General features: G+C 64.5%; 100 protein-coding genes (1 of these 100 running past the window's edge). 64 read left to right on the plus strand and 36 right to left on the minus strand.

The window, feature by feature from the left end:
• From FJU11_RS05515 to FJU11_RS05565, 11 genes are all read left to right on the plus strand, one after another.
• On the plus strand, positions 1-638 hold a 638-nt coding region (locus tag FJU11_RS05515), incomplete at its 5' end, for an acyl-CoA dehydrogenase family protein (RefSeq protein WP_268935187.1).
• Positions 639-684: 46 nt separating this feature from the next.
• Positions 685-2256, plus strand: a complete 1572-nt coding sequence (locus FJU11_RS05520; RefSeq protein ID WP_141166036.1) for a phytoene desaturase family protein — start codon at positions 685-687, stop codon at positions 2254-2256.
• Positions 2257-2541: 285 nt separating this feature from the next.
• The gene (locus tag FJU11_RS05525) at positions 2542-4080 is read left to right on the plus strand and encodes an ABC transporter substrate-binding protein (RefSeq protein ID WP_141166037.1); all 1539 of its coding nucleotides are present in this window, start codon (positions 2542-2544) and stop codon (positions 4078-4080) included.
• Between the two features lie 34 nt (positions 4081-4114).
• Positions 4115-5131 carry an ABC transporter permease gene (locus FJU11_RS05530; RefSeq protein ID WP_181408058.1) on the plus strand — a complete coding sequence of 339 codons (1017 nt, stop codon included), beginning with the start codon at positions 4115-4117 and terminating at the stop codon, positions 5129-5131.
• Positions 5124-6041, plus strand: a complete 918-nt coding sequence (locus tag FJU11_RS05535; protein ID WP_141166039.1) for an ABC transporter permease — start codon at positions 5124-5126, stop codon at positions 6039-6041. The genes FJU11_RS05530 and FJU11_RS05535 overlap by 8 nt, the downstream gene beginning before the upstream one ends.
• A complete protein-coding gene (locus FJU11_RS05540; protein ID WP_141166040.1) occupies positions 6038-6916 on the plus strand; it encodes an ABC transporter ATP-binding protein in 879 nt (292 codons plus the stop codon). Before FJU11_RS05535 ends, FJU11_RS05540 begins: the two co-directional genes overlap by 4 nt.
• The gene (locus FJU11_RS05545; protein WP_141166041.1) at positions 6909-7769 is read left to right on the plus strand and encodes an ATP-binding cassette domain-containing protein; all 861 of its coding nucleotides are present in this window, start codon (positions 6909-6911) and stop codon (positions 7767-7769) included. Before FJU11_RS05540 ends, FJU11_RS05545 begins: the two co-directional genes overlap by 8 nt.
• Before the next feature lie 166 nt (positions 7770-7935).
• Positions 7936-8916: a TRAP transporter substrate-binding protein DctP gene (gene dctP, locus FJU11_RS05550; RefSeq protein ID WP_141166042.1), complete on the plus strand. Its 981-nt coding sequence runs from the start codon at positions 7936-7938 to the stop codon at positions 8914-8916.
• A 73-nt stretch (positions 8917-8989) separates the two neighbouring features.
• The gene (locus FJU11_RS05555) at positions 8990-9502 is read left to right on the plus strand and encodes a TRAP transporter small permease (RefSeq protein WP_141166043.1); all 513 of its coding nucleotides are present in this window, start codon (positions 8990-8992) and stop codon (positions 9500-9502) included.
• Positions 9503-10813, plus strand: coding sequence for a TRAP transporter large permease (locus tag FJU11_RS05560; RefSeq protein ID WP_141166044.1), 1311 nt, complete (start codon positions 9503-9505; stop codon positions 10811-10813).
• A gap of 31 nt (positions 10814-10844) precedes the next feature.
• Positions 10845-11543 carry an EthD family reductase gene (locus FJU11_RS05565; RefSeq protein WP_141166045.1) on the plus strand — a complete coding sequence of 233 codons (699 nt, stop codon included), beginning with the start codon at positions 10845-10847 and terminating at the stop codon, positions 11541-11543.
• On the opposite strand, the gene FJU11_RS05570 is transcribed toward FJU11_RS05565, so the two are convergent.
• Both FJU11_RS05570 and FJU11_RS05575 read right to left on the minus strand, forming a co-directional pair.
• A complete protein-coding gene (locus tag FJU11_RS05570) occupies positions 11527-12477 on the minus strand; it encodes an NADP-dependent oxidoreductase (RefSeq protein WP_141166046.1) in 951 nt (316 codons plus the stop codon). The two genes, FJU11_RS05565 and FJU11_RS05570, sit on opposite strands and share 17 nt — an antisense overlap.
• 4 nt (positions 12478-12481) lie before the next feature.
• Positions 12482-13234 (minus strand): HpcH/HpaI aldolase family protein, encoded by a 753-nt coding sequence (locus FJU11_RS05575; protein ID WP_141166047.1) that lies wholly within the window; start codon positions 13232-13234, stop codon positions 12482-12484.
• Between the two features lie 116 nt (positions 13235-13350).
• Between FJU11_RS05575 and FJU11_RS05580 the strand changes: the two genes are divergently transcribed.
• The 3 genes from FJU11_RS05580 to FJU11_RS05590 are packed head-to-tail and all read left to right on the plus strand — an operon-like array spanning position 13351 to position 15676.
• A complete protein-coding gene (locus FJU11_RS05580; RefSeq protein WP_141166048.1) occupies positions 13351-14064 on the plus strand; it encodes a GntR family transcriptional regulator in 714 nt (237 codons plus the stop codon).
• On the plus strand, positions 14061-15152 hold the full coding sequence (locus FJU11_RS05585) for an LLM class flavin-dependent oxidoreductase (protein ID WP_141166049.1): 1092 nt from the start codon (positions 14061-14063) through the stop codon (positions 15150-15152). Before FJU11_RS05580 ends, FJU11_RS05585 begins: the two co-directional genes overlap by 4 nt.
• Complete coding sequence (locus FJU11_RS05590; RefSeq protein ID WP_141166050.1) at positions 15149-15676, plus strand: flavin reductase family protein; 528 nt, start codon at positions 15149-15151, stop codon at positions 15674-15676. The genes FJU11_RS05585 and FJU11_RS05590 overlap by 4 nt, the downstream gene beginning before the upstream one ends.
• Here FJU11_RS05590 and FJU11_RS05595 read toward each other — a convergent pair.
• Complete coding sequence (locus tag FJU11_RS05595; protein WP_141166051.1) at positions 15661-17079, minus strand: FAD-binding oxidoreductase; 1419 nt, start codon at positions 17077-17079, stop codon at positions 15661-15663. The genes FJU11_RS05590 and FJU11_RS05595 overlap by 16 nt on opposite strands.
• Positions 17080-17339: 260 nt before the next feature.
• Between FJU11_RS05595 and FJU11_RS05600 the strand changes: the two genes are divergently transcribed.
• From FJU11_RS05600 to FJU11_RS05635, 8 genes are all read left to right on the plus strand, one after another.
• Positions 17340-18131 (plus strand): cyclase family protein, encoded by a 792-nt coding sequence (locus tag FJU11_RS05600; protein WP_141166052.1) that lies wholly within the window; start codon positions 17340-17342, stop codon positions 18129-18131.
• 125 nt (positions 18132-18256) lie between these two features.
• Positions 18257-18721, plus strand: coding sequence for a MarR family winged helix-turn-helix transcriptional regulator (locus FJU11_RS05605; RefSeq protein ID WP_235890845.1), 465 nt, complete (start codon positions 18257-18259; stop codon positions 18719-18721).
• 42 nt (positions 18722-18763) lie between these two features.
• A complete protein-coding gene (locus FJU11_RS05610) occupies positions 18764-20917 on the plus strand; it encodes a thiamine pyrophosphate-dependent enzyme (protein WP_141166053.1) in 2154 nt (717 codons plus the stop codon).
• Position 20918: 1 nt separating this feature from the next.
• A complete protein-coding gene (locus FJU11_RS05615) occupies positions 20919-22595 on the plus strand; it encodes an indolepyruvate oxidoreductase subunit beta family protein (protein WP_141166054.1) in 1677 nt (558 codons plus the stop codon).
• 9 nt (positions 22596-22604) lie between these two features.
• Positions 22605-23792 carry an aminotransferase class I/II-fold pyridoxal phosphate-dependent enzyme gene (locus tag FJU11_RS05620; protein ID WP_141166055.1) on the plus strand — a complete coding sequence of 396 codons (1188 nt, stop codon included), beginning with the start codon at positions 22605-22607 and terminating at the stop codon, positions 23790-23792.
• A 63-nt stretch (positions 23793-23855) separates the two neighbouring features.
• A complete protein-coding gene (locus tag FJU11_RS05625; protein ID WP_141166056.1) occupies positions 23856-24650 on the plus strand; it encodes an ABC transporter substrate-binding protein in 795 nt (264 codons plus the stop codon).
• Between the two features lie 73 nt (positions 24651-24723).
• Positions 24724-25395, plus strand: a complete 672-nt coding sequence (locus FJU11_RS05630; RefSeq protein WP_141166057.1) for an amino acid ABC transporter permease — start codon at positions 24724-24726, stop codon at positions 25393-25395.
• An 80-nt stretch (positions 25396-25475) separates the two neighbouring features.
• A complete protein-coding gene (locus FJU11_RS05635) occupies positions 25476-27128 on the plus strand; it encodes a phytoene desaturase family protein (protein WP_141166058.1) in 1653 nt (550 codons plus the stop codon).
• Between the two features lie 25 nt (positions 27129-27153).
• Here FJU11_RS05635 and FJU11_RS05640 read toward each other — a convergent pair whose 3' ends face one another.
• From FJU11_RS05640 to FJU11_RS05680, 9 genes are all read right to left on the minus strand, one after another.
• Positions 27154-28524 (minus strand): M20 family metallopeptidase, encoded by a 1371-nt coding sequence (locus tag FJU11_RS05640; RefSeq protein ID WP_141166059.1) that lies wholly within the window; start codon positions 28522-28524, stop codon positions 27154-27156.
• Entirely contained in the window at positions 28521-29480 is a 960-nt protein-coding gene (locus tag FJU11_RS05645) for an ABC transporter ATP-binding protein (protein WP_141166060.1), read from the minus strand. The genes FJU11_RS05640 and FJU11_RS05645 overlap by 4 nt, the downstream gene beginning before the upstream one ends.
• Entirely contained in the window at positions 29477-30460 is a 984-nt protein-coding gene (locus FJU11_RS05650) for an ABC transporter ATP-binding protein (protein WP_141166061.1), read from the minus strand. Before FJU11_RS05650 ends, FJU11_RS05645 begins: the two co-directional genes overlap by 4 nt.
• Complete coding sequence (locus FJU11_RS05655; protein WP_141166062.1) at positions 30457-31350, minus strand: ABC transporter permease; 894 nt, start codon at positions 31348-31350, stop codon at positions 30457-30459. The genes FJU11_RS05650 and FJU11_RS05655 overlap by 4 nt, the downstream gene beginning before the upstream one ends.
• On the minus strand, positions 31347-32318 hold the full coding sequence (locus tag FJU11_RS05660) for an ABC transporter permease (protein WP_141166063.1): 972 nt from the start codon (positions 32316-32318) through the stop codon (positions 31347-31349). Before FJU11_RS05660 ends, FJU11_RS05655 begins: the two co-directional genes overlap by 4 nt.
• Positions 32315-33466: an acetylornithine deacetylase gene (argE, locus tag FJU11_RS05665; protein ID WP_141166064.1), complete on the minus strand. Its 1152-nt coding sequence runs from the start codon at positions 33464-33466 to the stop codon at positions 32315-32317. Before argE ends, FJU11_RS05660 begins: the two co-directional genes overlap by 4 nt.
• Entirely contained in the window at positions 33463-35052 is a 1590-nt protein-coding gene (locus tag FJU11_RS05670) for an ABC transporter substrate-binding protein (RefSeq protein WP_141166065.1), read from the minus strand. Before FJU11_RS05670 ends, argE begins: the two co-directional genes overlap by 4 nt.
• Before the next feature lie 191 nt (positions 35053-35243).
• Entirely contained in the window at positions 35244-35942 is a 699-nt protein-coding gene (locus FJU11_RS05675) for a GntR family transcriptional regulator (RefSeq protein WP_141166066.1), read from the minus strand.
• A gap of 133 nt (positions 35943-36075) precedes the next feature.
• Positions 36076-36837: a crotonase/enoyl-CoA hydratase family protein gene (locus FJU11_RS05680; protein ID WP_141166067.1), complete on the minus strand. Its 762-nt coding sequence runs from the start codon at positions 36835-36837 to the stop codon at positions 36076-36078.
• A gap of 135 nt (positions 36838-36972) precedes the next feature.
• Between FJU11_RS05680 and FJU11_RS05685 the strand changes: the two genes are divergently transcribed.
• Genes FJU11_RS05685 through FJU11_RS05710 form a run of 6 tightly spaced genes read left to right on the plus strand, consistent with a single transcriptional unit; the run spans position 36973 to position 43455 of the window.
• Entirely contained in the window at positions 36973-38187 is a 1215-nt protein-coding gene (locus FJU11_RS05685; RefSeq protein ID WP_141166068.1) for a thiolase family protein, read from the plus strand.
• Positions 38184-39701, plus strand: coding sequence for a class I adenylate-forming enzyme family protein (locus FJU11_RS05690; protein WP_181408059.1), 1518 nt, complete (start codon positions 38184-38186; stop codon positions 39699-39701). Before FJU11_RS05685 ends, FJU11_RS05690 begins: the two co-directional genes overlap by 4 nt.
• A 1-nt stretch (position 39702) precedes the next feature.
• Positions 39703-40464 (plus strand): SDR family NAD(P)-dependent oxidoreductase, encoded by a 762-nt coding sequence (locus FJU11_RS05695; RefSeq protein WP_141166070.1) that lies wholly within the window; start codon positions 39703-39705, stop codon positions 40462-40464.
• Positions 40464-42317: a feruloyl-CoA synthase gene (locus FJU11_RS05700; RefSeq protein ID WP_141166071.1), complete on the plus strand. Its 1854-nt coding sequence runs from the start codon at positions 40464-40466 to the stop codon at positions 42315-42317. The genes FJU11_RS05695 and FJU11_RS05700 overlap by 1 nt, the downstream gene beginning before the upstream one ends.
• The gene (locus FJU11_RS05705) at positions 42314-42820 is read left to right on the plus strand and encodes a MaoC/PaaZ C-terminal domain-containing protein (protein ID WP_141166072.1); all 507 of its coding nucleotides are present in this window, start codon (positions 42314-42316) and stop codon (positions 42818-42820) included. Before FJU11_RS05700 ends, FJU11_RS05705 begins: the two co-directional genes overlap by 4 nt.
• On the plus strand, positions 42817-43455 hold the full coding sequence (locus FJU11_RS05710) for a TetR/AcrR family transcriptional regulator (RefSeq protein WP_181408060.1): 639 nt from the start codon (positions 42817-42819) through the stop codon (positions 43453-43455). Before FJU11_RS05705 ends, FJU11_RS05710 begins: the two co-directional genes overlap by 4 nt.
• Before the next feature lie 96 nt (positions 43456-43551).
• Here the strand turns inward: FJU11_RS05710 and FJU11_RS05715 are convergent, their stop codons facing one another.
• From FJU11_RS05715 to FJU11_RS05740, 6 genes are all read right to left on the minus strand, one after another.
• Positions 43552-44793, minus strand: coding sequence for an ABC transporter substrate-binding protein (locus FJU11_RS05715; RefSeq protein ID WP_181408061.1), 1242 nt, complete (start codon positions 44791-44793; stop codon positions 43552-43554).
• 26 nt (positions 44794-44819) lie between these two features.
• Positions 44820-45650 carry a carbohydrate ABC transporter permease gene (locus tag FJU11_RS05720; RefSeq protein WP_141166075.1) on the minus strand — a complete coding sequence of 277 codons (831 nt, stop codon included), beginning with the start codon at positions 45648-45650 and terminating at the stop codon, positions 44820-44822.
• Positions 45647-46528, minus strand: a complete 882-nt coding sequence (locus FJU11_RS05725) for a carbohydrate ABC transporter permease (RefSeq protein ID WP_235890836.1) — start codon at positions 46526-46528, stop codon at positions 45647-45649. The genes FJU11_RS05720 and FJU11_RS05725 overlap by 4 nt, the downstream gene beginning before the upstream one ends.
• On the minus strand, positions 46525-47697 hold the full coding sequence (locus FJU11_RS05730; protein ID WP_181408062.1) for an ABC transporter ATP-binding protein: 1173 nt from the start codon (positions 47695-47697) through the stop codon (positions 46525-46527). Before FJU11_RS05730 ends, FJU11_RS05725 begins: the two co-directional genes overlap by 4 nt.
• A 353-nt stretch (positions 47698-48050) precedes the next feature.
• Complete coding sequence (locus FJU11_RS05735) at positions 48051-48881, minus strand: alpha/beta hydrolase (protein WP_141166077.1); 831 nt, start codon at positions 48879-48881, stop codon at positions 48051-48053.
• 4 nt (positions 48882-48885) lie between these two features.
• A complete protein-coding gene (locus tag FJU11_RS05740; protein ID WP_141166078.1) occupies positions 48886-49668 on the minus strand; it encodes an SDR family NAD(P)-dependent oxidoreductase in 783 nt (260 codons plus the stop codon).
• Between the two features lie 235 nt (positions 49669-49903).
• Between FJU11_RS05740 and FJU11_RS05745 the strand changes: the two genes are divergently transcribed.
• The 6 genes from FJU11_RS05745 (at position 49904) to FJU11_RS05770 (ending at position 58069) form a co-directional block, all read left to right on the plus strand.
• Entirely contained in the window at positions 49904-51397 is a 1494-nt protein-coding gene (locus FJU11_RS05745; RefSeq protein ID WP_141166079.1) for an MFS transporter, read from the plus strand.
• A gap of 116 nt (positions 51398-51513) precedes the next feature.
• Positions 51514-52767 carry a sarcosine oxidase subunit beta family protein gene (locus FJU11_RS05750; RefSeq protein ID WP_141166080.1) on the plus strand — a complete coding sequence of 418 codons (1254 nt, stop codon included), beginning with the start codon at positions 51514-51516 and terminating at the stop codon, positions 52765-52767.
• 14 nt (positions 52768-52781) lie between these two features.
• A complete protein-coding gene (locus FJU11_RS05755; protein WP_141166081.1) occupies positions 52782-53081 on the plus strand; it encodes a sarcosine oxidase subunit delta in 300 nt (99 codons plus the stop codon).
• A complete protein-coding gene (locus tag FJU11_RS05760; RefSeq protein WP_141166082.1) occupies positions 53078-56071 on the plus strand; it encodes a sarcosine oxidase subunit alpha in 2994 nt (997 codons plus the stop codon). The genes FJU11_RS05755 and FJU11_RS05760 overlap by 4 nt, the downstream gene beginning before the upstream one ends.
• Positions 56072-56085: 14 nt before the next feature.
• Positions 56086-56631: a sarcosine oxidase subunit gamma gene (locus FJU11_RS05765; protein ID WP_141166083.1), complete on the plus strand. Its 546-nt coding sequence runs from the start codon at positions 56086-56088 to the stop codon at positions 56629-56631.
• A 37-nt stretch (positions 56632-56668) separates the two neighbouring features.
• Positions 56669-58069: an L-serine ammonia-lyase gene (locus FJU11_RS05770; RefSeq protein WP_141166084.1), complete on the plus strand. Its 1401-nt coding sequence runs from the start codon at positions 56669-56671 to the stop codon at positions 58067-58069.
• A gap of 23 nt (positions 58070-58092) precedes the next feature.
• Here the strand turns inward: FJU11_RS05770 and FJU11_RS05775 are convergent, their stop codons facing one another.
• Positions 58093-58980 (minus strand): LysR substrate-binding domain-containing protein, encoded by an 888-nt coding sequence (locus FJU11_RS05775; protein ID WP_141166085.1) that lies wholly within the window; start codon positions 58978-58980, stop codon positions 58093-58095.
• A gap of 141 nt (positions 58981-59121) precedes the next feature.
• Between FJU11_RS05775 and FJU11_RS05780 the strand changes: the two genes are divergently transcribed.
• The gene (locus tag FJU11_RS05780) at positions 59122-60354 is read left to right on the plus strand and encodes an aromatic ring-hydroxylating oxygenase subunit alpha (RefSeq protein WP_141166086.1); all 1233 of its coding nucleotides are present in this window, start codon (positions 59122-59124) and stop codon (positions 60352-60354) included.
• 4 nt (positions 60355-60358) lie between these two features.
• Entirely contained in the window at positions 60359-61426 is a 1068-nt protein-coding gene (locus FJU11_RS05785) for a hybrid-cluster NAD(P)-dependent oxidoreductase (RefSeq protein WP_141166087.1), read from the plus strand.
• Here the strand turns inward: FJU11_RS05785 and FJU11_RS05790 are convergent.
• Both FJU11_RS05790 and FJU11_RS05795 read right to left on the minus strand, forming a co-directional pair.
• A complete protein-coding gene (locus FJU11_RS05790; RefSeq protein WP_141166088.1) occupies positions 61410-62465 on the minus strand; it encodes a GlxA family transcriptional regulator in 1056 nt (351 codons plus the stop codon). The genes FJU11_RS05785 and FJU11_RS05790 overlap by 17 nt on opposite strands.
• Before the next feature lie 10 nt (positions 62466-62475).
• Positions 62476-64512, minus strand: a complete 2037-nt coding sequence (locus FJU11_RS05795; protein ID WP_141166089.1) for an NADH:flavin oxidoreductase — start codon at positions 64510-64512, stop codon at positions 62476-62478.
• Positions 64513-64630: 118 nt separating this feature from the next.
• On the opposite strand from FJU11_RS05795, the gene FJU11_RS05800 reads away from it, so the two are divergent.
• From FJU11_RS05800 to FJU11_RS05820, 5 genes are all read left to right on the plus strand, one after another.
• Positions 64631-65296: a TetR/AcrR family transcriptional regulator gene (locus FJU11_RS05800; RefSeq protein WP_141166090.1), complete on the plus strand. Its 666-nt coding sequence runs from the start codon at positions 64631-64633 to the stop codon at positions 65294-65296.
• Positions 65297-65634: 338 nt separating this feature from the next.
• The gene (locus tag FJU11_RS05805) at positions 65635-66537 is read left to right on the plus strand and encodes a hypothetical protein (protein ID WP_141166091.1); all 903 of its coding nucleotides are present in this window, start codon (positions 65635-65637) and stop codon (positions 66535-66537) included.
• Entirely contained in the window at positions 66534-67553 is a 1020-nt protein-coding gene (locus tag FJU11_RS05810; protein ID WP_141166092.1) for a glycosyltransferase family 2 protein, read from the plus strand. Before FJU11_RS05805 ends, FJU11_RS05810 begins: the two co-directional genes overlap by 4 nt.
• A 147-nt stretch (positions 67554-67700) precedes the next feature.
• On the plus strand, positions 67701-69257 hold the full coding sequence (locus FJU11_RS05815; protein ID WP_181408063.1) for an ArnT family glycosyltransferase: 1557 nt from the start codon (positions 67701-67703) through the stop codon (positions 69255-69257).
• A gap of 314 nt (positions 69258-69571) precedes the next feature.
• Positions 69572-70411, plus strand: coding sequence for a formate/nitrite transporter family protein (locus tag FJU11_RS05820; RefSeq protein WP_141166094.1), 840 nt, complete (start codon positions 69572-69574; stop codon positions 70409-70411).
• Between the two features lie 359 nt (positions 70412-70770).
• Here FJU11_RS05820 and FJU11_RS05825 read toward each other — a convergent pair whose 3' ends face one another.
• Entirely contained in the window at positions 70771-71601 is an 831-nt protein-coding gene (locus FJU11_RS05825; RefSeq protein WP_141166095.1) for a helix-turn-helix transcriptional regulator, read from the minus strand.
• Positions 71602-71694: 93 nt separating this feature from the next.
• On the opposite strand from FJU11_RS05825, the gene FJU11_RS05830 reads away from it, so the two are divergent.
• Entirely contained in the window at positions 71695-72597 is a 903-nt protein-coding gene (locus tag FJU11_RS05830) for an SDR family oxidoreductase (protein WP_141166096.1), read from the plus strand.
• 111 nt (positions 72598-72708) lie between these two features.
• On the opposite strand, the gene rhaI is transcribed toward FJU11_RS05830, so the two are convergent.
• Together rhaI and FJU11_RS05840 are read right to left on the minus strand one after the other, a co-directional pair.
• Entirely contained in the window at positions 72709-74001 is a 1293-nt protein-coding gene (rhaI, locus tag FJU11_RS05835) for an L-rhamnose catabolism isomerase (RefSeq protein ID WP_141166097.1), read from the minus strand.
• 26 nt (positions 74002-74027) lie between these two features.
• The gene (locus FJU11_RS05840) at positions 74028-76127 is read right to left on the minus strand and encodes a bifunctional rhamnulose-1-phosphate aldolase/short-chain dehydrogenase (protein WP_141166098.1); all 2100 of its coding nucleotides are present in this window, start codon (positions 76125-76127) and stop codon (positions 74028-74030) included.
• Positions 76128-76339: 212 nt separating this feature from the next.
• Between FJU11_RS05840 and FJU11_RS05845 the strand changes: the two genes are divergently transcribed.
• From FJU11_RS05845 to FJU11_RS05895, 11 genes are all read left to right on the plus strand, one after another.
• On the plus strand, positions 76340-77149 hold the full coding sequence (locus tag FJU11_RS05845; RefSeq protein ID WP_141166099.1) for a DeoR/GlpR family DNA-binding transcription regulator: 810 nt from the start codon (positions 76340-76342) through the stop codon (positions 77147-77149).
• A 40-nt stretch (positions 77150-77189) separates the two neighbouring features.
• A complete protein-coding gene (gene rhaS / locus FJU11_RS05850) occupies positions 77190-78185 on the plus strand; it encodes a rhamnose ABC transporter substrate-binding protein (protein WP_141166100.1) in 996 nt (331 codons plus the stop codon).
• A gap of 76 nt (positions 78186-78261) precedes the next feature.
• Entirely contained in the window at positions 78262-79785 is a 1524-nt protein-coding gene (locus tag FJU11_RS05855; protein WP_141166101.1) for a sugar ABC transporter ATP-binding protein, read from the plus strand.
• Entirely contained in the window at positions 79785-80768 is a 984-nt protein-coding gene (locus FJU11_RS05860) for an ABC transporter permease (RefSeq protein WP_141166102.1), read from the plus strand. Before FJU11_RS05855 ends, FJU11_RS05860 begins: the two co-directional genes overlap by 1 nt.
• The gene (locus FJU11_RS05865; RefSeq protein WP_141166103.1) at positions 80765-81769 is read left to right on the plus strand and encodes an ABC transporter permease; all 1005 of its coding nucleotides are present in this window, start codon (positions 80765-80767) and stop codon (positions 81767-81769) included. The genes FJU11_RS05860 and FJU11_RS05865 overlap by 4 nt, the downstream gene beginning before the upstream one ends.
• Before the next feature lie 22 nt (positions 81770-81791).
• The gene (gene rhaM, locus FJU11_RS05870; protein ID WP_141166104.1) at positions 81792-82106 is read left to right on the plus strand and encodes an L-rhamnose mutarotase; all 315 of its coding nucleotides are present in this window, start codon (positions 81792-81794) and stop codon (positions 82104-82106) included.
• A 4-nt stretch (positions 82107-82110) separates the two neighbouring features.
• Positions 82111-83481: an FGGY-family carbohydrate kinase gene (locus tag FJU11_RS05875; RefSeq protein WP_141166105.1), complete on the plus strand. Its 1371-nt coding sequence runs from the start codon at positions 82111-82113 to the stop codon at positions 83479-83481.
• A 198-nt stretch (positions 83482-83679) separates the two neighbouring features.
• Positions 83680-85266: a peptide ABC transporter substrate-binding protein gene (locus FJU11_RS05880; protein ID WP_141166106.1), complete on the plus strand. Its 1587-nt coding sequence runs from the start codon at positions 83680-83682 to the stop codon at positions 85264-85266.
• Positions 85267-85386: 120 nt separating this feature from the next.
• Positions 85387-86310, plus strand: a complete 924-nt coding sequence (locus FJU11_RS05885; protein WP_141166107.1) for an ABC transporter permease subunit — start codon at positions 85387-85389, stop codon at positions 86308-86310.
• An 11-nt stretch (positions 86311-86321) separates the two neighbouring features.
• Complete coding sequence (locus FJU11_RS05890) at positions 86322-87470, plus strand: ABC transporter permease (protein ID WP_141166108.1); 1149 nt, start codon at positions 86322-86324, stop codon at positions 87468-87470.
• Between the two features lie 2 nt (positions 87471-87472).
• Positions 87473-89101, plus strand: coding sequence for an ABC transporter ATP-binding protein (locus FJU11_RS05895; protein ID WP_141166109.1), 1629 nt, complete (start codon positions 87473-87475; stop codon positions 89099-89101).
• Positions 89102-89128: 27 nt separating this feature from the next.
• Here FJU11_RS05895 and FJU11_RS05900 read toward each other — a convergent pair whose 3' ends face one another.
• Positions 89129-90088 carry a sugar kinase gene (locus FJU11_RS05900; protein WP_141166110.1) on the minus strand — a complete coding sequence of 320 codons (960 nt, stop codon included), beginning with the start codon at positions 90086-90088 and terminating at the stop codon, positions 89129-89131.
• A gap of 144 nt (positions 90089-90232) precedes the next feature.
• On the opposite strand from FJU11_RS05900, the gene FJU11_RS05905 reads away from it, so the two are divergent.
• Positions 90233-91258: a LacI family DNA-binding transcriptional regulator gene (locus FJU11_RS05905; RefSeq protein WP_141166111.1), complete on the plus strand. Its 1026-nt coding sequence runs from the start codon at positions 90233-90235 to the stop codon at positions 91256-91258.
• A gap of 96 nt (positions 91259-91354) precedes the next feature.
• On the opposite strand, the gene FJU11_RS05910 is transcribed toward FJU11_RS05905, so the two are convergent.
• The 6 genes from FJU11_RS05910 to FJU11_RS05935 form a co-directional block, all read right to left on the minus strand.
• Positions 91355-92080: an SDR family oxidoreductase gene (locus FJU11_RS05910; RefSeq protein WP_141166112.1), complete on the minus strand. Its 726-nt coding sequence runs from the start codon at positions 92078-92080 to the stop codon at positions 91355-91357.
• Positions 92081-92244: 164 nt separating this feature from the next.
• Positions 92245-92985, minus strand: a complete 741-nt coding sequence (locus FJU11_RS05915; RefSeq protein ID WP_141166113.1) for an ATP-binding cassette domain-containing protein — start codon at positions 92983-92985, stop codon at positions 92245-92247.
• Positions 92982-93980 carry an ABC transporter permease gene (locus FJU11_RS05920; protein ID WP_141166114.1) on the minus strand — a complete coding sequence of 333 codons (999 nt, stop codon included), beginning with the start codon at positions 93978-93980 and terminating at the stop codon, positions 92982-92984. The genes FJU11_RS05915 and FJU11_RS05920 overlap by 4 nt, the downstream gene beginning before the upstream one ends.
• Positions 93981-93992: 12 nt before the next feature.
• A complete protein-coding gene (locus FJU11_RS05925) occupies positions 93993-95006 on the minus strand; it encodes an ABC transporter substrate-binding protein (protein WP_141166115.1) in 1014 nt (337 codons plus the stop codon).
• Positions 95007-95459: 453 nt separating this feature from the next.
• Entirely contained in the window at positions 95460-97274 is a 1815-nt protein-coding gene (locus tag FJU11_RS05930) for an NAD(P)/FAD-dependent oxidoreductase (RefSeq protein WP_141166116.1), read from the minus strand.
• 71 nt (positions 97275-97345) lie between these two features.
• Positions 97346-98299, minus strand: coding sequence for a MurR/RpiR family transcriptional regulator (locus tag FJU11_RS05935; protein WP_235890839.1), 954 nt, complete (start codon positions 98297-98299; stop codon positions 97346-97348).
• A 298-nt stretch (positions 98300-98597) separates the two neighbouring features.
• Between FJU11_RS05935 and FJU11_RS05940 the strand changes: the two genes are divergently transcribed.
• From FJU11_RS05940 to FJU11_RS05960, 5 genes are all read left to right on the plus strand, one after another.
• Entirely contained in the window at positions 98598-99416 is an 819-nt protein-coding gene (locus FJU11_RS05940) for an ABC transporter ATP-binding protein (protein ID WP_141166117.1), read from the plus strand.
• 12 nt (positions 99417-99428) lie between these two features.
• The gene (locus FJU11_RS05945) at positions 99429-100277 is read left to right on the plus strand and encodes an ABC transporter permease (protein WP_181408064.1); all 849 of its coding nucleotides are present in this window, start codon (positions 99429-99431) and stop codon (positions 100275-100277) included.
• A gap of 89 nt (positions 100278-100366) precedes the next feature.
• On the plus strand, positions 100367-101542 hold the full coding sequence (locus FJU11_RS05950; RefSeq protein ID WP_141166118.1) for an ABC transporter substrate-binding protein: 1176 nt from the start codon (positions 100367-100369) through the stop codon (positions 101540-101542).
• 82 nt (positions 101543-101624) lie between these two features.
• Entirely contained in the window at positions 101625-102713 is a 1089-nt protein-coding gene (locus FJU11_RS05955; RefSeq protein ID WP_141166119.1) for a Gfo/Idh/MocA family protein, read from the plus strand.
• A gap of 46 nt (positions 102714-102759) precedes the next feature.
• Positions 102760-104202 carry an amidase gene (locus FJU11_RS05960; RefSeq protein WP_141166120.1) on the plus strand — a complete coding sequence of 481 codons (1443 nt, stop codon included), beginning with the start codon at positions 102760-102762 and terminating at the stop codon, positions 104200-104202.
• A 70-nt stretch (positions 104203-104272) separates the two neighbouring features.
• On the opposite strand, the gene FJU11_RS05965 is transcribed toward FJU11_RS05960, so the two are convergent.
• The 4 genes from FJU11_RS05965 to FJU11_RS05980 form a co-directional block, all read right to left on the minus strand.
• Complete coding sequence (locus FJU11_RS05965; protein WP_141166121.1) at positions 104273-104764, minus strand: hypothetical protein; 492 nt, start codon at positions 104762-104764, stop codon at positions 104273-104275.
• Positions 104765-104792: 28 nt separating this feature from the next.
• Positions 104793-105851 carry a D-TA family PLP-dependent enzyme gene (locus tag FJU11_RS05970; RefSeq protein WP_141166122.1) on the minus strand — a complete coding sequence of 353 codons (1059 nt, stop codon included), beginning with the start codon at positions 105849-105851 and terminating at the stop codon, positions 104793-104795.
• A gap of 152 nt (positions 105852-106003) precedes the next feature.
• Positions 106004-107074, minus strand: coding sequence for an ABC transporter ATP-binding protein (locus FJU11_RS05975; protein WP_141166123.1), 1071 nt, complete (start codon positions 107072-107074; stop codon positions 106004-106006).
• Between the two features lie 12 nt (positions 107075-107086).
• The gene (locus FJU11_RS05980) at positions 107087-107842 is read right to left on the minus strand and encodes an SDR family NAD(P)-dependent oxidoreductase (RefSeq protein WP_141166124.1); all 756 of its coding nucleotides are present in this window, start codon (positions 107840-107842) and stop codon (positions 107087-107089) included.
• Positions 107843-108047: 205 nt separating this feature from the next.
• On the opposite strand from FJU11_RS05980, the gene FJU11_RS05985 reads away from it, so the two are divergent.
• The 4 genes from FJU11_RS05985 to FJU11_RS06000 all read left to right on the plus strand — a co-directional run bounded on the left by FJU11_RS05985 (position 108048) and on the right by FJU11_RS06000 (position 111510).
• Positions 108048-109280 (plus strand): ABC transporter substrate-binding protein, encoded by a 1233-nt coding sequence (locus FJU11_RS05985; protein WP_181408065.1) that lies wholly within the window; start codon positions 108048-108050, stop codon positions 109278-109280.
• 136 nt (positions 109281-109416) lie between these two features.
• The gene (locus tag FJU11_RS05990) at positions 109417-110292 is read left to right on the plus strand and encodes a carbohydrate ABC transporter permease (protein WP_141166125.1); all 876 of its coding nucleotides are present in this window, start codon (positions 109417-109419) and stop codon (positions 110290-110292) included.
• Positions 110289-111113 carry a carbohydrate ABC transporter permease gene (locus FJU11_RS05995; protein WP_141166126.1) on the plus strand — a complete coding sequence of 275 codons (825 nt, stop codon included), beginning with the start codon at positions 110289-110291 and terminating at the stop codon, positions 111111-111113. Before FJU11_RS05990 ends, FJU11_RS05995 begins: the two co-directional genes overlap by 4 nt.
• Before the next feature lie 31 nt (positions 111114-111144).
• The gene (locus FJU11_RS06000; RefSeq protein ID WP_141166127.1) at positions 111145-111510 is read left to right on the plus strand and encodes a RidA family protein; all 366 of its coding nucleotides are present in this window, start codon (positions 111145-111147) and stop codon (positions 111508-111510) included.
• 80 nt (positions 111511-111590) lie between these two features.
• On the opposite strand, the gene FJU11_RS06005 is transcribed toward FJU11_RS06000, so the two are convergent.
• Positions 111591-113093, minus strand: a complete 1503-nt coding sequence (locus FJU11_RS06005; protein ID WP_141166128.1) for a M81 family metallopeptidase — start codon at positions 113091-113093, stop codon at positions 111591-111593.
• A gap of 1142 nt (positions 113094-114235) precedes the next feature.
• On the opposite strand from FJU11_RS06005, the gene FJU11_RS06010 reads away from it, so the two are divergent.
• Positions 114236-115343, plus strand: partial view of a tellurite resistance TerB family protein gene (locus FJU11_RS06010; RefSeq protein WP_210242845.1) — the 5' portion only. 1034 nt of this gene lie beyond the right edge of the window; 1108 of the gene's 2142 nt are visible here — the first part of the coding sequence; it begins with the start codon at positions 114236-114238; its stop codon lies off the right edge, out of view.

Genomic DNA, 115343 nt, shown 5'->3' on the forward strand with positions numbered 1-115343 from the left:
CGAAGTCGGACGCGCATGACGGCAAGATCCGCGGCTTCGTGCTCGAAAAGGGCATGAAGGGGCTTTCCGCGCCGAAGATCGAGGGCAAGCTCTCGCTGCGCGCGTCGATCACCGGCGAGATCGTCATGGACGGGGTCGAGGTCGGCGAGGAGGCGCTGCTTCCGAACGTCGAGGGCCTGCGTGGGCCCTTCGGCTGCCTCAACCGGGCGCGCTACGGCATCGCCTGGGGGACGATGGGTGCGGCGGAGTTCTGCTGGCACGCGGCGCGCAACTACGGGCTGGAGCGCAAGCAGTTCGACAAGCCGCTCGCCGGGACGCAGCTCTTCCAGAAGAAGCTCGCCGACATGCAGACGGAGATCACGCTCGGCCTGCAGGCCGTGCTTCGGGTCGGTCGGCTGATGGATGAAGGCAGGATGGCGCCGGAGATGATCTCGCTGGTCAAGCGCAACAATTGCGGCAAGGCGCTCGAGATCGCCCGCGTCGCGCGCGACATGCACGGCGGCAACGGCATCTCGGAGGAATACCAGATCATGCGCCACATGATGAACCTCGAGACCGTCAACACCTACGAAGGCACCCACGACGTCCACGCCCTCATCCTCGGGCGCGCGCAGACCGGCATCCAGGCGTTCTTCTAAGGAAGGCCGTTGCCGTAGGACCGATCGTTCGAGGGGGGTCAAGAACGTGAGCGAGAGCCGAACCGACACCGTCATCATCGGCGCCGGCCACAACAGCCTGGTCTGCGCGCTTTATCTCCTGCGCGCCGGCCGGTCGGTGATAATCCTCGAAAAGGCCGGGGAGCCGGGCGGAGCCGTCAAGACGAAGGATCTGACGGTGCCCGGTTTCCGGCACGACTGGGCCGCGTTGAACCTGACGAACTTCGTCAATTCGGCATTCTTCGCGGATTTCGGCGACCGGCTGCGTGCGCGCGGCGCGGAGTTCGTGAAGGCCGACAATTGCTTTGCCTCGGTCTATGAAGACGGCACGTGGCTCGGTTTCGGCACGGATGCCGAGCGCAACGCGAAGGCGATCGCCGGCTTCTCCGAGGCCGACGCGCAGACCTGGAAAAGGTTGAGCGGAGATTTCTTCGCCAACGCCGCGATCATCGGCGGCCTGCTTTCCTCGCCGCTGACGCTTCGTTCGCTTTCTTCGCTCATTTACAAGGCCATGCGCACGCTCGGCCGGGGACCGGCGCTCGATCTCGCCCGCTTCCTCGTCAGTTCCCCGCGCGACTGGCTGGAGCGCACCTTCGAATCCGAGAAGGTGCGCACGGCCCTGGCCCCTTGGGGCATGCATCTCGACTATGCGCCGGACGTCGCCTCCGGCGCGATCTTTCCATATCTCGAGGCGTTCGGCGATCAGGCGGGCGGGATGACGCTCGGCAAGGGCGGCGCGGACACGATCATCCGCGCGATGGTGGCGGAGATCGAAGCGCTCGGCGGTATCGTGCGCTGCGGCGTCGAGGTCACGCATATCCATCACGAGAACGGCGCTGCCAAGGCGGTCACGACGCGAGACGGCGAACGGATCGAGGCGGCGCGCTCGGTCGTTGCGAACGTGGCGCCTGGTGCGCTGGCGAGGATGACGGGCGAGACCGGCGAAACGCGCTACGATGCGGGTCTGAAGAGCTTCAAACACGCCCCGGGCACGCTGATGATCCATCTGGCGACGTCGCATCTGCCGGACTGGCGCGCGGGCGAAGACCTAAAGCGCTATGCCTACGTCACCATCGCGCCGGGCATGGATTCCATGGCACGCGCCTATCAGGAGCCGCTATCGGGCCTCCTTCCGCGTGATCCCGTCGTCGTGGTCGGCCAGCCGACGGCCATCGACACGAGCCGTGCACCGGAAGGCAAGCATACGCTCTGGCTTCAGGTGCGCATGGTGCCCGGCGAGATCCGCGGCGATGCGGCCGGCACCATCGAGGCGCGCGACTGGCAGGCGGCCGCCGCGCCGATGGCCGAACGCGTGCTCGAAAGCCTGGAGCGCCATGCGCCCGGCATCCGCGAACGCATTCTCGGCCAGCGCATCGTCACGCCGGCCGAACTGGAAGCCGACAACCCGAACCTCGTCGGCGGCGACCAGATCTGTGGCAGCCATCACCTGGCGCAGCATTTCCTTTTCCGGCCGGTGCGCGGCTATTCGAACGGCAACACGCCGATCCGCAACCTCTACCATACCGGGGCCGCGGTCTGGCCGGGTGCCAGCACCGGGGCAGGGCCGGGCACGCTGCTCGGCCGCCGGCTGGCGCGCTGAACCGGCCTCGGCCGCAACATCATGCCGCGGCGCGCATGCGCCGGCGCGAAAGGCACGACGCTCGTTTCCGGCATGCCGAGTGGAAAATTCCGTTTGCCCTCTTGGCAAAGTGCGGCGAACTCATTTTAATGCAAAATGCTTTAACCTTAAAGAAATTGGGAACGGCTCCACGGCCACAAGAACAAGGGACGCTGCCGGTCGTAGCAGGCGACAGGGCATAAGATCCCGGGCCAAGGAAGCCACCCCCGCGCCGAAACACGCACGGGCAAACTGGAGGCTTTCACGATGAGCTCGACACGACGGGAATTTCTGCAGGTCGCCGGTGCCGGTGTGGCGCTCGCGACCTTTCTGCGGGGCGGCAGCGCCTTCGCGGCGGACAGCGACACGGTGACGATCGCCTATAACGTCAACCTTCCGGCATGGGACCCGACGACCGGGCCCTCGGCGGTGAACCCGACGATCCAGGCGATCTATCGCAGCGTCTTCGACCAGTATATCGGCCAGGAGCCGAACCTCGAATTCGTACCGAACATCCTCACGGACTGGGGATGGAACGACGACAAGACGCGCGTGTGGATGACGGTGCGCGACGGGGTGAAGTGGCAGGACGGATCCGATCTCACGCCGGAAGACGTCGTGTGGTCGCTCAAGCGCGCCGGCGATCCCGACGGCGGCAACCCGATCCAGTTCGTCTGGTCGACGATCGGCGACTTCACGATCGACGGAAACCGGGTCGAGGCGAAGGTGAAGAGCTACGAGCCGACGCTCTTCAAGTGGATGGCGTTCCTGACGGGGTACGTCCTGCCCAAGGCCTATTACGAAAAGGTCGGTGCGCAGGGCTTCGAGAAGAAGCCGATCGGCAGCGGTCCGTACATGGTCGAGGAGTTCCAGTCGAACGGGTTCCTGCGGCTCAAGCGCAACCCGCACTACTGGGGCGACAAGCCCGCCTTCGAGACGGTCATCTTCAAGTTCGTCACCGATGCGACGAGCCGCGTGGCCGAGGTCGAGAGCGGCAGCTCGGACATCACCCTGCAGATCCCTTACGAGGAATACGACCGGCTGACGTCCGGCGGCAAGTTCTCCGGCTCCTGCGAGCCGGTTTCCGACATCGGAATGATCTTCATCAACGACGTGAAGCCGCTGCTCGACAAGAACGTGCGGCTCGCCGCGACCTACGCGGTCGACAAGCAGGCGATCATCGACCGGCTCCTGCGCGGCTACGGCGTCGCCATCGACACGCTCGAAGCGCCGGAATACCTGGCCTACGATCCGTCGATCAAGGTGCCGCACGATCCGGAAAAGGCCAAGGAGCTTCTCGCCAAGAGCGGATTCTCGCCGGACAATCCGGTCAAGGTCACCATCCAGACGACGCGCGGCTACATGCCTCGCGACTACGAGATGATCCAGGCGATCGCCGGCATGTGGAGCAAGGTCGGCATCGAGGCGAACATCGAGGTCTACGAGATCGCCAAGCACTACGAGCTGCGCGCTGCCGACAAGCTCGCCCCCTTCGCCTTCTACAACTGGGGCAACGCGATCGCCGATCCGGCGACCTCGACGGGCTTTGCGATGTTCGGGCCTTCGCCCCATTCCGTCTGGGACACGGACGATCTCGACCAGAAGATCGCACCGCTGTGGAACGAGAAGGACGAGAAGAAGCGCATCGCCGGCTGGAAGGACGTCGATCGCTACATCGCCGAGCAGGGATACGTGCTGCCGCTCCTGCAGTACGCCCAGCCGATCGTCTATCGGAAGGGCCTGAAGGTCACGCCGAACAAGTCGGAAGCGCTGGAAGCGAAACTGATCGACAGGACCGTCGATTGACGATCGACACGAGGCCGGCGGCCGTAGCCGCCGATTGATGCTCATGCGCCCACTCGTCGCCCTGAAGACCGCGATCACGGCTGCCTTCACGCTTTTCGGCGTCGCGGTCGTGACGTTCTTCCTGCTTCGCATCGTGCCCGGCAACCCGATCGCCATGATGATCGCGCCGGGTGCGAGCGAAGCGGATATCGCGCGCCTGAAGGCCGATTACGGGCTCGACCGGAGCATTCCGGTCCAGTTCTGGATCTGGTTGAAGAACGCCGTTCGTGGCGATTTCGGAACGTCGATCTCGACGCATCGCAACGTTCTGGGACTGATCGCCGAGCGGCTGCCGGCCACGATCGAACTGACGCTGCTCGCCCTTGTCATCGCGCTTGCGCTCGGGATCGGTGCCGCCGTGCTTTCGATGCTGTCGCGAAGGCGCTGGCCGGGGTCGGTGGTCGACAACGTCAACGGGCTTCTGCTCGCCGTGCCGGACTTCGTCTGGGCGCTCGCCTTCGTCCTCCTTTTCGGCGTCGCGTTTCCGATCCTGCCGATATCGGGACGCGTCGATCCGCGCCTTTCATACGATTTCGCGACCGGCTTCACGCTTCTGGAAAGCATTCTGCGCCTGCGTTTCGATATCGCGGCGAACGTGCTTTCCCACATGCTCATGCCGGCTCTCGCACTGGCTTTGCCGCTTGCCGCCGTCATCCTGCGCGTGCTGAAGGCCGCACTCGAGACGGAGACCGGCCAGGACTACGCGGTGCTCGCGCGCATCCGCGGCATGTCGCGGCTTCGCATCGTCGTGCAGGAGGCGCTGCGCAACGCCATGATCCCGACTCTGGCGCTCACCGGCGTGCAGTTCACCTTCATGTTCGGCGGCACGGTCATCGTCGAGCGCATCTTCGGCTATCCCGGTATCGGCAATCTGGCGATCGACGCGATCGTCAATCGCGACCTGCCGCTGATCCAGGGATTGATCCTGACCTTCGGCCTGATCTTCATCGTCATCAATCTTCTTGTGGAAGCATCCTTCGCGCTGCTTAATCCGAGGCTGCGGCATGGCTGATCCGGCGATGGAAGGGGCGCATCCGGCAACGACACCGGTACGGGGCGAGACGCGCCGACGCCTCGCGCGACTGCCTGCCATGGTGGCGGAGGAACCGCGCGTGCTCGTGGCCGGCGGCTTCGTCCTGCTTCTCGTTCTCGTGGCGATCTTCGCCGGCTGGATCGCCCCGCACGACCCGCAGGCGCAGGACCTGATGCTGAACACCCTGCCACCGGCATGGAACCCGCGGGCCGAACCCGGCTATCTGCTCGGTACCGACAGCCTTGGGCGGGACGTGCTCTCGCGCATGATCTACGGTTCGCGCGTCGCGATCACCGTCGCCTTCGTCGCGGCGATCGGGGCCGGCCTCATCGGCACCGTGCTCGGGCTCGTCTCGGGCTTTTTCGGCGGCTTCGCCGATGCCGCCGTCTCGCGGCTCGTCGACATCTGGATGGCGTTTCCGCCGGTGCTTCTGTCGATCCTGCTGGTCGCCGTGCTGGGCGCCAGCCTGTCGTCGGTCATCATCGCCATCGTGGTCATCGACTGGACGCGGTTTTGCCGCGTCGTCCGGTCGGAGGTCGTGCAGCAGAAGAACCTCGACTATGTCGACGCGGCCGTGACGCTCGGCGCCACGCGCGGGCGCATCCTCTGGCGCGAGGTGGTGCCCAATGTCGTACCCGTCGTCCTCGTGCTCCTCAGCCTCGAAATGGGCATCGCCGTCATCGTCGAGGCGGTGCTTTCCTTCGTCGGGCTTTCCGTCGCCTCCGGCCTGCCGACATGGGGCGGCATGATCGCCGACGGGCGGCAGATCATCTATCAGGCCTGGTGGGTCTTCGCCTTCCCGCTCTGCCTGCTCTTCCTGACGGTGCTCGCCTTCAACCAGCTCGGCAACGGTCTGCGCCGGCTGATCGATCCGTTGAGCCGTCGATGAGCGTTCCGCTTCTCGAAATACGCGGTCTCGAGGCCGCACTCGTCCGGCCGCCACACGCGCCGCTGCTGCGCGGCGTCGATCTCACGCTCGATCCCGGCCAGGTCCACGGGCTCGTCGGCGAGAGCGGTGCGGGCAAGTCGACCGTCGGCAAGGCGATCCTCGGCATCCTGCCGAAGGCGATCGCCGTCACCGGCGGCACCATCCGCTTTGCGGGAGAAGATCTCCTGAAGATGCGGCCCTCGCGGTTCTTCTCTCTCCTCGGGCGCGACATCGCCCTGATCCCGCAGGATCCGATGAGCGCGCTGAACCCCGCCCGGCGGGTCGGCGCGCAGATCGCCGACGGGCTGCGCCTGAGGCGTGGGATGCGGGGCGCCAAACTGCGCGAGAAGGTCCTTTCCCTCCTGACCGAGGTGCAGATCGCCGATCCGGAAGCCGTCATCGCGCGCTACCCGCACGAACTGTCCGGCGGCATGCGTCAGCGCGTGCTGATCGCCGCCGCCTTCGCCGTCGATCCGAAGCTCGTTATCGCCGATGAACCGACGACGGCCCTCGACGTCACGGTCCAGAAGGAGGTTCTCCGCCTCATCCGGCGCATGCAGGCCCGCCACGGCACCGGCGTCGTCTTCGTCACGCACGATCTCGGTGTCGTCGCGCAGCTCTGCGACCAGGTCACCGTGCTCTTCGAAGGGCGCGTGGTGGAGCAGGGGGCGACCGCCGCGGTGCTCGCCCAGCCGGCACATGCCTATACGCGCGCGCTGATCGAGGCGAGCCCGCGCCACGACCGGCCGGACAGCGGTATGCGCCCGATCCCCGAACACATCATCACCGCCCTCAAGGCCGAGCGCGTGCATGGCGGGGAGGCTGCCGATGGCTGAAGCACCGGGCGAGGCGATCGTCGAGGCGAAGGACCTCGAACTCGAACTGCCGGACATGAACGCGCGGGTCCTTTTCGGACGTCGACCGCGCGTGCGGGTTCTGCATCCGGTTTCGCTGAGCGTGCGCCGCGGCGAGATCCTCGGGATCGTCGGCGAGTCGGGAAGCGGCAAGACCTCGCTCGGCCGGGCGCTGCTGCGCCTTCATGAGCCGACCGGCGGCAAGCTCACCTTCGAAGGGCGAGACATCACCCATCTGGACGAGGCACGGCTGCGCCCGTTGCGCGCGCGCATGCAGTTCATCTTCCAGGATCCGCAATCCTCTCTCAATCCGCGCCGCCGGGTCGCGGCGAGCCTCGAAGCGGCGCTCGCGCTGCGCGCCGGTCGTCTCGACCGGAAGGAACGCCGGCGCGAGCTGGAGGTAGTCGCCGAACAGGTCGGACTGCCGACGCCGCTTCTCGACCGCTACCCGCACGAACTTTCGGGAGGCCAGCGTCAGCGGGTCGGCATCGCGCGCGCCGTCATCACGCGGCCGCACTTCGTGCTTGCCGACGAAATCGTCTCGGGCCTCGACGTTTCCACGCAGGCGCAGGTCCTCGTTCTCCTGAAGCGGCTCGCCGGCGAACTCGGGCTGGCGCTCGTCTTCATCAGCCACGACCTCTCCGTCATCCGCAATTTTTGCGATCGCGTCTGCGTGATGCGTGCCGGCCGCATCGTCGAATCCGGCACGTGCGGCGCACTCTTCGAGGCGCCTCGGACGGACTATACGCGAACGCTCCTCGACGCGATCCCGCTGCCTTCGCCGCAGCCGGGATGGCTCGACGGCGCGCCCGACACGGCCGCCTGCCGATCATGAACGGCGAGACGATCATACGCTCGTCGTCGCCGATACACCGACGCCGCCCGAACGCGGCGCCTTCGACCGCCTGCCGGCTTCGGTCCGGTCGGTCCCACCCATCCGATCGAGCGAGGGCCGCGATGGCATCGCTCTTCCTGTCCAACTGAAAAACGGAGAACTGCATATGCGAATTATCGGCAAGCTTTTCGTCTCCTCCGCGCTTCTCGCGCTCACGGTTTCGCCCGGCCTGGCAAAGGAGACGACGATCAACGCCGTCCATTTCACGCCGGCCCAGAACACCTACGCGCAGAGCTTTCTCAAGTTCGTCGACGAGGTGAATAAGGCCGGCAAGGGCGTCGTGAAGATCAACGTACGTGGCGGACCGGAAGTTCTCCCCCCCGACCAGCAGGGCGAGGCACAGAAGAACGGCCTCATCGACATGCTGAATACGCCGGCCGGTCTCTACCTGAACCTGGTGCCCGAAGGCGAGGCGTTCTCCGCCTCGACGAAATCGCCCGAGGAAGTGCGTGAGAACGGCGGCTGGGATCTCATGCAGAAGATCTACGCGAAGAAGGGCAATGCGCATCTCCTCGCCCATATCGATGCCGGTGCCGGCTTTCATATCTTCACCGTCGACCAGCCGAAGAAGACCGACGACGGCGGCATCGACTGGAGCAAGCTGAAGATCCGCTCCTCGCCGCTCTACCGTACGTTCCTGGAAAACCTCGGCGCGACGGTCATCGTCCAGTCGCCGGGCGAGATCTACACGTCGCTGGAACGCGGGGTCGTCAACGCCAACGCCTATACCATCCTCGGCTACCAGTCCTTCGGCTGGGACAAGTTCACGAAGTATCGCGTCGATCCGTCGTTCTTCCAGACCGACGTCCTGATCTCGATGAACAAGGACAAGTGGGACAGCTTGTCGCCGGAGGCGCAGAAGATCCTGACCGACACGGCAAAGTCCTTCGAGAAGGAAAGCGCCGAAGCGGTCGAGAAGGACACCAAGGAGCAGGCGCAGCAGATGATCGACGCCGGCCAGAAGATCGTGACCCTTTCCGGCAAGGGCAAGGACGAGTTCCTTTCCAAGGCGTCGAAGGCGAGCTGGCAGCGCATGGAGTCGCGTGATCCGACCTACATCTCCGAACTGCGCAAGCACTTCCAGTAGGCCGTAGCTGAAGCCATGCCCGTCGGCCTCTTGGGGGTCGGCGGGCAACGGGAACATCGGGAACCAAACTTCCATGCAGGTATTCTTCGCCGCCGTCGCGCGCGTGAGCTGGCTGATGGCGGCTGCCGTCAAGCTCATCCTCGCGGCCATCGTCATCGAGGTCGTGGCCGACGTCGTGCTGCGCAACCTGAACCTCAGGCCGATCAGCTGGGGTGTTTCGGCGACCGAATACGGTCTGGTCTACGCGGCCTTCCTGCCGATGCCGTGGCTCGTGCACATCAAGGGCCACGTCTTCGTCGAGTTCCTGCGCAAGGCGCTGCCGATCCCCGCGCGCGCCGTGCTCGAGCGCATCGTCTATGCGGCATGCGTGATCCTTTGCCTCTACATCACCGTCTTCGCGGTCAATTCCTTCTTCGACGCCCTGCGTACGGGCGCTTACGAGACACGCACCTTCGACATGCCGAAATGGGCGATCGTCGCGCCGGTATGCCTCGGCTTCTTCTTTTCCGCGCTCGAATGGTGCCGCTTCCTCCTCGGTTTCGAAAGCCTCTACGACGTCGATCCGCTCGAGCAGGAGGGCCTCTAGATGGACTGGTTCTTTCCCTTCGCCCTCATGGTAGGGCTCATCCTCTTCTTCATGGGCCTCGGCCTACCGGTCGCGTTCGCCTTCTTCGTCACCAACATCGCCGGGCTCTACCTGTTCTTCGGCGGCTCGGTCGGCGTCGACCAGATGATCTCGAACTTCAGCGCCGCGGTCGGGACCTACGCGCTGGCACCGCTTCCGCTCTTCCTCATCATGGGCAGTCTCTTCTTCCGTTCCGGCCTCGGCGACGGGGTGATGGACGCGCTCGACATGTGCATCGGCAATCTGCGCGCGCGCCTTTCATACGTGGTGCTCGCTGCCGGTGCCGTCTTCTCCGCGCTTTCCGGTTCGAGCCTCGCCAACACCGGCATGATGGGTTCGCTCATGGTGCCGGAGATGATCAAGCGCGGCTACAAGGCGAAGATGGCGTACGGTCCGGTGCTCGGCGCCGGCAGCCTCGCCGTCGTCATCCCGCCGTCCTCGCTTGCCGTGCTGCTCGGTTCGTTGGCACATATCGACGTCGGCGCGCTGCTGATCGCCGGTGCGCTGCCGGGTCTTCTCCTCGCCGTCATGTTCGCGGCGCTCATCTTCGTGCAGACCTTGCTCGATCCGGAAGCCGCGCCGCAATACCCGGTCGAACGCGTGCCGATGGGCCGGAAGATCAAGGCTATCGCCGTCAACATCGTGCCGATGGGCGTCATCGTCTTCCTCGTCGTAGGCACGATCATCCTCGGCATCGCGACGCCGACGGAATCCTCCGCGCTCGGCTGCGCGGGCGTGCTCGGGCTGCTGATCGCCTATCGCTGTTTCACCTGGAAGGCGCTCTGGACCTCCCTCGACGACGCGATGCGCGTCACCGGCATGACCTTCCTCATCATCTCGGCCTCGACCACCTTTTCCCAGGTCTTCGCCTTTTCCGGCGCGAGCAACGGGTTCATCGGCTTCGTGACCGGGTTCGATCCCGGCCCCTATCTCTTCCTCTTCCTGATGGTGTGCGTGATCCTCATCCTCGGCATGTTCATGGACCAGGTTTCCATGATGCTGATCACGCTGCCGATCTTCCTGCCGATCGCCGCCCACTTCCAGTTCGATCTCGTCTGGTTCGGTCTCATCCTGCTGCTCGCCTTCGAGGTGGGCTTCACGACGCCGCCCTTCGGATTGCTGCTGTTCGTCATGGTCGGCGTGGCGCCACCGGGCACCAGCCTGAAGACGGTCGCGCTGTCGGCGGCACCCTTCATCGCCTGCACGCTGCTCCTCATCGTGCTGATCGTCATCTTCCCGCAGATCGCGCTCTTCCTGCCGAACCTCTTTTGAACCGGCGGACGATGCGCAACGGAGCCACCCGATGAATTTTTGCTATCTCGCCTTCTTCGAGCATGCCGGCAATGGGCCTCGGACCGTTTCGCCGGACGAGATCCGGCGTCTCGAAACGTGCCTCGGCGGCCTTGCCGGTCTGTCGAAGGCGCACATCTACACGCCGGCCGAGGCGAGCGACGTCTATAACGACGACGGCGCCTCGCCGATGCTTGGCCTGCAGCTTTACTTTCCGTCGATCGAGACCCTGGAAGCGGCGATCGGGCAGGGCGGGGCGCTGAAGGCGCTTAGCGAAAGCGGCGATCTACCGAGCATCGAAGGCGCGCGGTCGAGCCAGCAGGCGATGGTGAACCGGCAGTTCGCCGTTCCCGATCCGCGCCCGGCCGAGACGACCGCGTGCAGCTACGTCGTGCATTATCCGGGGCCGGCGGCGGACCTGAACGCCTGGTTGACGCACTATATCGACAATCATCCGCCGATCATGGCCCGCTTTCCCGGCGTGCGCGAACTGGAAATCCTGACACGGCTCGACTGGGTGGACGCCATGCCCTGGACGCGCGTCGACGCGATCCAGCGCAACCGGATCATGTTCGATAGCCCCGAGGCGCTGACCGAAGCCCTGCATTCGCCCGTACGCGAGGACATGCGTGCGGACTTCGGCCATTTTCCCGCCTTCGAAGGCGGGAACTTTCACTATCCGATGGCGACGCGGATCATCCGTCCGTCGTAGCGTCTTCGTCGAGCGTGAGCACGAGCCGGCCGCGCGTCACGCGGCCCGCTTCCAGCATGGCATGGCCGTCGGCCGCCTTTTCGAGCGGTAGCGTTCCCGCGATCTGCGCGCGCAATTCGCCCGAAGCGGCAAGCGCCAGAATGTTTTCGACCGGCTCGCGCCGATCGGCGATCATCGCGCGGCGAACGTCGACACCGAACTCGTCGCCACGGTCCGTGATCGGCGCGGCGACGAGCCATACCAGGGTTCCGCCCTTCTTCAGGACCGAATAGGAGCGGGCGTGCGTCTGCCCGCCGACGAGATCGAACACGACGTCGACGGGCTCGATCGTCGTGAAATCCTCGGTGTCGTAGGCGATCGCCCGGTCGGCACCGAGACCTTCGACATAGGCACGGTTGCCCTCGCGACAGGTGGCGACGATATCGGCGCCGCGGCGGCGGGCGAGTTGGACGATCAGTCCGCCGACCGCGCCGGAGCCGCCATGGACCAGAACGCGCGTTCCGGGGCCGATTTCGGCGTATTCAATCGTGCAGATCCATGCGCTGAGCCCGGCATTGACGAGGCCTGCCGCTTCCACGAACCCGAGTTCGGCCGGCATGCGGACCAGTTCGTCCGGGGTCGAGACGCGCAGGTCGACGGCACTTCCGCCGCGTTCGATCCCCGCCATGACGCAGACCCGGTCGCCGACGGTGAATTCGCTGACCCCATCGCCGACAGCCGCGACCACGCCGGCCGCATCGCGTCCGGGGATCTGCGGGAAGGATACGGTGAAAAAGGCGGCGAGATCGCCGGCGCGCAGCTTGCAGTCGAACGGCGAGATCGATGCCGCCCTGATGGCGACGAGCACTTCGCCCGGGCCGATCTCGGGGGCTTCGACCTCTTCGAGCGCAAGCACTTCGGGGTCGCCATGGGCGTGGTAGCGGATCGCCTTCATCGGATCACTCCTTGGTCGCCTTGAAACGCGCCGCGGTCTCGGAGGCGCCGGCGCCGAGAAGCATCGTGTCGGATGCGAACAGGAAGAAGCTGACGCCCGCTTCGCGCCATCGTTCCACGTCGCTCGTATCCGGTCGGAAGATGCCGACGCTCTTGCCGGCGGCGCGGCAGACCTCGATCACTCTGGCGATCGCCGCTTCGAGAGGTGCCGGATCGTCCGGCGTGACGCCGAGCGAAACCGCGAGATCGCCCGGCCCGACGAAGACGAGGTCGACCTCCTCGACGGCTGCGATCGCCTCGACGTTTTCGACGCCGCGGCGGGTTTCGACCTGCACGGCCAATGCGAGCGACCGGTTGGCGCGTTCGATGTAGGCGGCGATATCGTAGCCGTAGCCCGCCGCTCTGCCCGGTCCGGCGCCACGGGCACCGAGCGGCGGATAGCGCGTCGCTGCGACCGCGTGGTGGGCGTCTTCCGCCGTCTCCACGCGCGGCACGAGAACGCCGGCCGCTCCCGCATCGAGGGACGCGGCGATCGCTTCGGCGCCGTGGCCGGGAACGCGAACGAGCGTCGGCGTCGTTCCCGCGGCACGCAGCAGGTCCTCGATGCGCTCGCGGCCGATCTGGGCGTGTTCCCAGTCGATGCACAGCACGTCGAGACCGGCGTTCGCCAGCACCTCGACGGCAACGGGGTGAGGGATCGCCGCAAAGGAGCCGCCGAACGGCTCTCCACCACGAATTCTTTCGCGAAAGTTGGCCATTATACCTCCATTCCGTATACGGTTATCAGCGCCACAGACCATATAGCCGGCGGGAACCGCTTGCTTGCCATCTGTTTTGTGCTAAATTCGTATACGGTTTCAAGTGATATTTTCCGATGGAATGTCGTCCCGAAAGCCACGCTGAGCGAATTTACGCCAACCTCCTCGACGGGTTGCAGACGGGCGCCTTTGCGGCCGACCACCGTTTTGTCGATACCGAGGTCGCGGCGCAATACGGTGCCTCGCGGATGCCGGCGCGCGAGGCGCTGCTTCGCCTCGTCGCCGAGGGGTACCTTACGGGTTCGACGCGCGGCTTCGTCATCCCGACGCTTTCGCTCGGCGAGATCGGCGAATTGAGCGAGGTGCGCCGGTTGCTCGAGCCGCGGGCAGCGGCGAGTGCCGCCGGCAACATGGATCCCGCCGTCCGCGCCGATCTCGATGCGGCGATCGGGCGGATCCGCGACGCCCTCGAAAACGACGATCTCGTCGGTCTCATGCGTGCCAACGTCGTCTTCCGCAACATCTGGCTCGCGGCCGTCGGCAACCGGACGCTCGCCGCGACGATCGCCCGGTTCATGGACCGGTTCACGCCGATCCGCCGCGGCACGTTCGAGGATGCCCGTTACCGCGCCAGCTATGTCGCCGGGCTCGAATCGATCCACGCCGCCTTCATGGAAGGCGATGCGCTGCATGCCAGCGACGCCATGACCCGTTTCATGTTCGACGCCGAGGCCGCGTTCCGTGCGGTACGCGCCCACGAACTCGATACCGTTCGCACACCCCCGCGCGCTACCCGGACGCGCCCGGAAAAGGAAGGAAGACCATCATGATCAAGCGCCATCCCCTGAGACAGGGCAACCGGTTGAAGCTCGGCGTCTTCTCGACCAACGCCGATGGCGGGCTCGCGATCACCGCAGTGCCCGAACGCTGGCGTGCGCGCTGGCAGGACAACCTCACCGCCGCGCAGATCGCCGATCGGGCAGGGCTCGAATTCATGCTGCCGATCGCACGGTGGAAGGGTTTCGGCGGCGCGACCAAGGCACGTGAATGGTCGTTCGAAACCTCGACCTGGGCAGCCGCCCTTGCGGCGAGCACCGAGCGCATCGCGCTCTTCATGACCGTGCACGTGCCCGTCGTGCATCCGCTCTATGCCGCGAAGACGCTTGCCACCGTCGACCACATTAGTGGCGGGCGCGCCGGCCTCAACATCGTCTGCGGCTGGAACCCGAGCGAGTTCGCGATGTTCGGCGTCGCGCTCGGCGAGAAGGGATACGACCAGGCCGCCGAATGGCTGGAGATCGTCGAGAAGTGCTACGCTTCCAACGAGCCGTTCGACTATGATGGAACCTACTACCAGCTGAAGGACGTGGTCAGCCGGCCGGCGAGCCTACAGGTTCCGCGACCGGTGACGATGAACGCCGCGTTCGGCGAACCGGGGCGCAACTTCGCGGCCCAGCATTGCGAATATCTCTTCACGACGTTCAGCGAGATCGAGGACGGTGCCAAGCACGTCGCCGAGATGCGTGAACGTGCCAGGGACAACGAACGCGAGATCGGCCTTTACACGGTCTGTCACGTCGTATGCCGGGAAACCCAGGCCGAGGCGGAAGACTATTACGACCGCTATGCGCTGCACGAGGCCGACCATGGCGCCGTCGAAACGCACATGGAAGGCAAGCGGTCCTTTTCGGCCTCGCACGACAAGGAAGCCTACGACCGCTATCGCCAGCGCTTTGCGGGCGGAGCGGGCAGCTACCCGCTGGTCGGCACGCCGGAGAAGATCGTCGAGGACATGGTGCGCATCTCGGAACAGGGCTACGAGGGCATCGCACTGTCCTTCGTCAACTACACCTACGAACTGCCCTTCTTCTGCGACCGCGTGTTGCCCCTGCTCAGGGAAGCGGGGCTTCGCCGATGAACGAGGGTGACCAACCGGAACGGATGACGGGGGCAATGACGAGCGCGGCACGGTTCAAGCTCGGCATGCGCACCCTCGTCGGCTCGGTCAACGTCGTTGCGTTGCAGGGCCACGACGGACGGCTTCTCGGCGTAACGGCAACGGCCGTGTGCTCGCTCAGTGCCGATCCCCCGTCGCTCGTCGTCTGCATCAACCGTTCCTCGACCATCGCGCCCGCGCTCGAGATCGGGAAGACGTTTTCCGTCAGCGTGCTTTCCCAGCATCAGCAGAATGTCGCGGACGCCTTCGGCGGGCGAAAGGGCCTCGCCGGGCGCAATCGCTTCGTCCATGGCGAGTGGTATCGAAGCGAGGAAGACGTGCCGCTTCTCGCCGACGCGCGGGCCTGCCTGGAATGCCGCGTCGAGTCGTTCATGGACTACGGCACCCACCGGGTGACGATCGCGGCGGTCGCCGACGTCCATCTCGGCGACATCGGCGACGCCAGCCTCATCTTCGCCGACGGTGCCTATCACATGGTCGGCTGAGATCCGCTTTCTTCGTCCATCTCGAAGACCTTGTGCGGATTGAGGATGTTGTTCGGGTCGAGCGCACGCTTCAGCCGGCGCATCAGGGCAAGCTCTTCCGGCGTCCGGCTGTAGGGAAGGTAGGGCCGTTTCAGGAGCCCGATGCCGTGCTCGGCCGAGATCGTGCCGCCGGCTGCGCGTACCGTGTCGTAGACGAAGTGCGTGATTTCGCCGTGCGGTTGTTCGTCGCCGGCCGAGGGCACGTTGACGACGAGGTGCAGATTGCTGTCGCCGATGTGCCCGTAGGAAAGGGCGATCACGTCCGGCCAGCGCTTGCGCAATTCCGCTTCCAGCACCTCGACCGTTCGGCCGGTGACGTGCGCCGGCAGGCCGACGTCGAAGGCGGTCAGCTTGCCCATGAGACGGGAATATTCGGCAACACTTTCGCGCACGGCCCACAGATCGGCGGTCTCGCGCTCGGAGCCGGCGATCACCGCATCGGCGAGCGTACCGTCTTCGAGGCACGCGCCAAGCGTCGCCTCGAGCTGCTCGCGGTCGCGCACTTCCTCGTACCCGCTCGATTCGACCAGGACGTAGACGCCGTGGTCCTCGGCAAGCGGTCTCGGCAGGCCGAGGCTCTTGCCCATGAAATCGTAGAAGCTCGGCCACATGACCTCGAAGGAGGTCAGCGACGGGCCGAGGCCGGCACGTACGGCTTTCAAGAGTGCGAGCGCGTCATCGAAATTCCGGCAGCCGCAAAGGGCGGACGTCGAAAAGGTCGGTCGCGACTGGAGCCTGAGCACGGCGCGGCTGATCACGCCGAGCGTTCCCTCGGACCCGATGAAGAGCTGCTTGAGATCGTAGCCGGCATTGTTCTTCAGCATGCGGTTCATGCTGCTGACGACCGTGCCGTCGGCGAGCACGGCTTCGAGGCCGAGCACGTGCTCGCGCGCCATGCCGTAGCGGATGACGCGGTTGCCGCCGGCGTTCGTCGAGAGCGTGCCGCCGATCGTGCAGGTTCCGCGCGCGCCGAGATCGAGGCCGAGGAAAAGCCCGGCGTCTTCCGCGGCCTGCTGGACGGCGGCAAGCGGGGCGCCCGCCTCGACGGTGATGCAGGCCATCTCGGCATCGACCGGCTCGATCGCGGTCATGCGTTCCAGCGATATGGCGATCGCGTCGGCGCTCGGCTGTGCGCCGCCGGCGAGGCCCGTCAGCCCGCCCTGCGGGACGACCCCGATGCCGTGCGCATCGCACAGTGCGAGCGCCGCGCCGATCTCGGCGGCGTTTCGCGGGCGTACGAGAGCCAGCGGTTCGACCGGGTCCATGCCGCTCCAGTCGCGGTGCGCGCGTTCTGGAATGTCCTGGCCGAGCGCGACCAGATCGCGGCCGAGCTCGTCCGTGAGGCGCTTGGTGAAGTCGGTCATGCCGGGTTCCTTCGCTGGATCGAATTTATATGCATAATCATGGATCGTCCTACGATCGTTTTCACGCCGGGGACAGATGCGTTGCGACGATCTATCGATCTATGACCGCATACTCGTCGAATTGAAAGGTTGTGCGCAAGACTGGCGACCCGCATGAGGAAATTGTTCGATGGGCCGCGTGAAATGCTTGCGGATGCATGAATACGCCGCTACGCTCCATTCAAAAGCATCCCAGAGGCTTGGAACGAAGGAGATCCATCATGAGCAGCGCCAACGCCCTCGGCGACCTCGCATCCCTCCTGTTGAACGGCGACGTCGAAGTCGTCGATCTCGCGGCCCCGCTCGGCCCGGACACGCCGTTGCTGAAGCTGCCGCCGGAGCTTGCGGTGGACACTCCGCAGATCGAGATCCACAAGATTTCCGAGTACGACGACAACGGCCCGTGGTGGGCATGGAACTGGCTCAAGATCGGCGAGCATTCCGGCACGCACTTCGACGCGCCGCACCACTGGATCACCGGCAAGGAATATTCGGACGGCTATGTCGACGCCATCGAGCCGAAGAACTTTGTCGCGCCGGTCAACGTGATCGACTGCTCGAAGGAGACGGCAGAAAACCAGGATTTCCTCCTGACCGCCGATGGCGTGAAGGCCTGGGAAAGCGAGCACGGTGAGATCAAGAAGGGCGAATGGGTCGTCATGCGCACCGACTGGTACACGCGCAACGGCTCGGAAGAGACCTTCCTCAACATGGACGAAAACGGTCCGCATTCGCCCGGCCCGTCGCTCGATTGCATCGAATACATCATGGAAAAGGGCGCTGTCGGCTGGGGCACGGAATGCATCGGCACCGATGCCGGGCTTGCCGCCGGCATGGAGCCGCCGTTTCCGGCGCACAACATCCTGCACAAGAACAATCGCTACGGGCTGGCGAGCCTTTGCAACCTCGACAAGCTGCCGGCCAAGGGCGCCGTCCTGATCGCCGCGCCGCTTAAGATCGAGAATGGCACGGGCAGCCCCTGCCGTGCGCTCGCGCTGGTGCCGAAGGGCTGAAGGCGCCGGAGACGCCCGTGAATTTGACGGACGATCGCGCGACCCCGGACCCTGCCGCCCGCGACGAAAGGGGCGGCGGGTCCGATCCGGCCCTGGGGCCGGCACCGACGGCGCTCGCGCCGGAAGTGGCGGCCGGTCGCGTTCATTCGATCGGCGAGATCGGTCTCCAGCAATTCGCGCCCTACCTGATGAACCGCATCATGGGGCGCTACAACGCGACGATCGGCGAAGGGCTTCGCGAGCGCGGCGTCACCACGGCGCAGCTTCGTGCGCTGGCCGTACTCGCCGTCGCCGACGGCCTGACGCTGAACGAGCTGGCGGTCTATTCCGTGCTCGAGCAATCGACGATGAGCCGGACGATCGACGCCATGGAGGCGCAGGGGCTCGTGCGCCGCATGCAGCACAAGACCGACAGCCGCGTGCGCCAGGTCTTTCTGCTGCCGGAAGGGCGCGAACTCTTCGAAGCCGTGTGGCCCGAAATGTGGCGTGCCTTCAGTACCATGTTCACAGGCGTCAGCGACACCGAATACGCAACGTTCGTCTCCGTCTTGAACCGCATGCTGCACAACATCCGCAAGCACGACTTCTGAATCGCGGCGGCATCGCGAAGACCGGATTAAGAGGTATCAGTCATGGCCGAACGATCTTTTGCCAAGGAAGTCCAGAAGCTCCGTCTCGGGGAAGGCGAGGAATTCGCGGGCGAGGGTATCCTCGCCATCACCAAGGCGCTTCTGGAATGCGGCGTCGGCTATGTCGGCGGCTACCAGGGCGCGCCGATCAGCCACCTTATGGACGTCCTCTCGGATGCGCAGGACATCCTCGGCGAACTCGGCGTGCACTTCGAGGCGAGCGCTTCAGAAGCGACGGCAACGGCGATGCTCGCCGCCTCGGTGCACTATCCGATCCGCGGTGCGGCGACCTTCAAGTCGACCGTCGGCACCAATGTCGCCTCGGACGCGCTCGCCAACCTCGCTTCGGGCGGCGTGACGGGCGGTGCGCTCATCATCGTCGGCGAGGATTACGGCGAGGGCTCCTCCATCATGCAGGAGCGCAGCCACGCTTTTGCGATGAAGAGCCAGGTCTGGCTGCTCGATCCGCGACCGGACCTTCCGACCATCGTCAAGACGGTGCACGACGCCTTCGAGCTTTCCGAGGCATCGAACACGCCGGTCATGATGGAAGTGCGCATCCGCTGCTGCCACGTTCATGGCCGCTTCACCGCCAAGGCGAACCAGCGCCCGACGATGAGCGTTGCCGAGGCGCTCGAAAATCCGCGCCGGGACACCCAGCGCATCGTGCTGCCGCCGGCCTCCTTCCTGCACGAGAAGGAGAAGATCGAGCGCCGCTGGCCGGCCGCCGTCGACTTCATCCGCGAGCGCAGGATCAACGAATTCTTCGGGCCCGAAGCCGGCAAGGTCGGCATCGTCATGCAGGGCGGGATGTACAACAACGTCATCCGCGCGCTGCAGCGTCTCGGGCTCGCCGACCTCTACGGCGAGACGGAAGTGCCGCTTTATGTCCTGAACGCCGTCTATCCGCTGATCGAGGACGAGTTCCTCGACTTCTGCGCGGACAAGGATGCCGTGCTCGTCGTCGAAGAGGGGCAGCCCGACTATATCGAGCAGGGTTTCGCGCGCATGCTCTACCGCGCGGGAGCGACGACGCGGCTTGCCGGCAAGGACATGCTGCCGATGGCGGGCGAATATACCGGCCAGGTCATGCTCGACGGGGTCGGCGCCTTCCTTCGTGCCCATGCGCCGGACATGCTCTCGGACCGGCTGCGTGCACCGAACACGGTCGAGACGGACCGCGGCACGGACGGGCTCGCCGCGAACGTGCCGGGACGGCCCCCGGGCTTCTGCACCGGCTGCCCGGAGCGGCCGATCTTCGCTGCGACCAAGCTCGTCGAGCAGGAACTCGGCAACCATCACATCGCATCCGACATCGGCTGCCACCTCTTTTCCATCATGCCGCCCTTCGAACTCGGCGCGACGACGATGGGCTACGGTCTCGGCCCCGCCTCGGCGTCGGCCTTCAACGCGCCGGACGCCAAACGCCGCTCGATCTCGTTCGTCGGCGATGGGGGCTTGTGGCACAACGGACTGACCTCGTCGGTCGGCAACGCCGTCTTCAACCAAAACGACGGCGTGATCGTCATCGTCGACAACCACTATTCCGCGGCGACCGGCGGCCAGGACATTCTGTCCTCGCGCGCCGACAACAAGTCGAAATCGACGCAGCACCCGATCGCCGATGCCGTTCGCGGCATGGGCGCCAAATGGGTGCGCCAGATCGACCGGACCTACGACGTCAACAAGGTGCGCGCGACGCTGAAGGAAGCGCTGACGACCGAGGAGAAGGGGCCGAAGGTCATCGTCGCTTCCTCGGAGTGCATGCTGAACCGTCAGCGTCGTGAGCGTCCGCTCCTGAAGAAGGCGATCGACGGGGGCGAGCGCACGGTCAAGCCGCGCTTCGGCGTCGACGAGGACGTGTGCACCGGCGATCATGCGTGCATGCGGCTTTCCGGCTGCCCGTCGCTTTCCGTCAAGTCGCTCGACGATCCACTGCGCGACGATCCGGTCGCCCACATCGACCACACCTGTGTGGGCTGCGGCAATTGCGGGGAGGTGGCCGATGCGGCGGTGCTCTGCCCGTCCTTCTACCGCGCGGATACGGTCTACAATCCCGGCAAGATGGAACGCTTCGCCGACCGGACGCGCCGGCGGGTCATCGGCTGGCTGCAGAACCGGCGCGAGCGCGGCCGCCTGAGCTTCGCGGAGGCTTGAGATGAACACGCATGTGAGAGAGACCGCCGATCTCAAGGCGGACGAACGGGTTCTGTCGATCGCCATCCTCGCCGTCGGCGGGCAGGGCGGCGGCGTGCTGACGAGCTGGGTCACCGACGTCGCCGAGCGCAACGGCTATCGGGCGCAGTCGACCTCGGTCGCCGGCGTCGCGCAGCGTACCGGTGCGACGATCTACTACATCGAGATGTGCCCGGACGACGGCCGCCAGCCGGTGCTTTCGCTCTCCCCGGCCGAAAACGATGTCGACATCCTGATCGCCGCCGAGCTGATGGAGGCGGGAAGGGCGATCATGCGGGGCTTCGTGACCCCGGACCGTACGACGCTCATCGCATCGGCCCATCGCATCGCCGCCGTTTCGGAAAAGATCGTTCCTGGCGACGGGCGCGGTTCGGCCGAGGAGGTGCATGCGAGCGCGCGCCGTGCTGCGAAGAACTACGTCTCCTTCGACATGGAAAAGATGGCGGTCGAGGCGGGCAGCGTCATCTCGTCGAGCCTCTTCGGCGCGCTCGCCGGTTGCGGCGTCCTGCCGTTCGGGCGCGAAAGCTTCGAGGAGACGATCCGGGCCTCCGGCCGCGGCGTCGAGGCAAGCCTGCGCGCCTTCGGCAAGGCGTACGACGAAGCGCATGGCGACGGACATTCCGAAGCCACAGGCGCTCCCGAGAAGGCCCCGGAGCGGACCGTCGATACGCATTTGCCGCTCGGTGGCCAGCCCGAAAGCGAGGATCCCGATCCTCGCGCCGGGAAGAACGGCGAAGCCGGGCCGCAGGAAATGGGGCGCAGGGCGGCCGGTCACTCCGGCGAGGTCGCCGCATGGCAGGGGCTCGTCGAACGCATCGACGCCATGCCCGAGCCGGTTCGCGCGATGGCGCGGCATGGCAGCGAGAGCGTGGTCGACTTTCAGGACACGCGCTATGGTTCGGCCTATCTCGACCGCGTCGAAGAGGCGCTGCGCGCCGACTCGGCCGATCGCGGCTACGCCTTTGCAGAGGCGGCGGCGAAATACCTCGCCAATGCCATGTGCTACGACGACATCATCCGCGTCGCCGACCTGAAGACACGCTCGACGCGTTCGGCGCGCGTGCGCCGCGAGGTCGGTGTCGACGACGAGACGGTGCTGCACGTCACGGAATACTTCCATCCTCGGCTCGAAGAGTTCTGCGGCACCATGCCGGCAGGTTTCGGCCGTTGGATCGAAGGCCGCCCGGGGGTTTCCCGCTGGCTTTCGAAACGCCTCGACAAGGGGCGCCATATCCGCACCGACGGCATGGGCGGCTTCGCCATGCTCTGGACGATCGCCGGTCTCAGGCGCTGGCGCCGCGGCCTGCTGCGCCATACGGTCGAGACCGCACATATCGACGACTGGTGGTCGCTCGCCATGCGCACCCGCGAACGCGATTACGATCTCGGGGTCGAGGTTCTGCGATGCCGGCGGCTCATCAAGGGCTACAGCGACACGCACGAGCGCGGTCTTTCCAAGTTCGACCGGGTGCTTTCCGCCCTGCCGATGCTGGAAGGGCGCGACGACGCGGCACCCTGGCTCGGCCGCTTGCGTGAAGCGGCGCTGAAGGACGAAAAAGGCATCATGCTCGACGGCGCACTGGAGACGGTCGCCTCCTTCGCCGGCGAGCCGGACAACACGACGCAAGCCGGGATTTAGGCGAGGATCATGAAGAGACGTGCATTGGCTGCCGATACGGCACTTTCGAGGATCAGGGGCGATATCGCCGATCTCGAAACGGAAAACATCGCCCTCCTGGCCGAAAGGGCCGGTTCGATCGAGGACGTCATCACGCTGTGGTACGGCGAGAGCGACGTGGTGACGCCTGCCTTCATCCGCCAGGCGGCCAAGGACAGCCTCGACCAGGGCGAGACGTTCTACGTGCCGGAAATGGCGGCCCGTCCCGATCTCGCGCGCGAACTGTCGCGCTACCAGAGCGAGTTGCACGGCGTGAATATCGGGCTCGATCGCTCGACCGTCGCGCCGGGCGGCATGCAGGCCGTCATCATCGCGCTGGAACTGATCGTCGACAAGGGTTCGAACGTCGTCTACCTCGAGCCGCAATGGCCGAACATCCGCCATGCGATCCAGATCGCCGGGGGTGAGGCGCGACCCGTGCCGCTCGACTATGTCGAGGGCGACTGGCGCCTCGATCTCGACCGCCTGTTCGACGCCTGCGACGCGCGCACCAAGGCGATCATGTTTTCCACGCCATCGAACCCTTGCGGATGGACGGCGAGCCCGGAGGAACAGCAAGCCCTCCTCGAATTCTCGCGTGAGACCGGCGTGTGGATCATCAGCGACGAGGTCTATAACCGGCTCTATTTCCACGGTCCCTCGGCGCCTTCGATGATGCGGCTTGCCGGCGAGGAAGACCTCGTCATGTGCATCAACGGGTTTTCGAAGGCGTGGGCTATGACCGGCTGGCGTCTCGGCTGGCTCAACCATCCGGCCTCGGTCGCGCCCGCCGTGCGCGCCATGACGCAATACATGAACAGCGGAACGCCGCCCTTCGTGCAGGCCGGCGCGCTGACGGCACTTCGCGACGGCGAAGACTTCGTCCGCTCGGTACGCGACCGCTGTGCGCAAGGGCTCTCGGTCGTCTACGAACGGCTCGGCCGTTCCAACCGCATCCGTCTTTCGAACAAGCCGAAAGGGGGCATGTACGCCTTCTTCTCGGTGGACGAGGCCGACAGCGCGAGTGCGGTATGTGCCCGGCTCCTCGAAGAGGCGCATGTGGGTCTCGCACCGGGCCACCTCTTCGGTGAGACGTCGAAGGATTTCATCCGCATGTGCGTGTGCAACGATCCAGAGCTCCTCGAAGAAGCGTGTCGACGCATCGAGGCGGTGATGTAGCGCGCGAGGCGCACGCCGGACGATTACGATACCCAGGGGAACAGAGAGACAAGGGAGTTTGAGATGAAGCGAATGCTTGTAACCGTGCTTGCCGCCGCGGCCGTTGGTCTCATCGGCTCGCTCGCGCCCGCTTCGGCGGATACGCTGACCGTCGGCGTTTACCCGAACAATCCGCCGTGGGAGGTGAAGCAGACCGACAGCTCGATGGAGGGTTTCGAGGTCGACCTCGTCAAGGCGATCGCCGACAAACTCGGCGATACGGTCGATTTCAAGGACATGGGCTTCCAGGCCCTCTTCGCCGCGACGAGCTCGCAGCGCATCGACATGGCGATCTCGACCATTTCCATCACGCCGGAACGCCTCAAGGGCCAGGACTTCACGCAGCCTTATTTCGACAGCGATCTCGCGCTGATCACGAAGGAAGGCGCGCCTCTGAAGAGCCTCGACGGAATGAAGGGCAAGACCATCGGGGCGATCGCCGCTTCCACCGGTGAAGCCTGGGTGCAGGCGCACATGAAGCAATACGGGATCGCCGACTACAAGAGCTATCCGTCGCAGCAGAATCTCCTGCTCGACGTACAGTCCGGCCGGATAGACGGGGCGATCGGCGAGACATCGGCGTTCCTCTTCGCCTTCAGGCAGATGAAGAACATGCACGTCGTCGCGCGCATCGACAAGGGCGAGCGCTTCGCGATCATGATGCCGAAGGGTTCGCCGATCCTCCAGAAAGTCGATTCGGCGATCACCGAGCTCAAGAAAGAAGGCTATCTCGCCAAGCTTCACCAGAAATGGCTCGGTGCGCCGGCGCCCAAGGGCTCTTCGACGGTCGAAGTGCGACCGCTGCCGGAAGCAAGCTGAGCCCGGCAAGCCCATCAAGACCGCATCCGGGCGTCGGTGCCCGGATGCATCGGTTTCAAGGCCGGGTTGATCGATGAACTTTACCGAGACATTCCTCAACGCCGACGTGATGTTGCGCGTCCTGCCGATGCTCGTCGTCGGGCTGAAGAACACCGTTTTGCTGGCGATATCGATCATCGTCTGCGGCTCGATCTTCGGCGTCGTCCTGTCGATCATGCGGCTCTTCGCGCCGAAGCCGATCTCACTTCTCGCCATCGGCCTGATCGATATCTTCCGGGCCCTGCCGATTTTGGTCGTGCTCGTCCTTATCTATTACGCGCTGCCGTTCTTCGGCATCCGGCTTTCCTCCTTCGTCTCGACCGTCATTGCGCTATCGCTCGTGCTTTCCGCCTTTACCGCGGAGGTTTTCCGTGCGGGCATCGAGGGTATTCCGAGCGGCCAGACGGAGGCCGCACGCGCGCTCGGCATGCATTTCCCGCTGATCCTGTGGAAGATCGTCCTGCCGCAGGCCCTCAGGATCGCGACTCCGCCGCATACGAGCAACTGCGTGGCGATCGCCAAGGACACCTCGCTCGCCTCGGTCGTCGCCATGCCGGACCTCCTCAAGCAGGCGACGGACGCGCAGGCGCTGACGGCGAACCCTTCGCCGCTGATCGCGGCGGCGATCATCTATCTGGTGATCCTGTGGCCGATGGTTCGGCTCGTCGCCTATTTCGAACGGCGCATGTCGCGCGCGCCGCGTTAGGGCGTTTCCATATAAACCTGAAAGGCTCTGGGATCCTGGTCGATCGAGGCCGAAATCGTTCGAGGAGGAGGGGAAACGCCATGGCGACAACGCAAAGCGACGGAACGGGCACGACGGTCGATTACATCATCGTCGGCTCCGGCATCAACGCGCTCACCTGTGCGGCCATCCTCGGCAAGCGGGGAAAGTCCGTGCTCGTGCTGGAGCGTGAGAACGTCGCCGGCGGCTGCATGCGCAGCGACGAGATCACCGTGCCGGGCTATCGCCACGATGTCATGGCGGCGACGTTCGTGCTCTTCGTGACCTCGCCGGCCTACGGAATCCTCGGCGAGGATCTCGCACGCCACGGGCTCGAATTCGCCCATACCGGCTCGCCGACGGCGGTCGTCCGGCCGAACGGCGACCATCTGGTGCTGACGACCGATCGCACCGCCAACCGCGCGCATTTCGAAGCGCTGGCCGAAGGTGAGGGCGCGCGCTATGAGGCGGAGATCGAAAAGGTCGAGCGCGATGCCGGTCTGATCTTCGGCCTTCTCGGCGGTGCGCTGTGGACCCGCAAGACGGCGCGGCTTCTTTTCGGCGAAGTGCGCAAGCGCGGTACGCGCGGTCTCGCCGCGCGGCTCGGCGAAGGGCTGCGGCCGGCGCGCTTATGGCTCGAAAACACGTTCGAGAACGAACTTTCGCGCGCGCTCTTCGCGCCCTGGGTGCTGCATGCGGGTCTTGGTCCCGAGCAGGCGTTTTCGGGCGAGATGGCGCGCGTCATCGCCTTCGCGCTGGAACAGGCCGGCGCGCCCGTCGTGCGCGGTGGGGCGGGGAAGATCGTCTCGGCGTTCCGTGCGCTGATCGAGGAGCAGGGCGGACGCATTCTTCTCGAAGCCGACGTCGACAAGGTTCGACGCGAAGCCGGGAAGACGCGGGGCGTGACACTCGTCGACGGACGGCAGTTCGATGCGAGGCAGGGTGTCGTCGCGTCCGTCACGCCGAACCAGTTGCACGAACGCCTGCTTGCCGAACCGTCGGCGAAAACCGATGCCGTCTCGGCCGAAAGTGCGCCGCGATCGCCGGCATCGGGCTATCGCTACGGCAAGGGAAACATGCAGATCCACTACGCGCTCAAGCGGCCGCCGCGCTGGAACGGCGAGGGCCTTTCCGACGTCGCGCTCGTCCACCTATGCGCCGGGATCGACGCCGTCTCGAAGGCGGTCAACGAGTGCGACCGGGGCATGCTGCCCGAACGCCCGACGGTCTGCGTCGGTCAACCCCATGCGCTCGATCCGGGCCGTTGCCCGGAAGGTGCCGGCATCCTCTGGCTCCAGCTTCCCGAAACCCCACGCTTCATCAAGGGGGACGCGGCCGGTACGCTCGAAACCCCGGCGGACGGCACCTGGAGCGAACCGCTGCGCGAGGCCTACGCCGATCGCGTGGAGGCGATCCTGCGCGAACACATCGCCGATCTCGACGACATCGTCATCAAGCGCACCGTTCATTCGCCGAAGGATCTCGAGGCGATGAACGTCAATCTGGTCGGCGGCGATCCCTATGGGGGTGCGTGCTCGATCGACCAGTTCTTCCTCTGGCGCCCGTTCACGGGATCGCGCAACCACGAAACGGACGTGCCCGGCCTCTACCAGATCGGCGCATCCACCCATCCGGGCCCCGGCCTTGGCGGCGGTTCGGGCACGATGCTGGCAGAACACCTCACCCGTTCGAAGAGGCGGATCTGGCCGTTCTGACCGGCAGTCGTTGCCGATACTGCGGTCAGGAAGCGCCGAGATCCCAGTAGAGGCCGGCCATGAGGCCGAGCGCCTCCTCGGCAAGCGCGATCGGCAGATGCTCGTCCGGCGCGTGCTGCAGGCAGCCGGGATAGGAATGCGGGATCCATACCGTCGGCAGGCCGAGATCGCGCGCGAAGATGTCGTTCGGCAGCGATCCGCCGAGGTTGGGCAGGATTGCGGGCTCCACGCCTGCCGTCCTTGTAAGCGAGCCTGCGATCCGTTCGACCCAGGGGTGCTCGGGATCGAGGCGCGACGCCTGGAAGATGGCATCGTGCGGCTCGTGGACGATCACGCGATCGAAGCCGTCCGCAACGAGCGCCTCGCGCACGGCCGGCACGACAGCATCGACGTCGACACCGACGGGAAAGCGCAGCTGCAGCCGCGCACGTGCGCGCGGCGGAATGGCGTAGACGGGTTGGGCGAGATTGCCGCACTCCATTTCCATTACTTCCAGGCTCGACCAGCCGAAGACCTTTTCCTCGCTCGTTAGTCCCGGTTCGCCCCACCAGGGCTCGATCTCCGGATCGCCGGCAATCGGTGCGATCTCCAGCTTCGAAAGTGCCGTACGAACGCTTTCGGGAATGGTGCCGGGGGTGAGGGAGGGAACGCGGATCTTTCCCGTCCGCTCGACGAGCGCGGTGATCGCGTGCGCGAGTTCGATCCCGGGGTTGCTCAAAAGCCCGCCCCAGTTGCCCGAATGCTGGAAGCTGTCGCGTGCGACGATCTCGATATAAAAGGAGATACCGCCACGTGAGCCGAGAAAGAGCGTCGGCCGGTCGAGCGCAAGGCGTGGTCCGTCCGAGGCGATCAGCACGTCGGCAGCAAGCGCTTCGGCATGCTCGGCGCAGATTTCGCGCAGCCCGGGCGAGCCGGATTCTTCGCCCATCTCGAGCAGATATTTGAGATTGAAGCCGAGCGAGCCGCGCTCGGCGAGCACCGCCTCCAACGCTGCGAGATTGATGCTGTGCTGGCCCTTGTTGTCCGCCGTGCCGCGTCCGTACCAGCGACCGTCGCGCTCGATCAGCGTGAACGGATCGAGCCCTTCGCTCCAGCCTTCGAGCCCGGCGACGACGTCGCCATGCCCGTATTGAAGGATCGTCGGCCGCTGCGCGTCCTCGATGCGCTCGGCGAGCAGGCATGGTCCGGGCGCGAGCGGATGTTCCAGAAGGCGTGTCGTGAAGCCGAGGCGCTCGAAGAACGGGACCATCTCCCGATCGAGATATCTGTGAAGGTCGGGACGGGCTTCGGCGACGCGGCTTGCACTCGGGATCGCGACGCGCTCGGCGAGCGTCCGTTCGAAGCTTCCGTCGGCGATCCCGCCGCGTGCCCGTTCGATGGCGTTTTCGCGGCTCATGCGGCAGCCCTTTGAGAAAGATCGAGATCGTAATGGCAGCGCACCTGTCCCGTTTCGACCGTTCGAAGCTCGGGGCGTTCGGCCGCGCAGCGTTCGTTCGCGAAGGGGCAGCGCGTTCGAAAGACGCAGCCGGACGGCGGGTCGGAGGGATCCGGCAGGTCGCCGGGGATCGGATGCAGGCTGCGATCGGTGGCGTCGAGATCAGGAGCCGCATCTATCAGGAGGCGCGTATAGGGATGCCGTGGCCGGTGAAAGATCGTCTCGGTCGGCGCGAGTTCGACGAGTTCGCCGAGATAGACGACGCCGATGCGGTCGGCCATCAGGCGCACGACTGGCAGGTTATGGGTGATGAAGAGGCTCGTCAGGTGCAGTTCGGCCTGGAAGCCGCGCAACAGATCGAGGATCTGCGCCTGTACGGATACGTCGAGCGCGCTCGTCGGCTCGTCCAGGATGAGGAAGTCCGGTTCGCCGGCAAGCGCACGGGCGATCGAGATGCGTTGCCGCTGTCCACCCGAAAACGCCTGCGGGAACTTGGCGCCGTCTTCCGGCGAAAGCCCCACCTGTCGGAGGAGCTCCGCAACGCGTTCGTCGATCGCCTTTTTGGGACGCAGGCGGTGCGTGCGGATCGGCTCGGCGACGATGTCTCTTACGCGCCAGCGCGGATTGAGCGAGGAGAACGGGTCCTGGAAGATCATCTGCTCGCGCATCGCCGCGTTCCGGCCGATCTCGCCGCCGGTCGGCGCAAGCAGCCCAGCCGCCATACGCGCGATCGTGGATTTGCCGCATCCCGATTCCCCGACGAGGCCCATGACTTCGCCCTTGCGGATCGTGAAGCTCACCTCGCGCACCGCCTGAAGACCCTTCGGCCGGCGCCCGAACGCCTTCTCGATCATCGAGGCGCGGCCGCCATAGGCCTTGGAGACGGCGTTCAGGATCAGGACGTCATCCAGGCTCATGAAACGACCTCTTCGACGAGCGGAAAGTAGCAGGCGGCATCGTGGCCGCCGGCATCGGCAAGCGGCGGGCGCTCTTCGCGGCAGATCGCCTGCGCCCGCTCGCATCGCGGATGGAACGCGCAGCCCGGCGGAAGGGCGCCGATCCCGGGCATGGCGCCCGGAATCGCCCGGACGCGCATCGCGCCGTCGGCATCCGGTGCCGGCGTCGCCTGCATGAGCCCGGCCGTATAGGGGTGAAGCGGTGCGCCGATCAGCCGTCCGGTCGGGGCGGTCTCGATGACGCGCCCCGCGTAGAAGACGGCGACGCGGTCCGCCATTTTCGCGATGACGCCGAGATCGTGGGTGATCAGCATCATCGCGGTACCGGTTTCCTCGTGAAGTTCGCGCAGGAGGGTCAGCATGTGCGCCTGAACCGAGACGTCGAGGGCCGTCGTCGGTTCGTCGGCAATGAGGAGGTCGGGCTCGGCGCACAGCGCAAGCGCGATGACGATGCGCTGGCGCTGGCCGCCGGAAAGCTCGTGCGGCGCGGCCGCGAAGACACGGGGAGGGTTCGCAAGGCCCACCCGCGTCAGCCATGCGATCGCCCGCTCGCGCGCTTCGCCGCGGGTAAGCGGCAGATGGCGGCGCATCGTGTCGGTCAGCTGCCGGCCGATACTCAGCACCGGGTTCAGCGAGGTCATCGGATCCTGGAAGACGAAGCCGATCCGTTTGCCCCGGACCCGGCGCATTCTCTTCGCCGATAGCTGGTCCAGCCGTTCGCCGGAAAGCGCGATGGTGCCGCTCGTGCGGCGAAGCGGTGGAACGAGCAGATCGATGATCGCGATTCCGGTCATCGATTTTCCGGCCCCGCTCTCGCCCACGAGGCCGAGCACTTCGCCGGGCGCGATATCGAAGGTCACCCCGTCGAGCACGGGGAAATCGCGCCCGTTTCTTTCGAGGACGACGCTGAGGTCGCGAACCTTCAGGACCGGCTCGCTCATGTCCGTCCCCTGATTTTCGGATTGAAGTGGTCGCGCAGATGATCGCCGAGCACGTTGACGGCGACGACGAGCGCGACGAGCAGCAGGCATGGGAAGACGGAGATCCACCATTCCCCCGACTGCAGGAAATTGTTGCCGTTGCGGATCAGCGAACCGAGCGAGGGATAGGTCGGCGGAATGCCGATGCCGAGGAAGCTGAGCGTCGCCTCGGTGATGATGGCGATGCCGAGATTGATCGTTGCGATCACCAGGACGGGCGCCATGACGTTCGGCAGGATATGCTGGATGAGGATCGCCGTGTTCGAACGGCCCGTGACCCGTGCGGCGGCGACGTAGTCCTGATCGCGCTCCACCATCACGCTCGAGCGGATGGTGCGCGCATACTGGACCCAGAAGGCGATGCCGATCGAGACGATGACGATCGCGATCGCCATCTCGTTGGAGCGTCCGCGTCCGAGGATGGCCGTCGCGATTCCGTCGATGACCATGGCGAGCAGAAGAGCGGGGTAGGCGAGTTGCACATCGGCGAGCCGCATGATGATCGCGTCGGTCCGCCCGCCGACGAAGCCGGCGACGAGCCCGAGCGCGCCACCGATGACGAGGCCGATGACGACGGAGATCGCCCCGACCATGATCGAGGTGCGTAGTCCGTAGGCCATGGCCGTGATCAGATTGCGACCCTGGTCGTCCGCGCCGAACGGCATCGTCGCCTGGCCGCCGTCCATCCAGATCGGTGGCGAGAAGGCGTCGAGGATCGACATGCCGGACATGCTGAACGGATCGGCCGTCACGAGCGGGAGCACGAACGCGTAGACGACGAGCAACACGATGAGGGTTGCGGCGACGATCGGGCCCGGCCGACCGCGAAACGCTTCGGCGAGACCCCTCATGCCCCGCTCCGCTTCAGGCGCGGATCGACCAGCGGATAGATGAGTTCCACGACGAGATTGATGATCATGAAGATCGCCCCGACGAAGATCAGATAGATCGCGATGACGGGAACGTCGGCCGCCTGGATCGACTGCAGGAAGAGCGAGCCGATGCCCGGCCACGCGAAAACGCCCTCGGTGACGACGGAAAAGGCGATGACGTTGCCGAGCTGAAGGGCAAGCATTGTGATCGTCGGCAACAGCGCGTTGCGCATGGCGTAGGTCGACCAGATCCGCCGTTCGCTCAGGCCCCGCGCGCGAGCGAAGCGGATATGTTCGCTCTGCCCGACTTCGAGAAGCTGCGTACGCAGCATGCGGATGACGAAGGTGACCTGGAAAGCGGCGAGCGTGATTGCCGGCAAAATGATCGCCCTCCAGCCGGACAACGTCAAAAGGCCGGTCGTCCAACCGCCGATCTGCACGGTATCTCCACGCCCGAAGGAGGGAAACCAACCGAGATGGACGGAGAAGATCGCGATCAGGAGAACACCGACGACGAAGTTCGGCAGGGTGATACCGGCGATCGAGACCAGCATGACGCCGCGCGATATGATGCCGTTCGGCCGCACGCCGCACAGGATGCCGAGTGGCACGCCGACGAAGAGCGTGACGAGCAGGCTCGCGAAAGCGAGTTCGATCGTCGCGGGAAGGCGCGTTGCGATCATCGGGCCGATGTCGTCCTGCGTGCGATAGGAAATGCCGAAATCGCCGTGCAGCATGCCGTTGAGGAAATGCAGGAACCGGGTAAGCAGCGGTTCGTCGAGGCCGAGCCGCATGATCAGATCCTGGCGATCGGCGATGCTCGCATCGGGCGGCAGCAGCGAGGTGAGCGGGTCGCCGAGCGTCGCCACCAGCAAAAACGCGATGAAGCTGATGGCCAGCAGGACGAGGACCGTCTGAAGTATCCGTTCGGTCGTATGGGCGATCATGTCGCCTCCGAAGCCGCCAATCGCACGAGGAAGTCGGTACATGCCGCCATCTGCTCGATGGCGATGCTTTCGTCCGGCTGATGGGCGTCGGCGATCGACCCGGGACCGATGACGACCGACGGGATGCCCGCCGCCGAGAAGATGCCGGCCTCGGTTCCGTAGGGTACGGCGCGCGGGGAACTTCGACCGAGGAGCTTGAGAAGCCGCTCTTCGAGCGCTGCATCCCCGATGGGCGCAAGCGGCGGAATGCGCGCCTGAATGTCGACGCGAATGCCGGTCTTGTCGCTGACGGCCTTCATGCCCGGCTCCAGCGCATCGATGCGCGCCTCGATGCGGTCGAGAACGCGCTCGGCGCTATCGTCCGGTACGAGGCGCATTTCGAAGAAGAATCGGCAATGTTCGGCAAGGATGTTGCCGTGGCTGCCGCCTTCGATCTGGTTGACCTGAATGGTGGAGAAGGGGGGATCGATCCCAGCCATGGCCGGGCCGGCGCGCATTTCTTCGGCGATCCGGTTGATTTCGCCGACGAGGTCGCAGGCAATCATCACGGCGTTGACGCCGTTGTCGGGCTGCGACGAATGAGCCGGTTTGCCGGTCACGGAGGTCCAGCCGATGGTGCCGCCCTTGTGCGCGGTCACGAGATCCATTCCCGTCGCCTCGCCGATCACGGCAAGCGAAGGCTCCGCGTGGGTGCCGAGCCATTCCGCCATCGGTCCGACACCCGTGCAGCCGACCTCTTCGTCATAGGAAAAGGCGAGGTGGATCGGCCGCTTCAGTTCCATCTGCGCAAAATGTGGAAGGACTGCGAGCGAGCAGGCGAGAAACCCTTTCATGTCCGTCGCACCGCGCGCGACGAGGTGCTCGTTCGTCGTGCGCAAGGTCCATGGATCGCCGGACCAGGTCTGGCCCGTCACCGGGACGACGTCCGTATGGCCGCTGAGAACCAGTCCCCCCAATGCTTCCGGGCCGATCGTGACGACGAGGTTCGCCTTCTCGCCGTCGGCATCCAAGAACCGGCGGCACCGTGCGCCATGTGCGGCCGCGATGGCTTCGACATGGGCAACGAGAGCGAGATTGCTCGCCGAACTGACGGTCGGAAAGGCGACCAGTTCCGCAAGACGCTGCGAAAAGTCCGCGTCGGCGGTCATTCGGGAACCTTGAACCAGGCGAGCGGATAGGAGAGATCGGCGAGCTGAACGACATTCACCCCGTCACGTACGCCCCACAGGATCTGAAGCTGGTGGATGGGAATATAGGCGTTGCTCTTCTTCAGAATGCCGAGCGCCTTGTGCAGGAGCTCGGTGCGCTTCTTCGTATCGGTCTCCGCGCCGATCTCGTCGGTAAGGCGGTCGACTTCCTTGTTGGAATAGCCGCCGATGTTGAAGACGCCGGCGCCGGTCTTCGGGTCTCTCGTCTTCGCGAGACCGGACAGGAACTGGTGCGCATCGTAGGTGTAGGGCGAATAGCTCAGCATCGCGAAGGAAGTGTCGTAGCCGGGCGGATTGATCTGCTGCGCCCACCGCGCCGTCGTCTGTATGCGGGGCGTGACACGGATATCGATGCGCGAAAGGAACGAGCCGATCGCAAGGCATGTCGCCTGGTCGTTGATGAACCGGTCGTTGGTGCAGTCCAGCGTGACGTCGAAGCCGTCCGCATAGCCGGCCTCCTTCATCAACGCCTTCGCCTTGTCGAGGTCCGGCTTGTTGGGAGCGTCGAGCTGTGCTGTCGATCCGTTGACCTCGTTGGCGATCGGCAGCCCGACCGGCGTCGAGTAGCCGCGCATGATCCGCTTCTGGATCGCACCGGTATCGATGGCGAGTTTCATCGCCTCGCGTACCTTGGGATTCTTGAACGGATTGCCTTTGACGCCCCCACCGTAGACCAGCGTGTCGCGGGCGACATCGGGCTGCAGATAAACTGTCCGAAGATCGGGCGTCGATGCGATGTGCAGGCCATCGGCCTTTTCGATCCGGCTCGCATCCTGCGGCGGCACGCCGTCGATCATGTCGACTTCACCCGAGATGAGCGCCGAAACGCGCGTCGACGGGTTGGGAATAACGTAGAAGATGGCCTTGTCGACGTTACCGTCGATCGTGTTCCACCATGTCTTGTTGGCGGAAAAGACCGTCTTTACGCCTGGATCGCGCTGCGAGATGACATACGGGCCGGTACCCATGGCGTGCTGGTTGGCGTAGCCTTCCGTCGAGTTGTCGGCCTGGCCGGGCTCGACGGCGCCGTGCTCCTTCGCCCAGTCGCTGTCCATCATGAACCAGTTGACGATCTGGTTCGGCAGGATCGGATCGATCTCATGGGTCTTCAGGCGAACCGTGTAGTCATCGACCTTCTCGATGGAATCGATGTCGGCGAGGTGGGAGCTCATCCCTCCTTTTTTCGCGCGATCGAAGGAGAAAACCACGTCGTCTGCATTGAAGGCGTTGCCGTTGGAAAACTTGACGTCCTTTCGCAGATCGAATTCCCAGGTCTTGTCGTCGACCTGCTTCCACTTCGTGGCGAGCACCGGCTCGATCGACAGGTCCTTGCCGCGTGCGACGAGCGGCTCGTAGACGTTGCGCAGTATGGCGAAGACGAGCGTGTTCGAGATCGCGTGCGGATCGAGCGTGTAGGCGTCGAGCGGTCCCGCAAAATCGAACTCGGCGGCGCGGCTGGCCGGCGCTGCGACCAGGAAGCACGTGAGGGCGGCTCCCGCCAGAAAGAGACTGCGTTTCGACTGCATCAGCTTTTCCCCTTGGTGGACCGGGCCGCGGCGCCGCTCTTCCGCGAACGGACGACGCCAGAGCGTTTGATCAAACGATCAGAGCATTTCGCCGCCCCGATATCAAGCTGCAAAAAAAATCTTCAGGGCGATAGATTGCACAAATTTATGGCATCTTGCCGACGGATCTCGTCCGATATGATCTCTCCGGCTCATTCGAAGAGCCGGTAGAGAAGCCGCTGGCTGTTCTTGATGTCCGCGACGACCGCCGCGCCCGCGGCATCGGCATCGCGTTCGCGCAGGGCCGCCAGAAGTTCGCCGTGGAAGCGCGAATAGTTCCCCGCGGAGTCCTGCTTCAGCAACTCGATCATGCGGTTCGTGAGCAAGCGTACATAAGGGCCATATCTCAACCACAGGTTCTGGATGAGATTGACGAGAACGGGGTTGCCGGCTGCATCGTAAATCGTGAAATGAAGCTCGCGGTTGGTTGCTAGCATGCCGACCGCGTCTCCCTTGCGAAGGGCCTCGGCATGTGTATCGGCGATCACCGATAGCGCTTCGATCTGGGAAGGTTCGAAGCGGGCGCAGGCCTGTTCGGCCGCGGCGCGCTCCACGACGCAGCGCGCATCGCAAAGATTGCCGAGGCCCTCTCGCGTCGTCAACGGAACCCGCGCCGTGCCGGTACTGTCGAGTTCGAGCGCGTGTTCTGCAACGAGCCGACGGAGCGCCTCGCGCACCGGCATATGCGACGTGCCGAACTGTTCGGACATCGATGTAATCGTGAACGAGCGGCCGGCTTCGAACGCGCCGGTCGTCAGCGCGTCGCGTATCTGCTCGTAGACGAGATCCTGCGTGGTCTTGCGCCGTTGGATTCGACTGAAGCCGCGCAGGGTCTCGTTTTCGGTATCCAAAATGTAGTTCCGATCCCCGATGAACGCGCACGCCGTCGCCGTTTGCGCATATGATCAAGGATCGTATCCGTAAATCGGCGACCGGTCGAGCAGGTTGTGGAGATCGCCGGAGAACCCCGAGCCGGTGCCGGCCTTACCGCGTGCGCTTCGTCAGGAAGGCGTCGAGCCGTTCCTGCGCTTCCGGGTCGGCTTGGGTGAGGGCGACCATGACGGATTCGGCGAAGAGGCCCGCCGAAGGTGGCATCTCGCCGATCTGCGCAAGGCCGTGCAGGATCATCCGGTTGGACTGCGGTGCGTTCGCGGCGACCGTGCGGGCGACCTCCAGTGCGGTCTCGAAGGCGCGTTCCGGTTCGACCAGACGGTGCGACAGGCCGATTTGCTGGCCTTCTTCCGCGTCGACCTCGCGGCCCGTCAGCATGAGTTCGGTCAGGCGGCTCGTGCCGATCATGCGGCCGACGCGCACCGATGCGCCGCCGCCCACGAAGATGCCGCGCCGGCCTTCGGGCAGGCTGTAGCGCACGCTTCGATCGGCAATCCGGATATGCGTAGCGGCCGCCAGTTCCAGTCCGCCGCCGATCACGTAGCCGTTCAGCGCCGCGACGATCGGCAGCCTGCCGTTCAGCATGGCTTCCGTCGTTCGGTGCCATAGCCGCGAAAGGTCCATCACCGCGTCCACGCTTCGCGTGCCGTGTTCGCGCAGGTCGAGGCCGGCGCTGAAATGCGGCCCGGCCCCGCAGAGGATCGCCGCTTTCCAGTGTTCGGGCGGGGCGGCGAAAAGCTGTCCGATCTCGGCGATCATGGCCTGACTGATGGCATTGCGCTTCGCCTGCCGGTCGAGCCGGACGATGCCGATCTCGCCGTCCTCCTCGATCGAAAGATCCTTTGTTTCGGTCATGGTCAGCACCTTCTTCGGCAGGGACGGGCGAACGCGGCCGCACCTTGTTATCGCATGGCCTGTCGGCATCGCGCTTGACAGGCGGTAGCGAACGGTAGAACATTTTTACACGGACGTAAAATCTGGATTGAAGCTTTGGCGCCAACATCCGTCGAGATCCCCTACAGGGCCTACTGGGCCACGCCCTTCGCCAAATGGCAGGGATCGCTTTCGCATCTCCACAGCCTGAAGTTCGCGGCTCACGTCGCGAAAACGGCGCTTACGGACCGGTCGATCGATCCCTCCGTTTTCGATTTCGGCGTTCTTGGCACGACCGTTCCGCAACAGGGCTGCTTTTACGGCCTGCCCTGGGTGACGGGCCTTCTCGGTGCCGAACATGTTGCCGGGCCGACCATCGCGCAGGCCTGTGCGACCGGGGCGCGGATCCTGTGCACGGCCTTCGACGAGATCGCTGCGGGCCGCGCGGGCGTGGCGCTGGCGATCGCCGCCGATCGGGTCTCGAACGGGCCGCAGCTTTATCATCCCGACCCCGAAGGGCCCGGCGGGGCGGGCCGGCACGAAGCCTGGGTGCTCGACAATTTCGAACGTGATCCATGGGCGGGCTGCGCCATGGTCGACACCGCCGAAAACGTCGCCGCGCGCTACGGCATCGGACTTAAAGAGCAGCATGATCTCGTCCTTCGCCGCTACGCGCAGTACGACGAGGCGCTTGCGAACGACCGCGCCTTCCAGCGCCGCTACATGACGTTGCCGTTCGAAGTGCCGGATGCGCGGTTTCAGAAGACCCGTACATCGTTGGAAGGCGACGAAGGCATCTATCCGACGACGCCGGAAAAGCTCGCCAGGCAGCGCCCCGTGCGCGAAGGCGGCACGGTGAGCCTCGCCGCGCAGACCCATCCGGCCGACGGCAATGCGGCGATCGTGCTGGCGGCACCCGAAAAGGCGCGCGACCTTTCAAGCGATCCGGCGATCCGCGTGACGCCGCTCGCCTTCGGCCAGAGCCGGGAGGCGAAGGGCTACATGCCGGCAGCCCCCATCGAGGCGGCAAGGCGCGCGCTTGCGCAAGCCGGTCTCGGCATTGCCGACATGGACGCGATCAAGGCGCACAATCCCTTCGTCGTCAACGATATCGCCTTCGCCCGTGCCTTCGACATCGACGTTGCGCGCATGAACAATTTCGGCTGTTCGCTCGTATGGGGCCACCCGCAGGCGCCGACGGGCGTACGGGCGATCATCGAACTGATCGAGGAACTCGTCCTGCGCGGCGGCGGCATCGGTCTCTTCGAGGGATGTGCGGCCGGCGACAGCGCCATGGCGATGGTCGTGAAGGTCGAGGAGCGGCGATCGTGAACGCGCTGCCGCCGGTCTTCCCGAGCGTCGTCCATATGCTGCAGGAGGCGGCCGAACGTGCACCGACGCGCGAGGCGATCGTCTGCGACGGCGACCGGCTGAGCTACGACCGGTTCGCGCGCTCGGTCGCGCGGATGGCGGAAGAGCTCGTCGCGGCGGGAACGGCCGGCGGGCGGGTTGCGATCCTGCTGCCGAACTCCGTCGATCTCGCCATCGCCATGTTGGGCGCGCTTGCCGCCGGTGCCCAGGCGGTGCCGCTGAACCCGGTCTATACGGCGCACGAACTGGTGCCGATCCTGGAAGACGCCGCGCCGACCGTGATCCTCGCGGCGAACGGGGTGGCCGATGCGATCGAGCCTGCGATGTGCGAACGGGGACTTCCGGTTCCCCAGCGGGTCGGCCCCGGTGCGCGACGTCTGATCGCCGGGGACGAGGATGCCTATATCCTGCCGCTGCCGGACCCGGACGCGCTCGGCCTTTTGCAATATACCGGGGGCACGACCGGTCGGCCGAAGGGCGTGGAACTGACGAACCGGGCGACGGCGATCAACGTCGCGCAACGCGAGGCCGTGGTGCCGACGACGCCCGACGTAGAACGCGCGCTCCTCATGACGCCGCTCTATCATGTCTACGCGACGGCGATGGGTCTTTTCCTGACGCTCAACGCACGCGGCACGCTCGTCGTCATGTCGCGCTACACGCCGGAGCTCGCGTTGGCGGCAATCGAGGAAGAGGGGATCACCTTCTTCGCGGGGAGCCCGACGATCTATCACGGGCTGCTTGCCTGCGAACGCATCGCCACGACCGATTTCTCCTCGCTCGAACTCTGCTTTTCCGGCGCTTCGGCACTTCCCGCCGAGACGCTGCGGCGCTGGAAGGAAATCACCGGCTGCTCGATCTGCGAAGGGTTCGGCCAGACCGAAACGGGCCCGGTGCTCGCCGCCAATCCGCGTCTTTCCACGCACAAGGCCGGCTCGGTCGGCGTCCTGCTTCCCCGTACGAAGGTGGAGATCGTCGACATCGAGACGGGTGCCGCGCTGCCGCTCGGCGAAACGGGCGAGATCTGCGCGGCCGGGCCGCAGATCATGCATGGCTATCGGAACCTGCCGGAAGAGACGGCGGAAGCGCTTCGAAACGGGTGGCTGCATACCGGAGACGTCGGCCATATGGATGCCGACGGCTATCTCCACGTGACCGGCCGAAGGAAGGAAATGGTCGTCGTCAGCGGCTTCAACGTGTTTCCCCGCGAGATCGAAGATGCGCTCTACGCGCACCCGGCCGTACGCGAGGTCGCGGCCTTCGGCGTGCCGCATACCCACAAGGGCGAAGTGCTGCACGTTCATGCCGTATGCGAGAAGCCGTCGGCAAGTATCGATGATCTTATGGCGTTCCTTGCCGAGCGGCTGGTTCGCTACAAGCTGCCGGCGCGCCTCGTGCTGGTGGAAAGCCTGCCGAAGACCGCGATCGGCAAGATCGACAAGGCTGCCCTGCAACGCGCGGCAAAGGAAAGCTGACATGGATCTCGCCGACACCCCATGCCTGGTGACGGGGGGCGCGAGCGGCCTCGGTGCCGCTACCGTCCGCGCCCTTGTCGAACGCGGCGCGAAGGTCGCGGCACTCGATATCGATGCCGAGCGGCTGGCGACCATTGCGCAGGAGACGGGCTGTTTCGCCGTCACCTGCGATATCTGCGAGGAGCGAAATGTCCTTGCCGCTCTCGATTCCGTCGAGAAGCTGCAGGGCGTTCCGCGTTTGCTCGTCCAGTGCGCCGGCGTCGCGACGGGCGCACGCATCGTCTCGCGCGAGGGCGAGACCGATCTGGCAAGCTTTCGTCGCACGATCGAGATCAATCTGATCGGCACCTATACGGTGATGAGCCATGTCGCCGCACGCATGAGCGCACTTGCGCCGCTCGACGAGGGGGAGCAGGGCGTGATCGTCAACACGGCCTCGGTCGCGGCCGAGGACGGGCAGGTCGGCCAATGCGCCTATGCGGCCTCGAAGGGCGCCATCGCATCGCTTGCCCTGCCGGCGGCGCGCGAACTCGGCCGCTTCGGCATTCGCGTCGCGACGATCGCACCCGGCCTCTTTGCGACCCCGATGATGGAAACGCTGCCCGAGGACGTGCAGGAGCGCCTCGCGACCCTCCCGCCGTTTCCCAAGCGTCTCGGACGCGCCGGGGAGTTCGCGGCACTCGCACTTCACATCGCGGAAAACCGCATGATCAACGGGGCGATGATCCGCCTCGATGCCGGCGTGCGTCTGGAGCCGCGCTGATGAGTGATCCAGGTGTCGCAACGGCAGGCCACGAGATCGAAGCGACGCGCTTCGCGCAGCCGAGTGCGGTCCTTGAAAATCTGCCGGACGGTTCGATGCTGCTGCGCCACGGGCTTGCTCCGGCGCCCTACGACCGTCAGGTCGGCGACTGGCTGAGGCGCTGGAGCGACGCGGCGCCGGACCGCGTGTTCCTTGCCGCATGGCGCGAGGACGGCAGCATCGAAAGCCTGACCTATGCCGAGACGCGGAACCTATGCGACCGGCTTTCGCAAGCCCTCATCGGGCGTGATCTCGGCGCCGAGCGCCCGATCGCCATCCTTTCCGAAAAGAGCCTCTCCCACGCACTCCTCACGCTCGCGGCCTTGCAGGTCGGCATACCCGTCGCGCCGCTTTCGCCGACTTACTCGCTGCGTGCCGAAGCACGCGGACGGCTGAAGGTCTGTCTGGAAGCGGCGACGCCCGGGCTGGTGCTCGTGGAGGACGGAGATGCGTTCGAGGAAGCGCTGGCGCTCGTCGATCCGGAAACGGAAATCGTCCACGTGCAGCATCCTCCCGGCAAGCGGGATTCGACGGATTTCGCTTCGCTTCTGTCGGCTACGGCTGGTGAAGACGTCGATGGTGCGTTCGATCGCGTCGATCCGGATGCACCGGCGAAGATCCTCTTCACTTCCGGCTCGACCGGCGTACCGAAGCCGGTGATCAACACGCACCGGATGATGTGTGCCAACGCGACCGCACAGGCGCAGCTCTATCCGTTCCTGACGGCGCGGCCGCCGGTCGTCGTCGACTGGCAACCCTGGCACCATTGCGGCGGCAGCAGCTTCAATTTCCACGCCGCGCTCGCCAACGGCGGAAGCTATTACATCGACACCGGCAAGCCGACGACGGCACAGGCGTTCGCGCCGACGCTTCGTGCGTTGTCGACCGTCTCGCCGACCATCCATTTCAACGTGCCGCTCGGTTACGAGATGCTGGCCTTCCATCTGGAGCGCGACGATCGGCTCCGGCAGACCTTCTTCGCCGAGCTCGACTGTCTGATCTACGCGGCCGCCTCGATGCCGCCGCGGCTCTGGCAGCATCTGGAACGGCTTTCCGAACGAGAACGGGGAAGGCGGGTGCCGATGATGTCGTCCTACGGCACCACCGAACTGGCTCCGATGCACACCTCCCTGCACTGGCACGAGAACCGTCCCGGCCTGATCGGCCTGCCGATCCCCGGATCACAGGTCAAGCTGGTGCCGTGCCACGACAAGCTGGAACTGCGCGCACGCGGGCCGAACGTCACGCCCGGCTATTTCCGCGCGCCGGCGGCGACGCAGGCGGCCTTCGATGCCGAGGGCTGGTACATGACCGGCGACGCCGTGCGTCTTTGCGATCCCGACGACCCCGCCCGCGGCCTCGTCTTCGAAGGACGACTGAGCGAGGAATTCAAGCTTTCGACCGGCACCTTCGTGCAGGTCGGGGCGGTGCGCACGGCGCTGGTTTCGGCATGTCCACTCGTCGGGGATGCGCTGATCGTCGGTGAAAACCGCAACACGCTCGGTGCGCTCCTGATCCTCGATCTCAAGGAAGGTCGTTCGCGGTTCGGTGATCCCGATCTCACCATGGAAGCCTTGGTCGCGATGGAGGAAGCACACGCCGCTATCAAAGCCGATCTTGCGCGCTACAATGCGGAGAACACGGTCTCGAGCCGGCGCATCGCGGCTGCGATGCCGATCCTCGATATTCCGAGCCTTCGAAAGGGCGAGACGACCGACAAGGGCTACATCAACCAGCGCCTGGCCGTCGCGCGGCGTGCCGATCTCGTGGAAGCGCTCTACGACGCCGACAATTCCGCGGTGATCCGCCCATGACGCACGAACCTTCCCGCGCATCGGCCGACCTGACGCGCCTCGAAGCGCGCGTGGGCTGCGAACTCGGGGTTTCGGCCTGGGAACATTTCGATCAGCAGACCGTCGATCGCTACGGTGCGCTTACCGGCGAAGACCTTCCGATCCATTGCGAGCTGGGAACCGAGGCCGCGGCACGGTTCGGCGGAACCATCGTCCAGGCGTCGCTGCTTCTGGCGCGGCTCGGAACGTGGGTCCGGGAGGTCGGCGGCTGGATCGGCGCGCCGGCGACGCCGGTCAATTACGGGTTCGACAAGGTGCGCATGCTCGCCCCCGTGCCGGTCGGCGCTGCGGTTCGCGGGCGGTTCGCGCTGAAGACCATCGAACGCCGCGGCGCGGATCTCGTCCTTCTGCGCCTCGGGGCAACGGTCGAATGCGAAGTCGGTACGCGTCCGGCGATCGTCGCCGAATGGATCATCGGGTTTATCATGAACGAGACATCCGGACGAGAGGAACAGCGCTCGTGAAGAACGCGATTTCCAGACCTTCCGAACGCCGGCCGGTGGAGCGGGTTCGCTCGGCACGCGCGACCGAGCGGCGTGCCTCCATCCTCGACCGCGCGTCCGAAATCTTCGGTCAGAAGGGCTACGGCCGAACGACGCTCGACGACATCGCGGGTGCCGTCGGGGTCAAGCGCGAAGCGATCTACTACTATTTCGACCACAAGCTCGACATTCTCTGCGAGATCATCACGCCCGAAAGCAAGCGGCTCGTCGAGGACCTGGCAGCCATCATGCGCCGCCACGACGTGTCGCCGCGTGACCGGCTGGCCATGGCCGTGCGCAACCACATGTCCGGCTTCAATCCGGACTTCCTGCAACTCGCCGTCGTCCTTCGCGAACTGGACGGCCAAGACGACGACGGCCGCGTCAGCGAAATTCGAAGGCTGTGGCGCGCCTACCAGGAGTCCTGGATCGACCTCGTGCGCGAAGGGCAGCAGGCCGGCTGCTTCGCAGGCCATCTGGATCCCCGCCTGACGGCCTTTTCCATTCTCGGCATGTGCAACGCTCCCTCGACGTGGTTCCAGCCGTCCGGCGAGCGCTCGATGGAAGAGCTCGTCGAGACGCTGGTGACGGTCACGTTGAATGGCGTCGCTCCCTGAACGAGCGCAGCGGAAGCCGGTATAGCGGCTTCGGCAGGGGGCGCCGGATCGTTCCAGACAGGCCCCTGCCGTCGAACGAAGCTCTTCGTTCCCGTTCTACTTGGTTTCGATCAGCGGCTTGATCTGGTCCGTCATCTTGGCCGAGGCCTCGTCGGCGGTCATCTCGCCGTTTGCGACCGACGTCATGTCGTCCATGATGATCTGGCTGATCTTGACGCCGTTGCTGCCCGGCCACGAGAACCAGCCAAGCGCACGGTCGAGCTGGTTCGGGCTCGTCTTGTAGTTCGGGTTCTTCTGGTAGAAGTCCTTGAGAAGCTCGGCGGAACCCGTGTTGATCGGAATGTAGCCGGTCTGCTTGGCGATATAGGCCTGCGACTTCGCGCCCGTGCCGTAGAGGATGTAGTCGAAGGCGGCCTTGCGCTTGGCCGGATCCTTGCTGAGGACGACGACGCCCATGCCGCCCGAAGCGACGTTGCCCTTCTCGCCGAGGCTCGGCATCTGCGCCGCACCCCACGGGAAGCGGTCGCCGATCTCACGGTCGAAGGAACGCACGACGGCGGCCGAGTTGAAATAGATGCCGAGCTTGCCGGCATACATTTCCTGGCGTGCGGCCTTGTCGGCGATCGGCTGCTGGCCCGCATCCTGGATCAGGCGCTGGAACACCTCGATCGCCTTCTTGCCCTTATCGGTCGAAAACGCGATCTTGCCGTCCTTGGTGACGGGATAGATGCCGTTCGTCGCCAGGAGGTTCTGGACCATCCAGTCGTCGTCGCCGAGCGTATAATAGATGCCGTGCGTGTCCGAACCGAGCGCATTGATCTTCTTGGCGAGCGCGATCGTTCCGTCCCAGGTCGTCGGCATGTTGTCGGGGTCGCCGCCGGCCTTCTTCACGAGGTCCTTGTTGTAGAACATGACGGTCGTGGAGTCCGTCCAGGGCAGGCCGTACTGCTTGCCGTTCACCTGCCCGAGCTTCAGGACGTTCTCTGTATAGCCGAGCTTTTCCATGTCCTTGCCCTGCATCACGTCGTCGAGCGGCTGGACGATGCCGCGCGTGACGAGGTTCGGCAAAAGGTGCGAGCCGACCATGAAGACGTCCGGCGGATCGCCGGCCATGTTCTGGCGGATGACCGAAACGAGGCCTTCGCCATAGTCGACCGAAGGCGCCTGGAACGTGATGTGGACGTTCGGATGATCGGCCATGAAGCGTTTGGCAATTTCCTTTTCCCATTTCGCATGCTGCGGCCAGGCGTGGAGAACGGTGAGATCGACCTGATCGGCCGCGACCGCCGGCATGGCGAGAATGCCCGTCAGGGCAAGGGATGCGAGAAGACGTTTCATCGGGTTTGCCTTTCTGTCTTTCGAAGTCATGTCCGCACCCCGAAGGACAGGCCGCGGACGAGATGGCGCTGGAGAATGAGGAAGCAGGCGACGAGCGGCGCGGTGGCGATGACCCCGCCGGCCATCAGCGCGCCGATGTGGCCGGTGCTGTCGCCGGAAGAACGGAATTCCATCAGACCGATCGGCGGCGTCATCATGCTCGTCTTGGTGACGACGACGAGCGGCCAGTAAAGGTCGTTCCAGTGGACGATGATGCTGATCATGGCGAAGGCCATGACGGCCGGGCGCGCCGCCGGCAGCATCAACCGCCAGACGATCGCGAGTTCCGAAAATCCATCGAGGCGTGCCGCTTCGAGCACTTCGTCCGGATAGGAGACGAAGAACTGGCGGAACAGGAAGATGCCGAAGGCGGAGACGACGAAAGGCAGGATCAGCGCCGTATAGCTGTTGAGCAGTCCCGCGTAGGCGATCGCCAAATAGAGCGGAATTGCCGGCACCTGCAACGGGATCATCAGCGCGACGATCACCGCGCCGAACAGGATCGGCCTGCCGCGGAAGGGAAGCTTGGCAAGCGCATAGCCGGCAGGTGCGGCGATCAGCACCTGAAGCAGGACGATCATGCCGCACACGAAGGCGCCGTTCGCCAGATAGCGCAGCAGTGGCACCTCGCGGATCGCGTAGCCGTAGTTCGCAATCGTCGCGGCAAGGCTCGGCATCGGCAGCACCGCGCCGGTATAGACTTCACTCTTCGACGCGAAGCTGACGGCGAGCATCTCAACGAAGGGCATCAGCGTGATGATCGCGACGAGGACGAGCACAGTGCGCGTCGCGAGCCGGGAAAGATCGCGGCGCGTCATGCCGCTCCCCCACGCTCGAAGAGCGAGACCTGGACGATCGAAAGCAGGGCGACGAAGAGCAGGAAGGCGACGGCGAGCGCGGACGCGACGCCGATGTCGAAATAGCGGAAGGCCTGCTGATAGAGCGTAAAGAGGATCATGTCCGTGGCGCCGCTCGGGCCGCCATTCGTCAGCACGGCGACGGTCTCGAATTCCGAAAAGCAGCGGATGAGCGTGATGACGGTGACGAACAGCGTCACCGGTGCGAGCTGCGGCCAAGTGACGAGGGTGAAGCGGCCCCAGCCGCCGTCCGCTCCGTCGATCGCCGCCGCCTCGTAAAGATCGCGATCGATCGTGGCGAGCCCTGCGAGGAAAAGCAGAGTGTTGTAGCCGAGGATCTTCCAGACGCCGATGACGGCGAGCGTCGCGAGCGCGGTGTCGGGATCGGAAAGGAACCGGACCTTCGCGAAGCCGAAGGCGGAAAGCGCGGCGTTGACCATGCCGAAGGTCGGATGGAGCGCCACTTCCCACGCGGTCGCCATGGCGACGAGCGTCGCGGTGATCGGCAGGAAGTAGATGGTCTGGAAGACGCTGCCGAGCCGGCCTTCGCCCTCGATGAGGATTGCCAGCGCGAGCGCGGCGAAGATCGAGAGCGGCGCCACCATCACGACGTAGAGGAGCGTATTGAAAAGGCTCCGGCGTATGTCCGGATCGGTGAAGAGCTTGGCGTAGTTGGCAAGTCCTACCCAATCGAACCCCGGCATTCCGAACTGGTAGTCCGTAAGCGAGAAGGAAAGCACGCCAATCGAGGGAAGAAGCAGGAGCACGGCAAGCAGCGTTCCAGCGGGAAGTGCGAGCGCCGTCCCGACGCGTCGACGCTGTCTTTCCGTCGCGTTCACGCGACGGCCCGTCCGGATAGGCCCGGCTCGCCCATATCCGCGTGTTCGCCGGGGAAAACATGGGTCGCGTCGAGCTCGAAATGCAGCACGCCTTCGCGTCCGGACGGCCAGTCCGCGATCGCACGCGAAGCAATGCGCACCACGCACGGCGTATCGTCGGCGACGAGACGCACGAAGAGATTGGCTTCCGAACCACCGTGCTCGGCATGATCGACGCGGACGCGAAGGCCGGGCAGAGCGGGTTCGTCGAGGCGCGCCATCGTCGCATGCTCGGGACGAAAGGCGACGACGCCCTCGATCGCGGAAAGCGGTCGGCCGCCGATCCGGATATCGCCGGCGCGCGTACGCTCGCCGAGCGCACGACGGACGATCTCCGCCGGTACGACGTTCAGGTGCGGTTGCGAAAGGAAGCGTGCGACGTCGAGATCGGCCGGTGCGCGGTAAAGTTCGTCCGGCGTGCCGATCTGGCGGATGCGACCGTCGAACATGACGATGATGCGGTCGGAGATTGCCATCGCCTCGGCCTGATCGTGCGTGACGAACAGCGTCGTCGCGCCGATGCGCCGCTGAAGCGCGCGCAGGTCGGAACGGGTGCGGTTGCGCAACGCGGCGTCAAGATTGGCGAGCGGCTCGTCGAGCAGGAAGAGATCCGGCTCGCGGATAAGCGCGCGGCCGAGCGCGACGCGTTGGCGCTGGCCGCCGGAAAGTGCGGCCGGGCGGCGATCGAGGAGACCGTCGATCTCGAGCTGCTTCGCCGTCGCCGCAACCCGTTCGCCGATGCTCGCCTGTACCCGACGTGCCCGCGGGGAAAGCCGGCCGAACACTGCGGAACGACCGAATGCGGAAAGCTCGGTCATCACGAGCGGTGCGGCGAGGTTCGCCCGGCACGTCATGTGCGGGTAGAGCGCATAGGACTGGAAGACGAAGGCGACGGCGCGCTCGCTCGGACGCAAGCCGTCGATCGACTTGCCTTCGACGCGAATGGAGCCTTCGGTGGTCGGCACCAATCCGGCGATCGCGCGAAGCAGCGTGGATTTTCCGCAGCCCGAAGGCCCGAGGATCGAAACGAACTCTCCTGCCGCGACGCGAAAATCGAGCCCATGAAGGGCCATCGTCGTCGCGTAGCGACAGACCAGTCCCTCGATTTCCAGATCTTTCGCTTGTACCATCCTGCCTCTTCCAAGCGCAGACGGGCTCACCGCACACACCTCGACCGTTCGCGCAAAATGCACGTTCATGGCCGCTGCCAGTGCGGCTTTGTCTTCGGAACCCCAATCCCGAGCGACCCGTATTCCTCAACCGATGGGCTAGGTAGCTTTGGGGCGAGGGAGGTCAATGGGAGGTACGATCGGTAGTCGCGTTTGCCATGCCATGCTACCGCAGCATGTAGCTAGATCACTGATCGGGAACGCTCTTCAGGGTTCTTCGGCATGCAATCAATCTATTGTGATCGTACTGAACCATCGCGTTTATCTGCACGCATAAGCTGCATCGGCGCGCTCTGCTAGCCTTTTAGAACCAGTCAGCTTCGTCGCTCGATGGACCGTGCCAGCCGTTCGATCGTCGAACGGGCCGCCGGCAGCCGATCCGGCCAGAGCGGCCAGAGGTGGCAAAGGCCACGGCGTATGTCCGCCTCGACCGACACCCCGGCGCGGCCGAGCGCTGCGATCAACAACAGGCTGTCATCGAGAAGCACTTCCGATGTCGTCGTCGTGATCCAGACCGGCGGAAGGTTCGAAAGGTCGCCATGGAGCGGCGACGCGTCGGCAAGTGTTGCAAGCTCCGCTCCGAATGCCATGCGAGCAAGGCGCAGGTCGGACGCGTCATCGTTCATGGCGTCGGTCTTCGAGCCGGAAACGCGCGTCGTGCTTGCGCCCGTGCGATCGGTATTAGGGCTGATGAGCGATAGAGAGCGGAGCGCATGCGGCCGGCGCTGCGCCGCGAGCAGGGCGAGGTGCCCGCCGGCACTGTCGCCGACGAGATCGATCGGATCGTCCACGGCATCGAGCAGGGCAAGCACGTCCTCGAACGGCGCCGGCCAGGCGTGCTCGGGTGCCAGCCGGTAGCGCGGCAGGATCACGGGACGTGAGAGCGTGCGCGCGAGATATGCGGCCATCGCCGAATGGCTCTGCGGCGAACCGAACACGAGCCCGCCACCATGGAGCCAGACGACGGGTGGGCCTTCGCCCGGTCCGATCTGCAGGCACTCGATGCCGCCGATCGTCACCCATCGCCCTTCGACGGGCGGCGGCGCCAACGTCTCGAACGTCGCGCGCATCGACGCGACGTCGCCTTCCACCGGATGGGCTTCGATATGGCCGAGCAGTGCCTCGAACGCCTCGTCCTTCGCCATGCGCTCAGACGTTGATGGAGCCGACGGAGCCGCCGTCCACGCGCCAGTTCGCGCCGGAAACGAAGGAGGCGAGTTCGCTGCACAGCATCGCGATGACCGCCGCCGTCTCTTCCGGTTTCCCGCGGCGCTTGAGCGCGAGGTAGGGGCGCTCCTCCTCGAGGAACGATTCGATCGCCTCTTCGAACTCGACGCCCAGTTCCTTGCTGCGCTTTTCCATCATGCCGTCGGTCATCGGGCTTTCGATGAAGGCCGGCGCGACGCAGTTGACGAGCAGGCCGGATCCGGAATGCTGCATGGCGACGCTCTTCGAAAAGCTCAGAAGCGCCGATTTCGCGGAGTTGTAGACCGTTTCGTCGGCGTAGGGCTGGGCGACGTTCTCGGAGGTGATGAAGACGACACGGCCCCAGCCGCGCTCGGTCATCGGCGGGCAGAGATGGCGCGCGAGCCTGACGGCGGAAAGGAAATCGATGTCGAGCGCTTCCTGCCAGTCCTCCTCGGCCATCGCCAGCGGATCGCCCTTCGCGCCGGTGACGCCGGTCGCGTGGACCCAGATGTCGAAGGCGGTGCCGGCCTGCTCGACGAGGGCTTCGCAGCCCTTCAAGCTCGAAAGATCGGCGGTGGCGCTCGAGCAATCGAACTCGGAAGCCAGCTCCTTCAACGCGTCCTCGTCGGTATCGCTCAGGATGAGTTCCACGCCTTCGGCCGCCAGAAAGCGCGCCGTCTCCCGCCCGATCCCGCCGGTCGCACCCGTCACGAGCGCTTTTCTTCCGCGTATTTTCAGATCCATCGAAGTCTCTCGCCTGTTCTTGAAAACAAGGGCGCATGCCCGACGGGCGCACCGGATACCGCATCTAGAACAGGTTCGCCGTGCGGACAGATGGCCGACGTGCAATTCGTGCCGCATGACGAAAAGACGGAAAGGAAAATAGACGTGCCGCGAAGCCGGACTATGTTCGCGGTTTCAGGCCGGCTGCGAAGTACGGCGCGCCGGACGAGCATTCGATGCGGAAGACGGAACGATCATGAGCGAGACGGGTAGCGCCGCGCGGAACGGCTTGACGGCAAGCCTGAGGGGCAACTACGCGCTGACGCTCGCGATTACCCTCTTCGCCCTCGTTCCCTACCTCTTCGCCACGAGCGCGACCGACATCCTGAAGGGTGGCATCATTCACGATGTCGGGCTTTCGAAGACGATGTTCAGTCTCGTGAAGGGTCTCGGCACGGCGGGTTACGCGTTCGGCGCGTTGCTGGCCGGCGACCTTTCGCAGCGCTTTCCCCGCCGTCCGCTGCACATGACGCTGACGGCGAGTTGCTCGCTCGGCTGGCTGCTCAGCATCAGCGGCTTCGGGCCGATCACCTTTTGCGCCGGCTATATCCTCGCCGGACTTTCCACCGGTCTCCTGCTGATCGTAGCGCTTCCGCCGGCGGTCAAGGACTATCCGGCATCCCGTCTTCCGTTCACCGCCGTCTTCATCAATCTCGCCCTTTTCGGCGCGACGGCGGCCGGGCCGCTCGTCGGCGGCCTCGTTGCCGAGAACATCGGCTGGCGCGGGCTCTTCACGATCTTCGCCGTTGTCGCCGTCCTTGCCTTCTTTCTCGGCCTCGTCGTCATCGCGCCGGAAAAGCCGACCGCGCCCGGCACGAAGTTCGACATTTTCGCGATCGTGCTCGCCTTCGGCGCCACCGTCCTGCCGTTCGGCGCGGTCGCCATGCTGCAAAGCACCGGCTTCGCGTCGCCGTTCTTCTACGTACCACTGACACTCGGCCTCATCCTCTTCGCGGCGATCTTCATCGTCGAGGATCGGCACAGCGCCCCGCTGATCGCCGTCGATCGGATGACGCAGACGACGCCGACGATCGGCACCATCATCGCGAGCTTCGCCGGCGGCGTCTTCATCTCGCTGCTTTCGCTTTCGCTGTTGCGTGCGACGAGCCTATGGGGCCTTTCGGAAAGCCAGGCGGGGATCGGCTACTGGCCGCTTCCCATCGGCGCCGTGGTGGCGGCCGGCTTTCTCGGCCTCGCCTTCAAGACGCGCTTCCTGCCTCTCCTGATCCTCTTCGGCATGCTCGTAATGATCGGCGCCGGCGTCATGCTGATGACCGTTTCGACGTCCTCGGCGACGGTCACGATCCCTCTCGCCTATGGCCTTCTCGGCTTCGGCGCGGGCGCCACCGTCAGCCCCGCGCTCTTCCTCGCCGGCCTTTCCGTTCCTTCGAATGCGCTCGGACGGGTGCTCGCCTTCATCGAACTGGTGCGCTCCGTCGGCGACTTCCTGATCGGCCCGGTGCTCGTCGCCTTCGCCGGCCTGATCGCAAGCGGCCCTGCGCCCGGCGAAAAGCAGATCGTCATCACGATCGGCATCGCCGTCGCGATGGGGGTCGGCACGACGCTCTTCTGCGTGGCGGCGTTCTTTTCCGCCTATCGCACGCTTCCCGTGCCGCACCTGGAACGCTGGCTCCACGGGGACGAAGCCGCGATCGAAACGCCGCAAGCGCTGAGCGGGGGGAAAGGGTAGGCCGTCCGACCGGACGATTGACCGGAATATACCACGCCGGTGTCGCAAATATACAAGCCGAACGGCACGGTTTCGGCGAACGTCGTCATCGAGCCTTGTGGCCGAAGGACGATGCCATGACGCATTTTTCCGCATTCTCGCTGCTCAAGAACGCGATGTCCGGTCACAAGGGCTGGCAGCCGCAATGGGCCGATGCCGAACCGAAGCGCGAATACGACGTCGTCATCGTCGGTGCCGGCGGGCATGGGCTGGGCGCTGCCTATTACCTCGCCAAGGAACATGGCATCACCAATGTCGCGGTGATCGACAAAGGCTGGCTGGGCGGCGGCAATACCGGTCGCAACACGACGATCATCCGCTCGAACTATCTCTTCGACGAAAGCGCCCGGCTCTACGATCACGCGCTCGACCTGTGGGAAGGGCTCTCGCAGGATCTGAACTACAACGTCATGTTCTCGCGGCGCGGCGTCATGATGCTCGCCCATACCGTACACGACGTGCAGAGCTTCAAGCGCCACGTCCACGCCAACCGCCTGAACGGCGTCGACAACCGCTGGCTGACCGCCGAAGAGGCGAAGGAATACTGCCCGCCGGTCAACATCGCCGCGAATGCGCGCTATCCCGTCCTCGGCGCGGCCTTGCAGAAGCGTGCCGGCACGGCCCGCCACGACGCTGTCGCCTGGGGCTACGCACGGGCGGCTTCGGCGCGCAAGGTCGACATCATCCAGAACTGCCCCGTCACGGCGATCCGCCGCGGCGCGAACGGTGCGGTCGAAGGGGTGGAGACGGCGAAGGGCTTCATCCGCGCGAAGAAGGTCGCCGTTTCCGCCGCCGGCCATACGAGCGTCGTGATGGAAAGTGCCGGCGTGCGCATGCCGCTCGAAAGCTATCCGCTGCAGGCGCTCGTCTCCGAGCCGGTGAAGCCGTGCTTTCCCTGCGTGGTCATGTCGAACGCGGTTCACGCCTATATGAGCCAGTCCGACAAGGGCGAACTCGTCATCGGTTCGGGCACCGACCAGTACACGAGCTATTCCCAGCGTGGCGGCCTGCCATTGATCGAGCATACGCTGGCGGCGATCTGCGAGATCTTCCCGATCTTCTCGCGCATGCGCATGCTGCGCAAATGGGCGGGCATCGTCGATGTGACGCCGGATCGCTCGGCGATCCTCGGCAAGACTCCGGTCCAGGGCCTCTATGTCAATTGCGGATGGGGCACGGGTGGCTTCAAGGCCACCCCGGGCGCCGCCCACACGCTTGCCTGGACCGTCGCGAAGGACGAGCCGCACGCCATCAACGCGCCCTTCACCCTCGACCGTTTCCGCACCGGCCGGCTGATCGACGAGGCGGCCGCGGCCGCCGTCGCGCACTAGAGGAGGCTTGCCCGATGCTCCTGATCCGCTGCCCCTACTGTGAGGAAACGCTGCCGGAACTCGAATTCGTCTATGCGGGCGAAGCGCACATCGAGCGGCCGAAGGACCCATCGTCGCTCTCGGACGACGACTGGCGGGACTTCCTCTTCATGCGCTCGAACGTGAAGGGGCCGCACTTCGAGCGCTGGCGCCACGTGCACGGATGCGCGCGCTTCTTCAATGCCGTGCGCGACACGGTGACCGACCGTTTCCTCGCGACCTACAAGGCCGGTGAGAAGCGGCCCTCGCTGGCCGAACTGGAGAAGGCGGAATGACGACGCTGCGCGTTCCAAATGGCGGCCGGGTGCGCCACGACGAGCCGGTTGCGTTCACCTTCGACGGCAAGTCCTATACGGGCCTTCGCGGCGATACGCTCGCCTCCGCGCTTCTTGCGAACGGCGTGCATCTGATGGGCCGTTCCTTCAAGTATCACCGTCCGCGCGGGCCGGTCACCGCGGGTTCGGAAGAGCCGAACGCGCTCGTCGGCACGTCGCGCGGGAAGGGGCGCTCGGAGCCGAACACCCGCGCGACCATGCAGGAACTGCGCCACGGCCTGGTCGCGGAAAGCCAGAACCGTTCGCCGAGCCTGAAGTTCGACTTCGGCGCGGTCAACGATCGCCTGCATCCGGTGTTTTCCGCCGGTTTCTACTACAAGACCTTCATGTGGCCGAAGAGCTTCTGGGACCGGGTCTACGAGCCGGTGATCCGGGCGGCCGCCGGGCTCGGCACCGCGCCGAAGGAGGAAGATCCCGACACCTACGCCAACCGCTACGCGCATGTGGACGTGCTGGTCGTCGGCGCCGGACCCACGGGCATCGCGGCGGCACTGACGGCGGCAAAGGCCGGTGCCGGCGTCGTGCTTGTCGACGAGAACGCGGAGATCGGCGGAGCGCTGCTTTCCGATCCGTCGGTCGCGATCGAGGGCGAGCCGGCCTGGACGTGGCTCGCCGGCCGCATCGGCGAACTGGCGGCGCTCGGCGTCACGGTGATGACGCGTACGACGGCGATCGGCTACTACCACCAGAACATGGTCGCGCTCGCCGAGCGGCTGACCGACCATCTCGACGAGATCCCGCAAGGCGCGCCGCGCGAGCGCATGTGGCAGGTGCGCGCCGGTCAGGTGGTGCTGGCGCAGGGCGCGCTCGAAAAGCCGCTCGTCTTCAACGGCAACGACCGGCCGGGCATCATGCTCGCCGGCGCGGCGCAGACCTATCTGAACCGCTATGGCGTGCGCATCGGCGAGCGCGCTGCGATCGTCACCAGCCACGACAGCGCATGGTACACCGCCTTCAATCTCGCCGATTCCGGAACGGCGATCGCCGCGATCGTCGATACGCGCAGCCATCCGAACGCCGAGCTCCTGGGCGAAGCCCGCAGGCGGCAAATCCGCGTTCTCGTCGGCCATACCGTCGTCGCCACTTCCGGCCGGCTTCGCGTGAAGTCGATCACGGTCGCGCCGATGACCAATGGCAGGGTGGGCAAGAGCCAGACGATCGCGTGCGACTGCGTGGCGGCCTGTGGTGGATGGACGCCCTCGCTCCACCTCTTCTCGCACACCAAGGGCACGCTGCGGTGGGACGAGGCGAGCGCGGCCTTCTTTCCCGATCGCAAGAGCGAGGCCTGCGAGATCGCCGGCGCGGGCAGGGGATTGTGGGGATACGCGCCGGTCCTGGCCGACGGGGTCGCGGCCGGTACTGCGGCGGCTTCCTCATTCGGCCAGGAAGCCCGTGCCGTTGCACCCGGCGTGAAGGGCGACCGGCCGGGAACGGGTGCCAACCACGCCGTGCTCGCGACCAGCGTCAAGCCGGGCCGCGTTCGGGCTTTCGTGGATTTCCAGAACGACGTGACGGCGAAGGACATTCGCCTTGCCGTTAGCGAAGGCATGAAGTCGATCGAACACGTCAAGCGCTATACGACCAACGGCATGGCGACCGATCAGGGCAAGCTTTCCAACATCAACGGCCTGATGATCGCCGCCGAGACGCTCGGCAAGGCGCCGCCCGAGGTCGGCCTGACGACCTTCCGCCCGCCCTATACGCCGACGACCTTCGCGACCTTCGCCGGCTATCATCGGGGCACCCATTTCGAGGTGACCCGCAAGACGCCGATCGACGGCTGGGCGGACGAGCAGAGCGCCGTCTTCGAGCCGGTCGGCCAGTGGCGGCGTGCGCGCTACTATCCGAAGGCAGGCGAGGACATGGACGCCGCCGTCGAGCGCGAATGCCGGGCGACACGCCAGTCGGTCGGCATCTTCGATGCGACGACGCTCGGAAAGATCGAGGTCGCGGGACCCGATGCGGCCGAGTTCATGAACCGCGTCTACACCAATCCATGGACGAAGCTCGGCGTCGGCAAGGCCCGCTACGGCGTGCTCCTCGGCGAGGATGGCTTCATCCGCGACGACGGCGTCGTGGGGCGCGTTTCCGAAACGCTTTTCCACGTCACCACGACGACGGGCGGTGCCGCGCGTGTGCTGACGATGATGGAGGACTATCGCCAGACCGAATGGCCGGACCTTAAGGTCTGGCTCACCTCGACCACCGAACAGTGGGCCGTCGTCGCGCTGAACGGACCGAACGCGCGCAAGGTGCTGGAGCCGCTGACGGAAGGGCTCGATCTTTCCAACGAGGCCTTCCCGATGATGTCGCTCGCCGATTGCCGCGTCGCGGGGTTCCGGGCGCGCCTCTTCCGGCTGAGCTTCACCGGCGAACTCGGATACGAGGTCAACGTACCGGCGCGCCACGGCCTTGCGCTGTGGAAGGCGCTGATGGAGGCGGGCGAGCCCTACGACATCTGCCCCTACGGCACGGAAACGATGCACGTGCTGCGCGCCGAGAAGGGCTTCATCATCGTCGGCCAGGATACCGACGGCACGGTGACGCCGGACGATGCGGGGCTCGGCTGGGCGGTCGGCAAGAAGAAGACCGACTTCGTCGGCATGCGCTCGCTGAAGCGGCCGGATCTCGCCGCGACGGGCCGCAAGCAGCTCGTCGGCCTGCAGCCGGAGGATGGCTCGCTCCTGCTCGAGGAAGGCGCGCAGATCGTCGCCGATCCGGACAAGCCCGTGCCGATGCGCATGCTCGGCCACGTGACCTCTTCCTATCGTAGTGCCGCGCTCGGCCGTTCGATCGCCATGGCGCTTGTCGCCGACGGCCGGCAGATGATGGGCAAGACGGTCTATATTCCGATGCCGGACGGCACGCACAAGGCGACGATCACGTCCGCCAACGCCTACGATCCCGATGGCGAACGGGCGAAGATGTGAGGATGGAGCAGGCCATGACCTTTCATGCGCAGAAAAGGCCCGTCGCCGCTGCCGGCGCGGTGACCATCGAGGATCTCGCGCCGGAAGCGCGCTTTTCGCTGCGCGGCGACCCTGCCGATGCCGGAATCCTCGGCCGTACCCTCGGTGTCGACCTTCCGACTGCAATCGGCACGCGGAACGAGAAGGACGGGCGCACGGCGCTTTGCCTCGGGCCGGACGAATGGGTCGTGCTTGCCGGCGAAGCCGAGCGCGACGCGATCCTCGACGCCTTCGCCGCGATCGAGGCCGATACGCCGCATGCACTCTGCGACATCGGCGATCGCGAGGTTTCGGTGCGGATCGTCGGGCCGGACGCCGCGGCTCTGCTGGCGATGGGCTGTCCGCGCGACCTTTCGCACCTTGCCCCGGGGCGGGCGGTGCGGACCGTATTCGACGGCGTTTCGATCGTGCTATGGCGTGAAGCGGAAGAGGTCTACCGGCTGGATGCGTGGCGATCCTCCGCGCCCTATGTCCGCGAACTGCTCGAAACCGGGGTCGTGGAACTGCGCGCCGGGCTTTAAGCTCGGGGGGCACCTCCCGGACGAACGGAGAACGTCGATGATCCCCTCCATATTCGAGATCTTCAAGGTCGGGATCGGTCCATCTTCGTCGCACACCATGGGTCCGATGGTTGCGGCCGCGCGCTTTCTCGATGCGCTGCGGGCGCTTGCCGACACGCAGGACGGTTCCGGCAAGCCGGCTTCGGTCGCGGTTTCGCTGCACGGCTCGCTTGCGCTGACCGGGCGCGGGCACGGAACCGACCGGGCGGTCATGCTCGGCCTTTGCGGCGAGCGGCCGGAAACGCACGATCCGGACGCAGCCGGTGCGATGCTGACCGCGCTCGAAACCGATCGCCGGCTCACGCCGCCCGGCCTTCCGCCGCTCCGCTTCGACCCGGCGCACGACATCGTTTTCGATTGCGGACCGCCGCTTCCCGGCCACCCGAACGGCATGATCTTCCGCGCAGGCGACGATGCCGGAACCGCGCTTTTGGAAGTGACGTATTATTCCGTCGGCGGCGGCTTCGTCATGAGCGCGGACGAACTCGAACGCTACGACGTCGCCGACATGCGCGCGAACGATACGGGCGACGTGCCGTACCCGTTCTCCTCCACGCGCGACATGCTCGCGATGGGCGTCCGCTCCGGCCTTTCGATCGCGGCGATGATGGAGGCGAACGAGAAGGCGTCCGGCAGCAACGACGTCGAGAACCGGCTGGACGCGATCGCCGAGGCGATGGACGCCTGCATGGACCGGGGTCTCGCGCAGGACGGCATCCTCGCCGGCGGTCTGAACGTGCGCCGCCGCGCGCGCCAGCTCTACGAGGCGTTGCGCGCGGAACGTTCCGTCGGCCGATCCTCCCCGCACGCGGCGAACGAGTGGCTGAGCGTCTACGCGATGGCGGTCAACGAAGAGAATGCCGCCGGCGGCCGGGTCGTGACGGCGCCGACCAACGGGGCCGCGGGCGTGGTGCCGGCCGTGCTTCGCTACTGGCACGAGCAGTGCGACGGCGGCGACGTCGCGACGCGGCGCGTCTTCCTGCTGACGGCGGGCGCGATCGGCGGCATCATCAAGCGCAACGCCTCGATCTCGGGTGCGGAGGTCGGCTGCCAGGGCGAGGTCGGCAGCGCTGCCGCCATGGCCGCCGCGGGGCTCACCGCGGCGCTCGGCGGCACGAACGAGCAGGTGGAAAACGCCGCCGAGATCGCGCTCGAACATCATCTCGGCATGACCTGCGATCCCGCGAGCGGGCTCGTGCAGGTGCCGTGCATCGAACGCAACGCGCTCGGCGCGATCAAGGCCGTTTCGGCGGCAGCGCTCGCGCTTCGCGGCGACGGCACGCACTTCATGCCGCTCGACAACTGCATCCGGGTCATGCGCGACACGGGCCGCGACATGAACGTGAAGTACAAGGAGACGTCCACCGGTGGCATCGCCGTCAACCTGCCGGAGTGCTGATCGAGCGGTGTCGTCGCCGCGAATCAGATGCGCTTCGAGGTGAGCCAGTCCGCGAAGACCCGCGCCTTCGCAGAAGCGCGCGGGTGGACCTTCAGATAGTAGCAGTGCGGCGAGGGAATGCTTTGCGAAACGAGGTCGAGGAGGCGACCCTGTTCCACCTGCGGCATGACGAGCCCGTCCCATCCGAGCACGGCGCCGACGCCGTCCTGCGCGAGCTGCAGGGCGATCATGTAGTTGTTGACCGCAATGCGCTTGCCGGTCGGCGCGGGATGGCCGAGCTGCCTGAACCAGTCCGTCCAGCCCGTCCAGCGTGCCGCTTCCACGCCGGAAAGGTGGATGAGCGGAGCGGAAAGCAGGTCTTCCGGTTCCCTTATCTGGTGCGCTGCGGCATAGCCTGGCGATCCGAGCGCGCGCATCCGGTCGCGAAAGAGGAAATGGTGGTCGTTCTCGTCCTCCGGCAGGGCGCCGTAATGGACGCTGAGATCGGGATAGGCGCTGCCCGGAACATCGATGTCGCTGACGATCTGGGAGATGAGAATCTCCGGGTGGGATTTCCAGAAAGCCGCGATTTGCGGTGTCAGCCAGAAGGCGCTGATCGCCGTCGTCGCCTGAACGGTGACGTCTTCGGACTCCGATTGCCCGCGTACATCCGACACGGCATTCGATAAAGTTTGGAAACCGCGCTGTAATGCAACAAAAAGGTACGCGCCGATCTCCGTCAGCTCCACGCCACGGTGCTGCCTGCGGAAAAGCGTGCGTGCGAGTTCAGCCTCCAACCCCTTGATTTGATGACTGATTGCGGCCGGCGTCACGTTGAGTTCGACGGCCGCCGCCTTGAAGCTCGAATTCCGCGCAGCGGCCTCGAAACACAGGAGGCCCGTCATGGATGGAAGGTCGTAGGGCCGCTTCATGCGTCGCTTTCAAGCGCGTGGATGTCGGAAACCGGACAAGTAAAAAAAACTAAATCAACGTGAAAATTTATGCCATTGCGAGCATAGCTAGGCGTGCCTCATCCATGAAGTCAAGTAACCTCACCGCGTGGGACAACACCGATGACCCAGACCCTAGACGAACTTCTAGCCCATCGAGTTCCCGAATTTTCTCTTGAGCGGCCATTTTATACCGACCCTGAAATCTACGAGCGAGATCTCGAAACCATATACTACCGGGAGTGGTTATACGCCATTCCCGCATGCCAGCTGACGAAGACCGGCGCCTATACCCGTATCAAGGTCGGGGTCTACAACGTCCTTCTCGTCAAGGGCGGCGATGGTACAATACGGGCGTTCCACAATTCATGCCGCCATCGCGGCTCGGTACTGTGCCAGGCAAGCAACGGCCAGGTCGCAAAACTCGTCTGCCCGTACCATCAATGGACCTACGAACTCGACGGTCGGCTGCTATGGGCCCGCGACATGGGGGCGGACTTCGACGCGTCCAGGTACAATCTGCGCCCCGTGCATATGCGGGAGCTTTGCGGACTGATCTATATTTGCCTTGCCGACGAAGCGCCGGATTTCGACGCGTTCGCGGACCTCGCGCGACCCTACCTCGAAATCCACGACCTGAACCGCGCCAAGGTCGCGCACTCCTCGACCATCGTCGAGAAGGGCAATTGGAAGCTCGTCTGGGAAAACAACCGGGAATGCTACCACTGCTCGGGCATGCATCCCGCGCTCTGCCGCACCTTCCCGCTCGATCCGGAGATCGTTGCGGGGACCGCCGCACCCGGCCATCTGTCGCCGGCGATGACCGCGCATTTCGAGCGGTGCGTGGCGGCGGGCGCGCCAGCCGAATTCCAGCTCGGCGGGGAAGGGCAGTACCGTCTGGTGCGCATGCCGTTGCAGGCGGGTGCGCTCAGCTACACCATGGACGGCAAGCCGGCCGTCAGCCGTCCGCTCGGCCATGTCGGCCTGCCGGACGCCGGATCGCTGCTCAAGTTCCATTATCCCTCGACCTGGAACCATTTCCTGCCCGACCATGCGGTGACCTTCCGCGTCCTCCCGCTCGGCCCGGAGGAGACGGAAGTCACGACGACATGGCTCGTCGACCGTGACGCGGTGGAAGGCGTCGATTACGAACTCGACCGGCTGACGCAGGTATGGACCGAGACGAACGACGAGGATCGCCAGGTCGTCGAAGCGAACCAGCACGGCATCAACTCGCCGGCCTATCTGCCCGGTCCCTACAGTCCCGTGCACGAGACGGGCGTCGAACAGTTCGTCGATTGGTACGTGCGCACGATGCAGCGTTCGCACCACGTTCAGCTACTTGCAGCGGAGTAGGCCGATGACCATGCACGTGCAGCCCAAGCTCGCGTTCTGGAGCGACAACGAGCCGCTCGAATGCGTTTCGACGCTGCCCGAAGCGCCGGACGTCGTGACCTTCACCTTCCAAGCGCCGTCCGGTGCGCTGTTCTACTATCAGCCGGGCCAGTTCCTGACGCTGGAGCTGCCGTTGCCGGACGGGGTGATCTACCGCACCTACACGATCTCTTCGTCTCCTTCGCGACCGATGTCGCTGTCGATCACCGTCAAGGCCCAGAACGCTTCGATCGGTACGCGCTGGATGCTGAACAACCTGCAGGCGGGCATGCGCCTTCGCGCCATCGGGCCGTCGGGTTCGTTTTCCTACCTGAACTATCCCGCGCGAAAGCACCTCTTCATCTCGGCCGGATCCGGCATCACGCCGATGATGTCGATGGCGACCAACATGTACGATTCCGGTCGCGATCCCGACATCGTCTTCATCAATTGCGCGCGCCGGCCTTCGGAGATCATCTTCCGCGACCGGCTGGAGCACATGGCCTCGCGCAGCACCGGCATCGAGCTTGCCTGGGTCGTCGAGGGAACCGATCGATACCGCCCCTGGGCAGGGTTCAAGGGCATGTTCAACCAGCTGATCCTCGGCATCGTCGCCGCCGACTATCTGGAGCGCGAAGTGTTCTGCTGCGGGCCGGAACCCTTCATGCAGACGGTGCGTGAAGCGCTGGTCGGCCTCGGCTTCGACATGGACCACTACCACCAGGAAAGTTTCAGCGCGCCGTTGCCCGAGACCGGCGTCGTGCCCGAGGGCGTGACGCTCGACGAGGAAGGCAAGGCCGAGATCGAATTCGCGACATCAGGCATTTCGACCGAATGCCACGAGACGGAAACCCTTCTGGGTGCCGCGCGCGCCGCTGGCCTCGTCATTCCGTCCGGCTGCACCTTCGGCGTATGCGGCACCTGCAAGATACGCAAGCTCGAAGGGCAGGTGCACATGGTGCACAATGGCGGCATCACCGACGACGATATCGAGGCGGGCTACGTCCTCGCCTGCTGCTCGAACCCGATCGGCAAGGTCAGGATCGAGGCGTAGACGGGACATCCGCCCGTCGGTTCGGCGCAAGCAGGACCCCGACGGCCGGTTCTTCCGGGTCGGGGCGTGCCGCCTGTGCCCGGCGATATTCGCCGGGACGAAGGCCGCGTTCGGCGCGCAGCACGCGGCTGAGATGGGGAGCGTCGCAGAAGCCCGTCGAAAGGGCGACCTGCGTCACGCTGTCCTCGCTCGTGCGCAGGCGCTGCAAGGCCCGCTCCAGCCGCAGGTCCAGATAGACCTTCGCCGGCGTCGCCTCGACGTCCTTCAGGAACCGTCGTTCCAGGCTTCGACGGCCGATGCCGAGCTTCTCGCATATCTCGTCGATGGGGCGGGGCGTCTCGATGGTCTGCTGCATGTGCAGCAACGCCTTCTTGACGAGCGGGTCCTTCGGCTGGCGCGCGCTCTGCTGGCCCGGTTGGGGCTTTTCACCGCTGAGCGCCCCGTCGATCATCATGATGTTGAGGCTCTTGATCGCCGCCGAATGGCCGATGTGACGGTCGACGAGAAAGGCGGCCAGATGCGCCGCGCCGTGACCGCCCGAGCAGGTGAGCCGGTCGCGATCGACCACGAAGATCTGGTCGGAGACCGGGCGCTCGCGATCGAAGCGATCGACGAAGTCCTGATGGTGGAACCAGCTCACGCAGCAGCGATAGCCTTCGAGAAGGCCGGCTTCCTGCAGGATGAAGACGCCCGTGCACAGGCCGACGAGCGGCACGCTGGTTTCCGCCTGCTCGCGCAGGAAGGCGCGTTCCTCGCGCCCGAGCACGCTGCGGTCGCCGATCAGCCCGCCGACGACCACGATGTAGTCGTAGGTTCCCCCGCCGTTCAGGCGCCGGTCTGGCTGCACCTTGACCCCGCAACTCGAGGTCACGCTTTCGAGCGTATGCGAAAGCACGCTCCATTCGCACAGGATCGGCCGCGAGCGATCGGCCTCGTCCGCGGCCAGCCGAAGGACGTCGACGAAGTTCGCAAAGGCCGACAGCGTGAAGCGATCGGCGAGCACGAAACCGACGCTGAGGCGCTTCCTTGCGGTCGTCATGCGACCATCCTCACACCGCCTTCATCAGGCGTAGCGCATCGAAGATCGCGGCGTGCGTGTTGCGCGCCGCGACGGCGTCACCGATGCGGAAGAGCTGGTATGTGCCTTCGCGGTTGCGCACGATCTTCTGCTTCCGTCCCGCGACCAGGGCCTCGTAGTCGACTTCGCCCTCGTTGAGGGAGTCCGGGCGCAGGCCGAAATAAAGGTCGTCGAGCGGGCGCGTGCCGTGATTGACGATCACCTGGTCGACCTCGCGCTCGCGGGTGACGCCCCCATAGTCGCTGCCGAGGACGGCGTGCAGCATGTTGCCCTCGCGGCGCACCGCCTCGAGCTTCCAGGTTACCGTGAAGGTCACGTCGTGCTTTTGCAGCGCGCGCATCGCCGGGGTTAGCGACATGCCCATGACTTCGCTCGAGATCATCCGGTCGCGGGTCATGATCTCCACCTTCGCGCCGGTCGTGGCAATCGTTTCGGCCGCCTGCAGGGCGGCATAGTCGCCGGCGTCGTCGTAGATGAGGACGTTCGTTCCGGGTCGGGCGTCGCCCGTCAGGATGTCCCAGGCGGAAACGACGAGTGCGCCGCCTTCGCTGAGAACCTCGGTATCGGGCAGGCCGCCGGTTGCGACGACGACGACGTCCGGCGCTTCGGCGAGCACGGTTTCCTCGTCGGCGAAGCTGTTGAAATGGAAGGTGACGCCCATGCGGGTGCATTCTTCGAACCGCCACGCGATCAACGAGATCATCTCGTGGCGACGGGGCGTCTGCGCGGTGAGGCGGACCTGACCGCCGGGATCGTTCGCCGCCTCGTGGACGATCACTTCATGGCCGCGCTCGGCGGCGACACGTGCGGCCTCGAGCCCGGCCGGCCCGGCACCGACGACCACGACCCGCCGGCGCTTTTCGGCCGGAGCGACGACGTGCGGCTGCTCCAGCTCGCGTCCGCTTGCGGGGTTGTGCAGGCAGAGCGCCGCGCCGCCCTGATAGATGCGATCGAGGCAGTAGTTCGCGCCGACGCAGGGGCGCACGCGCTCTTCCTCGCCGCGCATGATCTTGGCTACGATATGCGGGTCGGCGAGGTGGGCACGCGTCATGCCAACCATATCGAGCTTGCCGCTGGCGATCGCATGGCGTGCGGTGGCCAGATCCTGGATCTTGGCGGCATGGAAGGTCGGGAAATCGGTCGCCGCACGGATGTCGCCGGCAAAATCGAGGTGAGGGGCGCTGCGCATGCCCTGCACCGGAATGACGTCGGTGAGCGCGGCATCGGTCGTCATGTTGCCCCGGACGACGTTGAGGAAATCCACCATGCCGCAGCTCTTGAGGCGATTGGCGATCTCCAGCCCCTCTTCGCGCACGATGCCGCCCGGAAGGCTTTCGTCGCCGCTGAACCGGATGCCGACGATGAAGTCGTCGCCGACCTTTTCACGCACGGCCTTCAAGACATCGAAGGTGAAGCGCATCCGGTTGTCGAAGCTGCCGCCATAGGGGGCTTCGAGTTCGTTGGTGAGCGGGGACCAGAACTGGTCCAGCAGGTGCCCGTAGGCGACGAGTTCCACACCGTCGAGGCCTGCCGCCTTCATGCGTTCGGCCGCGGCAGCATAGTCGCCGATGATGCGGGCGATGTCCCAGTCTTCCGCCACCTTGGGGAACGCGCGATGCGCCGGCTCGCGATCGTGCCCGGAGGAGACGATCGGCAGCCAGTCGCCGCCGTCCCACCGGGTGCGCCGTCCCATGTGGGTAAGCTGGATCATCACCGCGCAGCCGTGTTCGTGACACTCGTCGGCGATCTTGCGCATCCATCCGACCACCTCATCCTTGTAGGCAAGCACGTTGCCGAAAGCTTGAGGGCTATCGCGCGAGACGACGGCGGAACCGGCCGTCATCGTCAGCGCGATGCCGGCGCGTGCGCGCTCCACGTGGTAGGCGCGGTAGCGATCCTTCGGCATGCCGTCCTCGGTGTAGGACGGTTCGTGGCTGGAGATCATCAGCCGGTTCTTGAGCGTCAGATGCTTCAGTTGGAATGGCTGGAGAAGGGGGTCGTGCAGCATCGGAAGCTCCTTGCCGTTTCGACAAGGATTTCCCTAAATGTTCATTGGTGTCAAGTGAGAGTTCATCGATGTCCAATTCGTGTTGTGGCGGCGGTCGAACCCGGATAGGTTCCAACCCATGGATGAGCGAACGGCGACGACGAACGACACAAGACCGTCCGGCTGGCGAGGCTCGCGCGAGCTGTGGCTGGATGCCGCGAAGGACGCTTTCCTACAAAGCGGGCTCGAAGCGGTGAAGATTCAGCCGCTTGCCGCGCAGCTCCAGCTCTCGCGCACGAGTTTCTATTGGTTCTTCAGGGATCGGAACACATTGCTGGATGCTCTGCTTGAAGACTGGGAAACGAAGAACACGGGCGCTTTCGTCTCCGCCTGTGAAGCCTATGCCGATACGATCACCGAGGCGGTGCTCAACCTCCTTTCGGTGTTCCACGAAGAGGCGGTCTTCGAACCGCAGATGGATTTCGCGATCCGCGGCTGGGCGCACCAGTCGGAGGACGTGATGGGCCGCGTCAATATCGCCGACGAGCGGCGGCTCGATGCCATCCGCGCGATGTTCGAACGCTTCGGCTACGAGGGCGACGAGGCGGACGTGCGCGCGCGCACCGTCTATCTCGCCCAGATCGGCTACATCTCCATGCAGGTCAACGAGACGCAGGCGACCCGAATGGCCCGCGTTCCCGCCTACGTGAAGACCTATTCCGGCTACGCGCCGACGGAGCGCGAAATGGCCCGCTTCCACTCACGCCACGGCTACGTCTCTTCCATGAAGAGAGTTTCGCTTTGACCAACGCCACCGCATGGACGCTTCCCGATCGCGACAACCATGCGTCGACCGGATTGGGGCGCTCAACGTCACACCTGTGGCGATCTTTGGATCGCCGGAGTAACATCCTGAAATTCCCGCAGGAAATCCTAGACAAAATAGAAACTTAGCGAAACGTCCCCGTCGAGACAGATGAGCACCGTTGCCCTTATGCTACTTGCACGCGACGTCGGGCGCAGGTAGAAAAGGCCGGGCTTATTGAGGATTCGAAGGCCGACAGCGGCCGTGCCGACCGATCGCCGTTTGGTCGGAAAAGGGCTCCTTTAAGAACGCACGAACGTAAAGAACCATCCTTTTTGATGAAACATATTTCGAAGCAACGCTTACAGAAATGGCTTCATCGGCTCGGCTCCGTGCTCGGCATAGCAGGCGTCGGGTTCGTCGTGTTCAAGCTCTACAGCTATTCCGATACGCTGCGTACGATCGATCTTACGACCAGCGACTACGTCGCACTCGTCTGCCTTGCCGCCCTTTACGGTGCGATCTGCACGTTCCAGGCGACCGCCTGGCGTGAGCTTCTCGCGATGCTCGGCGTCAACGTCACCCCGAAATGGGCGGTCGCCACCTTCGCGACGACGCAAATCGGCAAATACGTCCCAGGCAACATCTTCCAGTACGCCGGCCGACAGGCGGTCGGCGCGGCGGCGGGCCTTCCGAACGTGCCGCTCGCAAAGTCGACGCTCTTCGAACTGATGATGATCTGCGCGATCAGCCCGCTCTTCGCCGTGCTCATCGTGCCACTCTTCTTTCCAGACGTTCCGAGCTGGATCGCCCTTGTCGGCTTCGTGTTCGTGGCCGCCCTTGCGATCGCAATCGCCCGGTTGATCGGCGGGCTGCATCTCGCAAGGGGCGCCGTCGCCTATCTGCTCTTCATGATCCTCAACGGAGCGGTGTTCATGACGACGCTCGGCCTGATCGATCCCAAAGCCCTGTCGCTCGCCGGTGTGCCGGTCGTGATCGGTGCCTACGTCGTTTCCTGGCTCGTCGGCCTCGTGACGCCCGGCGCGCCGGCCGGCCTCGGCGTGCGGGAGACGGTGCTCGTCTACCTCTTCACCGACTCGATCGTCTCGTCCGTCATCCTGCTCGCTGTCCTCGTCGGGCGCATCGTCACGGTTTCCGGCGATCTGATGTTCTACGGCGCGGGGCGCGCCATGGCATCGCGGGTGCCGCACGGCGCACAAGCCGAACAGGGAAGCGCATGAACATCGTCACGCCGCACGTACGCACGAGCCAGGAGAAGCCCGTGAACACGATCAGCCTGATCATTCCGGTAAAGGACGAGCAGGATACGCTCGGCACGCTCGTCAGCGGTATCGTCGAGAGCGTCGGTGCGCTCGAAGGCAACGATCTTCGCGAGATCGTCTTCATCGACGACGGCAGCCGGGACCGAAGCTGGAAGGTCATGGGCGAACTGACCGAGACGTATCCGGGGATCGTGCGCGCGCTGCGGCTTCGCCGCAATTTCGGCAAGGCGATCGCGCTCGAGGCCGGGTTTCGTCTCGCGAGCGGGGACGTCATCATCACCATGGATGCGGACCTTCAGGACGATCCGAAGGAGATCCCGCGTTTTCTCGAAGAACTGCGGTCCGGCTTCGACATGGTGTCGGGCTGGAAACGCCGGCGTCACGATCCACTGTCGAAGACCCTGCCGTCGCGGCTCTTCAACAAGGCGACCGCGAAGGTGAGCGGCCTCGCGCTTCATGATTTCAACTGCGGGTTCAAGGCCTATCGCCGGGAGGTCATCGACAGCCTGCGGCTTTACGGCGAACTGCACCGCTACATTCCCGTGCTCGCGCATGATGCCGGATTCACCGTCGGCGAGATCGAGGTCGAGCATCACGCGCGCCAACACGGCGTGTCGAAATACGGGATCGAGCGATACGTGCGCGGCTTTCTCGACCTGCTCGCGATCCTCGTGACGACCCGTTATCTGCTCCGTCCAGGGCACATGTTCGGAGGCGTCGGGGTCGGGACCGGGCTGCTCGGTTTCCTGATCCTCTTCTATCTGAGCTGCCTCTGGCTTTTCGGATACGGCCCCATCGGCACACGGCCGCTCTTCTTCCTCGGCTTCCTGCTGATGGTGGTTTCAGTGCAGATGATCGCCACCGGCGTCGTCGCCGAACTGCTGATCCGCGTCCAGGCACCGCGGGTTTCGGCCGACCTCATCGTGGCCGATATTTCCGCCGAGGCAGCGGGGGAGCCCGTGCCCGGTGAATAGCGGATCCGGCAACGGTTGCACGACACGACGCGAACGTCACGGCGACGAAGAAACACAAGCTCTTCCTCAGCGCTAAGCAGCCTGCACGCACTTCCATCCATGTCCAAGAACGACGGCAGCCAGACCGCGACCGATCGAGGCAAAGCCATGACGACACCGACGAGCCAATCCACCGTCTCGACCGGCCATCGCGCCGTGAACGGCGTCCTGCGTTTCCTGGAGAGCCGCACCTTCGTGGTCTTCTTCATCCTGCTGACGATCGTCGTTGTCTTCCTGACCTATCGCTACTACGGCTTCAGCTACGACGAGACCTATGCGCAGGAACGCGGAATGCGTCTGTGGCGCTACTATTTCCATGGACATACGCTTTCGTTCATGAAAACCAACTTTTACGGGATGTTCCCCGACTTCGTTGCGGTAGCGCTTCAGCATCTGATACCCGCCATGAGCTACTGGAGCCGCCATCTCGTCTCGGCGCTCTTCGGGGTCGTCGGCATCGTCTATGTGTACAAGATCGGTTCCGCATTCTTTGGACGGCTCACCGGCAGCCTCGCCATGGTGTTCCTGACCGTCAATCCGATGTGGAACGGCTACATGTTCATCAACATGAAGGACATTCCCTTCGCCACGTTCATGGTCGCTGGCTTCTATTACTGCATGCGCGCCGCACTCGGGCGATACACATCCAGATCGATCTGGGTCGGTGTCGCCGTTTCCGTCGGCTTGCTTGCCACGGCCAAGGTCATCGGCGTCGTGATCCTGGGCTCGTTCTGCTTCGTGGCGCTCGGCGCCTACCTGATCTTCGATCCCGAGACGCGCCTCGACAAGGCGCTCGCCGTTCGGATCGCCAAGATCATCGGCGCTGTGGTCATTGGCTGTATCGTCATGCTCGCCCTGTTCTGGCCGCAGATCTATCTCTACACGCCGAAACAACTGATGACGGCGATCCTCGCGTTCACCGATTTCGACTACAATGGACGCGTGATCCTGAACGGCATCACCTATCACGCGCAGACAGGTCCGCGCATCTACATGCTGACCTATCTGACCATCTGCATGCCGATCTTCCTGCTGATCGCCGTCATCGCCGGCGGCGTGCTGACGCCGATCCGCCGCCATCCGATGGCCGTCGCATGCGTCGGTATCATTGTCCTCTATATCGTCTACCAGGCCGTCACGCATGCGACGGTCTACGGCGGCTATCGCCACTTCACCTTCCTGATCCCGCTCGCCATGCTCGTGGCGGCGTGGGCGGCGGCGAAGATGCTCGGCGACCGGCGACCGGAGGTCGTGCGTGTCGCAGGCGTCGCGGTCCTTCTACTCGGTACCGCCTGGACGCTCGTTGGCACCTATCGCGTCTTTCCCTACCAGTACTCGTTCTACAACGTCCTGGTCGGCGGGCTGAAAGGGGCCGAAAACAGCTACGAGGTCGACGTCTGGCGCACCGCGCCGACCTATTACCTGAACCGCCTCGCGACCACCGCGCGGCTGACAGGTGAAAGGCCCAAGGTTCACGATTGCTCGACCCGCCTACGAAAGAAGATTTATCCGGAAATCGACTTCGTCGACCGCGACGACGCGCAATACCTGATCACCAATCGTCGAAGCTGCACGAAGTACCCGGACGTCCCGACGATCTCGACGCTCAGCCGCGAAGGCGTTGTCCTGTCCGAACTCCACGAGCGGCAGCCGGCGAGCGAGTGATCGCGCAGACGGCGGAATGGCATCAAGCTGCTACCAGGGCACATATCGCCGATCGGGTTTTCCACGTTTGTGGACCGTAAGACCGCGAAGGTGTGCGGTGCCTTCGTCGTCGACCGCTCGGTTTCCGGTCGCTCGCATCACCGAACATTCCGACGGGGATCGTCAACGATGCAAAAGCGCTTCGCGACCTGATTGAATCGGTCCGGCGCTCTATCTCTCCGCATAGCGCATGGTTGCGACGCCGGACTGGATCAGTCGGGCAGGAAACGCTCTGGAACGAGTGGCAGCTGCGTTCGTAGTGGTCGGAGAGTAATATGAGCGAGAGTAAAGAGGGGGCCGAGGAAGATCGGGGGCGGCTCAGCGAGAAGGACGAAGAGGACGTCCAGAAGAACAGGAGCCTGAGCCCCGTCTCGGTCTATGCTGTCGTTCACGAGGAGGGACGGGAGGAACTTGATCGGCCGCTCCTGTCGCTATGGTGGTCGGGCGTTGCCGCCGGCATCGGGATATCCGCATCGGTACTGGCGGAGGGAACGCTGCATGCGGTGCTCGGGGATGGAGCGGCCGCGGTCGCCGTCGCCGATCTCGGCTACACGATCGGCTTCGTTCTCGTGATCCTCGGTCGGCTTCAGCTCTTCACCGAGAACACGATCACCGCGATCCTGCCGCTCCTCTCGCGCCCCTCCGCGCGCATGGTGTGGTGCACGGCGCGGCTTTGGGGCATCGTGCTCGTCGCAAATCTCGTCGGCACGTTTTGCTCCGCCGCGCTTTCGACCTGGGTCGGCGTCGTGCCGCCCGAACATATCGCCGGGATGCTGGCGATCTCACGCGATTTCGCCGCGCTCGAACCCTACCAGGCCTTCGCGCGGGGAATTCCGGCCGGCTTCTTCGTCGCCGCGATCGTATGGATGCTGCCTTCCGCGCGGGCGGCCTCGATCTTCGTCATCATCATGTTCACCTACCTGATCGCCATCGGCGGCTTCACCCACGTGATCGCAGGCTCGACGGAACTCTTCCTGCTGGCCCTTTCGGGCGACGCGACTATCGGCCATTCGGCGGCGCTCATTGGGGCCACCCTCGTCGGCAACATCGCCGGCGGAACCGGCCTCTTCGCGCTCCTCGCCTACGGCCAGGTCGTCAACGAACTGCCTTCCTGACGTTGGCGGATGGGTTTCGCTCGATCGAAAGAAGGACGCCCCGATCGTATGCACCCATTACGAGACGTTGCCTTACCGCATGAACAAGAACGTCGTCGGCTCCGAGATAAGCCCGACATCGAGCTTGAACATGGACGAGGTCGGGTTTGCGAAATGAACCATTCGGCGCTCTCTCGAGGGATCATCGCCTCGTGTCACGACGGAAGGATTCAACCCGTTCGCGGCGCGAGCGGACGAACGGAGACGCGGCCGGACCGATCGTTTGAGTGCGTCCGGTTCGTTCCGATGCACCGGTGCGTGAACACTTCGAAGCCGATCGGGCATGCGGACGGTCGCCCGGTCGGCGTTCCGGCGCGGGATCACATGCGGGCCAGGTAGGCGCGGATACGGGCGGCGATTTCGTCGTTTGCGGGGTTGTAGACGACCATGCCGAGTTCCGGTCGTCCATCGACGGCGAAGGAGGAAAACTCGAGATCGAGCAGGCCGAGATCGGGATGATGCAGGCGCTTCGATCCCTCGCCGTGGGCGACGACGTCGTTCCGGCCCCATAGCTCGGCGAATTCGGGGCTTTGCCGCGATAGCTCCTCGACAAGGCCGGCGATCTCCGCGGAGGCGCCGGCGCGAGCCGCATCGGCCCGGAAGGCGCCGACGACGAACTCCGCTACCGACCACCAGTCGTCCTGCCGCTCGCGCACGCCCGTATCGGCGAAGATCAGCCTCAGGATGTTGCGTTCTCCGCGCGCAAGCTTCGAATAATCGGTCAGAAGTGCCGCGGCCGCACGGTTCCAGGCGACGACGTCCCACGTTGCGGTCTTGACGATCGCGGCACTGACCTCAAGGGCGTCGAGCACGCGCTGCAGGCGTGGGGAAACGTCGTCGACCGGTGCGTAGTGCGCCTCGGGCGGACGACCGAGCCCGAGCATGAAGAGGTGCTCGCGTTCCGGCCGGGTCAGCATCAGGCCGGTCGCGATCCGGTCGAGGACGTCGGCAGAGGGTGCGCCGCCGCGTCCCTGTTCCAGCCATGTGTACCATGTCGGGCTGATGTTGGCGCGCTGGGCGACCTCTTCGCGCCTCAGCCCGGGCGTGCGTCTGCGCCCGACCGGGAAGCCGAATGCCGCCGGGTCAAGGCGCGTACGCCGGTCGCGCAAATACGTGCCGAGCGGATTGTCGGGTCGGTTTCGCGTGTCCATCCTGTTGGCGATTATACCCTGATACGATCACGACTTTTCCATGAGAAAGAATAGAGCGATGCTGGCGCCGAAACAATTCAGGGAGATCGTTCCATGCGTGTTTTTCTTACCGGCGCGACCGGTTTCATCGGCTCGCGCATCGTACCCGAACTAATCGAGGCCGGCCATCAAGTGCTCGGTGCGACCCGCTCCGAGGCAGGCGCGGCCGAACTCGAAAAGGCAGGCGCGCAAGCCCATCGCGCCACGCTCGAGGATCCGAAGACGATGGCCGACGGCGCGGCGAAGGCGGACGCGGTCATCCACACGGCGTTCGACCACGACTTTTCGCGCTTCGTCGAGAACTGCGAGAAGGATCGTCGCGTCATCGAAGCGATGGGTGATGCACTCGCGGGCTCCGGCCGGCCGCTGATCATCACCTCCGGGGTCGGGCTCGGAAGCGTCGAAGGTGGCGGGCTCGCCCGCGAGGACGTGATCGACCGCAAGCATGCCAATCCGCGTCGCGCCTCGGAGCTTGCCGGCGAAGCCGTAGCAGCACGCGGTGTCTCGGTTGCCGCCATGCGCCTTCCGCAGGTGCACGACACGCAGAGACAGGGGCTGGTCTCGCCGCTTATCGACCACGCTCGCCAGACCGGCGTCTCCGCCTATGTCGGCGAAGGCGACAACCGCATGGCCGCCGCCCATGTGAGCGACGTCGCGCGGCTCTATCGTCTGGCGCTCGACAACCACGAGGCCGGCGTGCGCTGGAACGGCGTCGCGGAGGAGGGCGTGCCGGTGCGCGACATCGCCGAGACGATCGGCAAGGGCCTCGGCGTTCCGGTGAAGTCGATTTCGCCCGAGGAAGCCGAAAGCCATTTCGGATGGCTCGCCATGTTCGCCGGCATGAACATGGCCGCCTCGAGCGCGATCACGCGCGAAAAGCTCGGATGGGAGCCGACGGGCCCAACGCTCCTCGAAGATCTGCGCAACATGGATTACGACGCCGCTGAAACGACCTGAAGGGGCACCGACCAGAGCATTTCCCAGCCGGACCGGTCCAGTCTGGCGTCGCGAACAATGCGCAAAATAGAGAGATAGAGCGCTGGACCTGATCCAATCAGGTCCAGCGCTCTAGATAATGCCGCCGCCGGTACCGCTCGTTTCGGGCCGCTCCCGGCCGACCTTGGCTCGGTAGCCAGCGGCGCGATAGGTCGCGACCGGTGCAATGGCACCGCCGACATCGAGACGCGCCTTGGCGAGGATCGGTTCGACGTCCGTGCGAAACGCCGTCTTGAGCGTTTCGGACGCCATCAAAGCGTCGTTGTCTTCCTGATAGCCCGAAAGGGCCGTCCGATCGACGATCAGCGCTTGCGCATAGGCGCGCTGCACCTCCATCGCGCTCGTCATCAGGCTTTCGATCGGATCGGTGACGTTGTGCGACTGGTCGAGCATGTGGGCGGGGTCGAAATTCGCCGCACCGCGCTCGCCGGCGTCGACCAGCTCGTTGAAGACGAGGAAGAGCCGGTACGGATCGATCGCACCGGTGTCGAGGTCGTCGTCGCCATATTTCGAATCGTTGAAGTGGAAGCCTCCGAGCTTGCCGAACTGGACGAGCCGGGCGACGATCATCTCGATGTTGACGGTCGGCGCATGGTGGCCGAGATCGACGAGGCAGAAGGCCTTGGGTCCCAGTTCCTGCGCGATCAGGTAGTTCGTGCCCCAGTCCTGCACGACGGTCGAATAGAAGGCCGGCTCGAAGATCTTGTGCTCGGTAAAGACGCGCCAGTCCTCCGGCAGGGCGGCGTAGACGGCCTTCATCGATTCGAGATAGCGCTCGAAGGCGCGTGTCATGTGGCTCTGGCCGGGGAAGTTCGAGCCGTCGCCGACCCACACCGTCAGCGCCTTCGAACCGAGCGCCTGGCCGATCTCGATGCATTCGAGGTTGTGATCGATCGCCTGCCGGCGCGTCGCCGGGTCCGTATGAGAGAGCGAGCCGAACTTGTAGGAGCGTTCCTGGCCCGGATGATCCTGGAACGTGTTGGAGTTCATTGCGTCGAAGCCGAGACCGTGTGCGGCGGCGCGTTCCGTCAGTTCGGAAAGATCGGCCACCTTGTCCCACGGAATGTGCAGGGAAACGCGCGGCGTGGCTCGGGCGAGGCGATGGATGACGGCGCAATCGTCCAGCTTGTCGAAGATGTTGCGTGGTTCGCCGGATCCCGGGAACCGGGCGAAGCGCGTGCCGCCGGTGCCGACACCCCAGGACGGCACGGCGACGCCATAGGCCGCGACCTTCGCCCGGACGGCTTCGATGTCGACGCCGCGCCGGTCGAGATGCGCGCCGAGCGCTTCGTAGTCGGCTTCGAGCGCCTTTGCGCGCTTCTCGTTTTCCGCCTCGACGACGGCCGGATCGATCGGTTCGGCCATGGTTTCCCTCCCGAATGCGTTACGGTTCAGCGCGTGAAAGCCTGCGCGTTGCCGGCGTCGACGTTGACGATATTGCCCGTCGATTTCGCCGCCATGTCCGAGGCGAGGAAGTAGACGGCCTCCGCCACATCCTCGGGAAAGACGCTGCGCTTGAGCATGGAGCGCTGGCGATAATGCTCCTCGAGTTCGTCCGGGGCCATGTTGTAGGCCGCAGCGCGCTGCTCGCGCCATTCGCCGGTCCATATCTTCGAACCGCGCAGAACCGCATCGGGATTGACCGTGTTGACGCGAATGCCGTCGCCCGCACCCTCCAGCGCGAGACAGCGGGCAAGATGGATTTCGGCGGCCTTCGCCGTGCAGTAGGCAGACGCGTTCGGGGAAGCGGCAAGTCCGTTCTTCGACGCGATGAAGACGATCGCACCGCCAAGCCCCTGCACCTTCATCGTGCGGAAGGCCTGCCGAGCAACAAGGAAGTAGCCGGTCGCCAGGATTTCCAGGTTGCGGTTCCAGAGCGAAAGCTCCGTATCCTCGATCGGCGAGGCCGACGAGATGCCGGCGTTCGAGACGAGAATGTCGATCCCGCCATATTCGACGGCCGTCTCTGCAAAGGCGTAGAGCACGCCGGCCTCGGCGGTGACGTCGAGCCGTGTCGCCCGTATGACGTCGGCGCTCCAGCCGTCTTCGAGTTCCGCGCGCGCCCTGCCGAGTGCTTCCTCGTCGATATCGGCGAGCACGACGCACGCCCCTTCGCCGAGCAGCCGCCGGGCCGTCGCCTTGCCGATGCCGCCGCCGCCGCCGGTGACGAAGGCGACCTTGCCGGCGAGCGGCTTCGGCTTCGGCATACGCTGAAGCTTCGCCTCTTCGAGTAGCCAGTATTCGATGTCGAAGGCTTCCTGCTCGGGCAGTCCGCGATAGGTCGAAACGGAAGACGCCCCGCGCATGACGTTGATGGCGTTGACGTAGAATTCGGCCGAGATGCGCGCCGTCGCCTTGTCGCGGGCGAAGGTGATCATGCCGACGCCCGGCACGAGGTAGACGACGGCGTTCGGGTCGCGCATCGCCGGGCTGTCGGGCCGCTTGCAGCGTTCGTAATAGGCCGCGTAGTCGGCACGGTAGGCCTCGATCGCGGCCGGCAGGCCTTCGACCGTCTTTTCGACGTCGGGATCGGCCGGATCGAAATCGACCACCAGCGGGCGGATCTTGGTGCGCAGGAAATGATCCGGACAACTCGTGCCGAGCGGTGCCAGATCATCGAGTGCGTTCGAACCGACGAATTCGAGCACGGCGTCGCTGTCGTCGAAATGACCGATCTTGGCCTGGTCGGCACCGATCAAACCGCGGATCACCGGCATCAGGCGGGCGGCGGTCGCCCGGCGCTCCTCTCCGCCGAGCGGTGCGACGCGCTCCCCGCCGAAGGCTTCGCCGCCGGCCTTTTCGGCGAACCACGCGATCGCCCGGTTGATGATCTCGATCGTCGTCTCGTAGCACGTCTCGGCCGTATCGCCCCATGTGAAGAGGCCGTGGCTTTCGAGGACCACGCCGCGCGCGTCGGGATTTTCCCGGCAGAATGTCTCGAGCCATAGGCCGAGTTCGTAGCCGGGGCGCTTCCAGGGTAGCCAGCCGATCTCACCTTTGAAGATCTCTTCGGTCAGCCGCTCGGAATCGGCCGAAGCGGCGATCGCGATTACAGCGTCAGGATGCATGTGGTCGACATGCGGCTTGGGGACGTAGGCATGAAGCGGCGTGTCGATCGAGGCCGCGCGCGGGTTGAGGTCGAAGGTACAGTGCGGCAGGTAGCCGACCATCTCGTCCTCGTGTTCGGGGCCGCGATAGAGCCCCTTCAGCGCGTTCAGCTTGTCCATGTAAAGCGTGGCGAAGCCGTCCATGGTGATCGTTCCGACGTCGCCGCCGGAGCCCTTCACCCACAGCACATCAACGCTTTCGCCGGTCAGCGGATCGGTCTCCGCGATCTTTGCCGAGGTGTTGCCGCCGCCGTAATTGGTGATGCGCTTGTCCGAGCCGAGGAGGTTGGAGCGGTAGAGCAGCTTTTCCGCCTCGCTCATGCCCGCGGCACGCTCCACGTCCCACAAATTGGCGAGCCGCGACTCGTCGTGCTGGTCGAGCATGGGTGAACTCCTCCCGGTCTGGCTGCCGCCGTGGCGCAAACGCGGTCCACGGTCGTCATCGTCCATCGCATCTTCGATCCAGGCGCCAGACCTGTCAATCAAAAACGATCACAACCACGCATACTGCGGTGCACCAACCATGGTAATGATCGAAATTGATTGACAATGCATGCTCGCGGTGGAACGGTACGGCCCATCAGGGAGGCGCTGCGGTGCACGAGAAGGAACGCCATCGCATCATTCTGTCGGCCGTTCAGGACCGGCCGGTCGCGACCGTGACGGAACTCGTTGACCTTACCGACAGCTCCGAGGCCACCATTCGTCGCGACATCGCCGCCCTTCACGTGCAGAAGCGGTTGCGGCGCGTTCGCGGCGGCGCCGAAGCGCTGAACCCACCCCAGTTTCCGGGGCTTGCCGGCCGGCCGTTCCGCGTCAACGAAACGATCAACATCGCCCGCAAGCGTGCGATCGCGAAGGAAGCCGTCGCGCTCTGCGAGGACGGCGAATCGATCATCGTCAATGGCGGAACGACGACGTTCCAGATGGTGCACTGGCTGGCCTCGCGCCGCCTGCAGGTCTTCACGAATTCCTTTCCGATCGCCGAGCACCTGCTCAAGCATTCGAAGAACTCGGTGATGCTGCCCGGCGGCACGATCTACCGCGAGCAGAACATCGTGCTCAGCCCCTTCGACAACGACGTTACGCGCAATTTCTACGCACGGCGCATGTTCATGGGCGCGCAAGGGCTCGGGCCGCTCGGCCTGATGGAAGCCGATCCATTGCTCGTGCAGGCCGAGCAGAAGCTCGTCGATCAGGCCGACGATCTCGTCGTGCTGATCGATTCGTCGAAGTTCGATCAGCGCTCGAGCCTCATTCTCTGCGGCCTCGACCGAATATCGACGGTGATTACCGACGACGCACTCGAGGATCGCCACGCCGCGATGCTCGACAGCGCCGGCGTCGCGCTGATCGTCGCCGAACCGGGCGAGGAGGCGAAAACCCGAACCCGCTCCTCGGCCTGACGCCGGGGCGCCGTCTTTCAATCCAGGGAGGAGACCAGACATGAAGGCATTCAGGAAAATCGTGATGGCGGCGGCCGTATCCGCCATGGCCATCGGTGCCGCGCACGCCGCGGACAAGACCAAGATCGCGCTCGTCGTGAAGAGCCTCGGCAACGGCTTCTTCGAGGCCGCGCACGAGGGCGCCGATGAAGCCGCCAAGAAGCTCGGCGACGTTCAGGTCATCTATACCGGGCCGACCGACACCACGGCCGAGGGCCAGATCCAGGTGCTGAACACGCTGATCGCCCAGCACGTCGACGCCATCGCGATATCGGCCAACGACAAGGATGCGGTGGTGCCGACGCTTAAAAAGGCGATGCAGCGCGGCATCGACGTCATCTCCTGGGACTCGGCCGTCGCGCCGGCCGGCCGCGAGATGCACCTCAACCCGTCCTCGAACGAACTGATCGGCCAGACGCTCGTCAAGCTTGCCCAGCAGGCGCTGCCGGACGGCAAGGGCAAGATCGCCATCCTTTCGGCATCGGCCACCGCGACCAACCAGAACACGTGGATCGCGGCGATGAAGGACCAGCTCAAGGACCATCCCGACATCGACCTCGTCACCACGGTCTATGGCGACGATCTTTCCGACAAGTCCTACCGCGAGGCGGAAGGCCTGATGAAGAGCTATCCGGACCTGAAGGCGATCGTCGCGCCGACGTCGGTCGGCATCGTCGCGGCCGCCCAAGCCGTCGAGGATGCGGGCAAGACCGGCCAGATCAACGTCACCGGCCTCGGCTTGCCCTCCGAGATGGCCGGGCACGTGAAGACCGGGGCGTCGAAGTCCTTCGCGCTGTGGAACCCGATCGATCTCGGCTACGCCGCGACGATGATCGCCTACCAGCTCGCGACCGACAAGGCCGAGGCGAAGGATGGGGCGACGATCGATATCGGCCGGCTCGGCTCCGTAAAGCTTGACAGCGACAACGAAGGCGTGATGGGCGAGCCCTTCGTCTTCAACGCCGACAACATCGACAAATACGCCAAGATGTACTGATCCGGTTCACCGCCCGGCGGCCTTTGGGTCTGCCGGGCAGGCATGTTCCCGCTCATTCGACAGGCGGCATTTTCCCGTGCTTCACGACAGCTCCATCGCCGCATCGGTACCCGCGATCGCGCTTTCCGGCGTCTCGAAATCCTTTCCGGGCGTCAAGGCGCTGAACGCGGTGGCGCTGACGCTTCACGCCGGCGAGGTGACGGCGCTCGTCGGCGAGAACGGGGCCGGCAAGTCGACCCTCGTCAAGATCCTGACCGGCATCCATCAGCCGGATGCCGGCGAGATCACGGTGCGCGGCGAGCCGATGCGCTTCGCGACGCCGCAGGCCGCGGCCGAAGCCGGCGTTACTGCCATTCACCAGGAAACGGTCCTCTTCGACGAGCTTTCGGTCGCGGAGAACGTCTTCCTCGGTCACGCGCCGAGGACGCGCTTCGGCTTCGTCGACTGGGCGACGATGGAACGCCGCGCGCGCGATCTCCTGAAGGGCATCGGTGCCTCGATCGATCCGCGCCTGCCGCTGAAGGATCTCGGCATCGCCAACCAGCACCTTGTCGCCGTCGCTCGCGCCCTTTCGACCGACGCGCAGGTCGTCATCATGGACGAGCCGACCGCCGCCCTTTCGCAAAAGGAGATCGAGGAACTCTACACCCTCGTCGAGACGCTGAAGGAAAACGGCAAGGCGATCCTCTTCATCAGCCACAAGTTCGACGAGATCTTCCGCATCGCCGACCGCTACACCGTCTTCCGCGACGGGGAGATGGTTGCCGAAGGGCGGATCGCCGAAACCGATTCCAATGCGCTCGTGCGGCTGATGGTAGGGCGCGCCGTCGACACGATCTTTCCCGAGCGCGAGACGAAGGCCGGCGAGCCGGTCCTGACGGTCTCCGGCTACAGCCACCCGACCGAGTTCGCCGATATCGGCTTCGAGCTCAGGCGCGGCGAGATCCTGGGCTTCTACGGGCTCGTTGGGGCAGGGCGCAGCGAATTCATGCAGGCGCTCTTCGGCATCACCAAACCGTCGAAAGGCGCGATCCGCATCGACAGCGAGGTCGCCGTCATCCGCTCGCCCGCCGAGGCGATCGAAAAGGGCATCGTCTACGTTCCGGAAGAGCGCGGCCGGCAGGGTGCCGTCGGCCCGCTGCCGATCTTCCAGAACATCACGCTGCCCTCGCTGACGCGCACCTCGCGCAGGGGCTTCCTGCGGCTCGCCGAGGAATTCGCGCTCGCGCGGCAGTACGGCGAACGGCTCGATCTGAGGGCGGCCAGCCTCGACCAGCCGGTCGGCAACCTTTCGGGCGGCAACCAGCAGAAGGTCGTCATCGCCAAATGGCTGGCGACGCAGCCGAAGATCATCATTCTGGACGAGCCGACGAAGGGCGTCGACATCGGCTCGAAGGCGGCCGTCCACGCCTTCATGAGCGAACTCGTGGAACAGGGGCTGTCGATCATCATGGTCTCCTCGGAGATCCCGGAAATCATGGGCATGTCGGATCGCGTCATCGTCATGCGCGAAGGCCGGATCGCCGCGACCTACGAACGCGAGGCGATCACGGCGGAAAAGCTGGTGCGCGCGGCAGCGGCGATCGGGGAGGCGGCCTGATGAACGCGCTCCTCTTCCGTCCGCGGGACCTGCTGCTCGCCGGCGCCATCGTGCTTCTGGCAATTGCCATCTCGACGCGCTACGGCGCCTTCGTCTCGCTCTCGAACCTCCTCAACGTCTACAACGACACCGCCATCCTGATCATGCTCGCCTTCGCGCAAACGGCAGTGATCCTGACGCGCTGCATCGATCTCTCGGTCGCCGCCAACCTCGCCCTGACCGGCATGATCGTGGCGCAACTCAATACGATCGCGCCAGGTGTGCCGATCCTCGCGCTCATCGCGCTGGCGCTCCTGATCGGTGCCGTCCTCGGCGCGATCAACGGCTTTCTGGTCTGGAAGATCGCCATCCCGCCGATCGTCGTGACGCTCGGCACGCTGACCATCTATCGCGGCCTCATCTTCGTCATCGCCGGCGGGGAGTGGGTCAATGCGCACCAGATGAGCGACGCTTTCAAGGCATTCCCGCGCGAAACGCTGTTCGGCGTGCCGGTGCTTTCCTGGATCTCGCTTCTTCTGATCGTCGTCATGGGCCTCGTGCTGACGCGCACGGCGCTCGGCCGGTCCTTCTACGCCGTCGGCGGCAATCCGGCCGCTGCGGTCTATGCCGGGATCGATCCCGGTCGCGTCCGCTTCCTTGCGTACACGATCTCCGGCGCGATTTCGGGCCTGTGCGGCTATCTCTGGGTCTCGCGATACGCCGTCGCCTATGTCGACATCGCCAACGGCTTCGAGCTCGACGTCGTCGCGGCCTGCGTCATCGGCGGCGTGTCGATCGCCGGCGGCATCGGCACCACCGCCGGCGCCGTGCTCGGCGCGCTCTTTCTCGGCGTCATCAAGAACGCGTTGCCCGTCATCGACGTCTCGCCCTTCTGGCAGATGGCGATCTCGGGGGCGGCGATCATCCTTGCCGTCGCCTTCAACGCACGCGCAGAACGCACGAAGGGCCGCATCATCCTGAAGCGGGCGGAGACGACGGCATGAGCGAGACTGCGGCCAATCCCCGGCGCATTCCCGATCGCCTTTCCGGCCGGGGCATGGCGGCGCTGCAGAGCTGGGAGAGCCTGCTCGTCGTGGTGGCGATCGCCGTCTTCGTCGCGAACACGCTCGCCTCGCCCTATTTCCTCGATCCCTACAGCCTCTCCGACGCGACCTACAATTTCACCGAGCGCGCGATGATCGGCTTCGCCATGGCGCTGCTCATCATTTCGGGCGAGATCGACCTTTCCGTCGCGTCGATCATCGCGCTCGCCTCGACGGCGATGGGTGCGGCGGCTGCCGCCGGCTTCGGCATTCCCGTGCTGGTCGTCGTCGCGCTCGTCGTCGGCCTCGTCTGCGGCGCGTTCAACGGCTTCCTCGTCACCCGGCTCGGCCTGCCGTCGATCGTCGTGACGATCGGTACGCTCAGCCTCTTCCGCGGCATCGCCTTCATCGTTCTCGGGGATCAGGCCTATACGAGCTATCCGTCCGGCTTTTCGTGGTTCGGCATGGGCTACGTCTTCTGGGTCGTGACCTTCGAACTGGTGCTCTTCGTCGTCTTCGCCGTGATCTACGGCATCGTGCTGCACAAGACGAATTTCGGCCGCCAGGTCACTGTGATCGGCAACAACCCGACGGCCGCGCTCTTTTCCGGCATCCGCGTCGCGCGCGTGAAGTTCATTCTCTTCCTGCTGACGGGCGTCATGTCGGGCATCGCCGCGGTCTGCCTGACGGCGCGCCTCGGCTCGACGCGGCCTTCCATCGCGCTCGGCTGGGAGCTCGAGGTCGTCACCATGGTCGTGCTCGGCGGCGTCAACATTCTCGGCGGTTCGGGCACCATCCCCGGCGTCGTGCTCGGCGCGATGATCATGGGCATGGTCACCTTCGGCCTCGGCCTTCTCAACGTGCCGGGCACCGTCATGTCGATCTTCACCGGCATCCTGCTGATCGCCGTCATCGCGCTTCCGATCGTCTGGCGCCGGGTGCGCACGAGGATGCGCACATGAGGTTCCACATATGAGGCCGGGCATGGAAAAGCACGCCGTGCGCATGCGCCTGAAACCCGGATGTACGGACGAATACAAGGCGCGCCACGATGCCATCTGGCCCGAGCTCGTCGCGCTTTTGAAGCAGGCGGGCGTCGAGGATTATTCGATCCATCTCGACGCCGAGACGAACTTCCTCTTCGCGGTGATGTGGCGGCGCACCGACCACGGCTTGGACGCGCTCGCCGACCACCCGGTCATGCGCCGCTGGTGGGCGATGATGGCCGACATAATGGAGACCCACGAAGACGACGCGCCCTTGACTGCATCGCTTTCCACCGTCTTCCACATGGAATGAGCCGATGGCGCCCGCGAGACACGTCGCCGTCGTCGACATCGGCAAGACCAACGCGAAGATGGCGCTGGTCGATCTCATGACGACGAGCGAAATCGCGGTCCGGCGACAGCCGAACCGCGTATTACAAGGCCCGCCATATCCCCATTACGACATCGAGGCGTTATGGGCGTTCATCCTAGCCGGACTGCGGGAATTCCAGGCGCAGCACGGGGTGGACGCGATCACGGTCACCACGCACGGAGCCTGCGCCGCGCTGCTCGATGCCGGCGGCGATCTCGCGGCCCCCGTGCTCGACTACGAGCATGACGGTCCCGATACGCTTTCGATGCGATACAATCCGATACGCCCGGCATTTACGGAAACCGGTACGCCCCGCTTGCCGCTCGGTCTCAATCTCGGCGCGCAGCTCTTCTGGCAGTTCGAGACGTTTCCCTGGATCCGGCAGCGGACGCGGACGATCCTCACCTATCCCCAGTACTGGACCTATCGGCTGTGCGGTGTCGCCTCGAACGAGGTGACGTCGCTCGGCTGCCATACCGATCTCTGGAACCCGCACGAGGGTGCGTTCTCCTCGCTCGTCGAGCGGATGGGGTGGGGCGGCCTGATGGCACCCGTACGCAAGGCGACCGAGCAGCTCGGAACCCTCGAGCCGGCGATCGCCGCACAAACGGGAGTACCCGAAGGCACGCCGGTCGTCTGCGGCATTCACGATTCCAACGCGTCCCTCTATCCGCATCTTGCCGCGGGCGATCCACCGTTTGCTGTCGTGTCCACCGGCACATGGGTCATCTGCATGGCCGTCGGCGGTAAAGCGGTGTCCCTCGATCCGTCACGTGACACGCTGATCAACGTGAATGCGTTCGGCAATCCGGTCCCGTCGGCCCGCTTCATGGGCGGGCGCGAATTCGAACGCCTGATGGAAGGGCGCCGACGGGACTGCACCGCGGCAGATGTGGATGCCGTCCTGAAAGGCGGCGCAATGCTGTTGCCCGCCGTGGAAAACGGCTCGGGTCCCTTTCAGGGTCGCAGGCCCGAATGGACGGTGGACGAGGCATCGCTTCCCGACGGCGAGCGATATGCGGCGGTCTCGTGCTACCTGGCAATGATGACGGCGACATGCCTCGAAATGGTCGGTGCGGCCGGCTCGACGATCGTCGAAGGCCCGTTCGCGATGAACGCGGTCTATCGAAACGTCCTGGCGGCCGCCACGAAAAGACCGGTCGTCGCGGTCGAGGGCACAGGCACCAGCATCGGCGCGGCCATGATGATCGATGCGCATGCGGGCAGGGCACGGCCGGCGAGGGCGGAACGCACCGATCCGCACCGCCGCTTCTTCCGATATGTGGAGAGGTGGCGCGAAGCGCTCGTCGGTTAATCCACATGCGGGTAGCCATCTGCTTCCCGGGAAGGAACCCGCCGGATTCCATGCGATAACCGCATTTCGTTTCCGTGGAGTGTGCTCAGGCGATGCCGCTGAAATTAATGGGGAGGTGAAGCGGAGCGGGGTTGCGTGACCGGCCGGTGTCGGCATAATCGCTAAAAGCCCGATTAATCCGATATTTAGGGGAAACTGATGAAGAGAACGATCGGTACGACGTTTGCAAGCGTGATGGTGCTATCCCTCATGATGGCCGGCGTGGCTTCCGCCGAGACCGTCTACAACCGCGGCAACGACACCGATCCGACGACGCTCGACATCGACAAGACGACGACCGTCGCCGAAGCGAACCTCTCGCGCGATCTCTATGAAGGCCTCGTCGTCTACGACGCGAACGCCAAGGTCGTGCCGGGCGTCGCCAAGAGCTGGGACGTCTCCGACGACGGAAAGACCTACACCTTCCACTTACGCGACGACGCGAAGTGGTCGAACGGCGATCCGGTCAAGGCGAGCGATTTCGTCTTCGCGTTCCGCCGCCTTGAAAATCCGAAGACCGCGGCGACCTACGCCAACATCCAGTACGTGATCAAGAACGCCGAGGCGGTGAACAAGGGCGACATGCCGCCCGAAAAGCTTGGCGTGAAGGCGATCGACGACCATACGCTCGAGATCGACCTCGAAAATCCGACGCCGTATTTCCTGGAGCTTCTCACGCACCAGACGGCGTTGCCGCTTCACCAGAAGTCGGTCGAAAAGTACGGCAGCGATTTCACGAAGCCGGGCAACCTCGTCACCGACGGCGCATACAAGCTGAAGTCGTTCACACCCAACGAGAAGATCGTCATGGTGAAGAACGACAACTACTATGACGCCGACAACGTTCAGATCGACACGGTCAACTACATCCCCTTCGAGGATCGTTCCGCCTGCCTGCGCCGTTTCCAGGCGAACGAGGTCCAGTCGTGTTCGGACATTCCGGCCGAGCAGATCGACTACATGAAGAAGAACCTTGGCGATCAGGTTCACATCGCACCGTATCTCGGCACCTATTATCTGCCGATCGACGTGCGCGAGAAGAAGCTTTCCGATCCGCGCGTGCGCAAGGCGATCTCGCTCGTCATCGATCGCCAGTTCCTGGCCGACGAGATCTGGCGCGGCACCATGCTGCCGGGCTACTCGATGGTGCCGCCCGGCATCGGCAACTACTTCGATCCGGTCTACATCGAATCCAAGGGCAAGGATCTCTTCGACCGCGAGGACGAAGCCAAGAAATTGTTGAAGGAAGCCGGCGTCCAGCCCGGCGACCTGACGGTCGAGCTGCGCTACAATACCAGCGAGAACCACAAGAACACGATGACGGCCGTCGCCGACATGCTGAAGAACATCGGCATCAAGGCCAAGCTCGTGGAGATGGAAGGAACCGGCTACTTCGACTATCTGAAGAGCGGCGCCAAGTACGACATCGCCCGGGCCGGCTGGATCGGAGACTATTCCGACCCGCAGAACTTCCTGTTCCTGTTCAAGTCCCAGAACGACGGCTTCAACTACCCGCACTGGAAGAACCAGAAGTACGATCAGCTGATGCAGAAGGCGAGCACCATGCAGGACCTGCATGCGCGCTCCAAGGTGCTGAGCCAGGCCGAACAGCTTCTTCTTTCCAAGATGCCGATCATTCCGGTGATGTACTACTCGTCCCGTTCGCTCGTCTCGAAGAACCTGAAGGGCTGGAAGGACAACATCCAGAACGTCCACATCACGCGCTACATGTCGATCGAAAAGTAGCCGCCGGACCGGACGACGATCGCGAGGACCGAAGCACGCATACGCTTCGGTCCTCGTCCGGTTCCACGCGCCGCTGCCCACATCCATGGGGGCATATAGCGCGGCAGGAGATGAGAGCCCATGTTCTCCTACGTGATCAGACGCTTCGGCAGCGCGCTTCCGACGCTCTTCATCGTCATCACGCTTTCCTTCTTCATGATCCGGCTCGCGCCGGGCGGGCCCTTCGACCTGCAGCGCCCGCTCGACCCGCTGATCATGCAGCACCTCAAGCACGCCTATCATTTCGACGAGCCGCTGTGGAAACAGTACCTGCTCTACCTGAACAACCTCGCCCATTTCGATCTCGGGCCGAGCTTCACGCGGCGTGACTTCTCCGTCCTCGACCTCTTCCGCACCGGTCTGCCGGTCTCGATCGAACTCGGCGGGTTTGCGCTCCTCATCGCCCTCGTCGTCGGATCGATCCTCGGCGCCTTCGCCGCGCTCAAGCAGAACTCCTGGAACGACTACGGCGTCGTGGCGCTCGCCACGCTCGGCATCACCATCCCGACCTTCGTCATCGCACCGCTCCTGAGCCTCGTCTTCGGTGTCATGCTGGACTGGTTGCCTGCCGGCGGCTGGGGAGGGGGCGACTTTTCGCACGTCATCCTGCCGGTCGTAACGCTCGCCCTACCGCAGATCGGCATCATCGCCCGCCTGACCCGCGGCGCGACCATCGAGGCGCTGCGCTCCAACCACGTACGCACGGCTCGCGCCTACGGGCTGCCGTCCTTCGTGGTCGTCGGCGTCCATGCGATGCGCGCGGCGATCCTGCCGGTCGTCTCCTATCTGGGCCCCACGGCCGCCGCCCTTCTTACCGGTTCCGTCGTGGTCGAGACGATCTTCGGCGTGCCCGGCATCGGCCGTTATTTCGTCCAGGGCGCGCTCGGGCGCGACTATACGCTGGTGATGGGCACCGTGATCGTCGTCGCGGTCTTCGTCATCGTCTTCAACCTGATCGTCGACATTCTCTACGCGCTGCTCGATCCGCGCGTGCGCTTCGACTGAGGGACCGCTTCATGAGCCAGTCCGACCCGACCATCGCCGAAGAAGGACCGGCCGTTACTGCCGACGCCACGACCGGGCGTTCCTTGTGGCAGGATGCGTGGATCCGATTGCGTCGCAACCGCGCGGCCGTCGCGAGCGCCGTCGTGCTTCTCGTCTTCGTCGTCGCCGGCGTCTTCGGCCCGATGGTCGCACCGCATCCCTACGATGCCATCTACACGCAATATGTGCGCGTCCCTGCAAGCCTCGAAGCCTATCCGCGCGCCGACACGATCGAGCCCGCCTTCGAGCGTGCGCTGAAGCGCGCCCGCGTCGACGTCGGCAAGGTCACCGTCGACGGGTCGAGCGTCAGTGCACCGATCTCGAAGGACGAGAAGATCGATCCGCGCATCGTGCGCTACCTCGATCGTTCGGACATCTTCCACGACGCGACGATCACGGATCTGAACGATGCCGTCACGCAAGGGGTGATGACGGCCGCCGTCACGCGCGAGCTCTTCCCCTTCGGAACGGACGCGAACGGGCGCGACCTCTTAAGCCGCATCCTCATCGGCGTGCGCGTTTCTCTCGCCATCGGCGTGCTCGCCTCCTTCATGTCACTCGTGCTCGGCGTCGGCTACGGCGCGGTGTCGGGCTATCTCGGCGGGCGTGTCGACGATGTCATGATGCGGATCATCGACATTCTCTATTCGCTGCCCTTCATCTTCTTCGTCATCCTGCTCGTCGTCTTCTTCGGCCGGAATTTCGTGCTGATCTTCATCGCCATCGGCTGTACCGAATGGCTCGACATGGCGCGCATCGTGCGCGGGCAGACGCTGACGCTGAAGCGTCAGGAGTTCGTCCAGGCCGCGGAAGCGCTCGGCGTCGGGGACATGGGCGTCCTCAAGCGCCACATTATTCCGAACACGCTCGGGCCTGTGATGGTGTTCGTCACGCTGCTCGTGCCGAAGGCGATCCTGCTCGAAAGCCTGCTTTCCTTCCTCGGCCTCGGCGTTCAGGAGCCGATGACGAGCCTCGGCGTGCTCATCTCGGAAGGGGCGGCGAACATGCGCAGCGCCACCTGGCTGCTTCTCTTCCCCGCCGCGGCACTGACGATCATGCTCTTCGCATTGAACTTCCTGGGCGACGGCCTGCGCGACGCGCTCGACCCGAAGGACCGCTGACCATGAGCGAGAACGCCAAGCCCATCCTCGCCGTTCGCGGTCTCGACGTGCGCTTCGAAACCAATGACGGGCCGGTTCAGGCGGTCAACGGCATCGATCTCGACATCATGCCCGGCGAAACGGTCGCCGTCGTCGGCGAATCCGGTTCGGGCAAGAGCCAGACCATGATGGCGATCATGGGCCTGCTCGCTTCCAACGGAAGGGCGACCGGCTCGGCGAAATATCGCGATCAGGAACTCATCGGGCTCGGCGAGAAGCGGTTGAACCGCGTTCGCGGCGCGAAGATGACGATGATCTTCCAGGAACCGATGACCTCGCTCGATCCGCTCTACCGGATCGGCCGCCAGATCGCCGAGCCGCTCGTGCACCATGCCGGTATGGGGCGGTCTGCCGCGCGAAAGCGCTGTATCGAACTGTTGCGCCTGGTCGGGCTTCCGGAGCCGGAACGGCGCATCGATTCCTTTCCCCACGAGCTGTCCGGTGGCCAGCGCCAGCGCGTGATGATCGCCATGGCGCTCGCCAACGACCCGGATATCCTCATCGCCGACGAGCCGACCACGGCGCTCGACGTGACCATCCAGGCGCAGATTCTGGAGCTTCTGGCCGATCTGCAGAAGCGCCTCGGCATGGCGATCGTCTTCATCACCCACGACCTCGGCGTCGTGCGCCGCTTCGCCGAGCGCGTCTACGTGATGAAGCTCGGCGATGTGGTCGAGGAGGGCAGGACGGCCGCGATCTTCGACGACCCCACCCACGACTATACGCGCATGCTGATCAAGGCGGAACCCAGCGGAAGCAAGCCGCCGGTCGAAGAGAGTTCGCCGGTCCTGCTCGAGGGGAAGGACGTCGTCGTCGGCTTCCGGCAGGAGAACGCCGGCTGGTTTTCGGGATCGAGCGAATTTCGCGCCGTCGACGGCATCTCGCTTCGCCTTCGGCGAAAGCAGACGATCGGCGTCGTCGGCGAATCCGGGTCCGGCAAGTCGACGCTTGGTCGTGCGCTCCTGCGCCTCGTCCACGGCAGGGGCACCGTTCGATACGGCGACCGGGACATATCGAGCCTCGACAAGCGCGGCATGCGGCCGCTGCGCAAGGAACTCCAGATCGTCTTCCAGGATCCCTTCGGCTCGTTGTCACCGCGCATGACCGTCGGCCAGGTCATTACGGAGGGCCTGCTTGTGCACGAGCCGGATCTTTCCCGGCGCGAGCGGGACAAGCGTGCCATCGATGGGTTGAAGGACGTCGGCCTCGACCCGGCAATGCGCAACCGGTATCCGCACGAATTTTCCGGCGGCCAGCGCCAGCGCATTGCCATCGCCCGAGCGGTCATCCTCAAGCCGAAGGTCATGGTGCTCGACGAACCGACCTCCGCGCTCGATCGCTCGGTGCAAAAGCAGATCGTGGAACTCCTGCGCCGGCTGCAGGAGGAACACGACCTTTCCTACGTCTTCATCAGCCACGATCTCGCGGTCGTACGCGCCATGTCCGACTACATCCTCGTCATGAAGGACGGCAAGGTCGTGGAAGAGGGCGTCGCCGAGCGCATCTTCGACCATCCCGAGAAGGAATACACGCAGGCCCTCGTGCAGGCGGCGATGGATACGGATCCGATAACCGTTTCCGCAGCACGTTGATGCCGGCGGCGCGCTCGCCCGATCAGGTCAGGTCAGGGCGCCGGTTGTCTTCGCAAGGGCTTCGATTTCGTTCGCCGATGCCGCGCCCTCCATCGGGCCCTGTTTCGTGACGGCGATCGCGCCGGCGGCTGCCGCCATCTGCAGGCAGGCCTTCGGAGCGTATCCGCGCAGCCAGTAGGTGAGGAACGTTGCGCCGAAACTGTCGCCGGCGCCGGTCGGATCCGTTTCATCGACCGGAAAAGCGGACTGATCGATCGTGAGGGCGCGATCGTGATAGCGCGCGCCGGCGCTACCGCGTTTATGCACGACGACCGTGACGCCGTTGTCGAAAAGAGCGTCCAGCGCCTCGCGTTCCCTCGAGCCGGGATGGGCGATGAAGAGTTCGTCGCCGGACGGCAGGAAGACATCCGTCTGCGACAGGATAGCCGGAAGCGAGTGGTGAAGAAAACCGTCCGCAATGGCTTCCGGACGGACATTCGGATCGAACGAAACCGTGCCGCCGCGTGCCTTGACGCGCGAGATCCCGTCGAGCGTCAGCGCCGCGAGGGATTCCGAGAACAGCGACGATCCCATGACATGGAGGTGGTCGGTCCTGTCGACCATCGCATGGAGGGGCTCGCTCTCGGCGATTTCGCCGCATGCGCTGTGGGCGATGTTGAAGATGAACTGCCGGGACCCGTCGGCTGCATAGCGCACGAAAGCGGAGCCGGTCGGTCGTGTCCTGCTGATGGCGACCGCGCGCACATCCACCCCGCTTATGCGAAGCCGATCGAGGTTCATTCGCCCAAAATCGTCGTCTCCGACGCACGAGGCGATGCCGCAAGCCTGACCGAGCAACGCGGCCTGATGGATGAAGATCGCCGGAGCGCCGGAGGCGAACGGACCGACGAAAGGCTGCGCTTCGGTGAAGCCGTCGCCGCGTTCGCTCGCCATGATCTCGACGACGATCTCGCCGATGGCAGCGATATAACGGTCCCGCTTTTCCATGGCGCGCATCCTTCCGTCCACTCGGACTTCTCCGGTCATTCCAGCATGATGTCCGGCGACCGGACAAGAAGAACTTTACGCGTGAAAAGATTTGTCGTCTAACGGAAGCGGATCGAACGGACGTTCCGGGTGCCGGATAAAAAAATGCAGAAAATGCGTACCATGGAAGAGCTGTCGGTCGCATGCGGCATCTCGCGCCCGACGCTGTCGAAATATTTCCACAATCCAGCAAGCGTGCGAACGAGCACGCGGGCGCGCATCGAGGATGCGCTTTCGGTCTTCGATTACCGGCCGAACCTCTTCGCCATCAATCAGAACCGGGAACGACCGAAGACGATCGGGATCGTCGTTCCCCAGATGACGGATCCGTTCTATGCCGAGCTGGTACGCGAGATCGAGCTTCGGTGCATCGATGCGGGTTTCTGGCCGATCGTCCTCAGTTCCCACGGCTCGCCGGACCTCGAAGCGCGCGCGCTCGGCACGCTGCGTTCGCTCAGGCTTGCCGGCGCGATCCTCGCGCTTCTCGGCAACGAGGCGCGCGACGATGCGGTTTCACGTCTTGCCGAAACGATCCCGATCGTGCTCCTCGACAGCAGACGGGACACGGAGCTTCCCTTCGTCGGCACCGACAATGCCCACAGCATCGCCCTTATCGTCGAATATCTGCACCGTTCCGGCGAGCATCCGTGCTTCCTGGAGATGCCGTCCGTCAACGCGAATGCCGAAGAGCGCCGCGAAGGCTATCGGCGCGCCATGGAAGAGGTAGGCGCCGAGCCGATCCTGCTTGCGCCCTCCACGCACGGATGGGATTTCGAAGAGATCGGCTACCGGAGCGCCGAAGCGGTCATGAACGATGGCGGATTCCCGACCCGTACGGTGCTTTGTGCCAACGACCGCCTCGCGATCGGCGTCCTCGCGGCGGCGTGTGCGCGTAACGTCCGGGTGGGGGTAGAGGAGGGGTGCCAGTTGCGCGTCGCGGGGCACGACGACCATCCGATGGCACGCTACACCTGCCCGCCGCTTACCACCGTCGCGCAGAACTTCGAGCAGCTCGCGGCACAAAGCCTCGATCTTCTTCTCGCCCGGGTCGAAGGCCCCGAGCGGCCGGGCGGAGAGCGGATTCAGGAACGGCGGCTGAAGGGCAGTCTCGTCCTGCGACGTTCCGCCTGAACGCAGGCGGTGCCGTACCGGTCGGAAACGCGTGCGTTCGGAGTTTCCGACACGAGCGATGCTCGCCGGCTCCGCGCCCGCCGTCACCCGCAGGGCTCACACGGCGGTATAGCCGCCGTCGATGGGAAGCGAGACGCCGGAGATCATCGATGCCCCGTCGCTCAGCAGAAAGGCGATCGGGGCGGCGATCTCTTCTTCCGTCGCCCAGCGGCCGAGAGGCATCTTTTCGAGGAAAGGGCCGCCGATGTCCTCGCGACCCCAGTAGAATGCGGACATTTCCGTCATCACCACGGTCGGATGAACGCCGTTGACGCGAATGCCGTATTCGCCGAGTTCGAGCGCGGAGACCCGCGTGATGTTGTCGAGGGCGGCCTTCGAAGATCCATAGGAGATATGACCCCTGAGGCCGACGAGTGCTGCCTGGCTCGAAACGTTGACGATGGCGCCGCCCTTGCCGAGCCGGATCATGCTCTTCGAGGCGTATTTCGTAACCAGAAGCGCGCCGCGCGCATTGACGGCGATCACCTCGTCGAAGACGGAAATGTCGGTTTCCATCGGCGTCGCGATCTCGCCTCCGAAGCCGCCGCAATTGACGACTCCCCAGAGATCGAGATCCTGAAGGGCGTCGCGCACGCTTTCTTCGGATTTGAGATCGAACGGCAGAGCCCGTGCGCCGGTCTCGTTCGCAAGCTCGTCGAGCTTTTCGACATTGCGTCCGCTCGCGATTACGTCGGCTCCTTCGCGGCGAAGGTGCCTCACCGTCGCAGCACCAATTCCTCCCGAAGCGCCCGTTACCAGTATCGCTCCCTGATCAAAGGACATCGTCGTGGCCTCCTCGTTTCCGTTATTCGATTGATGATGCGGCGTTGCAAGCCGTCTCGGAAAAGCACTGGCTGGAAGGCATGTTCGCGGCACGGGCGAGCAAGGTCATTACAAGCATGCGCCGGCGACCCGGTCCTATCCATCGCAGTTCACGCCGGCGTGCCCTAATCGCTTGCGCCCATCATCAGCCGAACGATCTCTTCGTCACTCGTCTCGGAAGGCATCCGCGTACCGGCGACCCTGCCGCGGGCGAGTACGACGATGCGGTCGGCGGCGGCGAAGATGTCGGGCAGATTGTGCGAAATCAGAATGATGCCGACATCCTGCGTCTTCAGCCGCTCGATCAGCGCCATCACCTCGCGCTGCTCGGGCACGCCGAGGGCTGCCGTTGGTTCGTCCATGATGACGAGTTGCGCCTTCCAATGGATCGCCCGTGCGATGGCGATCGCCTGACGCTGTCCGCCCGACATCTCGCGCACGGCCGCGCTGGGATCGGGCAGGGCGATCCCGAGGCTTTTCATGACGGCGGCGGCGTCGTTGCGCATCGTCTTCCGGTCGAGCACGGGGATGCCCATGACCCGCCGCATCTTCTCGCGGCCGAGATAGAGGTTGAGACCGGGATCGAGATTGTCGGCCAGCGCGAGATCCTGATAGATCGTCTCGAGCCCGGCCGCGCGCACCGCCTCGGGCGATTTTCCCGTCAGTTTCTCGCCCTTGAAACGGACTTCGCCGGCCGTCGGCGTATAGACGCCGGAAATCATCTTGATGACGGTCGACTTTCCCGCCCCGTTGTCCCCGGCGACGACGACGCATTCGCCGGGATGAACGTCGAAGGAGACGCCGCTCACGGCCTCGTTTCCGCCGAAGCGCTTCTTCAGGCCGTCGACTTCCAGCAACGCGCTCATGTCTGACTTCCCGAAAAGCGATCTCTGGACTGGTCGACGACCACCGCGACGATGATGACGAGGCCGACGGCGATGAACTGCCAGTATGGCGGCAACCCGCTGAAGACCAGGCCGAACTGGATGACGGCGATGATCAACGAGCCGATGACCGTGCCGATGATGGTTCCCTGTCCACCGGTCAGCGAGGCGCCACCGATGAAGACGGCGGCGACGGCGTAGAGCAGGATCGGCTCTCCGGCATTGGCCGCACCGGCCGAAAAGCGTCCGGTGTAGACCAGTCCGCCGGCGGCCGCCGTGACGGCCGACAGGACGAAGAGGATCATCAAATGGCGTTTGACGTCGACGCCGGCCCGCTCGACCGATGCGCGGCTCGCTCCGAGCGCATAGGTGTGGACGCCGAACTTGGTGTGCGTCAGCACGTAGTGGCAGAAAAGCGCGAGCACGCCAGCGATGATCGCCGGCAGGGGAACGCCCGCCACGGTGCCGTTTCCGAACACGCGGGCCGAGTCGTTCTGGATGGAGACGACGGCACCGCCCGCCACGATCAAGGCCGCGCCACGGGCGATCCCGTAGGTTCCGAGCGTGCCGATGAAGCTCGGGACGTTGATGTGTGCGATCAGCCAACCGTTGACCAACCCGACGATCGCACCCGCACCGATGCCTGCGGCGAGACCGGCCAGGAAGATCAGGAAGCCGGAATCCATGCCGCCGAGACGGATGACGAGCGCCATGACGACGGCCGCGAAGCCCGAACTGAAGGCGATCGAAAGGTCGATATGACCCGCCACGACGACGAGGGTCAGCCCGAGCGCGAGAAGCAGGATCTGGGATGCCGCCGTCAGGATCGCCTGGATGGAGTAGACCCTGAACAGGAAGGTGGCACCGACCTCGGTCTGCGCGTAGATCTCGAAGAAGATGAGAATGATCGCGAGGAACAGCCAGGACCACGCGTTGAGAAGGGGCTTCAGAACTGAAGCCCCGTTGGTATTTGCCATCCGCCTGGACCTTTATTCCGAGTAGATGAACTTCTGAACGGCGTCATCGGTTACATTGTCGGAATCCAGCACCGTGAACCCCGTGCCGATCTTGGTCGGAACGGATTGGCCGGCGAGAATGGCATAGGCCGTCATGACGCCGTAGTACCCGATCTCCGCGGGGTGCTGGGCGATGGTAGCGTCGATCTTGCCGGACTTGATGTCGTTGACGATGCTCGGCGGCGCGTCGAAGCCGATCACGGTCACGTCGTCGCTCTTGTTGGCGGCCGCCACGCCGTTCGCCGCACCGATTGCAGAGAACAGGTTGGCGCCGAACACGCCCTTGATGTCCGGATTGCGCGCGAGCACCGCCTGGAACTGGGATGCCGCCCGCGAGGCGTCGTTGTCGTTGTACTGGGTCGGCAGAACCTCGATGTTGGGATGGTTCTGCTTCAGCTCCTCCTTGAAGCCTTTCTCGCGCTGATCCATGGTCGAAACGCCGGGACGAAGGTGCGCTACGTAGACCTTTCCCTTGTCGCCGATCCGCTTGGCCATGGCCCTTGCCGCCACGCGGCCGCCGAGTTCGTTGTCCGACGCGATGTAGGAAAGCGGAAAGTCGCCGTCGCCGGATCCGTCCTGGTACTTGCCGTCGCCGATGTAGGTATCGAGCGTCACGACGGGGATGCCGGCGTCGCTCGCGCGCTTCAGCGGATCGACGAGCTGCGTCGTATCGGTCGGCGCGATGAGGATCGCGTCGGGATGCCGGGCAATGACGGCGTCGAGCACCGGGGTCTGCAGGACGGGATCGAATTCCTCGGCGCCCTGGAAGTTTACGGTGATGCCGAGCGCCTTCGCCGCGAGCTGTGCTCCGCGATTCATGGTGATGTAGAACGGATCGGTCGTAAGGCCCGGAATAAGCGTTATCTGGACGTTCTTCGGCACCTTGGCGGATTGCGCGTCGGATGATTTGTCCTGCGCCATGGCCGGCGCGCACATTCCAAGAGCCAACACGGCCGCGACAGCGGCACGCTGCAAATTGTATCGCATGATATCCTCCCACAGATCGGACCAGACGGCCCGACATGGAGTGTGTCGCCGAAATTTACCCGCGTCAACTGCGCCGTGTTCCCTCTGCGCGGCTGGGTCGAGGTCAACGGCGGCGAGAAGCGGGGCGATGGCAGCACATGCGGACTTTTCGACAAACGCACCAAAAGATCCGGCCACGAAAATCGAGCTGGATGGGAGCATTATTTACGCGCGTCAATTGATGGCGCCGGTGCGGCTGCGCCCCGGCCGGGCGATTGGCTTGGGGCACGGCATCGCATGGAAACGCACGATCCCGGTTCGGTTCACGACGATCGACTGTGGACAACCGTTTCTCCAACGAGCGGCGACCGAGGTACCGTCAATGCGTCGTGATGCGCCGTATGGGTGCCCTCGGCCAGTGCGGCCGCGTCTTGCGGATCGCGCATACCCTCCAGTCTCAAGCGCTCGTACCGCTCATGCTGCGTTGAGGGACGGCGATGCGGAAACTGCGTCGCCCGGCGGCTGATAGACCGGCGTGTCGACGCCTTCCATGCGCGCTTTGAGCTGCAGGGCGAGGATCTTCGAATAGAAGCGCGACAGCGCAAGGTTGCCGCCGTGAAACCACAGGGCTTCCTGTGCCGTCGGCTTCCACATGTTGCGCAACTCGCCGTGCCAGGGCTCCGGATCATGCTTCGTGCCCGAGCCGAGCCCCCAGCACGGGCCTACGCGATCGGCGGTCTCGCGCGATACGATCCGTGCGACGGTCTCGTGCATCGAATGATAGCCGATGCACGACACGATCGCATCGGCCCTGATCTCCTCGCCGTCTTCCATGACCATACCGGACCGCGTGAGTCGCGCGATACCGGAACCGCTTTTGACCCTTATCTTTCCCTCGATGATCAGGTCGCACGCGCCCACGTCGATGTAATAGCCGGATCCCGTGCGGTACGCCTTCATCATGTGTCCGGTCTCGTCGTCGCCAAAATCGATCGCGAAGCCGGCGTCCTGAAGCCGCTCGTAGAAATCCGCATCGCGCGTTCGGATCGTCTCGTAGAGCGCCTTCTGGCTCTCGGGCAGGACGGCGAACGGCGTGGAAGCAACCTTGATGTCGGCGATATCTACGGTAATGCCGCGCTCGATCGCATGCTCGGAATAGACGTCGAACGCCAGTTCCATCAGCGTGTCCGACTTGACCACGGTCGTCGGCGAACGCTGGATCAGCGTGACGTCGGCGCCGCGCTCCCAAAGATCGACGCTGACGTCGTGTCCTGAACTGGCAGCGCCGATCACCGCGCACGCCTTGCCGCGAAAGCGGTCTCCGTCGAAATAACGGCTCGAATGCAGGATCTCACCGTCGAAGTCGTCGGCGCCGGGCAGATCGATTTCGCGCGGCGGACCGTAGGCGCCCGTCGCGAAGACGAGCTGTTTGGGCTCGAGGACGATGCGTTCGCCGTCGCGGTCGACCTCGACCGTCCAGGTCTTCGTCTCGTCGTCGAAGGCTGCCCGCACGCATTCGCTCGATGTCCAGTAGTCGAGTTCCATGACCTTGGCGTACATCTCCAGCCAGTCGCCCATCTTGTCCTTGGGCGTGAAGACGGGCCAATGCTCCGGAAACGGAATATAGGGCATATGGTCGTACCAGACCGGGTCGTGCAGCACGAGCGTACGGTATCGGTTGCGCCATGAATCCCCCGGCCTCTCGTTCTTTTCGAGAATGAGGGTCGGAACGTCGAGTTGCTTGAGACGCGCGCCAAGCGCCATCGCGCCCTGACCGCCGCCGATGATGACGCAGAAGGGCTGTCGCGTGCGGCCGAGTTCCTGCTGCTCGCGCCGGCGCGCTTCCGTCCATGTCCGGCGATCCGGATCGGCCCCATGCTGGACGCCGAGGGGGCGGCGAACGCCCTTCGCCTCCTCGAACCCCTTCAGATCGTCCATCATCGTGAACATGGTCCAGCAGCGGCCTTCTCTGAGGCGGAAAATGCCGCGACCGTGGGCCGAGTGCGTATCGAAGGTGAACCAGGCCTCGATCGTCTCGCCGTCGACCGTCGGTTCGCCGTCGATGCGCAGATGCGACGGGCGTGCGGCGGGCAGGGTGGCACGAAGCATGTCGGCAACCGCTTCCCTGCCTTCCATGGTCTTGATGTTCCATGTGAAGGTCAGAAGGTCGCGCCAGTAACACTCCTCCCGAAAGAGATCGAGCGCAGCCTCGACGTCGGCGGTCTCGAGCGCGCGGGCGAAGCTTTCGAGCCAGGCCGCAGCCTGCTTGGACGGTTTCGTATCGAGCATCGACGGTGTTCCCCTTGTATCACGCTGGATCGGCCATTCGCTTCGCGACCGCGACGCGGCAAGCCGCGGTTTCAGTCGCCCAGCGGCTCCATCTCTTTGCCTTTGCGGTGGTTGAGCACGTTGTATTTGATGCGCCGCAATGTCTCGCGTGCCGTGCCTTCGAGCTTGTATCCGGCGGCCACCGAAAGAAGGTCGATCGTCGCCAGGAAGGCATAGCGCGATGCGGTCGGCTTCAGCGTGTCGGGATATTCCGGGATCTTCAACGTCAGCCCGACGTCGCAAGCGCAGGCGAGATCGGTGTTCGGCGCCGTGATGCAGATGGTACTCGCACCGTAGTGTTTGGCCAGTTCGACTGCCTCGATCACCTCGCGGGTGCGCCCGGTCGCAGAAATGGCGATCACCAGATCGTCCGGCTTCAAAGCCGAAGCCGTCATGCGCATGATGTAGGGGTCATTGTGGGCACCGACGGTCACCCCGTAGCGAAACAGACGATATTGCGTCTCCTGCGCCAATGCCGAGGAACTGCCGCCGAGGCCGAACACCACCACCTGCCGCGCGCCGGCGATCAGGGTCGCGGCCTTTTCCACGGCCGCGGGACCGATCTGCTTTTCGGCTTCTTCGAGCGCTTGGCGCGCCTTGCCGAACACCGCGCTCCAGAACGATATCGTATGGTCTTCGTGCGCCCGTGCCGACTTTTTCAGGAACAGCGCGCCGACGACGAGGCTCTGCGCGAGCTTGAGCTTGAAGTCGCGCACGCCGTCGCATCCGATCGCGCGGCAGAAGCGGGTCACCGTAGGCTCGCTCACCTCGGCCTTGCGTGCCAGCGCTGCATTCGAAGCCTCGACTGCGAACTTTACGTCGTCGAGGACGACCTCCGCAACGCGCCGCTCGGCCGGACGCAGGTTGGCATAGGCATCCTTGATCTGCGAAATGAGGTCGGGAATGTTCTTGGCGCGCAGGAGTTCTTTCGCTTCTTCATGCGCTTCCTGCACATCGCCGATCTGCTCCTGCTCCACATCGGTCACGGAACGACCCCTTTTTCACGACTCGAGCTGGCGATCCATCAGTTTGCTTTTCAGTCCGCTGAAACAATCCTTTTTCGAGTAGCACAAAAAACAGCAAGACGAACATGGCGGCCACCGTGTTGCAAACTAACATGGCGCTGGACCGTATAGAAGTCCTGTTAGTCAGGCCTTTCGGTCGACTGCATACTTTCGCGTCTGTGTTGGCGCAGCTCTCGCTTGACAGTCCAGGTGATATAGTCACTAGATTGCCGAAAGAACGGCGAACTTCGAACAGAGCCGCGAGCCTTTAGAGGTGCGCATGAACGTCACCGTCTCGAGATCTCCCAAGCTCGCCGTAAAGGCGGCGACGAAGGTGTATCGCACCGCTTCCGGCGACTTCATGGCGCTGCAGCACTGCAGCCTCGATGTCCACCGAAACGAGATCGTCTCCATCGTCGGCCCGTCGGGTTGCGGAAAGACGACGCTCTTACGGGCAATGTCCGGCTTGCACGGGCTGACCGAGGGCGAAGTCATGCTCGACAACCAGAAGATCACCGGGCCGCATCCGGATATCGGCATCGTCTTTCAGGAAGCCAACCTGCTTCCCTGGCGCGACCTCGATGCGAACATCCGCTTTCCCTTCGAGATCAAGCGCGAACGGCCGGATCGCCAATGGATCGAGCATCTGCTGCATAGTGTCGGCCTCGATGGGTTCGGGGGCAAGTATCCGCGCGAACTGTCCGGAGGCATGCAGCAGCGCGCCGCGATGGTGCGTGCGCTCGCGCTCAAGCCTTCCGTTCTGCTCATGGACGAGCCATTCGGGGCCCTCGACACGTTCACGCGCGAAGAGATGAACCGGCTCGTCGAAAGTATCTGGCTCGATACCCGGACGACGATCGTCTTCATTACCCATAGCATCGAGGAAGCCATCTTCCTCTCCGATCGCGTGATCGTCCTCACCGGCGGGCCGGGCCGCGTCGCGCGGGAATATCCCGTGCGGTTCGAACGCCCCCGCTCTTCGGAGGTGATGGCGACGCGCGAGGTCTTCGACCTTACGAACGCGATCAAGAGGGACATCGTCGGCGAGCGTGAAAGCCGACTGAACGGCAGTGCCCCGCAGCGCGAAGCGACCAGTTGAGGACAAGCAATCGTGGACAGCTCAGAAACGATCCCGGAGTTTCGCAAGGGTGGCGCCAGTAAGGGCGGAGAGGCGAGCCTTGCCAACCTGTCGGCGTTCTCCCGTGGTTCGGGAATGGCGTCTGCGAAGGAAGTCCTTGCCATCCTGGGTGTCGCCGTCGTCGTGATCGGCGGTATCGAACTTGCTCTGCGTTTCTTCAACGTGCCGCAATACATCATGCCGACGCCGAGCGCGATCGCCTACGCGCTGTTCACGGACTTTCCGCTGATCCTTCCGCATCTCGGTGACACGCTGGTCGAGCTTTTGGGCGGCTTTGCCATCGGTGCGTGCGTCGGACTGATCCTCGCGGCCGTCATCACGCAGTTTCCCTTCGCCGAGAAAATCGTCGCGCCCTACATTCTCATCCTCGTTACGACGCCCATGCTGGCACTCGTCCCGCTCCTGATCCTGCGCTTCGGCTTCGGCTATACGCCGCGCATCATCGTGGTCGCGCTCGCATCCGGTCCGATGGTGATGATCAACGCCGCCACGGGCTTTCGCCGGGTCGACAGCGCGAAGATCGCGCTCGCTCGATCCTATGGCGCGAATACGCTTCAGATGTTCTGGAAGATCCGTGCGCCGATGGCGCTGCCGATGATCCTGGTGGGCCTGATGATCGGTGCCATCTTCGGTCTTCTGACGGCGGTCGGCGCGGAGATGGTCGGCGGCGGGTTTGGCCTCGGCAATCGGCTCACGACCTACTCCTCGATGATCCAGATGCCGCAGTTCTTTGCCGTGGTCGTGATCCTCTCCGCTCTCGGCATTCTTATCTACACGATCTTCTTCCTCATCGGAAAGAAGTGGGCGAGCTGGGAGGCATAGCCATTCCGTCCTGCATGAAGGGCGGCGTCCACGGACTTTCGTGAGGATCGGTATCGAGGCGACAGGCCAAACACAGAGGGAACAATGCGATGACGCGTGACGATGGCGTGAAGAAGACCGTGCAGGCCGGAATGAGCCGGCGTTATTTCCTCCAGGTTTCGGCAGCCGGCGCCGTCACCGCGACGGCGCTCGGCGCATCGGGTTTCGTCCGGCCCGCCAAGGCTGCCGCCTATGACACGTTCACATGGATATCGCCGCGCGGCACGCTCGAAGTGCTCGACGACTATGCCTACTGGTCTGCCGCGAAGATGGGCTATTTCGGCGACATGAAGACGGAGATGCAGCCCGGTCCGTCCGATGGTACGGCAACCGTGAAGTTCGTCGACGTGGGTCAGGCCGACATGGGCTTTCCGTCGCCGGGCGTCTACTCCTTCTCCATCCAGAACGGCATGGATCTGATTTCCGTCTTCAACGAGGGTGCGCTCGATACGTTCAGCTTCGCCTTCCGCAAGGGCGAAGGCACGAAGGATCTCAAGAAGCTAGAAGGCAAGACCATCCTTCTCGGGTCGGCCGCCTGGCAGTCCATCACCGATCCGCTTTTGGCATCCCAGGGCGTCGACGTTTCCAAGGTCAAGTATGTCGAGGCCGGTTGGCCTGCCTGGGGCACGGCTCTCCAGAGCGGGCAGGGCGATGCCGCCCTTTCCTGGGAAGGCCTGCGGGCCGAATGGGTCGCCAAGGGCCTCAACTTCGAATACTGGCTCGGCGTGCAGAACTCCAAGTTCCCGGCCAATACCTTCGTGGTGCGCAAGTCGGACATGGCCGACCGCGACAAGAAGGCCTACATCGAGCGCTATCTGCGGGGTTGGGCCATGGGGCTGCAGTTCGGCTACGAGAACCCGCGCGCTTCGGTCGAGATCGTCTTCGACAAGTTCCCGACATTGGCGAAGAACCTCGGTCCCGAGATCGGAACCACCTCCATCCTGCAACAGATCCACGTGTTCCGCGGCGATATGGCCGAACGCGAGGGGTGGGGTGCGCACGACATGAAGAGCTGGCAGGCCTTCTTCGACACCCTGAAGGACATCGGCCAGATCACCAAGGACGTGAAGGCCGAAGACGTGCTTACCAACGAACTCATCGCCGGCGCGAACGACTTCGACAAGGACAAGGTGAAGTCGGACGCCGGGTCTTACGAACTGTCCAAGGATATGCAGGCCGTCGATATCGATAAGATCAGGCAGCATCTCTACGACCAGGCGATCTAGCGCGGGACCGCCCGTTCCTCGATGGGGCGGGCGGTATCGGGATGCTTCGACCAACTGCCAACCACAAGCCGGGAGTTCAGTGGTGCCTGACAAGGTGAAGGTTCTCGTCGTAGGCCTGGGCAACATGGGCGCGTCCCATGCCAGCGCCTATCATAGGCTGGAAGGTTTCGAGATCGTCGGTCTGATGAGCAGGTCGATCAAGGACAGGGCGATACCCGAGGAGCTCTCGGGCTATCCGCTATTCGAGGATTTCGACGACGCGATCGCGCAGACGAAGCCCGATGCCGTTTCGATCAACTCGTGGCCCAACACGCATGTCGACTACGCGCTTCGGGCCATGAATGCCGGTTGCCACGTCTTCATGGAAAAGCCGATCGCCACGACGGTGGAGGATGCCGAAAGGGTGGTCGCGCTGGCGCGCGAGAAGAATCGCAAGCTGGTTCTCGGCTATATCCTTCGCGTCCACCCTTCCTGGATCAAGTTCATCGAGATGGGCCGGACGCTCGGCAAGCCCCTGGTCATGCGGCTCAACCTGAACCAGCAGAGCAGCGGGCCCGCCTGGCATTGGCATAAAAACCTGATCGACTCGCTGATCCCGATCGTCGACTGCGGCGTGCACTATGTCGACGTCATGTGCCAGTTAACCGGCGCAAAGCCGGTGCGCGTCCACGGCATCGGCGCCAAGCTGTGGAACGAAGCGAGCAAGCAGAACTACGGCCATCTTCACGTGACGTTCGATGACGGATCCGTCGGCTGGTACGAAGCCGGCTGGGGACCGATGATGAGCGAGACGGCCTACTTCGTGAAGGATGTCGTCGGCCCCAACGGTGCGGTCTCGATCGTCGCCGGACAATCCGATGCGGGCGGGCGGGAAGAAGAGGAGCTTTCGGATTCGGCCGACATCAACCGGCATACGAAGACCGATGCGCTGAAGATCCATTACGCGGAATTGGACGCGGACAAGAACTTCGCCAGGAAGGATACGCTGCTCAGCATGGAGGACGAGCCCGGCCATCAGGACCTTTGCGACCGGGAGCAGGAATTCTTCCTCCGCGCGATAAGGGAGGATCTCGATCTGTCCGAATCGATGAATGCTGCCGTCGACAGCCTGCGGATCGTGCTGGCCGCCGAGCGGAGCATTCTCGAGGAAAAGGCGATCGAGTTGAATTGATCCGGGAAAATCCCCGGAACGCGAAGGGAAGGGAGGACGATCGAAGATGGCATCCGGTAGCGACGGTCTGGTCGAAACATATGTGCAGTCCGACGCTCTCGATCTGGCGGGGCTCGTGCAGACCGGGCAGGTGTCGCCGCAGGAGTTGGTCGAGGCCGCCGTCACGGTGATCGAACGTCTGAACCCGGAACTCAATGCCGTCGTTCACCGGCTATACGACATGGGGCGAGAGCAGGCGAAGACCGTCGATCTCGGGGCTGCCTTTGCCGGCGTACCGTTTCTTCTCAAGGAACTCGCATCGCAATGGGCGGGTGCACCGGTCACCAATGCGTCCCGGTACTTTCAGGACCTCGTGGCGCAGAGCGACACCGAAGCCGTAAAGCGCATGAAACGGGCCGGTCTGGTGCTCGTCGGCAAGTCCAATGCACCCGAAAACGGCTGGTCGATCACAACCGAGCCGAAGATGTACGGCGCCACGCGCAATCCCTGGTCGGCGGACGTGACGGCGGGCGGCTCGAGCGGCGGCACGGCCGCGGCCGTCGCCTCGCGCATGATTCCGATCGGCGAGGCGAGCGACGGCGCGGGCTCGATCCGGATTCCGGCCTCGTGTTGCGGGGCCGTCGGTCTCAAGCCTTCACGCGGACGGGTGAGCGTCGCTCCGCTCGGCGATTACTGGTATGGCGGCGCCTATTTCCTCGCCATCACGCGAACCGTACGCGATACCGCGGCCTATCTCGACGCTCTGGCGGGTGCGCTGCCGGGAGACCCGTACACGCCGTTTACGCCGGAGATGCCATGGGCCGAACTCACGCGTCGGCCTCCGAAAACGCTACGCATCGGCTATTCCGTCACCCCACCGAATGGCGGCTCGATCGATCCGGAGGTGAAGGCCACCGTTCTTGCCGCAGCGTCCACGCTGGCAAAGCTCGGCTACGACGTCGAGGAACACGACATGGCCCTCGATGCGGAAAGGGCCTGGGCGGTCTATACGCGCATGACCTGCGTGCAGACCGCGGCGATGTTCGACTGGCTAGCACCGCTCGTCGGGCGACGCGTGAGCGAGGACGACGTCGAGCCCGTGACGTGGGCGATCATCGAACGAGGCCGATCGATCGGCGGCGTGGATCATATTACCGACGTCGAGGAACTGCGAACGACGGGGAGGGGCATCGTCGGCGACCTCGGAGCCTACGACATCTTCATGACGCCGACCCTGACTCAGTTGCCCCGGCCAGTCGGCTACTACGATATGTCCGAACCCGACATCGATCGCTACAACGCGAAATGGAGCGATTCCTTCTTCGCGTTTCCCTTCAATATCTCAGGACAGCCGGCGATCTCCCTGCCGGTCGGCATGTCGCAAACCGGCGTACCGATCGGTATCCAACTCGTCGGCCGCTACGGCGACGAAGCGACCGCGCTCGCTACGTCGAGCGTATTGGAGCAGGAATTGCCTTGGGCGGAACGAAGACCGCCCGTGAGCGCGTAACCATCGGGACCGTCTTCATGGCGCAAGCTTTGCAACGTGCCGATTCACCGAAAAGCGGAATGGTAAGCGGTCAACCGTTCTTCGACAGCGGGTGCGGGATGTAGCCGACGAAGCCGGTTATCTTCCATCGCTCGTCTATCAGGGAGCAGAAATAAAGCGTCTGCCAGTTCAGGCGTTCTGTCTCGCCGTTCGCCCGTTCGAGCGTTCCGTCGAACTTCTTGTGAACGAGGGCGCGATCGCCGTTGATGTCGATGTCCCGCATGTTCGTCACACGGAAGAGTGCTTCGCGAAGCGGCTCGGCGAAGACGATGTCGGCGGTCTCCTTGCTCTGGCGCAGCCATTCGTCGCGATAGGCATCGAGCGTCGGGAAGGACAGGCGCCAGGAGTCCGGGTTCGAGAGGAAATGGCCGTGAACGCCGAAAAAGCGGTCGGCCGCGAAGTCGTCCTGAACCAGAGACCAGTCGCTGGTCACGAAGGCTTCGATGTCGCGGCTGACGAGCATTTCCCAGATCGCGTGCCGATCGGCATCGGCCTCGGGAAAGGGGTTCGTATCGTAGAGCATCGCGTCTCTCTTCGCTTATGAATGGAACTTACTGGAGGCGACCGCGCGCGGCGACCGGGACGGCTTCCGCCGTTTCTCCGTCCGCCGTCAGGTGAACGGTGTCGAAAAGGTTCGATACGACGCATGCGTGGTTCGGGACGACGCGGACCTTTTCGCCGATGCGGGGGGTGCGGGCGCACCGGCTCACGTCGACGATCGCGTGCTCCTCGCTCAGACCCGTGATGACGGCTTCCGGATAGGCCGTTATGTAGCCATGGCCGGGCTCGGCGCAGGTGTCGGCAGCGAGCGCCTTGGAGCCGGCGTCGAGGACCACGCGGTCGGAGGTCGGATGGCTGACGACGGTGGTCACGACGGTCAGGGCGCAATCGTCCAGGGTGCCCAGACCGAACGAGACCTGCATTCGATCGGAATAGATATAGGTGCCCGGGCGATGCTCGGTGGCGACACCGACCTCGGCGGCACTGTAGAGATCGGGCGACCCGCCGCTCGAGATCCGTACGGGTGGAAGCCCCTCGGACAAGAGCAGGTTCTTCGCTCTTGCGAGCCAGTCGTTCACCTGTTCGGCGCCGTTTCGCGGCGGATAGGTCATCAGTCCCTGGAAGGACAGGCCGGGTGCTGCATCGATCCGGCGGGCGAGCTGCAGCGCTTCTTCAGGCGAGGCGACGCCGCATCGTCGCGCGCCGGTATCGCACTCCACGAGAACGGCGAGAGGATGATCCGCATCGCGGAAAGCGTCCGCGTAGCCGGCCACCGTTTCCGCACTGTCCGCAGTCACCGAGAGCGTGACGCGACGGTGAAGCTCGGCCAGACGCGCAAGCTTGCGCGCACCGAGAATGTTATAGGGAATGAAGATGTCCGAGAGCCCGGCGTCGGCCATCACTTCGGCCTCGCCGATCTTCTGGCATGTGATGCCGATCGCGCCGAGCTCTACCTGACGTAGGGCAAAGCGTGGCAGCTTGTGCGTCTTGATATGCGGGCGCAACGGCAGGCCGTGGCGATCCGCATAGGCCTGGGCGCGCGCGAGGTTCGCCTCGGCGATGCGGCAGTCGACCAGGACGGCCGGCGTTTCTATGTCTTCGATGTTCATTCGGCTCGCTCCCGGTCGGCGTACTCAGGTCGTGAATGTCTGAGCTATTAAGCCAATGACGTGCATTCTGCGAGAGCGACGCCGTTTCAACCGGACCGCAACCCGTTCGGTGAAATCGACAGGGGCACCGCTTGCCGCGCCGATCGTTCGGTTCACGGCCCGAGGCGTACGCCGTTCGTGGCATCGAAGAGATGCACGTGTTCGCTCGGCACGGAAAGGCGGATGGTTTCGCCGGGTTCGGGCAGTAGGCGGTCGCGAAAGACCGCACGAACCTCGGTATCGGCGATATGTCCGAACACGTGGATTTCCGGCCCGGTCGGCTCGACCACTTCGGCCGTCAGCGCAAGCGGCCCCTGTTCGTCGCGCACGTAGGTTTCCGGCCGGATACCCACCGCGACGGCCTCGCCGTTTTCCGCGGAGCAGGGCGCTACGGGAACCACCGCGCCGTTCGTCAGCACGACACGCTCGCCGTTCTCATCCGTTTCGTAGCGGCCGTCCAGAAAGCTCATCGCCGGCGCGCCGATGAAGCCGGCGACGAAGCGGTTGGCCGGACGGTCGTACAGTTCGAGCGGCGTGCCGACCTGCTCGATGCGCCCGCCATTCATGACGACGATGCGATCGGCCATCGTCATGGCTTCGATCTGGTCATGGGTGACGTAGACGATCGTCGAGCCGAGGCGCTGGTGCAAAGCCTTGATTTCGGTGCGCATTTGCACGCGCAGCTTGGCGTCCAGGTTGGAAAGCGGTTCGTCGAAGAGAAAGACCTTCGGGTCGCGAACGATCGAGCGGCCCATGGCCACGCGCTGCCGCTGCCCGCCGGAAAGATGGGCCGGCCGCCGATCGAGATAGTCGCCGAGATTGAGGATCTTCGAAGCGCGAGACACGCCCTTTTCGATCGTCTCCGACGTCTCGCCGCGCACGCGCGGGCCGAAGTCGATGTTGCGCCGCACGTTCATATGGGGAAAGAGCGCGTAGGATTGAAATACCATCGAGATGTTGCGGTTTTGCGGCGAGACGTCGTTGGTGCGCTCGCCTCCGATGACGAGTTCTCCGCCGGAGATCGATTCCAGCCCCGCGATCATGCGCAGCAACGTCGACTTGCCGCAGCCCGATGGGCCGACGAGGACCAGGAACTCGCCGTTCCTTACCGATAGCGACAGATCGTCGATGACGTTCACCGGGCCGAAGCGCTTGGCGACGTTTGTCAGTTGCAGGTCGGCCATTTGTCCGGGGTCCTAACCGATGATCTGTTCGATGAAGCGCATGTTGCTCGCCGTAAGCCCGCCGTCCACCGGCAACGTCGCGCCGGTTATGCCGCTTGCGAGCGGAGAGACGAGAAAGGCCACGGCGTTGGCGACCTCGTCCGGTTCGACGAGACGCTCCAGCGGATAAAGGGCGGAAACCTTCTCGACGATCTGCGGATCCCGCGCCAGCCGATGATCCCAGGCCGCCGTGCGGATCGAACCGGGCGCGACGGCATTCGCCCGGATGCCATGGCGACCCTCCTCGCCAGCCAAAGCGCGCATCCAGGCGAGAAGCCCGGCCTTTGCGGCGGAATAGGCCGGATTGCCGTAATGGGCGAGGGCGTTGACCGACGATACGAAGACGAAGACGCCCGAAGAGCGGCTTCGCATCGCTGGCAGGAACGCGCGCGAAAGTCGGGCGGCGCTGGTGAGATTGATATCGATCTCGTGGTCGAAAGACGCGTCGTCGACCAGGTTCAGCGTCTCCGCCCGCGTCCAGCCGGCGTTCGAGACGAGCGCGTCGACATCACCACGCCGAAGGATGCGTGCGGCAGCCTTCTCGGTGGCTTCGGCATCCGTAAGGTCGAAGGCTTCGCATTCCGCGATTGCGGGATCGGAAAGGTCGGCTTCGGGTACGTCGCACGCGACGACGGTGGCGCCGAACCCGGCGAGGCGCGTCACCAAAGCGCGGCCAAGTCCCCCGGCCGCCCCGGTTATCACGACCCTCATGCCGTCCAGATCGACCATGCCGTCGGTTCCCGCTCGCCACGCTCGCTCTTCCTGCCGAAGACGAACGAAAACGCAGCATGCGTAGATTTGTGTAACAAGGCAACACGCTTTCCAGAAACCGCTTGATTTATGGTCCGTGATGTAAAAGCCTCAAATAAACGCGCCGCGTACGGCATCCGAGTTTGGATCTAACCTTTCGAGCCGAACCAGAGGGAGACGAAGAATGATGAAGAGATGGACCACGGGGCTGGCAGCGACCCTGGCGCTCGTCGCGGTGGCCGGCATTGCCCACGCCGAGACGATACGCGTCACGGTCGCCGAATACAGCAAGAAGACCGGACCGTATTTCAACGATGCGGCAAAGGCCTTCGAGAAGGATCATCCGGATGCCAAGGTGCAGATCGAGGTCGTTCCGTGGGACAACCTGCTGCAGAAGCTGACGACCGACATTTCGGCTGGTGCGAACGCGGACGTCTCCATCATCGGCACCCGCTGGCTGATCGATTTCGTGAGCCAGGATATCGTCACGCCGCTCGACCCGTACATGACGCAATCGTTCAAGGACCGATTCTTTCCGGTCTTCTTCAAGCCGGCCGTCATGGACGGCAAGACCTACGGCCTGCCGATCGCCGCTTCGGCGCGCGCCATGTATTACAACAAGGCGCTCTTCAAGAAGGCCGGCATCGACACGCCGCCGGATACCTGGAGCGAACTCGCCGCCGACGCGAAGAAGATCAGCGCCCTCGGCGACGACATCGCCGGGTTCGGTCTTCAGGGCAAGGAGATCGAGACGGATGTCTATTTCGACTACGCGTTCTGGGCCTATGGCGGAGAGCTTGTAACCAAGGACGGCAAGTCGGGCCTCGATAGCAAGGCGGGTTACGACGCCGCCAATCTCTACAAGAAGATGATCGACGACGGCTCGACCCAGCCCGGCGTCACCTCCTACACGCGTGAGGACGTCCAGAACCTCTTCAAGCAGGGCAAGGTCGGCATGATGATCACCGCGCCTTTCCTTTCCAAGCAGATCAAGGCCGAGGCGCCGAACCTCGACTACGGCGTCGCAGCGATACCGGCCGGCCCCAACGGCGACCGCGGCACCTACGGAGTGACCGACTCCATCGTGATGTTCAAGAACTCCGAGCACAAGAAGCTCGCATGGCAGTTCATGGACATGCTTTTCACGAAGAAATGGCGCGAGCGCTTCACGTCGTCGGAGGGCTTCCTGCCGGTGAACAAGGAGGTCGCGAAGATGCCGGAGTTTGCCGACGACGCCGACCTCAAGCAATTCACGAACCTTCTGCCGGATGCGCGGTTCGCGCCCGTCATCTCCGGCTGGGAGCAGATCGCCGACACCACGAAGAACGCGCTGCAGACGATCTATCTCGGCAAGGGTGAGGTCAAGCCGACGCTCGACCAGGCAGCCCAGCAGATCAACGAGCTGCTGAAGCAGTAAGCCACCCTCGTGAGGGGGCCCATGCCAGTGCGCGCCCGCCGGATCCCGTCGATCGAGACCGGCGGGCGCGCATTCCGAAAGACGTGCCGGCGAAACCCTTGTCATCACGCCGTCCCACGAGCGCGAGCCTAAAGTCATGCACCGCTCCGCCCTGATCAATCCCTACGTGCTGGTGCTGCCGGGCTTCCTGCTCGCCGCCTTCATCATCCTCTGGCCGCTCTATCAGCTCGGCGTCATCTCGCTGAGCGAAGTCAATCGCTTCGGGCAGCTGAAGGGCTTTGCGGGTCTCGAGAACTATCTCGCGGTCTTCGCCGATCCCGATTTTCTGGGAGCGCTGTGGCGTACCTTCGTCTGGACCTTCGGCATCGTCATCGGTGCGCTCGTCGTCGCCATGCCGGTGGCGCTGATCCTCAACGAGGATTTCTACGGCCGATCCGTGGCGCGCGTCATCGTCATGCTGCCCTGGGCCGTCTCGCTGCCGATGACCGCCATCATCTGGCGCTGGGCCCTGAACGGCCAGAGCGGCATGCTCAATTCCGGGCTTCGCGACCTCGGCGTCCTCGACCATAACATCCAGTGGCTCGCGCAGGCATCGACGGCCTTCCCGATGCAGATCCTGATCGGCATCCTCGTGACCATTCCCTTCACGACCACGATCTATCTCGGCGGTCTCTCCTCGATCCCGACCGACCTCTACGAAGCCGCCAGGCTCGAGGGCGCAGGCCGCTGGCAGATGTTCCGCGAGATCACGCTGCCGCTGATGCGCCCCTTCGTGAACATCTCGGTGGTTCTGAACGTCATATACGTCTTCAATTCCTTCCCGATCATCTGGGCGACGACGCAGGGCGGGCCGGCGAACTCGACCGACATTCTGGTCACGTATCTCTACAAGCTCGCCTTTCGCTACGGAAAGCTCGGCGAGGCTTCCGGCCTGTCGATCATGATGTTCGCACTTCTTCTCTTCTTCACTCTTCTCTATGTCGTTCTCGCGGTGAGGGGAGACGAGGAATGAGTGCCAAGGCCAAACGCACGATCGTCGCCTGGCTGCTTCTGCTGCCGCTCATCGTTCTCGTCTTCTTTCCGTTCGCTGTCATGTTCCTGACCGCCGTGAAACCGGCCGACGAGGTGCTGCAGCCGACCTGGTGGCCATCCGATTTCGCCTGGAGCAATTTCCTGACCATGTGGTCGGAGGCCAATTTCGGGCCGGCGCTGCTGAACTCGCTCTACGTCTCGATTCTCTCGACCCTGCTCGCCCTCGTTGTATCGATCCCGGCAGCTTACGCGCTGAGCCGCTTCCGCTTTGCCGGCCGCGGGTTCTTCCGGCAGTTCCTGCTGGTCACGCAGATGCTCTCGCCGATCGTCCTCGTCATCGGACTGTTCAGGCTGATCGTCTGGCTCGGCCTGATCGACAACGTGAATTCGCTGGTTTTCCTGTACGCCGCGTTCAACATCGCCTTCTCGGTATGGATGCTCCAGAGCTATTTCGCGACGATCCCCAGGGAGCTAGAGGAGGCCGCCTGGATGGAAGGCGCCAGCCCCGCCACGGCGCTCGTCAAGGTATTCCTGCCATTGGCGGTTCCCGCCATCACCGTCACCGCGATCTTTTCCTTCATCAACGCGTGGAACGAGTTCGTCATCGCGCTGACGATGCTCAGACGGCAGGAAAGCTATACGCTTCCGATCCAGATCTTCTCGCTCGTTTCCGGCCGCTATACCGTCGAGTGGACCAACGTCATGGCCGCCACGTTCGTGGCGACCATTCCCGTGGCGATTATCTTCGCCTGTCTGCAGCGTTATCTGGTACGTGGTCTCGCCCTCGGCGCGGTGAAATAGTGCCGGCCGAAAAATCGAAGGAGATCTCGTCTTGCCCAAACAGTGCTTCGGAAATGCGCCCGTACCGCTCTCGCCGGCCGTGCGTGCCGGAGATTTCGTCTATATCTCCGGCCAGACGCCCGCCGGCCCCGACGGCACGATCGTCGTCGGGGGCATCACCGAACAGACGACGCAGGTGATGGCCAATGTCGAGGCGGCCCTGAAGCTTGCCGGATGCACGCTCGCCGACATCGTCAAGACGACGGTCTGGCTCGAAGACGCCCGCGATTTCGCCGCCTTCAACAAGGTCTACGGAAGCTGTTTCCCGAGCGACCCGCCGGCCAGAACCACCGTCGAGTCGAGGCTCATGGTGGACATCAAGATCGAGGTCGAGGCGGTGGCTTACAAGCCTGAGTGAACGCCACCCCGGCAGGTGAGACGTGAGCGATCCTTCTCGCTCGTGCCTTTCCTGTCGTCGAAGCAAGCGCTTCGAACCTCTCAGTCTTGCCGATCCGCTCCGTCATCCTGCCGGAGCGGATCGGCAACTTTCGGCCAGATCGATCGCGTCAGCTTCCGGTAGTTCGTTTCGACCGGATCGGTGGGGTAGGAGGAGGGCGCAGCGACATGGATGATGCGGGAGGAGACGGGCTCGAAACCGGCGTAGAAGTGGTTGGTCGATTTCACGAGGAGCAGCGCCTTCCCGGAGATGTCGATGCCCATATTAGTGAAAATCGACGGTTCGTAGGTCTGAGTTCGGCTCGAAATCAGAATGATGTCGATCTGCGTACCGACAAGCCGGACGACCGCCGCACGGCCGAGAGTGACGCGGCTTCTTCGAAATGTCTGCCATCCCTCGTCGGCAAGGGTGAGGATATCGACCTCCGCATCGATCGGCGGACCGGCATCCGGGCTCGCCTTGCCGGCAAGACGCATCCGCAACCGCGCGCCTTCGCCGGCGGCGTGGCAGAAGCCGACCGCCACGGGATCCCAGATCGTCGCTACCGCGACGTCCTCGATGCCACGCTGCATGATGGCCTTCAGAACGTGCGTGCCGTCTCCCGCGGTTCCGCCACCGGGATTGTCCCATGTATCGGCGATGGTGACCGGCTTGTCGGGATGTTCGCGTCGGGTCGAAAGGGCGGCGTCGAGGCCGTCCTCGACCGGCAGGATCGGCATGGCCGTGCGACCGCGAAGGCGGTAGAGATCGAGGCCGATTTCACGGGCGAGACGGTCGCCGCCTTCGCGATCGTCGTCGGTGGCGACGAGGATGCGCGTTCCGATCTCCGGCACGTCGCCCGCCATGAAGCCATGGATGATCGAGACGGAGAGAACCGAACCGGTGCCTTCCAGCTGCTTCAGGCGATCGACGAAGGAACGCATCGGCTCTTGCGTCGTCGGATAGATGCCGATCATCCGGCAATCGAAGGCCGATAGAACGGGCCTGATCTCGCCACGCAACGCACGCAGGCTGATATCGACGACGTGCTCTCCGCGTTCGTAGAAATCCGTATGTGGAAATTCGAGAAACGCAGCGGCGAAGTTCAGCTGCGCAACGCGCTTCGGCGTCAGGTGGCTGTGCGGATCGAACTCGCACGACAGGAACCGATCCGGCCCGATGATCGTGCGCACGCGCTCGAGAAGATCGCCTTCGCAGTCGTCGTAGCCCTGCGCGACCATGGCGCCGTGAAGGCCGAGAACGACGCCGTCCACCGGCATGGCCTCATTCAACTGGTCGAGGATCTCGTCGCGCAGGTCCTCGTAAGTTTCCTTCTTGATCAGGCCGGCCGGCTCGGCCCAGGAAGACGATCCCTCGACGATCTCCAGGCCCTCGTCGTCGCGCCCGCGTTGACGCAGGATCACGACAGGCGACGAGCACAATGTCGGCGTCTCCGGATGAAGGCCGGGTCCGGCGTAGAAGGCGGCCTCGAAGGCCCGCCGATCGGTCGGAACGGGAGAGAACGTGTTGGTTTCCGTCGCAAGCGATGCCGTAAAAATCCGCATGGTGTTCCCCGTCCGCGCAATGGCAGGCCAGATCCTGCCCGCTCCGTCTCCGGTCCTGAATAGCGCGTCCCATCCCCGGCTCGAAAGCTTAAATCGTATGGCTCCCTCACGTGCCGGCGTCTCACCAGGCGATATCCGCCAGCGGAGGCGTGCACGGCTCGGCTATCTTCGAGATCGCAAATCCTTCCGTCCGTAGCCGCATGATGGAAAACGGTCGATAGCCTTCCGGATGGCAAGAGCGGGACAGGCCCTGATGGACGATCGGGATACCGACCCTATCCCCATCCAAGCCCGCGCTTGCGAGCCGTATATTCTACTTCTGATTTAAACGGCGGGCTTGAGCGTAATGAATGGTCGTGTTCAGTTGGACGAGGTGGCGACATTGAAGACGCCCATGAAGTGGAAGCATCGTGGTCGGATCATCGTGGACGGTCGACCATAGCCAACGTCGACCGTCGCCATTCGGGGATTTTGGGGATGACGCGAACGGCAAGATCGTTCGAGGTAGTGCATCGGCGAACGTCTGGTGAGGCGAACCTTGCAGCGGTACGTGACCGCGAAACGTCGGTGGTGAAGGTAAGGAGGAGGGGTTGCGTGCTTTTCTGCAGATGCTTCGGATCGCGTTCCTGTACGCGATCCTGTTCTTCCTTTGCATGATGGTTCTCGTTCCGTTGCAGAACGTGTGGCCGATCGGTTTCCAGATGCTGTTTGTGTTTGCGACGCCCGCGGCCATCGTCTGGTGGTTCGAGCGCTCCCGGTCGAAGCGAAAAGAAAACCGGATAGCGAAGCGCGTCGAACCGGAACTATCCATTCCAAAACGACCACAGAGACGTTCGTCAAAACCCGCGATGGCGCTAGATACGGCGGACCCCACCGAAGATCCCTTACTGAGCGACGTGCGTTCCGCCTTGCCGAAGCAGGCATCGGCACAGGAAGCCGTCTTGCCGACTGATCAGGATACTCCATCGTCGACATCACCGGATACGCCGGAACGTGGTCGCGCGGACGATCCGCCGGCGTCCAAGCCGATGTCGCAACCGCGGAAAAACGACGATACCGAACCATCGAACGCATCACGTTACGTTCCACCGGAACAGGACAATGCCAAGCTCGCGCAGATCGCACGTCGGATCGGCCCGGAAATGGCAGCGATCGCTGCCCGGCAGCAGGCGCAGAAAGCCTCCGTGCGCCACACGAAGCGCATCCAAGGGTGGATCCCCTTCGGCGACAGCACATCGGTTGCGGGACGCGACCTAGGCGGCTTGATCTATGTCGGGACGCCGCCTTCGCTAAGCGACGGTGGATACGGACAAAAGTGTCGCGCTTATATCGATCCGTCGTTGCCGGTCGCGAGACCGGGCCTCGATCGAGACGGGCGGGAGATGCCCTATTGGCCGGGGTATTCCAACATCCCTGCGCGCTGTCGTGCGACTTATCTCGACTGGCTCGCGGGCGGCCGCACCGATCGATCCCGTGATCCCGGCTATATGTTCCTTTATTTCTACGGCCTGGAAAGACGCTTCTTCGTCGACAACCCTTCGGACGAGGAAAGGCAACAAATCGTCGACGAAGTCCGGCGTCTTGTCCAGCTTTACGCGGATAACGGTTCCGTCCAGCGCTACCTCGGCGAATTCATCGATATCGCGCAGGTAGCAACGATGGAGATCGAAGCGATCGAGCCGATCTTCGAGCGGTCCGGTTGGGATCTGCCGCTTTCGCTGCGGATCGCGATCGGGACGCGCATTGGGCGGGAAGAGCCGCTCGATGCGCGATGGATGGCGAGCTGGCTCTTTTGCCATCCGGAGCACAGTCTGCGGACCGCTGCGACGCGATGCCGGGACGAATTCCTTGCCCTGTTCCGGATCCGGTTCGGCGAGCGCTTTCCCGACGGTTTGAAGGTGAACAAGCCGAAGAGGGTGCTGAAGGCAACGTACCGGGCTGCCTCGAGCGAGTTTACCGGAACGCTCGCTCCGACGGTTGACGACAAGCCGATCCCGGATATTGGCCGGCTTCGCAAGCCTGTCGAGATCGCACAGTCGATCGCCGACGAGGTGATGGACGAACTCGACAAGCTGAGCCGGTTCCTCGGTCGCCGGCCGGACGAGCGTTCGAGCGCGGCGGCACACGCGCTTCTCCCGGCCAAGCTTCGGCCTCTCTTTCCGTCCGCGGAACTGGAGGCACTGAGGGGATGGGCGGCGGACCGCGTAGCGGAAGGCGGCTTCGTTACCCTTGCCGACGCGATCGAACGAC

This window comes from Pararhizobium mangrovi, assembly GCF_006516965.1.
Classification (GTDB): Bacteria; Pseudomonadota; Alphaproteobacteria; order Rhizobiales; family Rhizobiaceae; genus Pararhizobium_B; species Pararhizobium_B mangrovi.

What these genes read in the sequence shown, in the direction of transcription:
- FJU11_RS05525 (WP_141166037.1), top strand. Translation starts at nt 2,542, where the DNA reads ATGAGCTCGACACGACGGGAATTTCTGCAGGTCGCCGGTGCCGGTGTG.
- FJU11_RS05535 (WP_141166039.1), top strand. Translation starts at nt 5,124, where the DNA reads ATGGCTGATCCGGCGATGGAAGGGGCGCATCCGGCAACGACACCGGTA.
- FJU11_RS05540 (WP_141166040.1), top strand. Translation starts at nt 6,038, where the DNA reads ATGAGCGTTCCGCTTCTCGAAATACGCGGTCTCGAGGCCGCACTCGTC.
- FJU11_RS05545 (WP_141166041.1), top strand. Translation starts at nt 6,909, where the DNA reads ATGGCTGAAGCACCGGGCGAGGCGATCGTCGAGGCGAAGGACCTCGAA.
- dctP (WP_141166042.1), top strand. Translation starts at nt 7,936, where the DNA reads ATGCGAATTATCGGCAAGCTTTTCGTCTCCTCCGCGCTTCTCGCGCTC.
- FJU11_RS05555 (WP_141166043.1), top strand. Translation starts at nt 8,990, where the DNA reads ATGCAGGTATTCTTCGCCGCCGTCGCGCGCGTGAGCTGGCTGATGGCG.
- FJU11_RS05560 (WP_141166044.1), top strand. Translation starts at nt 9,503, where the DNA reads ATGGACTGGTTCTTTCCCTTCGCCCTCATGGTAGGGCTCATCCTCTTC.
- FJU11_RS05565 (WP_141166045.1), top strand. Translation starts at nt 10,845, where the DNA reads ATGAATTTTTGCTATCTCGCCTTCTTCGAGCATGCCGGCAATGGGCCT.
- FJU11_RS05570 (WP_141166046.1), bottom strand. Translation starts at nt 12,477, where the DNA reads ATGAAGGCGATCCGCTACCACGCCCATGGCGACCCCGAAGTGCTTGCG.
- FJU11_RS05575 (WP_141166047.1), bottom strand. Translation starts at nt 13,234, where the DNA reads ATGGCCAACTTTCGCGAAAGAATTCGTGGTGGAGAGCCGTTCGGCGGC.
- FJU11_RS05580 (WP_141166048.1), top strand. Translation starts at nt 13,351, where the DNA reads ATGGAATGTCGTCCCGAAAGCCACGCTGAGCGAATTTACGCCAACCTC.
- FJU11_RS05585 (WP_141166049.1), top strand. Translation starts at nt 14,061, where the DNA reads ATGATCAAGCGCCATCCCCTGAGACAGGGCAACCGGTTGAAGCTCGGC.
- FJU11_RS05590 (WP_141166050.1), top strand. Translation starts at nt 15,149, where the DNA reads ATGAACGAGGGTGACCAACCGGAACGGATGACGGGGGCAATGACGAGC.
- FJU11_RS05595 (WP_141166051.1), bottom strand. Translation starts at nt 17,079, where the DNA reads ATGACCGACTTCACCAAGCGCCTCACGGACGAGCTCGGCCGCGATCTG.
- FJU11_RS05600 (WP_141166052.1), top strand. Translation starts at nt 17,340, where the DNA reads ATGAGCAGCGCCAACGCCCTCGGCGACCTCGCATCCCTCCTGTTGAAC.
- FJU11_RS05610 (WP_141166053.1), top strand. Translation starts at nt 18,764, where the DNA reads ATGGCCGAACGATCTTTTGCCAAGGAAGTCCAGAAGCTCCGTCTCGGG.
- FJU11_RS05615 (WP_141166054.1), top strand. Translation starts at nt 20,919, where the DNA reads ATGAACACGCATGTGAGAGAGACCGCCGATCTCAAGGCGGACGAACGG.
- FJU11_RS05620 (WP_141166055.1), top strand. Translation starts at nt 22,605, where the DNA reads ATGAAGAGACGTGCATTGGCTGCCGATACGGCACTTTCGAGGATCAGG.
- FJU11_RS05625 (WP_141166056.1), top strand. Translation starts at nt 23,856, where the DNA reads ATGAAGCGAATGCTTGTAACCGTGCTTGCCGCCGCGGCCGTTGGTCTC.
- FJU11_RS05630 (WP_141166057.1), top strand. Translation starts at nt 24,724, where the DNA reads ATGAACTTTACCGAGACATTCCTCAACGCCGACGTGATGTTGCGCGTC.
- FJU11_RS05635 (WP_141166058.1), top strand. Translation starts at nt 25,476, where the DNA reads ATGGCGACAACGCAAAGCGACGGAACGGGCACGACGGTCGATTACATC.
- FJU11_RS05640 (WP_141166059.1), bottom strand. Translation starts at nt 28,524, where the DNA reads ATGAGCCGCGAAAACGCCATCGAACGGGCACGCGGCGGGATCGCCGAC.
- FJU11_RS05645 (WP_141166060.1), bottom strand. Translation starts at nt 29,480, where the DNA reads ATGAGCCTGGATGACGTCCTGATCCTGAACGCCGTCTCCAAGGCCTAT.
- FJU11_RS05650 (WP_141166061.1), bottom strand. Translation starts at nt 30,460, where the DNA reads ATGAGCGAGCCGGTCCTGAAGGTTCGCGACCTCAGCGTCGTCCTCGAA.
- FJU11_RS05655 (WP_141166062.1), bottom strand. Translation starts at nt 31,350, where the DNA reads ATGAGGGGTCTCGCCGAAGCGTTTCGCGGTCGGCCGGGCCCGATCGTC.
- FJU11_RS05660 (WP_141166063.1), bottom strand. Translation starts at nt 32,318, where the DNA reads ATGATCGCCCATACGACCGAACGGATACTTCAGACGGTCCTCGTCCTG.
- argE (WP_141166064.1), bottom strand. Translation starts at nt 33,466, where the DNA reads ATGACCGCCGACGCGGACTTTTCGCAGCGTCTTGCGGAACTGGTCGCC.
- FJU11_RS05670 (WP_141166065.1), bottom strand. Translation starts at nt 35,052, where the DNA reads ATGCAGTCGAAACGCAGTCTCTTTCTGGCGGGAGCCGCCCTCACGTGC.
- FJU11_RS05680 (WP_141166067.1), bottom strand. Translation starts at nt 36,837, where the DNA reads ATGACCGAAACAAAGGATCTTTCGATCGAGGAGGACGGCGAGATCGGC.
- FJU11_RS05695 (WP_141166070.1), top strand. Translation starts at nt 39,703, where the DNA reads ATGGATCTCGCCGACACCCCATGCCTGGTGACGGGGGGCGCGAGCGGC.
- FJU11_RS05700 (WP_141166071.1), top strand. Translation starts at nt 40,464, where the DNA reads ATGAGTGATCCAGGTGTCGCAACGGCAGGCCACGAGATCGAAGCGACG.
- FJU11_RS05705 (WP_141166072.1), top strand. Translation starts at nt 42,314, where the DNA reads ATGACGCACGAACCTTCCCGCGCATCGGCCGACCTGACGCGCCTCGAA.
- FJU11_RS05715 (WP_181408061.1), bottom strand. Translation starts at nt 44,793, where the DNA reads ATGAAACGTCTTCTCGCATCCCTTGCCCTGACGGGCATTCTCGCCATG.
- FJU11_RS05720 (WP_141166075.1), bottom strand. Translation starts at nt 45,650, where the DNA reads ATGACGCGCCGCGATCTTTCCCGGCTCGCGACGCGCACTGTGCTCGTC.
- FJU11_RS05730 (WP_181408062.1), bottom strand. Translation starts at nt 47,697, where the DNA reads ATGGTACAAGCGAAAGATCTGGAAATCGAGGGACTGGTCTGTCGCTAC.
- FJU11_RS05735 (WP_141166077.1), bottom strand. Translation starts at nt 48,881, where the DNA reads ATGGCGAAGGACGAGGCGTTCGAGGCACTGCTCGGCCATATCGAAGCC.
- FJU11_RS05740 (WP_141166078.1), bottom strand. Translation starts at nt 49,668, where the DNA reads ATGGATCTGAAAATACGCGGAAGAAAAGCGCTCGTGACGGGTGCGACC.
- FJU11_RS05745 (WP_141166079.1), top strand. Translation starts at nt 49,904, where the DNA reads ATGAGCGAGACGGGTAGCGCCGCGCGGAACGGCTTGACGGCAAGCCTG.
- FJU11_RS05750 (WP_141166080.1), top strand. Translation starts at nt 51,514, where the DNA reads ATGACGCATTTTTCCGCATTCTCGCTGCTCAAGAACGCGATGTCCGGT.
- FJU11_RS05755 (WP_141166081.1), top strand. Translation starts at nt 52,782, where the DNA reads ATGCTCCTGATCCGCTGCCCCTACTGTGAGGAAACGCTGCCGGAACTC.
- FJU11_RS05760 (WP_141166082.1), top strand. Translation starts at nt 53,078, where the DNA reads ATGACGACGCTGCGCGTTCCAAATGGCGGCCGGGTGCGCCACGACGAG.
- FJU11_RS05765 (WP_141166083.1), top strand. Translation starts at nt 56,086, where the DNA reads ATGACCTTTCATGCGCAGAAAAGGCCCGTCGCCGCTGCCGGCGCGGTG.
- FJU11_RS05770 (WP_141166084.1), top strand. Translation starts at nt 56,669, where the DNA reads ATGATCCCCTCCATATTCGAGATCTTCAAGGTCGGGATCGGTCCATCT.
- FJU11_RS05775 (WP_141166085.1), bottom strand. Translation starts at nt 58,980, where the DNA reads ATGAAGCGGCCCTACGACCTTCCATCCATGACGGGCCTCCTGTGTTTC.
- FJU11_RS05780 (WP_141166086.1), top strand. Translation starts at nt 59,122, where the DNA reads ATGACCCAGACCCTAGACGAACTTCTAGCCCATCGAGTTCCCGAATTT.
- FJU11_RS05785 (WP_141166087.1), top strand. Translation starts at nt 60,359, where the DNA reads ATGACCATGCACGTGCAGCCCAAGCTCGCGTTCTGGAGCGACAACGAG.
- FJU11_RS05790 (WP_141166088.1), bottom strand. Translation starts at nt 62,465, where the DNA reads ATGACGACCGCAAGGAAGCGCCTCAGCGTCGGTTTCGTGCTCGCCGAT.
- FJU11_RS05795 (WP_141166089.1), bottom strand. Translation starts at nt 64,512, where the DNA reads ATGCTGCACGACCCCCTTCTCCAGCCATTCCAACTGAAGCATCTGACG.
- FJU11_RS05800 (WP_141166090.1), top strand. Translation starts at nt 64,631, where the DNA reads ATGGATGAGCGAACGGCGACGACGAACGACACAAGACCGTCCGGCTGG.
- FJU11_RS05805 (WP_141166091.1), top strand. Translation starts at nt 65,635, where the DNA reads ATGAAACATATTTCGAAGCAACGCTTACAGAAATGGCTTCATCGGCTC.
- FJU11_RS05810 (WP_141166092.1), top strand. Translation starts at nt 66,534, where the DNA reads ATGAACATCGTCACGCCGCACGTACGCACGAGCCAGGAGAAGCCCGTG.
- FJU11_RS05815 (WP_181408063.1), top strand. Translation starts at nt 67,701, where the DNA reads ATGACGACACCGACGAGCCAATCCACCGTCTCGACCGGCCATCGCGCC.
- FJU11_RS05820 (WP_141166094.1), top strand. Translation starts at nt 69,572, where the DNA reads ATGAGCGAGAGTAAAGAGGGGGCCGAGGAAGATCGGGGGCGGCTCAGC.
- FJU11_RS05825 (WP_141166095.1), bottom strand. Translation starts at nt 71,601, where the DNA reads ATGGACACGCGAAACCGACCCGACAATCCGCTCGGCACGTATTTGCGC.
- FJU11_RS05830 (WP_141166096.1), top strand. Translation starts at nt 71,695, where the DNA reads ATGCGTGTTTTTCTTACCGGCGCGACCGGTTTCATCGGCTCGCGCATC.
- rhaI (WP_141166097.1), bottom strand. Translation starts at nt 74,001, where the DNA reads ATGGCCGAACCGATCGATCCGGCCGTCGTCGAGGCGGAAAACGAGAAG.
- FJU11_RS05840 (WP_141166098.1), bottom strand. Translation starts at nt 76,127, where the DNA reads ATGCTCGACCAGCACGACGAGTCGCGGCTCGCCAATTTGTGGGACGTG.
- rhaS (WP_141166100.1), top strand. Translation starts at nt 77,190, where the DNA reads ATGAAGGCATTCAGGAAAATCGTGATGGCGGCGGCCGTATCCGCCATG.
- FJU11_RS05860 (WP_141166102.1), top strand. Translation starts at nt 79,785, where the DNA reads ATGAACGCGCTCCTCTTCCGTCCGCGGGACCTGCTGCTCGCCGGCGCC.
- FJU11_RS05865 (WP_141166103.1), top strand. Translation starts at nt 80,765, where the DNA reads ATGAGCGAGACTGCGGCCAATCCCCGGCGCATTCCCGATCGCCTTTCC.
- rhaM (WP_141166104.1), top strand. Translation starts at nt 81,792, where the DNA reads ATGGAAAAGCACGCCGTGCGCATGCGCCTGAAACCCGGATGTACGGAC.
- FJU11_RS05875 (WP_141166105.1), top strand. Translation starts at nt 82,111, where the DNA reads ATGGCGCCCGCGAGACACGTCGCCGTCGTCGACATCGGCAAGACCAAC.
- FJU11_RS05880 (WP_141166106.1), top strand. Translation starts at nt 83,680, where the DNA reads ATGAAGAGAACGATCGGTACGACGTTTGCAAGCGTGATGGTGCTATCC.
- FJU11_RS05885 (WP_141166107.1), top strand. Translation starts at nt 85,387, where the DNA reads ATGTTCTCCTACGTGATCAGACGCTTCGGCAGCGCGCTTCCGACGCTC.
- FJU11_RS05890 (WP_141166108.1), top strand. Translation starts at nt 86,322, where the DNA reads ATGAGCCAGTCCGACCCGACCATCGCCGAAGAAGGACCGGCCGTTACT.
- FJU11_RS05895 (WP_141166109.1), top strand. Translation starts at nt 87,473, where the DNA reads ATGAGCGAGAACGCCAAGCCCATCCTCGCCGTTCGCGGTCTCGACGTG.
- FJU11_RS05900 (WP_141166110.1), bottom strand. Translation starts at nt 90,088, where the DNA reads ATGGAAAAGCGGGACCGTTATATCGCTGCCATCGGCGAGATCGTCGTC.
- FJU11_RS05905 (WP_141166111.1), top strand. Translation starts at nt 90,233, where the DNA reads ATGCAGAAAATGCGTACCATGGAAGAGCTGTCGGTCGCATGCGGCATC.
- FJU11_RS05910 (WP_141166112.1), bottom strand. Translation starts at nt 92,080, where the DNA reads ATGTCCTTTGATCAGGGAGCGATACTGGTAACGGGCGCTTCGGGAGGA.
- FJU11_RS05915 (WP_141166113.1), bottom strand. Translation starts at nt 92,985, where the DNA reads ATGAGCGCGTTGCTGGAAGTCGACGGCCTGAAGAAGCGCTTCGGCGGA.
- FJU11_RS05920 (WP_141166114.1), bottom strand. Translation starts at nt 93,980, where the DNA reads ATGGCAAATACCAACGGGGCTTCAGTTCTGAAGCCCCTTCTCAACGCG.
- FJU11_RS05925 (WP_141166115.1), bottom strand. Translation starts at nt 95,006, where the DNA reads ATGCGATACAATTTGCAGCGTGCCGCTGTCGCGGCCGTGTTGGCTCTT.
- FJU11_RS05930 (WP_141166116.1), bottom strand. Translation starts at nt 97,274, where the DNA reads ATGCTCGATACGAAACCGTCCAAGCAGGCTGCGGCCTGGCTCGAAAGC.
- FJU11_RS05940 (WP_141166117.1), top strand. Translation starts at nt 98,598, where the DNA reads ATGAACGTCACCGTCTCGAGATCTCCCAAGCTCGCCGTAAAGGCGGCG.
- FJU11_RS05950 (WP_141166118.1), top strand. Translation starts at nt 100,367, where the DNA reads ATGACGCGTGACGATGGCGTGAAGAAGACCGTGCAGGCCGGAATGAGC.
- FJU11_RS05960 (WP_141166120.1), top strand. Translation starts at nt 102,760, where the DNA reads ATGGCATCCGGTAGCGACGGTCTGGTCGAAACATATGTGCAGTCCGAC.
- FJU11_RS05965 (WP_141166121.1), bottom strand. Translation starts at nt 104,764, where the DNA reads ATGCTCTACGATACGAACCCCTTTCCCGAGGCCGATGCCGATCGGCAC.
- FJU11_RS05970 (WP_141166122.1), bottom strand. Translation starts at nt 105,851, where the DNA reads ATGAACATCGAAGACATAGAAACGCCGGCCGTCCTGGTCGACTGCCGC.
- FJU11_RS05975 (WP_141166123.1), bottom strand. Translation starts at nt 107,074, where the DNA reads ATGGCCGACCTGCAACTGACAAACGTCGCCAAGCGCTTCGGCCCGGTG.
- FJU11_RS05980 (WP_141166124.1), bottom strand. Translation starts at nt 107,842, where the DNA reads ATGGTCGATCTGGACGGCATGAGGGTCGTGATAACCGGGGCGGCCGGG.
- FJU11_RS05985 (WP_181408065.1), top strand. Translation starts at nt 108,048, where the DNA reads ATGATGAAGAGATGGACCACGGGGCTGGCAGCGACCCTGGCGCTCGTC.
- FJU11_RS05990 (WP_141166125.1), top strand. Translation starts at nt 109,417, where the DNA reads ATGCACCGCTCCGCCCTGATCAATCCCTACGTGCTGGTGCTGCCGGGC.
- FJU11_RS05995 (WP_141166126.1), top strand. Translation starts at nt 110,289, where the DNA reads ATGAGTGCCAAGGCCAAACGCACGATCGTCGCCTGGCTGCTTCTGCTG.
- FJU11_RS06005 (WP_141166128.1), bottom strand. Translation starts at nt 113,093, where the DNA reads ATGCGGATTTTTACGGCATCGCTTGCGACGGAAACCAACACGTTCTCT.